This window comes from Microbacterium sp. As-52 (assembly GCF_049949185.1).
Classification (GTDB): Bacteria; Actinomycetota; Actinomycetes; order Actinomycetales; family Microbacteriaceae; genus Microbacterium; species Microbacterium maritypicum_A.
On sequence record NZ_CP188171.1, the window covers coordinates 1757726 to 1869223 of the forward strand.

Sequence of the window (111498 nt, forward strand, 5' to 3'; positions counted from 1 at the left end):
TCGCTGGCATCCGGGTCGAGGGCGGTGAGACGCCCCAGCAGATCTTGCATGTCGGCTCCATCGCGCGGGGATTCCACCCTACGGGGTCGGCGCGCGGCCCCGGAGGGTGGAATCCGGACTCAGGAGAGCAGGCGGTTCACCCAGTTGTCCCGCGCGGCGAGCATGGCCTGAGCGACGGCGGCGTGCGGGGCGAACATGTCGAAGCCGTGGAAGCCGCCGGCCCACACGTGCAGCTCGGCCTGGACCCCGGCTTCCCAGAGCTTCGTGGCATAGGCGACATCCTCGTCGCGGAACACCTCTGCGCTGCCGCAATCGATGAACGCCGGGGGCAGTCCGCTCAGATCGGTCGCCCGCGCGGGAGCGGCATAGATCGAGACGTCGTCGGTACCCTTGCGGTCGCCGAGCAACGCCGTCCATCCGGTCACGTTCGACCCGCGATCCCAGACCCCGATCCCGTCGATCTGCCGGGTGGACACCGACTCGTCTCGGTCGTCGAGCATCGGGTAGATGAGCAGCTGGCCGATCAGCTCGGGGCCCTTCCGGTCACGGGCGAGCAGCGCGGTGCCCGCAGCCAGGCCTCCCCCGGCGCTGCCGCCGCCGATCAGCAGGCGCGACAGGTCGATCCCGAGCTCCTCGGCATGCTCGGCGGTCCACAGCAGACCCGCGTAGCAATCCTCCACCGGATAAGGGTCGGGGAACTCGGGGGCGAGCCGATACTCGACCGTGACGATCACGCCGTCGTAGCGCTCCGCCCAGTCGAGGAAGCCGACCACACCGAGCCAGCGGTTGCCGATGATCATGCCGCCACCGTGGGTGTGGAAGAAGCCCGGACCGGTGCCGGTCCGGCCCTCCTTCTCGATCACGGACAGGACGATCTCGCCTCCGTCGTATCCGGCGATCGTGACGTCACGGCGTGTGAAGCCGCGGTCGTCGAGCACGGTGAAGATCTCCTGGTCGCCGCTCACCGGCGACTGGCGCATCAGCGGGATCATCTCGGGCGTCAGGGTCGACGGCAGCTGGTCGCCGACGAGAGCGAGAGCAGCCTCGAGCTCGGGATCGAACGGCGGTCGCGCCAGGGTCGTGTCAGTCATCGGAACTCCTTTGTCCTCGGCCACCATCGCGGCGGTGTTCCGCCAGCCTCCCGCACGCCGCTCCCGAGAGTAACCCGCCAGCGCGGGCGGATCCGACGCCTCCGATCCGCCGGATGGCGGGCTGTTCCGCTCCGGCGTCGCACGACTCCCTTGATGGCGCGTGTCGCGCTGGATAGCCTGGCGCCAAAAGGAAGGGATGCGCGCATGATTCGAGCACTCGACGAGCAGCAGTCCTACGAACTGCTGTCCACCACCACGATCGGCCGGATCGGCTTCGTCCATGAGGACCGGGTGCAGATCCTTCCCGTGAACTTCGCGGTCTCCGGTCACGACCTGCTTCTTCGCACCGCGCCGGACGGCGTGTTGGCCGCCCTGACCTCTGAGCCGCTCCCGGTCGCGTTCGAGGTGGACTACCACGACCCCCTCGGCAACACGGCATGGAGCGTGCTGCTGCATGGTCCCCTCTCGCGGGTCCCCGACGACGAAGCGGCCGGTGATGCCGCGCGCGTGCATCCGTGGGCGGGGGAGGATCGGAGCCTTCCGCTGTCGTTCCGCATCGAGAGCATCACCGGCCGTACCGTGCGACGGGACCAGTTCCGCGGCGCGGACTGAGCGCCGTCTCCGGGTGATCTCCGTCGTCGCTCAGGATGCGAGGGCCAGGCCGGCGGCGAGCGCGAAGCCCAGCACGGTCGCGAGTCCCGTCGATTCCTTGGCTTTGGACTGCGCCTCGGGGATCATCGAATCGACCAGCATCACGAGCAGGGCGCCGGCGGCGAAACCACTCGCCGCCGAACGGAACTCATCGCCGGTGATGCTCGCGAGACCGAAGCCCGCGACAGTCGCGGCCGCGCAGAGCACCGCGACACCCGCCCAGAGCAGCAGCACCCGCGATTTCGCCATGCCGCCTTCGAGCAGGTCGGCAGCCGAGCCGATCGATTCGGGCAGGTTCGAGACCAGGATGGCGACCACGAGCGCGATGCTGACCGGTTCCCCGGAGGCGAGACCGATGCCGAGCACCAGCTGCTCCGGGATGCCGTCGAGCAGAGCGCCGACGGCGAGCTGCCCCCCGCCCGCCTGCTCCTTGGTCTTCGCGGCCCTGGCGTCGAGGATGCGGTCGGCGATGTAGTAGCTGATCGCTCCCGCCGCGACACCGACCACGAGGGGGACAGGACCGGCGAGATCGAGCCCCTCCTCCCACAGCTCGAAGGCGATCGACGCCATGAGCGCGCCGGCGCCGAAGCCCAGCACGATGCCGAGCCAGCGCGGCGGCCACGTGCGCAGCAGTGCGAGCACCGCACCGATGAACAGCGGCGCCGCCGCGACCACACCCCACAGGACTGCTTCGCCCATGTCCGACCTCCGTGCGCCTACTCTCCCACCTCCGAGCCCGCCATCCGGGTCGACCCACCCGTCTCCAGAAAGGGGCGCTAATAGGATGACCACAGCGGGAGCGGCGGGCGACCCAGCGAGGCGGCGATGAGCGACAGGCCGGTCGAGGTTCTGCGCATCCCTGCTTTCGCACTCTTCTGGTCATCGTCGACGCTCGGCGCGTTCACGGGCGCCGTGACCGCCTTCGCGTTCGGTCGGCGTGGTGGTGTTCGTCGTGGCTGCACTGATCGTGCTCTTCTCCCCACTGCGCCTGGCACGCCATGAAGATGTCGTTCAGTCGGAGTAGTCGGCGTTCGGGGTGATGAACGTCGCCGTGTACTCCTCGGTGCAGGGCGTCAGGACATAAACCTTGCCCCAACCCCAGCCCATGAGCATCGGATCGTCCTGGCTCAGGCGCGTCTGCCGTTCACCCGCCTCGATGACGACCCACCCCGCATCGTCCGTCCGCCAGCTGGCCTTCCCGACGACCGGGGTCACGTCGCCATCGAGGCACACCCGCCCGTCGTCGAGTTCCCGTTCCTCGGTGCCGAGCATCAGCGCCGAGACCTCCGCTGATCCGTCTTCCTTGAGTGTGAAACCTGCGAGTTCCGAGGCCTCTTCGAAGCCGTGATACGTCGCGGGGAACGACAGGTGCGCCGCCATGTCCTGCCGCGCGAGCGTCGACCTGCGGAAGGCTTGGACCGCCAGGACGAGAAGCACGACCAGTATCGCGGCGAGAAGCGCACCTCCCGCAATCAACCACCATCCACGCGACCTTGCTCTCTGCATGGCCACAATGTAGCGGCGGATCCTGAACGAGGACACCGATATGAAGCACCCGCCTCGCCCCCCGTTCTGTGCCATTCGAATGGTATTCTCATGGCATGAAGGCAACCATGGACAAGGCAGGACGGATCGTCATCCCCGCTGCGCTCCGCGAGCGCGTCGGATTGATCCCTGGTCCTATCGATCTCATCCTCGACGGCAACGGCATCCGCATCGAGATCGATGCCCCGGACAACCTCATCGAGAAGGACGGGCGTCTCGTCGTCGCGTCGTCCGGCATGGCGATCACACCCGACGACATCCGCGAGTTGCGCCTTGCCGACCAGCGCTGACCTGCTCCTCGATACGAGCGCGGCGCTCGCGCTCCTCGTGGAAGACAACACCGCGCACATCGCGGTCCAGAGCGCCTGCACCGGTGCAATCCTCGGCCTTGCCGGCCACGCCTCAGCAGAGACATACTCCGTGCTGACGCGCCTGCCGGGCCCCAATCGCCTGACCCCTCTGGCAGCGGCGAACGCGATCCGGGCTGCATTCCCCCGATCGATCTCACTCTCGGAAGAGGACGCGCGCACCGCCGTCGACGTTCTCGCCGATGCTGGAATCGCCGGCGGAGCGGTCTACGACGGCCTGGTCGCGTTGTGCGCCAGGGCCGCCGGGGTGACGCTCGTCACATGCGATCGCCGCGCGATAGGAACGTATGCGGCGCTAGGCGTCGATGTGCGCGTGATCTGACGCAGCACGGGGCGACACGCCGCCCGCCGATAGACTGGGAAGCATGTCCAAGGTCCTCCAGTCCCTGCCCGTCGGCGAGCGCGTCGGCATCGCCTTCTCCGGAGGACTCGACACCTCCGTCGCCGTCGCGTGGATGCGCGAGAAGGGCGCGGTTCCCTTCACGTATACCGGCGACCTCGGCCAGTACGACGAAGACGACATCGCCTCGATCCCCGGCCGCGCGCTCGAGTACGGCGCCGAGGCCTCGCGCCTGATCGACTGCAAGACCGCCCTGGTCGAAGAGGGCTTCGTCGCCCTCTCCTGCGGCGCCTTCCACATCCGCTCCGGCGGCAAGACCTACTTCAACACGACGCCCCTCGGCCGCGCGGTCACCGGCACCATGCTGGTGCGCGCCATGAAGGAGGACGGCGTCGACATCTGGGGCGACGGCTCCACCTACAAGGGCAACGACATCGAGCGGTTCTACCGCTACGGCCTGCTCGCCAACCCGCGCCTGCGCATCTACAAGCCGTGGCTCGACGCCGACTTCGTCACCGAGCTGGGCGGCCGCAAGGAGATGAGCGACTGGCTCGTCGCCCGCGATTTCCCGTACCGTGACTCCGCCGAGAAGGCCTACTCGACCGACGCCAACATCTGGGGCGCGACGCACGAGGCCAAGACGCTCGAGCACCTCGACGTCTCGCTCGAGACCGTCGACCCGATCATGGGCGTGAAGTTCTGGGACCCGTCCGTCGCGATCGAGACCGAAGACGTCACCGTCACGTTCGAGGCCGGCCGCCCCGTCGCCATCAACGGTGTCGAGTACTCCGACCCGGTCGCCCTCGTCATGGAGGCGAACACGATCGGCGGTCGCCACGGCCTCGGCATGAGCGACCAGATCGAGAACCGCATCATCGAGGCGAAGTCGCGCGGCATCTACGAAGCTCCGGCCATGTCGCTGTTGTTCATCGCCTACGAGCGCCTGGTCAACGGCATCCTGAACGAAGACACCCTCGCGACCTACCACGAACAGGGTCGCCGCCTCGGCCGTCTGATGTACGAGGGCCGCTGGCTCGAGCCGCAGTCGCTCATGCTGCGCGAGTCGATCCAGCGCTGGGTCGGGCTCACCATCTCGGGCACGGTCACGATCCGCCTGCGCCGCGGCGACGACTGGACGATCCTCGACACCGTCTCGCCGAACCTCTCCTACGGCCCCGAGAAGCTGTCGATGGAGCGCGTCGGCGATGCGGCCTTCGGCCCGGTCGACCGCATCGGCCAGCTCACCATGCGCAACCTCGACATCGCCGACTCCCGCGCACGCCTCGAGCAGTACGCGGGTCTCGGTCTCGTAGGCGGTGCGACCGGCGAGCTCGTCGGCCGCGTCACCGCCGGCGAGTCGAGCGAGATCACCGAGTCCGTCCACGGGTCGATCTCCGAAGCCGACGAGACACTGGCCGACGCCGTCGACTCGGCGTCCGAAGGCGCGGCCTTCGACTCCGGCACGGACTGACATATCGACCGACACCGATGCGCCGGCACCCTCGGGTGTCGGCGCATCGTGTATTCGGTCCCCGTCCTGCCTCAGCGGTCTCCGACCTCCGTCCGGTCGATGATGCCGGGAAGCACCTCGTCGAACAGGGTCACGAGGGCCGCGCGCACCTGCGTCGCATCTCGGCAGACGATGGCGTCCCTGATCTCGAGGGTGGATCGCTCGCTCGCGGCCCAATCGAACCAGCCGGCGGCATGCTGCGTGAAGCGCCGGATCTGCGGCCCGAGCAGCTCGATCACGGACGCCCGCGTGGCATTGCCCTCGAGACGAGCGAAGCCGATGGCGATGGCACGCAGAGCCACGCCGTAGGCCAGGACGTCGCGCTCGACCGCCGCGTCGGACATGTCCTCCGTCAGGTCGACGAGGTAGCTGACGTCATCCTGTCGGACGAGCGGCATCGCATGCCGCACCGATCCGATCCAGATGTCGCCGAACAGCGCGATCGCGTCGCGGATCCGGTCCAGGTCGAGCGGCGCCACGCGCGTGAAGCGATTTCGCTGCATCTCGACGAGACCCTGCTCGGCCAGTCGCGCCAGCGCATGACGCACGGGCGTCTTGGAGGTGCCCAGATCTTCCGCCAGCTCGGTGTCGCGAAGGCGTTCCCCCGGTCGCAACTCACCGTCCACGATCGCATCTCGCAACCGCCGATAGACGTCCTCGCTCATCGTCCTGCGCTCGAGCGCCACATCGATGCCTGCCAAATCACACCCTCCCTCGACCACAGCGGGTCCCCCACCACTCGAAACGGTCGGCACGCGCGAACCGAACAACCCCCGTGTCCGGAACCGGTGCGATCCCCCGTGCGCGCCAGCGCGCAACGCGTAACATAACACAGCAGTCCTCGATCAGCGCTGTACGCCTGCCTGGGCGCTCTCCACGAATCCGCACGCCATACCTTGCACATTCATGTGCATGATCCCTATCGTGAACTCATGACCACCCGTGCACCTCGTCGCGACGCCGTCGAGAATCGCGCCGGCATCCTCTCCGCCGCCCGCGCGACCCTGGCGCTGCACCCGCACGCCTCCGTCGACGTCATCGCGCGCAGCGCCGGGCTCTCGCGACGCACCCTGTACGGACACTTCGACGATCGCGACGCCCTCATCCGCGAACTCATCTCCAGCGGCGCGCAGCGGTTCAACGCCATCGCCGCCTCGATCGACGACACCGACGCCCGCCTCGCCCTCGCCCGCCTCGCCGCCCACCTCTGGCACGAAGCCGCGCACGTGCAGGTGGCCGCCGCCCTCGCCCTCGATGAGACGCACGTCGAACACACCGCCACCGCGCTCGCTCCCCTGCGCCGCACTGTGGCAGCGCTCGTGCGCCGGGGACAGGACGACGGCAGCTTCCGCACCGACCTCGCCGCCCCCACCCTCGCTCGCCTCATCGAAGAGATGGCGCGCACGGTCATCTCCCGCACGGATGCGGCCAGCTCGGGGGCCGCCGACCTCGCCGTGCGGACGGTGCTGAGCATCGCCGGACTCTCCTGGCGCGAAGCGGACGACCTGCTCGCATCGCACCCCGACCTCGCCGCATCCGCGGCAGCCCCGACGGAACCCCCGAACACCCCGGAGGACCGGGCATGAGAATCTCTCTGCACGACGTGAGCAAGGGCCGCAACGGCCAAGCACTCCCGGCGATCTCGCTCGAGTTCCACACCGGCTCGGTGCGCTTCGCCCTGGCCGAGACGGAGCAGCGACCGACGGTGCTCGGACTCATCGCGAGCGGTCGCATGCGCCCCGACACCGGCCACGTGAGCATCGACGCCGCCGACGATCCGAAGGCACTGCGTCGTCGCGTGGCTCTGGTCGACGCCCCCGCCGTCAGCGACCCGCACCCCGACGTCGCCCTCGTCGGCGTCGTGGAGGAAGAGCTCATGTTCGCCGGACTCGGCGCCACTCCGCTGCACGCACGACGCTGGCTCGCGCGGCTCGGCTACACCGAGCTGGCCGGCGTGCCGTTCGGCTCCATCGATCCCGCCGCACGCGTGCGCATCCTGTGTGAACTCGCGGTGCTCCGATCCGGGGTCGAGGGCATCGTGCTCGTGTCGCCCGACCGCCACGGAGGAAGCCCCGACGGCTGGTGGCGCATCGCGAGCGAGTTCGCGGACCGCGGCTACGCGATGCTCGTGATCATCGGAGGCTCGGCAGCCATCGCCCTGGAGCGGATGCAGGAGTTCGACGCGATCAACGCCTCCGGGCCTGTCGAACCGCTCGCGATCGACGAGCCCGCGTCTCCCGCCGCCGACGAGACACCCGCCACGAGTGAGAACGGAGATGCGCGATGAAGGTTCCCGCCATGATCGCCGCCGAGCTGCGGCGACTCACCGCGAGCCGTATGGGCATCATCGCCCTGGTCGCGTTGATCTGCGTCCCGATCCTCTACGGCGGTCTCTACCTCTGGGCGAACCAGGATCCGTACGCGAAGTTCCCCGAGGTCCCTGTCGCGCTCGTGGTCGACGACGAAGGCGCCCCCGCGCCCACCACCGGCACCGAACCCGCGACCGGTGAGACCGTGAACTACGGCGAGGACGTGGCCGAGAACCTCATCAAGGGCAACGCCTTCGACTGGCAGCTGATGTCGGCCGACGAAGCCTCCGAAGCCCTGAAACACGGCACTGTGGACTTCACCGTGACGATCCCGGCCGACTTCTCCTCCGCCCTCACCTCAGCCGCGGGAAGCGACCCGCACCAGGCGCGCATCGACCTCGAGACCAACGACGCGAACAACTACCTCGCTTCATCGATGGGCACGCAGGCCGTGGAGAAGATCCGCAGCTCGGTCGCCCAGATGGTCGGCAGCCAGGCCGCAGAGCGCCTGCTCACCGGCCTCAGCGACGTGCGCGACAAGCTGATCACGGCGACGGACGGCGCCACGCAGCTCACCGACGGCGCCGGCACCGCCGCTTCCGGCAGCTCCACGCTCGCCGAAGGCACCGCGAAGCTCGCCGACGGAACGGCGCAACTGGCCACGGGGGCGCAGAGCCTCGCGAACGGCGCACAACAGGTGAGCGCGGGCAACCGTCAGCTCGCCGATGTCGCCGACCGTGCAGGATCCGCGGTGCAGCAGGCCGCGAACGCCCTGCCGCAGGTGCGCACCGACATCGCGAACACCCTGACGCAGCAGGGCCTCACGCCCGACGAGATCGACCAGGTGCTCGCCACGCTCGATCCGCTCGGCGCTCGCCTGCAGGAGGGGAACACTCAGGTGCAGGCCGCGGTCGGCAAGGTCGATCAGCTCGCCGCCGGTGCCGCCTCCCTCGCCTCGGGCGCCTCGGAGCTCGCCACCGGTGCCGGCGCGGTCGCCACGGGTGCCTCCGCCGCGAACGACGGTGCCTCTCAGCTGCGCGATGGACTCGCCACGCTCGCCTCCGGCACGGCCGAGCTGCGCGACGGGCTGTCCCAGGGCGTCGACGCGATTCCCGCCTCCACCCCCGACCTGCGCTCGCTTCAGGCCGACACGATCGCCGACCCGGTCAAGGTGTCGAGCGACAAGGTCGCCTCCGCCGAGGACTACGGTGCCGGACTCGCCCCCTTCTTCGCCGCGCTCTCCGCCTGGATCGGCATCTACGCCCTCTTCCTGATCGTGAAGCCCATCTCCCGGCGCGCCATCACCGCACTGCACTCCCCCATCCGCATCACGCTGGCCGGCTGGCTGACCCCGGCGATGCTCGGTGCCGTGCAGATGCTCGGGTTGATGGGCATCCTCGCCATCACGCTCGGCTTCACCTTCGACCATCCGCTCGGCACGCTCGGCATCATGGTCTTCGCGTCGGCGACCTTCGCGGCGATCATCCTCGCCCTGAACGTCTGGCTCGGATCGGTCGGGCAGTTCCTCGGCCTGGTTCTGATGGTGCTGCAACTGGTCACCGCGGGCGGCACGTTCCCGTGGCAGACGCTGCCCGCTCCCCTCGCCGCCCTGCATCACGTGCTGCCGCTGGGTTACGTCGTCGATGCGATGCGACAGCTGATGTACGGCGGCGACTTCGCGCGTGCCGGCGGGGATCTGGCCGTGCTCGGCGTGTGGCTCGTCGGCGCGCTGCTGTTCGCGATGATCGGGGTGACGCGGATGACACATCGGCGCACCCTGCGCGATCTGCAGCCGAGCCTGATCGGATGATCGACCCGGTGCTCGTCGTGGAACGCCTCGTGGCGAGCGCCGGTGCGGATATGATGCGAAGGCGCGGCCCTGAAACGCGCGCTGGGGCTCGGTGGAACTGAGTTCCACCTTTCTACCCGAAAGTGTTCTCGACGATGATGACCGATTCGCAGGAGTCCGCTGCCCCTTCCCGCCTCCCGCTGGGCGTTCGCATCGGGCGCATCGCGTTCCTCGTCGTGGCCGCCGTCGTGGTGATCGCCGTGGCTGCGGCGTTCTTCGTGACCTGGACCATCCAGCGTTCCTTCCCGCAGACCGAGGGATCGATCGAGCTCGACGGGCTCGCGGCCGCGGTCACCGTGCAGCGCGACGACCGCGGTATCCCGACGATCACCGCCGACTCGACTGACGACCTGTTCTACGCGCAGGGCTTCGTGCACGCGCAGGACCGGTTCTTCGAGATGGACTTCCGCCGCCATGTGACCGCCGGCCGCGTCGCCGAGATGTTCGGGGAGTCGCAGGCCGGCACCGACGCCTTCCTCCGCACGCTCGGATGGCGCACGGTCGCGGAGGCCGAGGTCGAGGCGATGGACGACACCACGCGCGGCTACTACGAGGCCTATGCGGATGGCGTGAACGCCTACCTGGCTTCGCGCTCCGGCGCCGAACTGTCGCTCGAGTACGCCGTGATCGGACTGCAGAACCCCGACTACGCTCCCGAGCCGTGGGAACCCGCGGATTCCGTCGCCTGGCTCAAGGCCATGGCCTGGGACCTGCGCGGCAACATCGAGGACGAGACCGAACGCTCGCTGCTGGCCGCAGAGCTGAGCACAGGCGCGGACGGGGCAGAGGACGCGGCCACCGGTGACCTGCTGGCGAAGCTCTATCCCGACTACCCGTTCGACGAGAACCCCGTGATCGTGCCCAAGATCTCGACCGTTCCCGCACTCGGCACCGATGCGGAGCCTGCGGCCTACACCACCTCCGAGACCGACGGCGAGGCGCAGCAGGCATCGACGACCGTCGAATGGGAGGAGACCTCGAGCGTGATCGAGGCGGCGAGTGTGCTGGTCGGCGATGTCGGCGAGGGCATCGGCTCGAACTCCTGGGTCGTCTCCGGAGACCTCACCGAAACCGGGATGCCCCTGCTCGCGAACGATCCGCACCTCGGGGCCTCGCTGCCCTCGGTCTGGTACCAGGTGCAGTTGAAGTGCTCGACGGTGAGCGAGGAGTGCCCGTTCGACGTGGGAGGCTTCTCGTTCTCCGGCCTTCCCGGCATCGTCATCGGCCACAACCAGAAGGTCGCCTGGGGGTTCACGAACCTCACCACCGATGTCACCGACCTCTACATCGAGCGCGTCGAGGGCGACCAGTACTGGCGCGACGGAGCACTGGTGCCTCTCGAGGAGCGCACCGAGACGATCAAGGTCGCGGGCGGCGACGACATCGAGCTGACCATCCGCTCGACCGTCCACGGGCCCCTCATCTCCGGACTCACGGACGACTTCACGGCGATCGCGGGGGCCCCGGAACCCGCCCTCGGCGCCGAAGCCATCGCCCCGGCGTCCGCACCCCCCGGTTCCGACGATGCCGAGTACGCCGTGAGTCTGCGGTGGACCGCGCTCGATCCCGGTACGGCGGCGACGGCCATCTTCGCGCTCTCCACCGCGCAGGACTTCGACGACTTCCGCTACGCGGCCTCGCTCTTCGACGTGCCGGCGCAGAACCTCATCTACGCCGACACCGAGGGCAACATCGGCTACCAGACACCCGGCCGCCTTCCGATCCGCGGCGCGGGCGACGGATGGATGCCGCAGCCCGGGTGGGACAGCAGCTACGACTGGACGGGGTTCATCCCGTTCGAGGAGCTGCCGGTCTCGTACAACCCCACCTCGGGCTACATCGTGACCGCGAACAACGCGATCGTCACCGACGACTACGCCTACTTCCTCTCGCGCGACTGGGACTACGGCTACCGCGCCGCCCGGATCGCACACCTCATCGAGCGACGCGCGGCCGTCGCACCGCTGACCGCCGACGACATGCGCGAGATCCAGATGGACAACGAGATGTGGATCGGCACCCAGCTGGCGACCGCCATGGCCGACGTCGACGTGTCCGGTGCAGGCCCGACCGCGGCCGTCGAACTGCTGCAGGGGTGGGACGGGCAGAACTCCGCATCGTCGGCGGCTGCGGCCTACGCGAACGTGCTGTGGTCGAACCTGGTGCAGAACATCTTCGCCGAGCGCGCTCAGCCGCTCCCCATCGACGGCCAAGGTCGGCTCTTCGCCGTCGTCTCCGACATGCTGGCCGATCCTTCCGACCCGCTCTGGGTCAACGCGCAGATCGACGTCGACGGGATGGAGCAGATGCTGGCACTGTCGGCGGAAGAGGCCTACGACGAGCTCGCGGCTCTGCAGGGCACGACCGTCTCACGCTGGAACTGGGGCGACCTGCACGCGATCACCCTCACCAGTGAGACCCTCGGCTCCTCGGGCATCGCGCCGATCGAAGCACTCTTCAACCGTGGACCTTTCCCGGTCAGCGGAGGGGCCTCGGTGGTGAACGCGACCGGATGGGAGCTCGGGGTCTCGTACGCCACCACGACCGTGCCGTCGATGCGCATGGTCGTCGACCTCTCCGACTTCGACGCCTCGACCTGGAATCATCTCACCGGCGCCTCGGGTCACGCGTACAACGAGCACTACACGGATCAGACGGCGGACTGGGCAGCGGGCATCCAGAAGCCGTGGGCGTACTCGGCGAAGGCCGTGAAGGCAGCGGCGGTCAACACCCTGGTGCTCACCCCGGCCGGCTGAACGACGGCTCTCTGGGCATCTGAAGCAGCGCCCCAGGATGCTCCGCTAGCGTTGACGGGTGCCATCCGCCTATCTCGCCCCCAAGGGCACCCCCGTCACGCTCCTGGAGTTCGAGCACGCAGGTGCGACCCTCATCGCCGAGACGTTCGGTGAGGGCCCGCACACGTATCTGCTCCTGCACGGCATCGGCATGGGGCGGAGCGTCTATCTCGATATCGTGCAACGTCTCGAGGGAAGGGTCATCGCCCTCGATCTGCCCGGATTCGGCGAGGCGCCCGAGCCCACCCGCACGCTCACCATGGAACGGCATGCCGACCTCGTCGCGGCCTACCTGCAGCACGTCGACTCGGGCCCCGTCGTCGTGATCGGGCACTCGATGGGCAGTCAGATCGCCGCCGAGCTCGCCGCGCGGCATCCGTCCCTGGTCGAGGGAGTGGTGCTCGCCGGCCCCACCGTGAACAAGGCCGCGCGCAACATCGGCGCGCAGGCGCGGTATCTGCTCACCGACCTCATCGGCGAACGCCCCCTGGTCATCTGGCGCGGGGCCCGGGAGTACCTCCGCGGCGGCCCCCACCTGTTCCGGAAGATGCGTGCGACCATCGTGCACGAGCCCGAAGACGCCTTCGTGCGCATCCAGTGCCCCGTGCTCGTGCTGCGCGGGGAAAGCGATCCGCTGGCTCCGATGAGCTGGTGCCGCGAGATCATCGACGCCATCCCCGGCGCCGACCTCGAAGTCATCCCCGACCACGGTCACGGCACGCTGATCAGCGACTCCGAACCCGCGGCGCGCCTGATCCACGAGTTCACTGCTCGCCTCTGACGCCCCGGGCCCTCCTCATGAGCGGCCCGCGCGACGCGGCGTGCCGGCATGGAGCGCCCGACGCAGCCGGGCAGGATCAGCCTCGATGTCAGCCCGCAGCGGGCGGGGTCTGCTTCGACTCGGAGAGCTCGTCGACGACGAGGCCGCGCTGCTCGATGGTGCCGTTGCGATACGCCTGCCGTCCGACCATGTGCGCCGAGAGCGGAGCCGTGGCGAACTGCATGAGCACGACCGGGGCGACCAGCACGAACCCGATCAGGATGCCGCCGACCGACCGCTGCGACAGCGCGATCGCGATGCAGATGAGCAGCAGTCCGAGCACCTGAGGCTTGGTCGCCGCGTGCAGTCGCGACGGCACATCGCGGAAGTGCAGCAGACCGACCGCCGCCGACAGGCACAGCAGCGCTCCGAGCAGGATGAGCACCAGGACCGCCACGTCGATGACGGCATCCGGGATCATGAGACCGAACACGTTCATGGTGTCGTGTTGTCCCTTCTCGCGACGAACCGGGCGACGGCGATCGACCCGAACACTCCGATCGCCGCGATGATCAAGAGCACGGGGATGTTGCGAGTGTGACCGTTGATCGCCATCTCGGCGCCGATCACGCACATCACCTCGGTGAGCAGCACGTCGGAGGCGACGGCGCGGTCGAGGATCGACGGTCCGCGCACGATGCGGATCAGCGCGAGCACAGCGGCGATGCCGAACACCACCATGATCAGCAGCAGGAGGATGTTCATCGGGCACCGCCCTTCATCGTTCCGAGGCCCGCGCGCTCGTCGGCCTTGAGGGCACGATATTGATCGGGGTCGCCGAGCGCACGCACCACGCGTCGCTCCCACCGGAGCACGCCGGCGCGCTGCTTCTCCACGTCGTCGAGATTCCGGACCCCGATCACGTGCAGGTACAGGATCCGCCGGTCGCGGTCGGTCTCCACGACGAGAGACCCGGGGATCAGCGACGACACGACGGCGACGTGCGTCATCACCAGGTCGTCGGCATACCGCAGCGGCACCGCGATGATGGCCGTGCCGGGCTGGCGACGGAAGTCGAACACCTGCACCGTGACCGAGAGAGCACCGCTCAGCACCGCGAACAGGAATTGCACCACGAACAGTGCGGCGTACCAGAGGTTGATGCGGCCGGAGAGCGCGACGGTCGGCAGGCGGAACACGCGGGTGACGAAGATCGCGACGACGAGTCCGGTGAGGAACGACAGCACCGTGAACTGCGCCCACAGCAGCATCCAGAGCACCACGAGCCAGGCGAGGAAGGGCAGCTGCACGCGAATGTCGCGCCAGAGGTGACGTCGGGTGTCGCGCGCCATCAGCCCACCTCCTCTTCCAGTTGCACGAGGCTCACCGGCTGCAGCAGTGCGGCGCCGATGCGGTCGCAGAGGGCGTAGAGAGGACCAGCGAAGATCGTCAACGCGAGCGTGACCGCGACCATGCCGCCGGTCGCCACGGTCATGATCTTCGGGATGCGACGGCGCTCCTGCTGTTCATCGGCCGCCGGCGCGTTGCCGAGGTACGAGATGCGTCCCTCGGTCTCGGTGGAGTCCTCCTCTTCGCGCCAGAAGGCGAGGTTCCAGGCGCGCATCAGGGCGTAGAGGGTCAGCAGTGACGTGACGATGCCGCCGAAGATCAGCACGATCATGATCGGTGTACCGACCGAGGCCGCCGCCTCGAAGAGGGCGAACTTGCCGATGAAGCCGGAGAAGGGCGGCAGTCCGCCGAGGTTGATCGCGGGGACGAAATAGAGAACGGCGATCAGGGGGGCGACCTTCAGCAGCCCCTTGACCCGCAGGATCGAGGTGCTTCCGGCTCGACGTTCCACGAGCCCGACGGCGAGGAACAGGGTGGTCTGCACGACGATGTGGTGCACGATGTAGTACACCGTGGCGCCGATCGCGGCGGGGGTCGCTATCGCGAGGCCGAAGATCATGTAGCCGACGTGGCTGACCAGTGTGAACGACAGGATTCGCTTGAGCTCGGCCTGTGCGACGGCACCGAGCACTCCGACGATCATGGTCGCGAGCGCGATGATCAAGAGCAGCGTGTCGATGCTGTTCGAGGCGAAGAGCTGGGTCTCGGTGCGGATCAGCGCGTACACGCCGACCTTCGTGAGCAGGCCGGCGAACACGGCGGTGACCGGGGCCGGTGCGGTCGGGTACGAGTCCGGCAGCCAGAACGACACCGGGAAGATGGCGGCCTTGATGCCGAAGGCGACCACGAGCATCAGGTGCAGCACCAGCTGCGTCTCCTGCGGGAGCTCCGACATGCGCTCGGCGATCTGGGCCATGTTGACCGTGCCGAGTGCGCCGTAGATCATCGCGATCGACGCGAGGAACAGGATCGACGAGACCAGCGACACCACGATGTAGACCGCGCCGGTACGGATGCGGGACTCGGTGCTGCCGAGGGTGATCAACACGTACGACGCGACGAGCAGGATCTCGAAGCCGACGTAGAGGTTGAACAGGTCGCCCGCGATGAAGGCGTTGAAGATGCCGGCCGCGAGGATCAGGTACGACGGGTTGAAGATCGAGATCGGCGTCTCGTCGGTGCCGTCTGCGGCACCCTGGCCGATGGAGAAGAGCAGGACCGCGAGCAGCACGATGCTGGAGATGAGCACGAGGAGGGCGGCGAGCCTGTCGACGTAGAGCACGATGCCGAACGGCACGGGCCAGCCGCCGACCGATACCGCCAGCGGAGCACCGGAATCGACCACGACCAGGAGCACGGCGGCGATGACCGAGACCGCGGCCAGAGTGGCCACCGTGACGACGACCTGCAGGCGTGCATTGCGACCGAAGACGAGGGTGACCGCGGCGCCCAGCAGAGGCAGTGCGACGAGGAGCGGGACGAGGGCGGTCATGGCTTGCCCTCCTCGTTCTCGTCGCGGTCATGGGGTTGGTCCGGGCGCGGTTCACGGCCGTCGTCGGGGGATTCTGACGGTTCGGAGGGTTCTGACGGTTCGGAGGGCTCGCTCCCCCACCCGGTCGGGGCGTCGAACGGAGCATCGTCGTGGATCGAGGGATGATCGCGCATGTGCAGCACCGTGATCGGCGCGGTCTGCACGCCGACGAAGTCGGTGGTCGCCTCGTCGTCGTCGGTCTCGGACTCGTCGTCCATGAGGTCTTCGTCCGCATCTGTGCGCTCGCGGAGCGCGATGTCGGCCTCGTCGTCCTCGACCGTGTCGGCCTGACCCAGTTGCCAGGAGCGGTAGATCAGGGCGAGCAGGAAAGCCGAGACCGCGAACGTGATGACGATGGCGGTGAGGGTGAGCGCCTGCGGAAGCGGGTCGCTCATCTCCCCTTCCGTCCCGAAGAACGGCGCGTTGCCGGGAACGCCCATCACGATCAGGAGCAGCAGGTTCGTGGCGTTGCCGAGCAGCAGGAAGCCGATCAGCACACGGGTCAGGCTGCGCTCCAGCATCGCGTACACGCCGCACGCGAAGAGGATGGCCATGATGACGATCAGGGTGAGGGAGACGTCCATCAGCTGCTCCTCCCGCCCCGGGAGAGGAATCCTTCAGGACCCGGTGTGGTGCGCAGCGCCGCCTGACGGTCGACCTCGGCGCCCAGACTGCGCAGCACGTCGAGGACGAGCCCGATCACGACGAGGTACACGCCGATGTCGAAGATGGTCGAGGTGACGAACTCCATGTGTCCGATGCCGGGGATCTCCCACTCCCAGAAGGTGCTGGTCAGGGGCGCGAGACCGAAGAACAGGGGAACGACCGCCGTGCCGACGGCGAGGATCAGGCCGGTGCCGAGCAGTCGTCCCGCATCCGTGGGGGCCGCGGCGCCCAGCTCCCAGCGTCCGCCGGCGATGTAGCGCATCACGAGTGCCATGCCCGCGACGAGACCGCCGGCGAAGCCGCCGCCCGGCAGATTGTGGCCGGAGAACAGCAGGAAGATCGACACCACGATGATCGTGTGGAACAGGATGCGGACGATCACCTCGAGCAGGATCGACCTGTTCTCGGGCTTCATCTTCTGACCGCCGACGAGCCACGCCCGCGGGCTGCTCTCGTTCTCCGAGGTCTGGAATCGGATGCCCTCGGTCGTCTCGACGAGCGGGCGGCTGCGTGCGGCCTTGCGCGTCGCCCGGGGAAGGTTCTTGGTGGCGGCGAGCAGGTCGGCGCGGTGCGTGACGAACACCAGGGAGGCCACACCGGTCGCGGCGAGCACGAGCACCGAGAGCTCGCCCATGGTGTCCCAGCCGCGCAGGTCGACCAGCGCCACGTTGACGACGTTCTTGCCGTGTCCGATCTCGTACGCGAGCTTCGGGAACGCCTCCGAGATCGGGTCGGCGATGCGCGACTGGGTGGCGACGACGGCGACGAAGGCCATCGTGACGCCCACGCCGATCGCCAGCAGCGCGCGGGGGATGCGCCCGACCGAGGCGTTGTGCTCGCCCATCCGCGCGGGGAGGCGACGGAGCACCAGCGCGAACGTGACCATCGTGACCGTCTCGACCAGGATCTGCGTCAGCGCGAGGTCGGGTGCACCGCTCGTCGCGAACAGCACGACCATGCCGAGTCCGGTGACCGAGACGAGCACCACGCCGGTGTAGCGCTTCTGCGCACGGACGGCGAAGATGCCGGCGATCGCCATGATCGGCGCGACCACGATCTGCGCCGGGGTGTGCCAGAGGGACAGGTTGTACCGATCGATGTCGCTCGCGATGAGGGCCGTGACCTCGGCGGCGACGAACACCACGAAGATGGTGCCGACGTACACCGGCAGCGAGCCCCGCTGGGTGAGCGTGGTGCTGAGCACCGAGAGCCGGTCGACGCCGCGCATGACGAAGTAGTAGACGTCGGCCGCGGTGAATCGCAGGATACGCGGCTTGCGATCCCATCCGGTCCTGCGGGTGACCAGGAACAGCCCGATGCCGAGCAGGATCGACAGGATCGAGATGCCCAGTGCGGGCTCGAAGCCGTGCCACAGCGCGAGATGGCCGGGGCCCTCGACGGCCTCGCCCGCATGGTCGAGCCCCGGGGTCGCGGTGAGGGCGTACCCCTGCAGAGCCGTGTCGAGAGCGGGGGCGCCGATACCCGCCGCGAGCGTGACGCCGGCGAGGATGATCGGGGCCGAGAGGAAGCCGACCGGCGGGTCGGGCCAGGCTGTGTCGGGGAGTTGCTGGCCCTGCTCATCGCGCTTCTTCCAGAACGCGCCCCAGAGGAACCGCACCCCATATGCCGCAGTCAGCATGGATCCGAGGACGATACCGATGAGGGCGACGAGTCCCCACGGGGATCCGCCTTGTGCGTCGTCGAGGAGGGCGGTGAGCGTGGATTCCTTGGCGACGAAGCCGATGGTCGGCGCTATGCCCGCCATCGATGCCACGGAGATGAATGCCGCGGTCGCCATGACGGGTGCCTGCCGACCGACGCCGGAGAGCTCGTTGATGTCTCGGGTGGACAGTTGACGGTCGATGACGCCGACGATCAGGAAGAGCGCCGACTTGAACAGCGCGTGGCCGATGACCAGGGCGAGACCGGCGAGCGCCGCCGCCTGCGTGCCGTAGCCGACGACGATCGCGAAGAAGCCGAGCTGGCTGACCGTGCCGAAGGCGAGAATGCGCTTGAGGTCGGTCTCACGCAACGCCTGGATGCCCCCGAGCAGCATCGTGATGATGCCCAGGGTGATGACGATCGGCCGCCAGGTGGTGCTGAACGCGAAGATCGGCGCGAACCGGGCGATCAGATAGATGCCGGCCTTCACCATCGCGGCGGCGTGCAGATACGCGCTCACCGGCGTGGGTGCGGCCATCGCACCGGGGAGCCAGAAGTGGAAGGGGAACAGTGCCGACTTGCTGATCGCCCCGATCAGGAGCATGACGATCGCAGCATCGACGAGAGGTCCGCTGGGCTCGATGACGAGGATCTCGCGGATGCTCGAGGTGCCGGTGTCGACCACGAGCAGCACGACGCCCACGAACATCACGAGGCCACCGAGCGTCGTCACCAGCAGAGCCTGCAGCGCCGCACGACGGCTGGCGGCACGGCGGCGGTAGTGACCGATGAGGAGGTACGAGAGGATGCTCGTGACTTCCCAGAACATGACGAGGATCACGAGGTCATCGGTCAGGACCAGTCCGTACATCGCGCCCGCGAAGCCCAACAGCACGCCGGCGAACTGTCCGACGCCCGCCGAGTCCTCGTAGAAGTACCAACGGCAGTAGAGGAGAACCAGTGCCCCGACGCCCGTGACGATCAGGGTGAGCACCCAGCCGAGCACGTCCATGTTCATGGAGAGGTTCAGACCCAGTTGGGGGATCCACTCGACCGACTCGAACGGTACCGGCCCGTCGAGCACCTGCGGCGTCATGACGAGTGCATGCACGAAGGCGGCGGCCGGGACGAGGGCGGCGATGGCGAAAGCCTGAGCTCCGAGCCAGCGCACCAGAACGGGCATCAACAGCGACCCGAGGAGGAACACAGCGAGGAGCATCAGCATATACGCGGCTCCCTCAGGGCTCGTCGGCCATTTCGGCACAGGCGGGCGGGTGTCAGACCAGTTTACCGGCGCGAGAGGTTCCTGCGGTCCACGTTTGCACGATCGTGCGAGAGTAGCCCCATGCGGCGGGTCTGGGTTCGAGAGCTCGCGGGCTGGGTGGGGGCACTGGCCGTGGCGATGATCACGGTGGCGCAGGTCGCTTCATCTGCTCGCGCCGACCTGCTGTTCCGCGATGGAGATTCCCTGATCGTGGCGATGTTCGCACGATCCGTCCTGTCCGGCGCTCCGCTGGATTGGGCGATGTCCAGCGTGCTGTTCCTGCCCGAGTCTGCTGTGTTCGCCGGCCTCGATGCGGTGCTGCCCGTCGACGTGAACGGATTGCTCACGATCGATGCCGTCATCAACATGCTCGCTCTCTACGGGGCCCTCCGGCTGGTCTCGGGCCGTCGACGCGACGACACCGCCCCGGTCAGCTGGGCGCTCCTCGGGCTCGCGGTCTTCGGCATCTTGGCGATGACCGATGTCTCGGGTTCTCGGGACGCGCTCGAACTCGCCTCCCTGCTGCTCACCACCACGTACTACTGCTCGACGGTGATCGCCGTCGTGCTGTCCGTCGGTCTGGTGCGTCGGGTGATCGACCGCGACGAGGGCGGGACCGGGTCGTTGGTCGCTCTGGGCGCGACGGCCGCCGTCTCCACCCTCTCCAACCCGTTGTTCGCCGCCTGGGCGACGGTTCCGATCGCTCTTCTCCTCGCCGTGATGCTCATCCGGTCGCCTCGACGCACCCGCACGGCGACGATGCTCGTCGTGCTGGTCCTGGGCACCGCGATGGGCTTCCTCGGTCGCATTCCTCTTCGGGCATGGATCGCCAACACCGGAGCCGGCTACGCCCAGCCCGAACTCTGGCCGGAGTCGGCGGGCTACTACGGAAGCCTTCTCCTCGACCGCACGGCGACGCCCGCCGGCATCATCGGCGCCCTGATCGTGCTCGCCCTCATCGCGTCGGCCATCGCGCGCACGGCGCGAGCGGGCGATCCCGGCACGCGGTTCGTCGCGACCGTCGCGTGGGTCACCCCCGTGCTCGTCGCGATCGGCGCGATCGCTCTCGGCACCCACGCCGCCCGGTACCTGCAGCCCCTCGTCTTCGCGCCGGTGCTCGCCGTGGTGGCGGCTCCCCGTGCCTGGCGGGTGCCGCGGCGTGCCGGTGCTCTCCTCGCGGCGGCCGCCACCGTGGTGCTCGTGATCGGCGGCACGCTCAGCGTTCCCCGGCTCGCCGCTGCGAGCGCCGCCCCCGATGCCGATCTCGCCTGTGTGACCGACTGGGTCGATGCGTCGGGCCGGGTCGGGGCCGGCCAGTTCTGGACGGTACGCCTGCCGAAGCTGCATCTGGAGGATCCCGCCCGTCTCGTGCAGGTCGATCATGAGCTCAACGGCTACGCGTGGCTCGTGAACCGAGCGGATTTCGATGTCGGTGAGGTGTCATTCCTCGTGGAGGACGCCCAGACGGTCCCCTGGCGCCTCTCGTCACCGGTCATCCCTGACGAGGTGATCGACTGCGGGCGCTACCGCATCCTCGATTTCGGGGAGAACGGCCTGCCGCTCGGTCCGCAGCGCAGCTGAGCGGGCGCCGCTCAGTGCGGAACGGGGCCGGTGGTCGTGCCGGCGCGGAACACACAGGTGAGATGCTGCGTCTCGCCCGGTTCTCCGCGGAGCATGCGGGCGACCTGCTCCCCCGCCGCGCGACCCTTCTCGACCGCCGGTTGCACGCTGGTGGTGAGGGTGAGATCCCCGAAGCCGTCGAGCGGGATCCCGTCGAAACCGGCGACCGAGAGGTCTTCGGGCACGCGGAGCCCCAGTTCCTCGGCCGCTCGGATCACCCCGACCGCGAGCAGGTCGCTCTGGGCGAGCACGGCCGTCGGGCGGGTGGCGGGGTCGGTCAGAAGCATCCGTCCGACCAGCACGCCCTCGTCGATGAGGCTGCCGGACGCCGAGATCGCCGGCGCATCGGGGAACACCTGACGCATCCCCTCGAGGCGATGCACCGAGACGTCGACGGTCGCGTTCGCGATCCGTTCGGGGGTCACCAGTGCCCGTTCCCGTTCGCTGTCGAGCGAGAGCGTGACCAGCGCCACGTCGCGGTGACCGAGGTCGTGGACGTGCCGCGCGACGTCGGCGGACGCTGCGACGTTGTCGAGCGTGATGCGGGGGATATCCTCACCGGCATCTCCTTCGATCACGACCACCGGCAGACCACGGCCGACGACCACCTCGAGCGAGGCCTTCGTGCGCCCCGAGCATCCGATCAGGACGAAGGCATCGACGGGGGCGTTCGTGATGGCGGCCCCCTCCTCCCCCGGTTCGTCGCGCATCAGGAGGATGCCCGCACTGAGGTCGGCGAGACCGTCGGTGAGGCCGTCCATCATGGCCGTCGTCACCGGATCGAGGAATGCCGCGCGCAGATGCCCCTCGAGAACGACGGCGACGATGCCGCTGCGTCCGCGACGCAGCGACGCCGCGCGGGGATCCGGACCCGCGTATCCGAGGTCCGACGCCGCGGTGAGCACACGCTCCCGCGTGGCGGCCGCCACATTCGCCTTGCCGCTGAAGACGACCGAGGCGGTGGACGTCGCCACGCCCGCCTCACGTGCGACGTCGGCGATCGTGGGCCGACGCGGCGTCTCCTGACTGCTCATACTTCGAGGATAGCTCCCCACGGTTCCCTTCGGTCGAATCGATTCGATAGGCTGTCCGGCATGGAAACAGCCCTCTCCCGTTCGCAGTTCGTGCGCTGGCGCGCGGCGATCTTCGCCATCTTCCTCGCGAGCGGGCTGTCGATCGCCACCTGGGCGTCGCGCGTGCCCGGTATCAAGGAGGCGCTGGGGCTCGACAACGCGCAGGTCGGCCTCATCCTGCTCGGCATGGGCGTGTCATCGATCATCGGCATCTCGACAGGTCCCGCCGTGATGGCGCGCCTCGGTGCCCGGCGGGGCATGCTCCTGACGATGCTGATGTTCGCATCCGGGATCGTCCTCGTGGGCCTCGGGGCCAATGTGTTCGGCTCCGTTCCCGTCGTCATCATCGGCATGGTGCTGTTCGGCTTCGGCAACGGATCGGTCGACGTGATGATGAACGTCGAGGCCACGGCGATCGAGCAGCAGATGGGCCGCACGATCCTGCCGGTCTTCCACGCATTCTTCAGCTTCGGCACGGTCATCGGCGCGGGAATCGGCGCCCTCGCGGCGCAGCTCTCCATCAACGTCGCCGCCCACGCCGCGGTCATGGGTGCACTGATCGCCGTGATCGCGATCGTCTGCTTCTTCCAGGTGCCGGTGCGCGAGGCCGCCCTCGATCCCGCGGCGCACGAGAAGCCGGCCTTCCGTGCACGCATGCACACCGCGCTCGAGGCATGGCGCGAACCGCGCACCTATCTGATCGGCGTGGTCATGCTCGGCATGTCGTTCGCCGAGGGCGGCGCCAACGACTGGATCGCCCTGGGCACCGAGCAGGGGCACGGCTTCGCAGAGGGTACCGGCGCCGTGTCGCTCGCCGTGTTCTCGGTGGGCATGACCGTCGTGCGTCTGTTCGGAGGTCCGCTCGTCGACCGCTTCGGCCGCGTGCTGGTGCTGCGCATCCTCGCGGTCGCGGCGGCATCGGGCATCCTGCTCTTCATCCTCGCGCCCACCTTCCCGCTCGTGCTCGTCGGGGCGGCGCTCTGGGGCGTCGGCGCTTCCCTCGGCTTCCCGCTCGGCATGTCGGCGGCGGCGGACGATCCGGCAAAGGCAGCGGCCCGGGTGAGCGCTGCGGCCACGATCGGCTACATCGCGTTCCTGGGTGGACCTCCCGTGCTCGGCGTCATCAGCGAGCACATCGGTCTGCTCAACACGCTGTTCATCCTGGTCGCACTGGTCGTGATGTCCGGGCTGTTCTCCGGCGCCGCGCGCCCGCTCCGCGACGACGAGAAGACGCCGGCCGCGACGACTCCGCAGGGCTGACCACGGCAGCGGGGGTGATCACGGCGGCGGAGTGATCACGGCGGCGGAGTGATCACGGCGGCGGAGTGAGGTTCAGTCCTCGCCACCACGGACGAGCGCTGCCGCGTGTGAACGGCTGCGCGCGCCGAGCTTGGTGAGCACATTCGAGACATGAGTCTTGACCGTCGGCACCGAGATGCGCAGCCGTGCAGCGAGTTGAGCGTTCGACCACCCCTGCAGGATCCCCTCGAGCACCTCCTGCTCCCGGCCGGTCAGATTCGCGAGCCTCCCCGCATCCGGCACCGGCACGGGAAGCGCGGCGTTCTCGGCGACGGCGGCGAGCGCACGTCTCGTCACCCGCGGATCCAGAGCGCCGTCGCCCGCGGCGACCGCGCGGACAGCCTGTCCGAGGGTAGGGGCGTCGACCGTCTTGAGCAGGAATCCGACGGCCCCGGCGCGGATGGCCCCGAACACGAGGTCGTCCTCGTCGAAGCTCGTCAGGACCAGGACGTCGCCGAGACCGCGCTCGACGATCTCTCTGGTGGCCGAGATCCCGTCCCGCCCCGGCATCCGCACATCCATGAGCACGACGTCGGGGCGCAGTGCCGCGGCGTTGCGGACAGCGACCTCACCATCCGCGGCCTCTCCGACCACCGTGATGCCCTGTGTCTCGAGCATGATGCGCAGGCCCGCCCTGATCGCGCTGTGATCATCGGCCAGCAGCACGGTCGGCGCCGTCATGCCCGCACCTCCATCGGGATGCGCCCCTCGACCGCCCATCCGCCCGGGGTCGGCCCCGCGGAGAAGACGCCGTCCAACGCGCCGACGCGTTCCCGGAGCATCTGCAGCCCCCAGCCTTCGTCGCCGTGTGCAGCAGCGCGGCTGGGCGCACCGCCATGCGAGCGCACCTCGACCCGCACCTCGGAGTCCTGCTCCTGAACCGTGATGCCGACGACGGCGCCGCTCGCATGGCGGATGCAGTTGTTCAGCGCCTCGCGCACGATGCGGATGACGGCCTGCTCGCGCGCCGCACCGATGTCCTCGATGTCATCGACGACGAGGTGCACGACGAGCCCTGCCCGCTCCGCCTCCTGCACGATTCCGCCGAGATCCGCCCAGCGCGGTGCGGGCGCCAGAGTCCCGTCGCCGCGACGGAGCACCGAGATCAGGGATCGCAGCGCACCATGAGCATCGAGTCCCGCGTCGCGCACAGCCTGCAGGGCTTCTCGATCCCTGGCACGGTCGGGTGCGGACGACAATGCCGCTTCGGCACGGATCGCCATCGCCATCACGTGACCGGCGACGACATCGTGCAGCTCTCTCGCCATCGTCTCGCGCTCACGCTGCACCGCTTCGACGCGGTCCCGCTCGGCGGCGGCGGCGGCCTCTTCCGCTCGCTGACGATGCAGCTCGGCGAGTTCGTGGGCCTGGGAGACCGCCACCGCCCACCAGTAGTCGGTGCCGAAGATCGCGCCGAACTGCACGCCGATGAGGAAGGCCACGGCGAACGGCACGTCGGTGAAGAACCAGGCGGCGAGGAAGAAGATGATCGTCGAAGCGCCCAGCAGGAGGAGCAGCACCCGCCTCCCCTGCGGCCCCGCCAGGAACGCCGCCGTCCACAACACGTCCAGCAGCACCACGAGCGTGCCGATGCCGCCGACGGTGAGCAGATCGACCACGAAGAGGAGCGTGACCAGCGCGAGGACCGTCACGGGCATACGCCGCTTGACGAGGGCGAGCGCGCACGCGGGAAGCGCGAGGGCCAGTGCCCACCACGGCGAGACGGAGGTCTCGAGGATCGAGAACGGACCCCAGATGCCGCGGAACCCGAAGCCCGCCATGACGACCGCGAGGATCGCCATCCCGAGGGGATCCGCCCACCAGCGGTGCCGGCGGTACCAGGCTCCGAACCCGCCTTCGACCTGCTCGTGCATGCCCTCATGCAACCACGGCGCGCGCACTCGCGCATCCGACGAAGGGATGAGGGAGCCGAAGGAGACGATACTTTCGCCCGATCCGCAGCCGTCCCCCGTTCCGTGAACGTGGAGACATGGAACTCTTCGGCGGAATGCCGCTTCCCCTCTCCCTCGCCCTCCTGGCGCTGATCGATGGGCTGAGCGTCGGCACTCTCCTCATCCCCGTCTTCCTGCTCCTGCATCCGGGGCGGGTGCGCGCCGGACGCATCCTGCTGTATCTGGTGACGATCGCCGCGTTCTACCTGCTCGTCGGGCTCCTCTTCCTCTGGGGGCTGGTGAATCTCGTCGACGTGGCGTCCGACTTCCTGGCCTCGCCCGCCGGCCTGGTCATCCGCCTGCTCGTCGGAGGAGCGCTCCTCATCACGGCCTTCGTGATGCCAACCGGTGACAAGCGCGCCAAGCCCACGTCGACGACCCCCACGTCGGGACCCACGACCCCGCAGGTCTCGGCGTGGACGGGGATGCCGACGAGGTCGGCTGCGCACAGCTCGTCGATGACGACGCCACCCCCTCCGACTCCCGCGATGACGACGGACGCCGCGCCGCGCCCCGGTCGCATCACCCGGTGGCGCGAGCGACTGCTCGACCCGCGCACTCGCGGGACCGCCGTGATGGCCGTCGCGATCGCCGCCGGGCTTGTCGAGATCGCCACCATGCTCCCGTATATCGTCGCGATGACGATGCTGGCGGATGCGGGGATCGACACTCCGCTGCGTGTGCTGTCGCTCGTCGGGTACTGCGCGCTGATGATCCTGCCCGCTGTCGTGCTGCTCGTCCTGCGCCTGGTCGCCGCTCCCCTGGTGCAGCGGCCGCTCGAACGCTTCGCGGCTTGGATGGAGCGCACCGGCGCGGAGAACACCGCCTGGATCATCGGCATCATCGGATTCCTCATCGCCCGCTCCGCCGCCACCGAGCTCGGTCTCTTTCAGGCGATCGGGTCGTTCCTCGACCGATGACCGCCGCGCCCACCGCCTGCGACCGCGCAGCACTCCCGACGAAGTAGGCTCGACGGGTGCGTCTCGTCATCGCCCGCTGCTCGGTCGACTACACCGGTCGGCTCAACGCCCATCTCCCGCTTGCCACGCGTCTGCTCGTGCACAAGGGAGACGGGAGTCTGCTCGTGCACTCCGACGGCGGCAGCTACAAGCCGCTGAACTGGATGAGCCCGCCGTGCTCGCTCTCGAGCGAGACCCCCGGCGAGGAAGAAGCCAGCGCCGGCGTCGTCGAGGTCTGGCGCGTCACCCACAAGAAGACCGGTGATGCGCTGCGCGTGCAGATCTACGAGATCATCCACGACACCTCCCACGAGCTGGGTATTGACCCCGGGCTGCAGAAGGACGGCGTCGAGGCCGATCTGCAGCGGCTGCTCGCCGAACAGGTGGACCGCATCTCCGAGGGCGCGACGCTCGTACGCCGCGAGTACCCGACGGCCATCGGGCCCGTCGACCTGCTGGTGCGCGATGCCGACGGCGCCGCGATCGCGGTCGAGATCAAACGCCGCGGCGACATCGACGGCGTGGAGCAGCTGACCCGCTATCTCGAACTGCTGGGCCGCGACCCGCACCTCTCCCCCGTGCAGGGCGTCTTCGCCGCGCAGGAGATCAAGCCTCAGGCACGCGTGCTCGCCGAGGATCGCGGTATCCGCTGCCTGGTGCTCGACTACGACGACATGAAGGGCATCGAGTCGGGCATCCCCCGACTGTTCTGAGGCGTCACTTCTCAGCGCGCGGCGATGAGCCGGGGTGCCGGCCCCTCCAGACGCGCGATCGCGATCTTCACCTCGAAGATCTGCTGCTCGACGCGATCGAAACGCGCATCGGACTTCGTCTCCATCGTGTCGAACCGGGCATCGAACTTCGCATCCTGGGCATCGCACCGGGCATCGATTTTCGCGTCCAGGGCATCGCACCGGGCATCGAACTTCGTCTCCATCGCATCGCACCGGACATCGATTTTCGCGTCCAGGGCATCGCACCGGGCATCGAACTTCGTCTCCATCGCATCGCACCGCGCATCGAACTTCGTCTCCATCGCATCGCACCGCGCATCGAACTTCGTCTCCATCGCATCGCACCGCGCGTCGAACCTTGCATCCTGCGCCGCGAATCGCGCGTCCATCCGGTTGATCATCCAGCCGAAACCGCTGATGATCGCCACCAGGAGCGTCACTGCTGTCGCCAGCATCGTGATGACTTCCACCGACACGTACATGCCCCCATTCTCGCCCGCGTATCCGCCGATGTCACGACCTTATATGGGGACACACGGTGCCCACATGAGGTGTGCACAAGCTTTTGCGTTGCACACCTGTGCAGGAAGAGCGGACACCCTCCGTCCGGCCCATAGGCTGGAGAGATGCCTCACTCCCCCTACTCCTGCGTGCTGTGGGACGTCGACGGCACCATCGTCGACGCGTCCGTCGGCATCCTCCGCCGGCTCAATGTCGCGCTGACCCACTTCGGCCGACCGGCGCCGACCCGCGAAGAGCTGGTGCACTGGATCGGTCCCCCCATGTTCCAGTCCTTCCAGGATCAGGCCGGCATGACGCCGGAGCAGTCCGCCGAGGCGGTCGCCTTCTACCGCACCCTCGGCAAGGCCGACGGCTACACCACAGACGTCGCGACCTACCCGGGAGTGGTCGACCTCATCCACGAGCTGCACGCCGCCGGAGTGCCCCAGGCGACGGCCAGCTCGAAGCCCGAGAACCAGGTCGACGCACTGGTCGACCACTTCGGTCTGCGCCCTGCATTCCTGACGACCGTCGGGGCGACCCCGGACGAGTCGACCCTCGCCTCGAAGACCGACATCGTGGCAGAGGCTCTTCGTCGGCTGCGCGAGCTCGGCGCCGACACCTCGCGTCCCGTCCTGGTCGGAGACCGGCACCACGACGTCGAGGGTGGCAACGCCAACGGCGTTCCCGTGATCTTCGTCGAGTGGGGGTTCAGCGATTCGCACGAGGGCGACGAGGCCGCGTTCCGCGTGTCCTCGGTCGAAGAGCTGCGTGCGCTGCTGATCGCCTGAACGCCTGATCGCCCTCATCATCGCTCAGAAAGCACAGAACTCCCCTCCGGATGACGCATCGGGGACGCGATCCGGTGGGGAGTTCGGTGTCTCGCCCGTCTCAGACGGGGCGAATGTTCTCTGCCTGCAGGCCCTTCGGGCCCTGCGCCACATCGAACTCGACTCGCTGGTTCTCTTCGAGAGACCGGTAGCCGGATGACTGGATGGCGGAGTAGTGCGCGAAGACGTCAGCGCCTCCGTCGTCGGGGGAGATGAAGCCGAAGCCCTTCTCCGAGTTGAACCACTTGACCGTGCCCTGGGTGCTCATGTACTGCCTGTTCTGCTGGTGAAGAAGCCGACGCAGGGATGCCCCGACATCGCTAACGCTAGTGGAGGAGGCCCTGAGCGGAATAGCCGCCGCAAGAAGGTAATCCAAATGTTGCACGAGCGGCATCCGGCCGTCATCCGCGCGAGCGCGGGAGCGGGGCGCACGAGAACGCCCAGAAAAATGGTGTGGCCCTCACCGCGGGGGGAGCGATGAGGGCCGAAGACGACCGGAGGGTGCGTCAGAGACAGCTTAGCCCCTTTTCGATGCTCTTGTCCCCCTTTTGGGGGACAAATCTGAACTTCTCTGCGAGACGAACGACAGCGGCCCCCTCGAGTAGCCCATTGGGGACTGAACTACTCGAGAGGGCCCAATCGCATGCACGGATCGTCTGCCCCTGGGGTGGGCCACCGTCTCCTGGGGAGAGACGTAGACGATCGATCCCCATGTGCACGCACCTTCACCATAGGGGAGGATCCACGTTCTCGCCACGGACCTTCATCGGCGCGCGAGTAGCCTGATCCGGTGACTCTGCTCAACAAAGACATGACGCTCTGCATCTCGCTGTCCGCGCGCCCGAGCAACAACGGAACACGCTTCCACAATCATCTCTACGAGGCGCTCGGCCTGAACTGGATCTACAAGGCGTTCGCGCCGACCGACCTCGCGCAGGCCATCGCAGGTGTCCGGGGTCTCGGCATCCGTGGGTGCGCGATCTCCATGCCGTACAAGGAAGAGGTCATCGCGCTCGTCGACCGGATGGATCCCTCGGCGAGCGCCATCGACTCCGTCAACACGATCGTCAACGACGACGGCGTGCTCACGGCCTACAACACCGACTACTCCGCGATCGCGCAGCTCATCGAACGCGGAGGTCTCGATCGCACGGCCTCGGTGCTGCTGCGCGGATCGGGAGGCATGGCGAAGGCCACGGCCGCCGCGTTCCGCGACGCCGGCTTCACGCGGGTGACGATCGTCGCCAGGAATGAGGCGAACGGGCGCCCCCTTGCCGACTTGTACGACTTCGCCTGGACCGCTGGGCTCGACGATGCCAGGGCGGACATCCTGGTCAATGTCACGCCGATCGGCATGGCCGGGGGCGCGGAAGAGCACACGCTGTCGTTTTCGGAAGAGGCGATCGGGGCCGCATCCGTCGTCTTCGACGTGGTGGCCCTCCCCGCGGAGACACCTCTCATCGCTGCGGCGCGCAGGGCTGGCAAGACGGTGATCACGGGGGCCGAGGTCGCGACCCTGCAGGCACTGGAGCAGTTCGTGCTCTACACGGGCATCCGTCCGTCGGCGGAGCAGGTGCGCGCGGCGGAGGAGTTCATGCGAGCCGGAAACGCCTGACGACTGCCCTCCCGCACGCAGCCGGAGCGACGAGCTGTCGGGCACACGCTCCATCTTCGTTCCGGCGCCGATCAGCGATGTGTGGGAGCTTGTCACATCGGCAGGCCGCATTCCCGAGTGGGGGCCGAGCCGTGGGCACGATCGATGCCACGCTCGAACGCTCGGCAGATCGCGTTCGGCCGGTGGGCGGGCATCTCGCGCAGCGCGGATGTGCCCGCCCACGGGTCGAACCGACTCAGCCCTTCGCGCCCTTGCGGGGCTTGATGAACTCGGCCGGTGCGTTCTTCTCCCGCTTGGCAGCTCGCTTCTCCTTGAGCGAGAGCTGCGGCGCCTTCTTGCTGTCGCGACCCTGGATGGACTTTCCGGACATGGTTACTCGCTTCCCCTTCGGTGGCTGGCGTAACCTCCGACCATAGCCCGGAACCAGGGGAAGTCAAATTTCCCGCTGAACGGGAAAAATCTTCGTTGCCAGGCTCATGCCGTTTTCGGAATATTCATTGAAATATCTCATGCGCGACACATCGCGACGGTGCCCGCGACAAGCCCTGGCGACCCCCGGGAATCCGCCGAGGAGGAACCAGAGCAGGCGGCGAGGCGAACGGGTTTGCTACCCTGGGAGCGGAACAACGACGGAGGACGACCTCCGACGGAGAGACTGACCGGGGACGACCCCGACAGGAGTCTCCCGTGAATCACTCGTCCACCTGGCCCCTCTGGGTCGTATCCCGCGAACCTCGGGCCGCACGCGCCACGCTCGTGCTGTGCTTCGTCTCGTTCTCCATGGTCAGCGCGGCAGCACTGTCCGTCGGCGTGCGCGGGATCTGGCTGGAACTCCTCCTCTCGGCGGGATTCCTCGTCTGGGCCACTGCGCAGTGGGTCTGCGTCGAGCGTCGTCGACATCGAGAATCGGCGTTCCGCCGCGACGTCGAGCGGTACATCAACGCGCTCTCCCGCTCCTCCGCTCCGGAGTGACGCCACCGCCGTCGATCGCCGGCCATCCGCCGCGAACGCCGCGTACCATCAGATGCAGTGCGCTGAGAAAGCGCTGCGACCGGGACGACCCGGTCGTGGTCACCACTCGGGGACGGCCCCAGCTCGAAGGAGTCCGGCGATGTCACGCACGGAACGTAAGCAGTTGATCAGCGTCACGGACATCGTCCGCGTCATCCTGGGATGGGGGGCCTTCGCAGCTCTCTTCCTCCTCCACCCGGTGCTGGAACCCCCCGTGCCCACCCCGGTACTCATCATCGCGCTCGGGGCGATCATCGCAGTGATCCTCGTCTGCGCGTTCGGTGTCGTGAAGCAGGCCGAGGCCCTCGCGCACCGGCTCGGCGATCCCTACGGCTCGCTCGTCCTGACCCTGTCGATCGTGCTGATCGAGGTCATCCTGATCTCCGCGGTCATGCTCGGTCCGGGAGAGCACGCGACCATCGCCCGCGACTCGGTCATGGCCGTCTCGATGATCATCCTCAACCTCGTCATCGGCCTCGCTCTCCTCCTCGGCGGCCTCCGCCATCGCGGCATGGCCCACAACCGCACCGGCACCTCGGCGTACCTGTCGATGCTGGTCGTGCTCGTCGCACTCGCATTCGGCCTCCCCGCCCTCATCGGCACGGACGGCTCGTACACGACGGCGCAGGAGATCCCGATCATCGTGCTTACCCTCGTGCTCTACGCCTTCTTCCTCTACCGGCAGATGGGTGCGCAGGCGAGCGACTTCACCGAGGTCGACCCGCGCATGCTGGAGACCACTCCGCACCGGGCGAAGGCGGAGGCGGGTGGCGGGATCCGCGAGGTTCTCGCGGAGCATCGCACCGAGGTGCTCGTGCGTCTCGCGCTCCTGGTGGTGACCGTGATCCCCATCGTGCTCCTGTCGCATGACATGGCGGCGCTCCTGGACGACGGCCTGGGCCGCCTCGGAGCGCCGATCGCCCTCGCCGGCGTGCTCATCGCGGGGATCGTGTTCCTGCCGGAGTCGATCACCGCAGTGCGTGCTGCTCTCGGCGGCGAGGCCCAGCGCGTGAACAACCTCGGCCTCGGCGCGCTGGTGTCCACCGTCGGTCTGACCATTCCTGCGGTGCTGATCATCGGCATGTTCACCGGTCAGACCATCGTTCTGGCGGAGTCGCTGGCGAACCTGCTGATGCTGGGCGTGACACTGCTGCTGTCGGTGACGACGTTCGCCGCGAAGCGGGTGACCGCCATGCACGGCGCCGCGCACCTGGTGACGTTCGCGGTCTACCTGGTGGTGCTCTTCAGCTGATCCTGGGCCGGCGGGGCGATGAACCTCCACCGACCCCACCCCTCTTCTCGCGTGATATTTTTGGCATAGGCCAAAAGTCAATCACCGCCGGAATCCGGCACAGGAGGGAGCATCATGTCCACGAAGATCGCCATCAACGGCTTCGGGCGCATCGGGCGCAACTACTTCCGAGCCCTGCTCGCGAAGCACTCGGATCTCGAGGTGGTCGCGGTCAACGACCTCACCGACACGCGCACGCTCGCCCATCTGCTCAAGTACGACGCGGCGAACGGCACCCTGCCCGGACCTGTGAAGCACGACGACGCGCACCTGTTCGTCAACGGTCAGGCGATCCGCGTGTTCTCCGAGCGCGATCCACTCCGCCTTCCCTGGACAGACCTCGGCGTCGACATCGTGATCGAGTCGACCGGGCTGTTCACCAAGGCGGAGCTCGCCGCGAAGCACGTCGAGGCCGGGGCGCGGAAGGTGATCATCTCGGCGCCCGCGACCGGAGACGACGGAACGTTCGTGCTCGGCGTGAACGAGCACACCTACGACCCCGAGCGGCACCACATCATCTCGAACGCCTCCTGCACGACGAACTGCCTCGCCCCGGTGGCCAAGGTGTTCCACGAAGCCTTCGGTATCGAGGCCGGCCTGATGACCACCGTGCACGCGTACACGGCCGACCAGAACCTGCAGGACGGCCCGCACTCCGACCTCCGGCGCGCTCGGGCGGCGGGGGTCAACATCGTCCCCACGAGCACGGGTGCGGCGAAGGCGATCGGGCGCGTCATCCCCGAACTCGACGGGAAGCTCGACGGGTTCGCGCTGCGCGTGCCGGTGCTCACCGGATCCATCACCGACCTCACCGTCACCGCATCGCGCCCCGTGACCGTGGAAGAGGTGAAGGCCGCCTACCGAGCCGCGGCGGAAGGGCCGCTCAAGGGGATCCTCCGCTACACCGAGGACGAGATCGTCTCCGCCGACATCGTCGCCGATCCGCACTCCTCGATCCTCGACGCGGGATTGATCCGTGTGATCGGCGACCAGGTGAAGGTCTCGGCCTGGTACGACAACGAGTGGGGCTACTCGAACCGCCTGGCGGACCTCACCGAGTACGTCGCCGCGCGGCTGCCCGAGCGTGAGGAGGAAGCCCGTGCCTGAGCCGCTGCTCGGTGCCGACGCCTTCGCGCTCGACGTCTCGGAGTGGGTGAACAGCGCCCCGATCAGCCCGGAATCGCTCCGCGGACGCGTCGTGGTCGTCGAAGCGTTCCAGATGCTGTGCCCCGGATGCGTGAGCCACGGCCTCCCGCTTGCCCAGCGTCTCCACGGCATGTTCGACTCCCGCGAGCTCGTCGTGCTCGGGTTGCACACGGTTTTCGAGCATCACGCCGTGATGGGCCGCGAGGCGCTCGAGGTCTTCCTGTCGGAGTACCGGATCGAGTTCCCCGTGGCGATCGACCGGCCGCTCGACGGTCAGGCGATTCCGGCGACCATGCACAGGTACGGACTCCGGGGAACGCCGTCGACGATCATCGTCGACCGGGAAGGGCGCGTGCGTCAGATCGCATTCGGCGCGGTCGATGAACTGGCCCTCGGCACCTACCTCGGGCGTCTTCTCGCCGAGCCGACCACACCGTCGGTGCCGTCGGTCTCCGCCTCGATGTCGGAGGCCGGCGAGGCCTGCAGCGTCGACGGCGTGTGCACCTGAGCGTCGACGGACGACCGGCACGCAGGACTCTGTGAAGGCCCGGCCCCTGGAGGCCGGGCCTTTCGTCAGGTCTCGACGCGAACGGACCTCTTTTCGACATTTTGAATACCCCTACCCCCTATAGGTATATGGTGATCTCTGACCGGACCCACCGGCACGCACCCTCAGGAGGAACCCATGTCCCGCCCGCCCATCTCCCGAGCCCAGCGCTGGCTCGGGCTCGTCCTCATCGCCACGGCGCAGTTCGTCGTCATCATGGACACCTCGATCATCGGAGTGGCTCTGCCCGATATCCAGCGCGACCTGGGCTTCACTCCGGAATCACTGTCGTGGGTGTTCAACGCCTACGTCGTGGCGTTCGGCGGTCTGCTGCTGCTCGGCGGACGCCTGGCCGACGCGTTCGGCGCGAGGAAGATCTTCGTGAGCGGGTGGATCGTCCTCATCATCGGCTCGCTCCTCGCCGGCGCCGCCACCGACGTCGGGCTTGAGATCGCCGGTCGTGCCATTCAGGGTGCCGGGTCCGCTCTGATCGCTCCCGCCGCGCTCACCCTGCTCATGATGCTGTTCGGCGGCACCTCCGACCTTCCCAAGGCGTTCGCGGTGTACGGCGCCGCCGCCCCCATCGGCGGCACGGCTGGCGTCTTCCTCGGCGGAGTGCTGACCGAGTACGCGAGCTGGCCGTGGGTGTTCTACGTGACGGTGCCGATCGCTCTGTTCGTGCTCGCCTTCACGGCCTCCACCCTCCCTCGCACCGTCCGCACGGCCGCCGGATCGATCGACGTGGCCGGTGCTCTCACCGTCACCCTCGGTCTCGCTGCCGTCGTCTACGGCGTCGTCAATGCCCCCGAGGTCGGATGGCTCACCTGGTCGACCCTGACCTTCGTGGGCGCCGGAATCGTCCTGCTCGCGATCTTCTTCGTGATCCAGGCACGCAGCCGGAACCCCCTGCTGCGCCTCGGGCTGCTGCGTGCACCGCTGTTGGCCGCGGCCAACAGCGCCCAGCTGCTCCTCGGAGCGGCTTGGGTGTCGATGTGGTTCTTCCTGAACCTCTACCTGCAGCAGGTCCTCGGGGCGAGCGCATTCGCCGCGGGTGCCGCGCTGCTGCCGATGACGGGCCTGGTCGTCCTGGTGATGGTCGCCCTCGCCCCTCGCCTCCTTGCGCGGTTCGGAGCCAGGTCGATGATCGTCAGCGGCCTGCTGATCCTCGCCGGCGGCCTCCTCTGGCTGTCGTTCGTCCGCCCGGACGGTAACTACGCCGCGGACGTGCTGCCGGCGTCGCTCCTCGCCGCGCTCGGGATGTCGCTCGCCTTCGTCCCGTCGCTGGGCACCGCGATCAACGCCGCACCGCCGATGGAGACGGGCGTCGCCTCCGGACTCGTGAGCACGAGCTACCAGATCGGATCGGCCCTCGGGCTCGCCGTCCTCACCGCGATCGTCTACGGCATCTCGGGCACCGCTCCGACGGCGGTCGACCTGACGCGCGGGTACTCCGCCGCCTTCCTGGGCGCGGCGATCCTCGCCCTTGTCGGCGCGATCGTCACCGCGATCTGGATGACGAAGCCGCGGGCACGGAGCGAGGCGTCCGAGGAGTCCGTCTCCGTGTGACATCGGCCCCGACACCGACAGTGCCCCGCGGGCGCAGGGGGGAGGATGATCCGTCCCCCTGCCTCCGCGGGCACGCGTGCATCCACTCAGGTGGTTCGGAACGCCGACCGATACTGGCTCGGAGTCGCACCGAATGCACGACCGAAGTGCTGGCGGAAGAGCGCAGCCCCACCGAACCCGGTCGTCGACGCGACCGTGTCGACCGGGAGCGACGTGGCCTCGAGCATCTCCCGAGCCGCCGCCAGCCGCTGCGCGAGCACCCACTTCGCCACCGTCGACCCCGTCTGCGCCCGAAATGCCCGGGTGAACGAACTCCGGCTGAGATGGGCGCGAGCGGCGAGGACGTCGATGGACAGATCGGCATCGAGGTTCGCGGCGCTCCATCGCATCGCCTCGGCGATCGGGTCTCCTCCCGCGTCCGGAACCGGCCGCTCGATGAACTGCGCCTGTCCACCGGAGCGATGGGGCGGCGCGACGATCCTCCGGGCGACCCGGTTCGCGACGAGCTGACCCTCTCTCCGGGCGAGAAGGTGCAAGCAGGCGTCGATCCCGGCCGTGGCGCCTGCTCCCGTGACGATCTGCCCCTGGTCGATGTACAGCTCGTCCGGTTCGAGCGCGACCCGGGGGAACCTGTGCCGGAACACGTCGGCCCACTTCCAGTGCGTGGTCGCGGTGCGACCCTCCAACACGCCGCTGTCGGCGAGGGGAAAAGCCCCGAGGCAGAGTCCGACCAGTTCGGCTCCCTCGTCGTGCGCTTCCCGCAGCGCGCTCGACAGCTCATCCGGCGCCGCCCGGTCGGGCTCGCCCCACCACGGCACCACGACGACGTCGGCACCGCGAACCGCTTCGAGCCCGTGTCGCACGTCGATGTCGAAGTCGGCGGAGGTGCGGAGCGTGCCCGCGCGCAGCGCCGCGACGCGGATGGGCCATGGATCGATCTCGCCGACGGGCGTCTCGCCTCCCCACACGAGGGACGGGACGGACAGGTGGAAGGGGCTGATGCCGTCCACGGCGATCACGGTCACACGCGGTGCGCTCATTGCGCGTCCCTCCATCCTTAGGGCGAGCCGATCACGGCGACGGCTGACCCGAATCCGGCTGTTCAGAGTCGTTCGGGTCAACAAGACTACAGACGACCCGAGAGAGGACACCTCATGACCACGTCATCCACACTCCGCGCCCTGAGCGGCTTCGTCGACGCCCCTGCCGCCCTCGCGGCCTCGACCGTCATCCTCGTCGACTTCCAGAACACCTACACCCGCGGAGAGATGGAGCTCGACGGGTGGGACGCCGCCCTCGACGCCGCGGCCGACCTCCTCATGCGGGCCCGCAGCGCCGGTGCGACGGTGATCCACGTGCAGCACGACGGCGGGGTCGGCTCGGCGTACGACATCCGCGAGGACATCGGCGCGATCCACGAGCGTGTCGCTCCGACCGACGGGGAGGCGGTCGTCGTGAAGACCGCTCCGAACTCCTTCGTCGGCACCGAGCTCGGAGACCTCATCGACGCCGCGGGCCACGACGATGTCGTGATCGCCGGGTTCATGACGCACATGTGCGTCACCTACACGACCGAGGGCGCCTTCCTCCGCGGAAACCGTCCGACGGTGGTCGCTGCCGCCACCGCGACGCGAAGCCTCCCCTCGGTCGTCGGCGACGTGTCGGCCGCGCAGCTGCACCGCGCAGCCCTCGCCGGCATCGCCGATCTGTACGCCACGGTCGTCGCGACGGCGGCCGACCTCTCTTGACGGACAACCCTCCTTTTACAGTTGCCTCACGCAACTGAGCTGATATGATGAGCTTGTGGCGATCGAGGGCAGGATCGAAGACATCCGTGAGGCGCTGGTCGGCGTCGTCGCGGAGTGGACGCAGAGCGAGCTGCAGGTAGAGGTCGCCGAGAGCGTCGACAGATCCCTCGATGCCGCAGAGGTGCGCAGCCTGTACCTGGTCGGCATGAGCGGCGGCTCCCTGGGGTTCAGTCAGCTGGCCGATCGAGCCGCGTTGTCGCGCCCGACGACGTCGAAGCTGGTCTCGCGGATGTCGGCGCAGGGCTTCTTCGACCGGGTCCGCTCCGGCCGCACGGTCGATGTGCGCCTGACGGACGCGGGCCGCGAAGCCTACGGACGACTCGTCGCCGCCGGGCAGCAGATGGTCGGCGGCGCCCTCGCCGGCTGGTCGACACAGGAGATCGCCCAGTTCCAGGCTCACCTCAGCCGTTTCGTCGCCGCCCTACCAGGGGCGACGCAGGCGACCGTATCGCGGTCGCCGTCCGATGCCGTCTCATCACCCCAGGAGGAATCATGACCCGCACCTATGTCGTCACCGGCGCCGCATCCGGCATCGGCGCCGCGACCGCCGAGCTGCTTCGCGCGCACGGACACACCGTGATCGGTGTCGACCTCGCCGGCGTGGAGGTCACAGGCGACCTCTCGACTCCCGAAGGCCGCGCGGCCGCCGCTGACGCCGTGCTCGCCACCGCCGACGGAGGCATCGACGCGATCATCGCGTGCGCGGGGATCGCGGCGCCGATCGCCAAGACCATGGCGATCAACTACTTCGGTGTGACCGAGTTCCTCACCGCGCTGCTGCCGAACCTGAGCCTGGCGGACCAGCCGCGCGCCGCCGTGGTGTCGTCGATGGCATCGCTGCAGCCCGTCTCGGCCGAGCTCGTCGACGCGGCACTGAGCGGCGACGAGCCCCTCGCCCTCGAGATCGGCGATCAGCTCGCCGCCACGGCTGAGGGAGGGTTCCTCAACTACTCCTCGAGCAAGCGCGCCCTCTCGCGCTGGGTGCGACGCGCGTCGGTCTCCGACGCCTGGGCCGGTGCGGGGATCCCCCTCAACGCCGTCGCGCCCGGCACGGTCACCACGGCCATGACCGCCGGATTGCTGGCGAGCCCTGAGGGCCTGGCACAGGTCGACGCCGCCGTGCCGATGCCCCTCAACTACCACCAGCCCGCATCGTCGATCGCCGAGCTGCTGGTGTGGCTGACCAGCCCGGCCAACACCCATATGGCAGGTCAGACCATCTATTGCGACGGCGGTGCCGACGCCGTGCTGCGCGGCGACGACATCTGGTCCTGGAACGACGCTCCGCGCGCCTGACACCCACCCCGCGAGAAGGCCCGGTCCCCCGTGGATCGGGCCTTCTCGGCGCTTCCGACCCACTCGGACCACCTCCTTATTTTGAATGACTAAAAATAAGTGTTACTGTCGTAGGGAACCGGACGGCCAGATCGTCCTTCCCTCCGTCGGCATCCGACAGCTCTGCGGGAAGGCTCCTGGCCGCAGGACAGCGCGCCGTCCGTCGGGGGTCTCTGGCCCCAGGGGGTGTTCGGCGCGCCCACGCGCAAGAACGGATGCACCCGCGTTCGACGGCGCCAGGAGACACAGGAGAGGAATCACTGATGGAGGAGAACCGAACCGGTTGGAAACCGAACCCGGTGTTCAGTTCGATGCCGCATTCGATGGGCCGCGGCTCCCGCGAGGACATCGTCTGGGAGGCGCTCGACCGCGTGAACGGCAAGCCGGCACCCACGATGGGGACGATGCAGGCCGCCATGGGCAACGAGGCGCAGATCCGCATCGTCCACGACACCATCCGCGCCTACCTCGACGCGCACGGTCTCCGCGACACCAGCGAGCTGGGCGTCCGAGCCGGTGACCTCGCATGAGACGGCGAGCCGCGCAGGCCGCGCAGACCATGCACATCCGCTCGACCGAGCTCTGCCGTACACCGCCCGCCTCCCTCGACGACGATCAGTTCGTCGCCCAGCTCGGATCCGTCGGCCTCGGTAGCACGTCATACGTGGTCGGACGGCGCGATCCGCACGCTCCCGAATGGATCGTGCTCGACTACGCCACCGGTGGACACGAGCGAGTGTGGCGGCGGACACGACCGCAGACGGACGGCCTGCTCGCGTACGTCCTCGTCGAGGACGACTCCTCGAACGGATACGTGTCGGCCGCCTGACGGGAGCGTCGGTCGCCCGGCGGGAGCGGGGCGACCGACATGCGCAGAACGAGGGTCAATCCCCGAACACGACCACCGATCGCCTCCGCGAGCGCGCGGCCTGGATGGCCACGGCTCCCATCGCTCCGGTGGCGAGGATTCGTGTCAGCGTCAGCACGTGGGAGACGAGGATCATCGCATTCTGATCGGTCACGCTGCCGGACATCACGGCGACCTCGATCAACGACCCCAGGATCACCGTGGCGAGCGCGCCCGCGGGGACCACGTTCCAGGGCTTCGCGAGTGGACTGCGGAGGACACCTGCCACGATCGTTCCGCTGAGCCCCAACTCCACGAGGGCGTCCACGTAGATCGGTGCAGCCGACGTGATGTCGAACGACGCCGCCAGCGACGGGGGACCGACCGGCAGCCAGACCGCCAGGAGAAAGAGGGAGATGACCGCGGACCTCGGCGGCCGCAGGGTGCCGTCACGACGTGCAGCTCCGACCCCGGCCGCGGCGAGCGCGAGGCTGAAGGCCACGGTCGCCGCCGTCGAGATGCCGACGAGAGCATTCCCCTCGAGCGACCCGGGAAGACTGCGGAACGCGGCCAGCAGCGCCGAGACGATGAAGAGCACTCCGGAGGCCAGCCACCATGGCGACCACCGCGTCGATGCGCCCTCGACCGCGACCATCGGGGATTCAGGTCCACTCATCGCTCACCGCTCGTCATCGTTCAGGGCAGGTCCTGCCTCCACCCTCTCAGAGGCTCCGCGACAGCGCGAAAAGGGATGAACGCCTCCCTGGCATGGCACCCTGGTCATGCACCCGCCCGTCGTCGAACCCCCGAAAGCGTCGTGACCGCGATGAGCATCCGCGTCGAACCCGTCGATCCGCAGAACGTCACCCTCTTGCTGCGGTGGAACGGCATCCTCCGCGACGGGTGCGCCTTCGGCCGTCAGAAGGCGTGGTCCCGCAGCGACGAGGCCACGCGCCTGCAGTTCCAGAACCCCCATCCCACCCGCAGCTCGGTGCTGCTGCTCGCGGAGATCGACGGAGTGCCGGTCGGCGCGGCCGAGGCGCACGTGCACCCTGGCGAACCGGCAGACGTCGAGATCGCCGTTCTCGATGCGTTCCGTCGACGCGGAGTCGCCCGTGCGCTGCTCCACGCCGTGCGGAACACCCTGCGCGGCACCGCCACGGTGATGCGCACCGAGACGTACTCCGATGCCGGCGTCTCGTTCGCACGTTCCGAGGGCATGCGGATCGGCGTCCGCGAGAGCCGGCAGGTGGTCGATCTCCCGCTGCCGCAGGGCATCCTCGACAGCTTCCCCGGCCCGCCGTCGAACGTCGAGGTCATCTCGTGGGTGGACGCCTGTCCGGAGGAGCTTCTCGACGACTGGGCTCGGCTGCGCGCGCACATGTCGGACGACGTGCCGATGGGCGACCTGACACGCACTGCCGCGCCCGTCGATGTCGCGGCCGTCCGCCGGAACGAGGAGCGCATGTCCGAACAGGGGTATGCCCTGGTGCGGAGCGTCGCTCGCATCGACGGGCACTCCGTCGGCTACACCGAGATCCTGCTCTCTCGGCCCGATCCGACGATCGCCCTTCAGGACGACACCTTCGTCGAGGAGCGGGTTCGAGCTCGCGGCATCGGGCGTGCGCTGAAGGTCGCCAACCTCCGCCGACTCCTGAGCGTTCCGGAGAGTGCCGGCTCGCGTTTCCTGCAGACGTACACGGCGCTGACGAACGAGCCGATGCTCGCCCTCAACAGGTCGGTCGGGTTCGAGGAGGTCGACGTGCTCACCGTTCTCGAGGGGCCGCTGGGCTGACGGCCGTCCCGATCGCCGGCCGCGCTCTCCTCACGATCCGGCAGCGGTCGGCTCACACTCTTCATCACCGGATGGACGTCCGCCGGCCGCCGTGGGGAACGGCGGCCAACGAACGAGGCGCAGCACCCCTCGATGGTGATCTTGGGGACGATCACCGTGACGGCGGGGAAGCCAGGGATGCTGGGCGGTCGCCCTCAGAAGGCGACTACTGAACGGTATCCACTCTCCGACCGGCCCAGTGAAATATCGGTGCGCGGTCAGTTCAGGATGAGGTCATCGAGCACGTAGACGTAGAGGTCGCCGACGATCTCCGCCCCTTCGTGCGCGGCCCCGTCGTCGACCGCTTCGAGAAGCTCCGCGACCGCGCCCGTCACCATCGCGGCGTTGCGCTCGCGCCCGAGGTGCGTGAACCCGAGCACGAGGGCGGGACGCTTGGCGGCGTGCATCGCTTCGAGGTACTGGCTTCGCGAGTAGGACGCCAGTATCTGGAAGAGGTTCCAGGTCAAGCCGGACGCGACCCGGTGATCGACGGATTGCGCCCGCCATGCCGTGATCGCCTGCTCGGCGGCCACCCGGAACGCCCGGCGCTCGCTCGGGGTCGCCCGCGCGATGCCCAGGGTCGCGGCCAGAGTCGACAGCCCGGAGCATTCCGCGACGACGGCCGCGAGCCACGCGCGTGTGGGGGTCGCCACCACCGACGACTTGTGCGCACGAGCCTCGACCAGATGCTGCACCGTCAGGATCGATATCGCCTCGCGCACGGTGTTCGTGGCGACGTCGAGCTCCTTCGCGAGCGTCGAGACCGTCAACGCGGCTCCCGGGGGCAGCTCGCCGGTCTCCATCTTGCGGGTCAGTGCCTCGACGACCGACTCCAGCCGTGTGGCCACAGGTCTCGGCGCGTCCAGATCCTTCCGATCGACGAGGTCGAGGATCTCGACCGACAGGAACGAGGGAGCACCCGCGCGCCTTTCCGACTCCGGGCTACTCACCGGGATGCCGCCATTCGCCGGTCAGCGCCGCCCGCAGTGGCTCGACCGTGGTGACGCGGAAGAGCTCGAAGACGGCATCCCGTGCGGCCGCGCCGTCTCGCGCTCGAAACGCCACCCGCAGCGGCTCCACGAGTACGCGCTGCTGCTGTCCGAGCCATTCGGGGAGAGGGCGATCCTGTACCGAGCGGCTCAGGTGCAGCACGAGGTTGCGATCGAGGATCTCGGTCACGATCGCGTTGTCGGCGAGTTCGATCACCTCGACCCACAGGGCGAACCAGAGCCGCAGCCCGTCCGGCATCCCTCCGCGAGTGAGGTCGGAGTCCAGGATCGCCTGCACGCGGGCATCGAGGGAGTCGAGCTGGGCGTCGGTGAGGGCGGGCACCACCTTCGCGGCTGCGTAGGCGATCAGCGCGCCAGCGGCCTCGGCGCGATCCGCCTGTGCCCGCAGATCGATGGGGGCCACCCGCGTGAAGCGGTTCGAGCTCATCTCGACCAGGCCCACGTCGGCGAGCCGGATGAGGGCCTCCCTGATCGGTGTGCGGGAGACGCCGTATTCGGCCTGCAGGTCCTGATCGCGGATCTCCTCGAGCGGAGCCAGGCATCCGGTCACGATCTCCTGAGCCAACCGCGCGTACACCTGATCGCGGATCAGAGTACGAGGACGGGCCTTCGTCGAGGGCTTCGGCTCGTCCGTCATACCGGCCAGACTAACCAGCAGCCTTCGATTTGTCTCCGCCGTGGTGGGCTGGCACATCTTCCCCCGTGGCGGGGTCGAGGGCGGTGGAGGGGGACGCGGGGGAGGCAGCCGAAGCGCACGCGGCGAGCGCGAGCGCCGAGGTGCTGAGCCCGACGGCGGCCAAAGCGAGAGCGAAACGGGGGTCGGGGGTGCGTGAGGTCACAGAACGTCTTCTCTGAGGAGGGTGGACTTCCATCGTCGCCGGGACGGCACGGGGAAGCATCGGCCGAAGGTAGCGGCGGCGTCGTACTACGGACGGATGTTTCCCGAGTGTTCGATGACGAGGACCCCCGCCCGGGGCGGGCGAGGGGCCCTTTGTGACGAGGACTAGCGCGACAGCTCGGCGGTCACGGGCTTGGGGATGAACATCGAGAAGACGAGGGCGCCGACGAGCACCACCGCCCCGGTGATCAGTGCCGCGACGTATCCCGCCGTCGCATCGCCTGCTCCGGAGGCGAACGAGGTCTGCGCCGCGTAGATGACGACGAAGCTCAGTCCCGCCCCGAGGTTGATGGCGCCCGTGTTCAGGCCGGGAAGCGAGCCAGGGCGGTCCTTCGGCGACAGCACGACACCCAGGCCGTTGAGCATGATGTTGCCGATCCCGGCATAGGTGACGCCGACCGCGATGGAGAGGAGGAGCAGGACGAACCGGGATGAGGTCTCGACATTGGCGACCATGATCGCGAGCACCGCGACGGTGCCGCCCAGCCCGATGCGCAGCATCGTGCGGTACCCGACGGTGGCGGCGAGCCTGCCGCTGAGCGGTCCCATCAGGAGGCCGGCGAGCGCGTAGGGCATCAGGATCCACAATGAGACCTCCTCGGCAGTCATCGCGAGGTTCATCGCCGTGTCCTGCGCGAGGGCGGGGACCGCTCCGTTCATGATCGCGAAGATCCCCGACAGGGTGAGCAGCGAGGTGGCGCTGAGCGCCCAGGTGGCTCGTTGCTTGAGTTGGGCCGTCGAGACGAGCGGATCGTCGATCCTGCCCTCGAGCTTCCAGAAAGAGGTGAACGCCACGACGGCGACGACCGCGAGAACGATCACGAGCACCAGGTTCGCCTCGGCGAGCGCGCCCAGTTCGTTGAGAGCGACGAGCATCGACCCCACCGAGATGACCAGCAGCAGTGATCCCCACCAGTCCATACGCGGGCGGTCGTCGGCCATCGTCTCCGGGGCGAGGTATCGCACGGTGAGCGCAGCGATGATCGCCACACCCGCCATCGTCCAGAAGATGGAGGCGAAGCCGTGGTTCGTCGCCAGGTATCCGCCGAGCAGAGCATCTCCACCGGCGATCCCTCCGTTGACCGCCGTGACGACACCGAGGAGGGTCCCGTACGCCTTCGGATCCTTGACGGCCGCCCGCAGCATGATGAGGCAGAGAGGCACGACCGGCCCCGAGACGCCTTGGATGAGGCGACCGATGAAGAGCATCGGGACGTTGGTGGCCAGCGCCGCGACGACGCAGCCGATCGCCATCACCACGAGCATTCCGACCAGGACGCGTCGGCGCCCGATCAGGTCACCCAGGCGGGGGAGGAACAGGGTGAACAGCGCGGCGGCCGTGAAGAAGACGGTCTGCGTCGCGGCGATCTCGGTCGACGTCGCATCGAGCTCGCGCTCCATCGTCACCAGCGCGGGGCTCAGCATGCTGGCGTTGAGCTGGAAGGCCAGGCACGCGGCGAGGAGGGCGATCATCAGCGACACCACGCTGGTCCGGGTGCGAACCGCATCTACTTGATTGGTCATTGCTCACTTCTTCGTGTCGAATCGTTGGCTGTTCGCGTGCGTAATCCTTTACGCACGCCCTATCTTGGACTGATGGTGTCGACGGCGGCACCGGTCAGGGTGGGAAGTCGTGGTGAAGAAGGCGTCCGTCACGCTGCACGAGGTGGCAGCCGCCGCCGGTGTGTCCATCGCGACCGTCTCGCGAGCCCTCAACGGCAAGGACCGGGTGTCCGGTCGCACCGCGGAGCATGTGGCCGAGGTGGCCGAGCGACTCGGCTATCGGGTGAACCTCATCGGCCGCGGCCTGCGCGCCGGCACCGGCGCCACCATCGGCGTCGTGGTCCCGGTCATCAGCAACCCCTTCTACGGTGAGCTCATCCACCGCCTCGAGGACCATCTGCAGCGCCGCGGCTTCGATCTCGTCATCGCGGACTCCCACGGCGAGGTCGACCGCGAACGCGACCGCCTCCGCATGCTGGTCGAACGTCGCGTCGAGGGCATCTTCGTGGTCCCCTCCGACGCCGAGCTCTCGTTCGACGCCGTCGCAGACACCGCGCGAAGGGTTCCGCTCGTGCAGCTCGACCGTCGCGTGCTCGATCTTCCTGCCGACTTCGTGGGTGTCGACAACGACGCCGGCATCGATCTCGCCGTCGAGCACGTCACCGCCCGGGGCGCACACCGTGTGGTGCTCGTCTCGGGCAACGACGTCACCTCCGTGGGCCGTGAACGACGAGCGGCGTTCGAGGCCACGGTGCGCACCCGATCGATGCCCCGCGAACAGAACATCTTCGGCGAGTACCTGCTTGCCTTCGGCGAGAGGGCTGCGGAGGAGCTGCTGGCGCGCGGCCCTCTTCCCGATGCGATCATCGCCGGCGACGACCTCGTCGCTGCCGGGGCCATCGCGGCGCTGAAACGTGCCGGCAAGAGCGTGCCCTCCGATGTGCAGGTCACCGGCTTCGACGGCACGATGCTCGCCGACGTATGCGAACCGCGGTTGACGACCGTGGTGCAGCCGTTCGACGAGCTCGCCCGGGAGGCGACCGAGGCGCTGGTGCGTCGAATGGACGATCCCGAGGCCCCGTACGTGCTCAGCCGCCTCGCGCCGAGTCTGCGTGTGGCCGAGTCGACGACGCTCGTCGCGCCGCGCTGAACGTCAGGCCAGTGCCGCGACAGCATCCGTCACCAGGTTCCAGAACTTCGGCACGTCGAGGGTGATCGCGACGTCGGTGTTCGGCTCCTTGCCCAGCATGTCGTGAAGATCGACGCAGGTCGCGCCCGCCGTGAACTCACCCGCGGTCTCGATGTCGACGTGGCAGCGCTGGATCGATGCGACGGCGCGGTCGATCGCGATCGCCACGGTGATGGGATCGTGCAGAGGGCCTTCGGGCATTCCCTCCGCCTTCTCGTAGGTGCTGCAGAAGAAGCGCAGCAGCTCCACGCCGAAGGCCGCTGTCTCGTTGCCGACCGCACCGATCCGCCGGATCACCTCTTCGGTGATCAGCGCCTGATGGGAGATGTTGAGCCCGACCATCGTCAGCGGCAGCCCGAAGGCGAACACGACCGCTGCGGCTTCCGGGTCGGCCCAGGCGTTGAACTCCGGGTACGCGCCGACGTTGCCGCGGCCGGTCGAGCCGCCCATCCAGATGATCTCCTTGATCTGGGGCGCGACCTCCGGGTGCTGCTGCAGCAGGAGCGCGATGTTGGTGAGGGGGCCGGTCGGGATCAGCGTGATCGGCTCCGGTGAGGCGGCGAGAGTGTCGGCGAGGAACTCGACCGCGTGACGGGGGTCCAGCGGCACCGTGGGCTCCGGGAGGGCGGGCCCACCCAGGGCGTTCTCCCCATGGATCCATGCCCCGGGCGTCAGCTCACGGGTGAGCGGCTTGTCGGCACCTGCCGCGACCGGCACGTTCTCGACACCGGCGACGGTGAGGGCGATCCGCGCGTTCCGGGTCGTGTGCTCGAGGTAGCCGTTGCCGCCGACAGTGGTCACCCCGCGTAGGTCGATGGCGTCGTTTCCGGCTGCGAGCCAGATCGCGAAGACGTCATCGTGGCCCGGATCGCAGTCGAGAAGGACGGGAGTGGTCATGGTGCTCCTTTGCAGATGTTCGTGCGTAAACGTTTACACTTTCTCACGGGAACGTCAAGTCGACTGCGACGCCGTCGTTCCGATCCCGCCTCCTCGATCCGAAAGCTGCCGCCATGGTCACTCCCGCTCTTCCGTCTCTCGTCGTCGTCGGCAGTGCGAACGTCGACGTCACCGCGTTCGTCGATCGCCTCCCCACCGCAGGTGAGACCGTGGCGGGAGGACGACTCTCCCGCGATCTGGGCGGGAAGGGTGCGAATCAGGCCGTCGCCGCCGCGAAGCTCGGGGGACGGGTGCGCATGGTCGGCGCCGTCGGCGATGACGCCGACGGGACCTGGACGCGAGAGGAGATGATCCGGGCCGGAGTGGACGTCGCCGATCTGCGGACCGTGGACGGACCTACCGGAACGGCCCTGATCGTGGTGGATTCCGACGCCGAGAACCAGATCGCGGTCTGCCCGGGAGCGAACGACCACGTGGCCCTCGACGGGGTGACGTTCCGAGAAGACGAGGCGGTGCTCATGCAGTTGGAGATCGCACTCGCCGTCGTCGAAGCGGTGGCCGCCATCGCCACCGGTTTCGTCGCGGTCAACGCCGCCCCCGCCCAGCCGTTGCCCGAGGCCCTGCTGCGCCGCGTGGACCTGTTCATCGTGAACGAGACCGAACGCGAGCTCATGCCCGAGCTCGCCGAAGCCGAGCTCGTCGCCGTCACCTACGGGGCGGCCGGGGCGGCGTTGTACCGCCGGGGCGAGGAGATCGCACGGGCCGACGGCGTCCGTGCGGAGGCCGTGAACACCGTCGGCGCGGGCGATGCGTTCTGTGCGGCTCTCGTGCTCGCGCTTCGCGCCGGACATTCGCCGGCCGACGCGCTTGGGGCCGCCTGTGCGGTCGGATCCGCGGCCGTGTCGCACCTCTCGTCGCAGCCGCCGCTCGCGCACCTGAACCGGTATCTGCCCGTGCGGTGAGGGGGCTGATCGCACCTCCGGCACCGGCCCCGTGGGCGCGGCGTCCACGGATCTGATCCAAAAGAGAAGGCCCGGCTTCCTCAACGGAACCGGGCCATTCTCGCACTCGGATCGGACGTACACGTTACGCTCACAAGATGATGTCGCCAGCGAGGTCGAAGTCGGGTGTCCGTACAGGGCAAGGTCCGTTGGAGCGCTTTAGCAGGCCAATCTGCCTCATCACCGGAGTTCTTATTGTGCCGTTTGCCCTCGCGATTCTTGTCGGTGGTGCCGGCGAACTTACGGCCTCGAGTGCGGTTCGGATGGCGTTCGCTGGGGTGGCTGGGCAAACAGTTGCTGTGCTGACCGCACTGGTCCTTGTTGTCGATACACTGCGGCGACGAGAGCAGATCTACTGGATTCTGCTCTACGGTTTCATAGCGGCAGCGGTTGGCTTGTTTGCGTACTATCAGGTCACGAGCGCAGCCGAGTTGTTGCTGACTCGCCTTGATGGAGTGGAGAAAGTCTGAGCACTATTACCACGAGCCGGGAGGCGACATCACGCGGATGTAGGAATGCCTACTCCGGTGCCGTCGTACAAGTCTCCGAGATCACATGCTTGCTGCCCCGGCATACTCGCCTCCGGATCGGCGGACGCAGTCTCCTCTTCCTCGGGGGGTGCCGCCTCGGTCGATAGGGCATGGCGGCGTGAAGGAATCAACTCGTGGCCCGACGAGGCCATCACCGACGAACTTGTTGCCGCGGCCATCGCCAGCGGTCCCGCAGACGTCATGCTCACCCACGAGCCTCCGGCCCGCACGCCCGTGCGCGGCGTGCGGGAGGCACTTCGCAAGAATCCGATGGGCTTCCCCGATGACGCTCTAGCGGAATCTGCGGCCTCTCGCGCACACGTCGCCGAGGTTTGGTATTCCGCGCGCCTTGAGCTGCTGTTGCACGGCCACATGCACATCGCGAGAGGCCGGGTTACGGCGAGTAGCGAGCCTAAGATGCGATGTCCAAGAAGGTAGTCCTGTGTTTCTCGACGTGCGCACCTTGACGTTGAAGACCCCGAGCCTGCGGCAGATCCGAGATGCGGCAGAAGGATGATGTTGGCCAAGGCGAGGAACCCGTCGGCCGACATCATCGGCCCCTGCTACAGCGGCGAAGTTCTGCAGACACTGGCCACCGGGACCAACTCCAAATGGACGTGGTCCCAGTGGCTGATCGCCCGACCGGAGGGCGACGGCGTGGAGCCCAGCGCCATCGAGCAGTTGCGCGCAGGTCACCTGGATGATGTGCTTCGTGACGCCCGGCACGACGCCTGGGTGTGGAGCCAGTGAGCACCTGAAGACGTTGAACCATGGCCGCGGCACGCCGGCTGTTCGAGCATCCACCGTGGCTCATTCTTATACTTCCGCGAAGTATAAGAATGAGCCGCGGCAACCTCGACGCGATGAAGCAACTCCTGGGCGTACTCAGTCACGGAGACAGCGGCCACAAAGGAGGCGCCCGATGCGCAGCCGGATCCCGGTGGAGCCCCGGGCCCGAATTTTCGACATGCGGACTCTGCGGCTGGAGGCGCCCGGGTTTCGCGAGATTCGAGAATGGCGACAAGAAGTTCCGCATCCGAACCCGCGGTCGGATGCGTGCCGTAGATTGCCCTACGTGGAGCTCACCGACATCCTTGCCACCATCGGCCTCGTTCTCCTCGCGCTCGGCGGAGGAACCTTCTGGGCGTTCTCGACCGGAGTCATGCCTGGCCTGGGCCGCGCGGACGACGCGACATTCGTGACGGCGATGACATTGATCAACCGTGCCGTCATCAACCCGATGTTCCTTCTGCCGATCTTCGTACCGCCCTTCTTGCTCTTCTGGGCAGGGCTGCTCGACCTCGAGGATGTGCGCGGATGGATGCTCATCGCCTCAGGGGTTCTCTTTTTCTTTGGGGCCATCGTCGTGACTGTCGGCGGAAACGTCCCGCTGAACAACACGCTCGACCGCTCGACATCGACCCCGACTGTCGCCCGCACCGCATTCGAGCGCCGCTGGAACCTGCTGAACGGCGTGCGATCAGCGTAGTCCGTTGGCGCACTCGGGCTTGCCGTTCTCGCCGGCACGCTCTAAGCCGGGGTTCCGTGCCCCGCGCTGATCGATCCTCGATCTCGGTAGAGCCAAGGCCCGCAGCACCCACGACAACCCCCACGGACTCGTCCGGGTGACTGGCCTAGACGAGCCAGCTGCGTCCAGTGATCTTCAGTGGCGCCCATACGACGACCTCATCTGCCTCGCCCAGGTCGCGCGAGATTCTAGTTCGCGAGGACGTCAACATGATCAATATGCGGCTCGCCGAGACCCGGTCCCGCGCCCATACCGGCTCCCGTCTGATCGGCAACGCTGCGGCGGTGACCCAGAAGCGACGTCGCCTCACGCTCGCGGAACAGGTGCGCGCGGAAGCTGCGCGTGACCAGGTCCGTACCGACCGCAGCCGCTGGGTGCGACAGGCACTCGTTGACGCGTCCGTCGCGCTCCTCCCACAGCGCTACCGCGACCGCTACAACGGCGATGTCTCCCTGGACTCGACAAACGTTCCCATCCTCGGCAAGGTGCACTCTCGTGCGACGACCCTCGTGCGTAACGGCAAGCCACTCAATGACCCGGAGGTCCTCGAGTACAGCAAGACCCTCAGCCCCGGCGGCCTGGCAACCAACGTCGACTTCTCCGCCGGCACCTACAACCACGAGCACCGCGACGACAAACCGAAGGCACCACCCATCCCCGCCTTCGAAATGGACATCGTCACCATGATGGACACCGAAGGGTATGACGAGAAACGCCACCCCGCCTTCTGCCGACTCATCACCGGCATCGGCTTCCACCGCCCCGGCAACATCAAGCACGAGCCCCGGGAAGCCATGCACCAGCACTCACGCAGCTTCGAGCAGCGCGGCATCGCGGCCGCTGACCGCGCGTTCAACGGCCAGAAGCCAGAGAACTTCCAGCAGCCCCTGCGCATCGACGGGTGGGAGTTCGCGTTCGACTACAAGAAGGACCAGTTTGGGGTCCAGGCGACCGTCCCTGGATACCGCGTCATCGTGGTCGATGGCGCGCTTTACGTGGACTACATGCCCAAGCGCCTGCGATACATCACCTACTGGTTCCACAATGACCAAGCCGACCCCGACACCGGCGAGCTCTTCACACGGCAAGACGTCGAAGACGCCATCGAAGCCCGCAAGGCCTACGCGCTGAAGCGGCACGGGAACATCCGCTCGGAAGAAGCGCACCGAGGCAAGCAGCGCTTCACCTACCCCGAGCCCCGCACGTACATCGCATTCGACCCCGCGACCGGCAAGAGAATCTCCGCGACAAAGAACAACCTGCGCGGCAGCTTACAGCTGGACCCGCACGCTGACGTCGTCCGGCATCTCCAGCGCTACCCCTGGGGTACGAGCGAGTGGAAGCAGGCCTACGGCCAGCGCAACCAGGTCGAGTCCGTCAACAAGTCCATCAAGCACACTCGCTTCACCGACCTCGAGTCCGCTGCGAAGCGACCGGGCCGTGGCGAGACCTACCACAGCCTCGCCACGGCCCTGATGGCAGTCGCGTACAACGTGCGCGTCCTCGTGCGCGCGCTCATCCAGGAGTGCACGCCGGCAGGCAAGCGACGACGAAAGTCGAAGAAGAGGTACTCGGCGGCGAACGAGCGGAACGTCAGGCCGGCGACAAGAGAACCGCTCGCCCCTCCCGCGTAACCCGCTCGACGCCCCGAACAGAACAAGCAGACGGATAGCCCCTCGAGGGGCTATCCGTCGTGGACTGAGACTGCGGCGAGCGCCAATTCACTGATAAGAACGCCGTCTAGGCCCGAAAATGAAGCGGCGGCTGCCCCGATTTTCATCGAAGCAACCGCCGAACTCGCATTTCATGAACTGATTCAGAGTCTTTTCATGAACCAGCCCTGTGCGCGAGGGGGGACTTGAACCCCCACGTCCTTACGGACACTGGCACCTGAAGCCAGCGCGTCTACCATTCCGCCACTCGCGCGTGTGTCTCGTTCCGAAGAACTCAACTTCCCAAAGATATCATGCGTTTTCGGCCTCGTTGCACATGCCTGGAGGGTCATCGGCGGCGTTCCCCCAGGACACCTGGCTACGATGTGTCTACCAGTCGGCATGCCAGAGGAGCCCAGTGGGACTACTTGACAGCTTTGAGAAGGGTCTCGAACGCGCAGTTAACAGCGCGTTCGCCAAGACCTTCCGCAGCGGCATCCAGCCAGTGGAGATCGCTTCGGCGCTGCGGCGCGAAGCCGACACGAAGGCTGCGGTCGTCAGCCGCGACCGCATCATCGCCCCCAACAGCTTCGTCGTGCGCCTCAGCGCCGACGACGCCGAACGGATGCGCGGGCTCGGTGGTGCCCTCACGGACGAGCTGCACGCTCTTCTCACCGCGCACGCCAAGTCCCAGGGATACAGCTTCTCCGGACCGCTCGCCATCACTCTCGAGGCCGATGAGAAGGTCGCCACCGGCACGGTGCGTGTGAGCTCGGGAACGGTCGAAGGTCGTGTGACCTGGCAGGCCGTGGTCGACGTCGACGGCCGTCGTCATTCGATCTCCCGTGCCCGCACCGTGATCGGCCGCGGCTCGGATGCCGACATCACGATCGCCGACGCCGGTTCGAGTCGGAAGCACGCCGAGATACTGTGGGATGGCGAACGCGCCATGATGCGCGACCTCGGCTCCACCAACGGCACGAAGGTCAACGGCCAGAAGCTGCGCGAAGCCGCGCTCCCGAGCGACACCACCATCACGATCGGACGCACCGATCTGGTGTTCCGCGTCGTCCCGGTCGCGTCACCCTCGCGTCCTGCACCCCGCGGCGACGACGCCACCCGACCGTTCGGAGCCCTCGGGTGAGTGAACTGATCCTCCTTCTGCTCCGCATCGGGTTCCTCATCCTGATGTGGTTCTTCGTGTTCGGGGTCGTGTATTCGTTGCGTGCCGACCTGTTCGGCGTGCGAGTGCGCAAGCTCCCCGCAGAGGCGGCGGCAGGGTCGGCCGCCGCGCCGGTCGCAGCCCCTGCGGCACCGGTGGCGAAACCGGCATCCGCTCGCCCTTCCACCGGTCCGGCCACGGTCGCGACCGCCAAGCGGCTCGTGATCACCTCCGGCCCCAAAGCGGGCCTCGAGCTGCCGCTCAGCGCCGACTCCCTCACGATCGGCCGCTCCAGCGAGTCCGCTCTCGTGATCCGCGACGACTACACGTCCAGTCACCACGCGCGCCTGATGCTGCGCGGCGACAGCTGGGCGATCCAGGACCTGGACTCCACCAACGGCACCTTCGTCGCGGGCCAGCGCGTCTCCGGCTCGCCCGTCGCCCTCTCGCTCGGCACCCCGATCAAGGTGGGCGCCACGACCTTCGAGCTGCGAGCCTGACGCCGGCATGGTCTTCGAGGGCTCGAGCGTCGCGATCTCCCACACCGGGAAGGTCCGCTCCAACAACCAGGATTCCGGATACTCCGGGGCGAATCTCTTCGTCGTCGCCGACGGCATGGGCGGGCACGCCGGCGGAGACGTCGCCTCCAGCATCGCGATCCAGCGCCTGGAGCCCCTCGACCAGCCCTATGCGTCGACCGAAGACGCGCAGGCCTCGCTGCAGGCCGCCGCGACCACCGCAGCGGGCGACCTGATCCGCGCCGCGAAGGACCGCCCCGAACTCGCCGGCCTCGGCACCACGGTCAGCGCGATCATCATGGTCGATGAATACGCGGTCATCGGCCACATCGGCGACTCGCGCATCTACCTGTACCGCGACGACGCACTGACGCAGATCACCGCCGACCACACCTTCGTGCAGCGTCTGGTCGATTCGGGCCGCATCACGCCGGAGGAGGCGCGCTACCACCCCCGCCGTTCCGTGCTCATGCGCGTGCTCAGCGACATGGACTCCGATCCCGAGCTCGACATGTTCGTGATGCACACGCAACCAGGCGACCGGTGGCTGCTCTGCTCCGACGGCCTCTCGGGCGTGGTCGACGAACCGCACATCCTCAAGGCCATGCAGCTCGGCCTCGCGCCCGGCCGCACTGCCGACAACCTCCTCAAGCAGGCTCTCGACGGCGGCGCGCCCGACAACGTCACGATCGTCCTCGTCGACGTGGGCGGGCAGCATCCGATCCACTCGGGCACGCCCACGATCGTCGGCTCGGCATCGAACCCCGACGGCGTCTACGTGCCTCCGGTCCGACCTCCGCGCGGCAACTGGCTGCACCCGGTGCGCCAGGCCGCGAACGAGCCGAGCCACTTCGAGCCGGCTCCCGAGTACCTCGAGGAGCTGATCGAGGAGGATCGCCGTCGCGCCAAGCGCCGTCGTCTCGGCTGGATCGCCGGTGCCCTCGTGGTGATCGTGATGCTCGGCGTCGCCGCCTTCGCCGCCTACAGCTGGACCCAGACGCGCTACTTCATCGGCGCCGACGAGGACAGCGTCGTGATCTTCCAAGGCGTGCAGCAGAACATCGGTCCGATCACGTTGTCGACTCCGGTCGAAGACACCGATATCCTCCTCGCGAATCTGCCGCCGTATCAGCGCGCCTCGGTCGAGCGCACGATCACCGCACGATCTCTGTCCGATGCGATGGCGATCGTCGACCGGCTCCGCGCCGGGGCCGACGCGAACACGATCGAGACCCCGCTGCCCACCCCCATGCCGACTCCTGTCGACACGCCGGCCGGGGGTGAGGGATGAGCACCGACGTCGCCGCCGACACCAGCGTCATCAAGGCGCTCAAGCGCATCCGGATGCCGCAGAACCAGCGCAATCGCGAATTCTGGCTGCTGCTGTTCGCCTGCGCGATCAGCGGAGCCGCCCTCACGCTCGTGCAGCTGGGCGCACTCGGCGTGATCGACCCGATGATCCTGGCGATCGGCGGCGGTCTCGCCGCCCTCGCATTCGCCCTGCATATCGTGCTCCGCTTCGTCGCGTCCGACGCCGACCCGTTCGTCGTGCCCATCGCGACCCTCCTCACCGGCCTCGGCATCGCGATGATCTATCGGATCGACATCGCCTTCGAGAACACCGGCTGGAACGCCTACTCGACCAAGCAGCTCGCGTGGACCGCGATCTCGCTCGCGGGTGCGATCGCGGTCGTCATCCTGTTGCGCAACTACCGCGTGCTGTTCCGCTACACCTACATCTTCGGCCTCGCCGGAATCCTGCTCCTGCTGCTGCCGTTCGTCCCCGGGCTGCGCATCCCCGATGCGAATGCGGCGGTCTGGGTGTCGCTCGGCGGTGCCTTCGCCTTCCAGCCGGGCGAGCTCGCCAAGATCTGCCTGGCCATCTTCTTCGCCGGCTATCTGGTGCGCACCCGCGAGAGTCTGACATCGGTCGGCAAGCGGGTGCTGGGCATCACCTGGCCCCGTATGCGCGAGCTCGGACCCGTGCTCGTCGTCTGGCTCATCTCGCTGGGGATCATCGTGTTCCAGCGCGACCTCGGAACCGGAACCCTGATCTTCGGGATGTTCGTCGCGATGCTCTACGTCGCGACGGGGAAGACCAGCTGGGTGCTCATCGGCCTGGCCCTCGTGGTCGCCGGCGTGGCACTCGCGACGCAGATCCTCAGCTACGTGCAGGGACGCTTCATCAACTGGCTCTTCCTCTTCGACGCCGACCAGGTCGATCCCGACGGCGCCGGCTACCAGCCCATGCAGGGACTCTTCGGCCTCGCACGCGGCGGACTCATGGGCACCGGGTGGGGTCAGGGCCGTCCCGAGGTCACCCCGCTGGCCCACAGCGACTACATCATCACCAGCCTCGGCGAAGAGCTCGGCCTGATCGGGCTGTTCGCGATCCTCTGCCTCTACATGGTGTTCGTCAGCCGCGGCATGCGCATCGGCCTCGCGGGTCAGGACGATTTCGGAAAGCTGCTCGCCACCGGACTCTCGTTCACGATCGCTCTGCAGGTGTTCATCATGGTCGGCGGCGTGACCCGCCTCATCCCGCTGACGGGTCTGACCACTCCTTTCCTCGCCGCGGGTGGCTCCTCCCTCGTGGCCAACTGGCTCATCGTGGCGCTGTTGCTGCGCATCTCCGACGGTGTGCGCCGTCAGCCCCGGGTGGTGATCGGCTGACATGACCAAGGAACTCCGTCGCCTCAGCATCATCATGCTGTTCATGTTCATCGCACTGTTCGCCGCGACCAGCTGGATCCAGGTCGTCGAGGCGGATGCGCTGGCCCAGAACAGCAACAACAAGCGCACGCGCCTCGACAGCTACGAGATCCAACGCGGATCGATCATCGTCGACGGGGTCGCGATCGCCAACTCGGTGCCGAGCGACGACCGGTACCAGTTCCAGCGCGTCTACACGGATGCGGCGCTGTGGGAACCGGTCACCGGTTACTTCAACCCCGCCTTGGGCTCGAGCACCGGCATCGAGAAGGCCATGAACGCCGAGCTCTCCGGCACGGGGTCGAACGCGTTCCTCGGCGAGGTCGAGCGCATCCTCTCCGGCCAGCCGCAGCGCGGATACAGCGTCGAGCTCTCTCTGAACACCGCGGCGCAGCGGGCTGCCTACGAAGCCCTCGGCGACCTCAAGGGCGCGGTCGTGGCCATGGACCCGAAAACCGGACGCATCCTCGCGATGGTCTCGACTCCCGGCTTCGACACCAACCTGATGGCGACGCATGATGCGAACGCTGCGAACGCGACCTACGATCAGCTGGTCGCCGACGCGAACAAGCCGTTGTCCAACCGGGCGATCGCCGGTGACCTCAACCCTCCCGGCTCGACGTTCAAGGTCGTGGTCGCGGCTGCCGCCTATGCAACCGGCAAATGGACTCCGGATTCCACGCTGCCCAACCCGATCGCGTATACCCTTCCCGGTTCGAGCAACCGCGTCTCCAACGCCTGGGGGGGCACGTGCGGTCCGGGTGAGACCGTCACGATCGCCGAGGCGATCCGTCTGAGCTGCAACATCCCGATGGCCGAGCTGGCCGTCGAGCTCGGTGACGACACCATCCGCGAGATGGCGGACAAGCTGGGCTTCAACCAGTCGTTCGACACGCCGCTCACGTCGACGCCGTCGAGCTACCCGCGCGGCCTCGACGACGCCCAGACCGCGCTGACCGGATTCGGTCAGGGAAAGGTCACGGCGACCCCGCTGCAGATGGCCATGGTCTCGTCCGGATTGGCGAACGACGGCATCGTGATGAACCCGCGGATGGTCGACGCCGTCATCGGCAACGACCTCTCGGTCATCAAGGCTTTCCAGGACAGTGAGTTCGGACGTGCGATGGAGGCCGATGTGGCGAACAACGTGACCGCGGCGATGGTCGCGAGCGTCGCAACGGGCGCGGCCCAGGGTGCAAGAATAGACGGGATCGACGTGGCCGGTAAGACGGGCACCGCAGAGAACGGAAACAGGCCGCACACGTTGTGGTTCACCGGCTTCGCGCCGGCGAACGACCCCGCGGTCGCAGTAGCGGTCGTCGTCGAAGACGGCGGCGGACAGGGACAATCAGGCAGCGGCGACACCATCGCGGCTCCGATTGCGAAGAAGGTCATAGAGGCGGTGCTGGGCAGATGAGGCCGACGCAGGGTGTGTCGTTCGGTGGTCGTTACGAGCTGCAGTCGCGTATCGCGATCGGTGGCATGGGCGAGGTATGGGAGGCGACGGATCACGTCATCGGACGTACCGTCGCCATCAAGATCCTCAAGGACGAGTACATGGGGGACCCCGGGTTCCTCGAGCGTTTCCGTGCCGAGGCGCGGCACGCTGCTCTCGTCAACCATGAGGGCATCGCCAGCGTGTTCGACTACGGCGAGGAGAACGGCAGCGCCTACCTCGTCATGGAACTGGTGCCGGGCGAGGCACTCTCGACCGTGCTCGAGCGCGATGGTGCGCTGAGCGCCGACAAGACTCTCGACATCGTCGCCCAGACGGCTTCCGCGCTGCAGGCAGCCCACGCGGCCGGTCTCGTGCACCGCGACATCAAGCCGGGAAACCTGCTGATCACGCCCGACGGCCGCGTCAAGATCACCGACTTCGGCATCGCCCGCATCGCCGACCAGGTGCCTCTCACCGCGACCGGCCAGGTCATGGGCACGGTGCAGTACCTCTCGCCCGAGCAGGCGTCAGGTCACCCGGCATCGCCAGCGACCGACACCTACTCGCTCGGCATCGTCGCGTACGAGTGCCTGGCGGGCAAGCGTCCTTTCACGGGCGAGTCGCAGGTGGCCATCGCGATGGCGCAGATCAACGAGCAGCCGCCGCCCCTGCCTCCGACCGTCCCGATCCCGGTGCAGAACCTGGTCATGGCGATGATCGCCAAGAAGCCCAGCGATCGACCATCGTCGTCCGCGACGGTGGCACGAGCGGCCCAGGCCCTTCGCCGGGGCGATCTGAACTCCGCGGCCATCGCTGTGCCGGCGATCGCGACCGGTGGTATCGCCGGCGGCGACGACGCGACGCGACTCCTGAATGCCTCCGGCGACGACGGCACCACGCGCATCCTTCCCACCACCGCTCAGCTTCCCACGGAGGAAGCCGTGGAAGAGGAGAAGAAGAAGAAGCGCAGCCCCTGGACCTGGCCGCTGATCGCTCTGATCGCGCTGCTGGTGATCGTGCTCGGCGGCACGGTGTGGGCGATGCTCGCGAACCAGGGCGGCGACGCCGACCCCACGGGGTCGCCGAGCAGCAAGCCGACCCAGACGCAGACGACTCCACCGCCGAACACCCCGACGCCGGAGGTGACGCGAGTGGATGTGACCGCCCTGAACCTGAACGGCATGGACTGCGGCGCGGCCACCTCCACGCTCAAGGGCGCCGGCTTCAACAGCGAGATCACCTGTGTCGACGGAGACCCGGCACCCAGCGATGAAGAGGTCGGAAAGGTCTACCGCGTGGCTCCCACCGGCAACGTGGAGACCACCCAGGCGATGACCCTCACGGTCTACGCCGCTCGTGCCGGTCTGCCGACCCCGACCGACGCCCCGACCATCACGGGCAACCCTGTCGCCGGCTCGACGGTGACCATCTCCTGGGGCACCGGATTCACCTGCCCCAGCGGAACCACTCTCTCCGGCTACGTCGTGTCGGTCCAGAACGGCACCTTCGTCTCGGGCGGCCCGAACTTCCAGCCGACGCAGCGCAACACGCAGGTGAAGATCGCCGACGCCGCGGGACAGCAGCTCATCGTCAGCTACCAGGGCATGTGCTCCGGCGGCGACCAGCGCACCTCCGCCGCGTCTCCGCCGCTCTCGGTGACGATCACGGCGGCCACCGACCCCGGCGATGGGAACAGCGGCACCGACGGGTAATCTGTAGTTCCAGTTCAGCAAGCGTAGTTTCCAGGGGGGTCTTCCGTGTCCACAGAGCCACAAGTCATCGCGGGTCGGTACCGCGTCGACGAGCTCATCGGGCATGGCGGAATGGCGAAGGTGTACCGCGGGTACGACCTGACGCTCGGGCGCGAGGTCGCGATCAAGATCCTCGATGCCGACCTTGCGCGCGACACCACCTTCCGTAACCGGTTCCGCCTCGAGGCCCAGGCGGCGTCGCGCATGTCGCATCCGTCGATCGTCCGCGTGTTCGACGCCGGCGACCCTTCGACGAGCGAGATCGGCTCCACGGAACCGCCGTACATCGTGATGGAGCTCGTCAAGGGCACCCTCCTCAAGGACATCATCGCCGCCGGCCCGGTGCCGGCCACCGATGCGGTCCGCTACGTCGACGGAATCCTCGAGGCGCTCGACTACTCGCACCGCGCCGGTGTCGTGCATCGCGACATCAAGCCCGGCAACGTGATGGTCACCGACAAGGGTCAGGTCAAGGTGATGGACTTCGGCATCGCCCGAGCCGTCTCCGACTCGTCGTCGACCGTCGCCGAGACCACCCAGATCATCGGGACCGCCGCCTACTTCTCACCGGAGCAGGCGAAGGGCGAACCCGTCGATGCTCGTGCCGACCTCTACTCCACCGGTGTCGTGCTGTACGAGCTGCTCACGGGGCGGCAGCCGTTCCGTGGCGAGTCGCCGGTAGCGGTCGCCTATCAGCACGTCAGCGAGACTCCCGTTCCTCCCACCGAGGTCAACGAGGACGCCCCGCGGAATCTCGACCCGATCGTGCTCCGCGCGCTCGCCAAGGACCCGTACCAGCGCTATCCGGATGCCGCGCACTTCCGCGCGGCGCTCGATTCCGCGATGACGGGAAACGCTCCGACCCGCAAGGAGCTCGGTGCGCTGACCAGCGAGCTGTACGGGGCGAGCCCGCGGCAGGCGCAGGAGACCGCGCGATCGCTTCGCCAGTTGAGCACGGACACGACCATGACCAGAACCCAGTCCGGTCCTCCGGTCGCCTGGATCTGGGCGGGCGTGGCGCTGCTCGCCGTGTTGTTGGCCTCCGTGCTGTTCTGGGTCGTCACGATCAGCATGCGGCCCACTGAGGTGTCGAGCACGTCGCGCACCATCCCCAACCTCGTCAACGTGTCTTCGGAACGGGCACAGGACGACCTCGCCGCACTCGACCTCTCATCGAAGATCGTGATCGAGACGAGCTCCGAGGTGACGGAGGGGAACGTGATCCGCACCGACCCCGAAGCGGGAGTGTCAGTGGAAGAGGGTTCCACGATCACCCTGTACGTCTCCAAGGGCGAGGAGACCGTGGTGATGCCGAAGATCGAGGGGATGGCCCTCGACGATGCCACGAAGGCCCTCACGGCGGCCGGCCTCGAACTCGGGACCGTCATCCAGCGCAACGACAAGGCCCTGGCGACGAACACGGTCATCTCCGCCAGCGAGAAGGCCGATGCGGAGTTGGATCCGGGAACCGTCGTCAATCTCGTCGTGGCCAGCGGCAAGGTCACGCTGACCGACCTCGTCGGCTGGACCGTCGATGCCGCCACGACAAACCTCACGGACCTCGGTCTGGTCGCTGTGCCGACGGAGACCGCGGAGTGCCCCGCGACGGAGCCGACCACGGTCCACTCGATGTCGGTGGCGCCGGGTGACGTTCCGGTGGGCTCCTCGGTCCAGATCTTCTTCTGCACCGGATAGCACCGTCGGGCGTATGCCCCCGCCCGACGCTGTTCAGCGAGCCAGCGGGTGAAGTTCCTCAGCGCGCCCGACGGCGTTCTCGTCGCCGCACAGCTCCAGCCAGTTCGCCAGGAGCCGGTAGCCTCCCTCGGTGAGCACGCTCTCCGGATGGAACTGCACGCCCCAGAGGGGCTGATCGCGGTGAGCCAGAGCCATCACGGTTCCGTTCTCGGTCCAGGCGGTCACGACGACTTCGGAGGGCAGATCGGAGGCCGCCAGCGCGAGGGAGTGGTAGCGCCCGGCGTCGAACGGCGAAGGGATCCCGGTGAACAACGCGGAGCCGTCGTGCGTCACCGCCGAGACCATGCCGTGCATGAGCTCGGGCGCTGCGGCGACCGGAGCCCCGAACGCCTCGCCGATCGTCTGATGCCCGAGGCACACCCCGAGCGTCGGCACCCGCAGGCGGGCGGCGATGCGCACCGCGTCGAGCGACGCCCCCGCGTCGACGGGTGCACCGGGGCCCGGAGAGAGCATCAACGCGTCGTACTCGGGAAGGATCCGCTCCAGCTGAGCCGCATCCGTGGCATCGGATTCGATCATCACCGTGTGCGCGCCGAGCTCGCTCAGGTATCCGACCAGTGTGTGCACGAAGCTGTCGTGGTTGTCGACCACGAGAACTCGCGTCATTCGACGTCGACCTCACCGGGGGCGATGATCGGGCTCACCCAGGGGAACACGTACCAGAACAGGCCATAGAGCACGGCGGCGATGACGACCACGAGGATGAGCACACGCAGCCACCACGGTCCGGGCAGCAGGCGCCAGAGTGCGGCGTACATCAGTCTTCTCCCTTATGACGGTCCACGATCACACGGATGGTGCGGCCGGCGGGGGCGGCGGGTCGGTCAGCGCGGTCGGCGGTCCCTCGGCCCGCGGCTGGAAGCTCTCGAACACCCCGTAGGCGACGATGCGCTCCGCCAGCGAGTACAGAGGCGAGCAGGCGGTGAGGGTGATGTACTGCTCGCCGGTCTGCTGCTCCGGCATCTGCGGCACATCGGCGAGCACATCGGTCTGCGAGGGCTTCACGTACTCGAGCGTACGGAAGCGGTAGGTGTACCAGCCGTCGGGCGTCTCGACGACGATCGCGTCGTTCAGCTGCAGCTTGTCGAGTTGGTTGAACGGCTTGCCCCACGTCGTGCGGTGCCCGGCCAGGGAAAAGTTTCCGACCTCGCCGGGCATCTTGGAGTTCGTATAGATTCCGATGCCCTGTTGATCGAGCGTGCGCGCACGGCTCGTGCCCCCGAAGATCCCGAAGTTGTACTCGGCTCCGAAACGGGGGATGTGCATCTGGCCGAACCACTGCGCGTCGGCCGGGGCTGCGGGCACGGGTGGGATGTAGGTGGAGGTGCCGTCTTCGCCCTCGACGACCGGGGGGAGCGCGGGTGCCTCCGCCTGCGCGAGGGCTTGGGAGACGGCGGCACCCTCGTCGTTCTTCTGTGCACTGATGATGATGTCGCCGATCCACATCTGCCAGGCCACGAAGAGGAGAACGACCACGCCTGCCGTCAGAAGGAGCTCGCCGAGTACGCTCGCGAACGTCGCACGGGAGCGTGGTCGCTGCCGGCGCGGACGTCGCCCCCCAGGCGCGACGGATGCAGTCATGCGGTGATCATATCCGGGAACGCTGGGCGGATGCCGTGGCGTCACCGTCTCGCCCTCTGTCCCAGGGCCTGCTCGACCTCGTCCGAGACAGGTCTCATGGGTACAATGACGGAATGGCACGTGACCGCAAGACTGAAGAACCCGCCGTCGAGCGCGCTGAAGGCGACGCCGCTCCCAACGCCGTGTGGTTCAAGCCGGTGATGATCGGGTTCATGCTCCTGGGTCTCGCCTGGATCCTGGTGTTCTACATCTCTGGCATGCAGTACCCGATCCCGGGTCTCTCCAATTGGAACCTGGCGATCGGACTCGGTATCGCGCTGATCGGATTCCTGATGACCACCCGCTGGCGCTGACGCCTCACTCCTTCTTCCAGAAAGGCCCTCTCGCGATGCGAGAGGGCCTTTCTCATGTCAGCAGCGAAGTACGACTCACGTAAGGGAACGGCCCCGTTCCCGCCCACAAGCCACCCAGAGCGAAAGTTATCCACAGCCCTCTCCACAGCCTGGGGAGAATTACACCGTTGTTATTCACAGGGGTTAACAACCCTGTTAACAACTCTGGATCAGGACAAAAGGATGAGCGGCGGCACGAACGCCACCACAACGATCAACAGGACGACCAGAGCGGAGAGCAGCACGATCTGCAGGGTGCGCTGGTCTCGTCGCTTCGTCTTGACGTAGATGAACGCCACCAGGGCTCCGATGAGCAGGCCGCCGAGATGTGCCTGCCAGGAGATCCGTCCGCCGCCGAATACCAGGCCGTAGACGAAGTTGATGCCGAGGATCACGAGAAGACCCGTGACGTTGGCACCGAGGTGTCGACCGACGATGAGTAGAGCGGCCATCATGCCGAAGATCGCGCCGGAGGCACCGACGGTCGAGGTCAGCGGCGCGAGCACCGCCACCATGACCGAGCCGCCGAGACCACTGATGAGGTAGAGAGCGAGGAAGCGAACGCGACCGAGCATGGGCTCGAGGCTCTGTCCGAGCATCCACAGGGCCAGCATGTTGAGCGCGAGGTGGATGAAGCCGCCATGGGCGAAGATCGCGGTCAGCAATCGCCAGGGCTCGAAGGGCAGCGGCGACAGGTTCGGATACAGATACGGCGCCGCGAAGAGCAGTTGGCCGGTGATCTGCTCGCCGATACCAGGGATCAGCTGCAGCAGTCCGATGAACGACGTGACCGCGAGCAGCGCGTAGGTCACCACCGGCTTGCCGCTGCGAGCCATCGCCATGCTCGCTCCACCGCTGCCGCCCCAACGACGGGCCGCCTTCTTCTGGGCCGGGGTGCGGTTCTTGCGGTCGGCGTTCATGCACTCCGGGCAGATGACGCCGACGGGCGCCTGCGTCTGGCACTCGGGGCAGATGGTGCGCATGCACCGTTGGCAGAGCACGAAGCTCTGCCGATCCGGATGCCGGTAGCAGAAGTTGTCGCGATTGCTCGTGAACTCAGGCGTGGTCATCCGGATCGGCCGCAGCTGTCGTCAGGCCGCGACGATGTCGATCGACCGCAGCACGACCGGCTCGACGGGACGGTCGCCCGCACCGGTCTGCACGGCGCCGATCGCGTCGACGACGGCCTTGGAAGCGTCATCGGCGACCTCGCCGAAGATCGTGTGCTTGCCCTGCAGCCACGGCGTCGGGTCGGTGGTGATGAAGAACTGCGAACCGTTGGTGCCCTCGGGCTTGCCGGTGATGGCGTTGCGGCGGAGACCGGCGTTGGCCATGGCGAGGATGTAGGGCTCGTTGAAGTTGAGCTCCATGTTGATCTCGTCGTCGAAGTTGTAGCCGGGGCCGCCGACGCCCTGTCCGAGCGGGTCGCCGCCCTGGATCATGAAGTTCGGGATGATGCGGTGGAAGATGACGTCCTTGTAGAGGGGTCCCTCGCCGGGCTTGCCGGTGGCGGGATCGGTCCACTCCTGGGTGCCGTCGGCGAGGCCGACGAAGTTCTTGACCGTCTTCGGGGCGTGGTCACCGAAGAGGTTGATGACGATGTCACCGTGGTTGGTGTGCAGGGTTGCGACATGAGAAGCGTGAGCCATGTCCTCATTCTCGCAGAGCTTCCGGTGAGTTGGCCGTGGTATCTACCCCTGATGAGGCGAAGAAGCAAGGGCCGGGCGATTCCCGCCCGGCTTCCAGCCTCTCGTGGCAAGATGGGGAACCCGTACTCCAATGGACAGGAGAGCATCGTGAGCCTCAGCCGCAAGCGGAAGAAGGAACTGCGTCGTCTTCAGAACGACGCGAACCAGCTCTGGGAGAACCAGCAGGTGCTCGTCGGTCACGCCGCCGATGTCGCCCGTGAGGCCGGCCGTCAGCTCGGCAACCTCAATCGTGAGCAGGTCGTGCCGGCCATCCAGGACACGTACAACCGCCGTGTCGCCCCGGTCGTCGACCGTGGCGTGAAGATCGGCAAGCACGTCGTCGACGACAAGTTCGTCCCGATCGTGGGCGGAGTTGTCGGCTCGGCACTCAGCGCGTGGGACGTCGCCAACGCCAAGCGCCACGGCGTCGCCGTGCAGGTGCGCAAGGCGACCAAGCCGCAGAAGTCGGGACCGGGCCTCGGCTCCGTCATCGCGATCATCCTCGGCGCTGCTGCGGCCGTCGGTGTGCTCTACGCCGCGTGGCAGACTCTGCGCGCCGACGATGAGCTCTGGGTCGCGGACGACCCGCTCGCTGCACCCGACGCGTGACCCCGTCTGATCCCGCCTCCGTCGCCTCCGGTGACGGAGGCGATCAGCATGCACGGGTGCGGGACGCGGCGGCCGCTCGAGGGCTCGACATCGAGATCCGTGAACGTCCCGCCGCCGGCAGCCTGTTCGAGGCGGCCGAGCTCCTCGGCATCCCTCCGTCGGGCATCGTGAAGACCCTCGTGGTGAAGCGGTCCGATGACACCTTCCTGTTCGCCCTGGTACCCGGCGGCCGCTCGATCTCCTGGCCGAAGCTGCGCGCGCTGGTCGGGGTGAACAAGTTGCGATTGCCGGAGCCCGAATTGGCGCTCGCGGCCACCGGTTACGAACGCGGAACCATCGTGCCGATCGGCAGCACCACGGACTGGCCGATCTACGCCGACGAGTCGATCGTCGGTCAGCTCATCGCCATGGGTGCGGGGGCTCACGGATACAGCCTGTTCGTCGACGCCGACGACCTGCTCGCGGCCTACGGCGCCACCGTCGCCGACATCTCCGTCCCCGAAGAGCGCTGATCCCGCGCGGCGGCGCAGCTCCTGTCAGAGGATGCCGGCCATCCGCAAGGCGATGTCGACCAGCTTGACGCGCTGCAGCTCGGCAACCGCCTTCAGGGGGAACCACTCCGCCATGTCGGTCGAGCCGCCGGTCTCGAAGCGCAGTTTGCCGCCCGTGACCTCGGCCCGATACAGGATCCGCAGGGTATGCAGCGGATCTGCAGCCTTCTGCACGCGTCGACCGGCGGGGATCACCCGCGAGTGGATGCCGAGGAGTTCACCGACCTTGACCGTGTAACCGGTCTCCTCGCGCAGCTCACGACGCACGGCATCCTCCGGAGACTCTCCCGCTTCGAGTCCGCCGCCCGGCATCGTCCATGCCACCCGGCGACCCTCGGTCCAGCGCGCCAGCAGCAACCGCCCGTCGTCATCGGTGACGACCGCGTACGCCGCCACACGCAGGTCCATGGATCACACACTATCCGTCGGCGACGACAGTCGATGACCGTGCGTCCTGCCGAGATCGATCATGAATCGAGAAGCGCATCGCCACACGGCGTCCGTAGTGTGATCTGCACACCGGACGCACGTCGAGAGGACCGATCATGGCCGAGAAAGAGAAGAACTTCAGCGCTGAGGAACGCGAGGCCATGCAGGCCGCCGCGAAGGAGGCCCGCACCCGGCGCTCCCGCGCGAAGAAGTCCCCGGAAGAGCTTCGAGCGGCGGGAGAGGCCGACATCAAGGAGGCGATCGAGAAGCTCACTCCCGAAGACCAGGCGCTGTCGAAGAAGCTGCACGCCCTGGTCTCGGAGGTCGCCCCGGAGCTCGTACCGCGCACCTACTACGGAATGCCGGCATGGGGCCGCGACGGCAAGGTGCTCTGCTTCTTCCAGCCGGCCAGTAAATTCAAGGTGCGCTACGGCACGTTCGGGTTCGAGCCCATCTCGAACCTCGACGACGGCACCGTCTGGCCTACTGCCTACGCGGTGACCGACCTCACGAAGGCCGATCTGGAGTTCCTCGCCGAGCGCATCCGCGTCGCCATCAGCTGACCACCGCGGAGGGGGAGCGGCTGAACGACCGCGCCCCCTCCGTTCAGCCGTCGATGATCTGCGGCATTGCGACCGGGGCGAGTCGCTCAGCCCCGACCGTGCGCGCGGAGCGGATCGAACCGCGAATCGGATGCCCTGCGAGCACCCGCGCAGTAGCGTGGAGCCCGTGAGCACATTGCCCTTCCCCGCTTCCGTGTACGCCGCCCGCCTCAGCCGTGCCGCATCCCTCGCCGCCGAGGCCGGGCTCGACGCCATCATCGTGGGCCCGGGTCCCGATCTGCAGTATCTGGTGGGCGTCGAAGGCGACACCATCGAACGACTCACTGCGCTGGTCATCGGCCCCGACGTCGCGCCGACGATCGTGGTTCCGCGGATGGAGCTCGCGAAGGTGCGCACCACGGCGGTCGGAGAGCTCGCACTCGCCGTCGCCGACTGGGTCGACGGCGAAGACCCGTACGCACTGATCACCGCATCCGTCGGCACCGTGTCGCGCGTCGGCGTCTCCGATGCCCTCCCCGCCCTGCACGTGATCCCGATCGGTGAGCGACTGGGTGTGCGTCTCGAACTCGCGACGCCCGTGCTCCGCGAGGGCCGCATGGTCAAGGACACCGAGGAGATCACCGAGCTTCGCCGCGCCGGAGAGGCGATCGATGCGGTGCACCGCCGCGTGCACGAGTGGCTTCGGGCCGGACGCACCGAGCGCGCGGTCGCCGCCGACATCGCCGATGCCATCGTCGCCGAAGGACACCGCACGGTGGAGTTCGTCATCGTAGGATCCGGCCCGAACGGCGCGGATCCGCACCACGAGGTCTCGGACCGCGTGATCGAGGACGGCGACATCGTGGTGGTCGACATCGGAGGGGCAGTGCCGAGCGGTTACAACTCCGACAGCACCAGGACCTACGTCGTCGGCACTCCCGACCCCGTTGCCGCCGAGCGCATCGCGGTGCTCGTGCGCGCTCAGCAGGCAGCAGTGGACGCCGTGCGTCCTGGCGCCACCGCGGCGGAGGTGGATGCTGCGGCGCGAAACGTTCTCGCCGACGCCGGGCTGGGTGAGGCGTTCCTGCACCGCACCGGCCATGGCATCGGCGTCTCGGTGCACGAGGAGCCGTACATCGCTCCGGGCAACGACCTGGTGCTTCGCGAGGGCATGGCATTCAGCATCGAGCCGGGTATCTATTTCGCCGGCTCCTGGGGTGCCCGCATCGAGGACATCGTGGTCGTGACCGCGGTCGGCGGCGAGCGGTTGAATCTCGCGCCACATGAGCTGACCTCGGTAGGCCAGGGCTGAGGCGCGTCGAGCGCTCACCGCGATAGCATCGGCCCATGCGCCGCCGCCGCAAGGTCTCTTCCGCCACCGCGTCGCCGGCGACCCGTGCCCGCTATGCCAAGCGCCGACAGAACCGGCTCGCCCGCGTCGACAACGACCTCACCGACGAGCAGTGGTACGACTTGATGGATGCCTGGGGCGGGTGCGCGTACTGCGGTGGGGACGGTGCCGCCCTGCAACGCGACTGCATCCAACCCGTGTCGCGCGGCGGCCGCTACACGCTCGAGAACGTCGTCCCGGCGTGCGCCTCGTGCAACGCGAGCAAGCACAACGACGAGGTCACCGGCTGGCTGCGGCGCAAGAAGCTCGACGAACGCACGTTCCTGGTTCGTCACGCCACGATCCTGCGGAGCCTTCGACCCGTCGAGTGAACCTCCGCACCACTTCGTTACTCTCGAGTCATGACGACGATCGCACCGATCACGACCGAGGACCGTGCCGGGTGGGACGACCTGTGGAGCGGCTATCTGTCCTTCTATGAGGAAGCCCTCGACCCCGCGACCACGGATGCCACCTTCGAACGCCTCATCGACGCCGATTCCGGCGTCCATGGCGCGCTCGCCCGCGACGAGAGCGGCACCGCAGTGGGGATCGTCCACTGGTTGACGCACCCCTCGACGTGGGCGACGACGGACTACTGCTACCTCGAAGACCTGTTCGTCGCACCCGGCGTGCGCGGTGGCGGGGTCGGCCGGGCTCTGATCGCGCACGTCCGCGCATGGGCTGAGCAGCAGGGCGCGGCGAAGGTCTACTGGCTCACGGCCGAGACGAACACCACCGCGCGCGGACTATACGACCGCCTCGCCACCCGCTCGGGGATGATCCACTACGAGATCGACCTCGAGACGCGCACCGAGGCCTGAGAAGCCTCAGCCTTCGCGCACACTCAGTTTCTGCGTGATCATGGCACGGGCGTACTGGGACGCCGCGATGTAGTGACCGACGATCCCGATCAGGAACAGCAGGAACGACATCCCGACGATCCAGCTCAGCGACACCAGACCCGACTCACTCAGCGCACTGCCGAGGAGGACGCCGAGGAGTCCGACGAAGATCAGAGCCGTCCGGACCTTCCCGACCATCGTGACCGGGACTGCCGGGTTTCCTCGGAAGAAGAGCAGGGCGGCCGATCCGAGCAGGACGTCGGGAATGAGCAGCAGCACGAGCGTCTCCCACGGGATGAGATGCCCGAGCGTGAAGGCGACGGCCGTGACGACCACCGTGATCCGGTCGGCGACCGGATCGAGCCAGGTGCCGAGGGCGGAGACGCTGTTCGTCCGCCGCGCGAGCCAACCGTCGAGCCAATCCGTCAGGAAGACCAGGCCGATGACGACCAGCGCGGCCCACAGCATCCTGGCGGTGATCAGCCAGAGGAACACCGGCAGCAGGAGCAGGCGGATCCCGGTGATGAGGTTGGGCCACGTGCGCCATTCGTCTTCACGGAAGAGACGGTCGACGACGGTGGGCTGGATGGGCGCAGCATCATCGGTCGCATCGACGGCGCGTGCGAGCGACCGGGTGCGGATGAATCGCACCGCGAAGAAGACGACGCCACCGGCGACCACGACGAGGAGCAGCACGTTGCTGATCGGTCCCAACGCCTTGGTGACGGCGTCGAGGGATGCCCTCAACAGGAACCCCACGCTGACGTAGATCGCAGCCCAGGTCGCTGCTCCGGCGAGCGAGGCGAGCAGGAACGACGGGTACCTCACCTTCGCAACGCCCGCAGCAGCCGGGGTCAACGTGCGAACGACAGGGACGAGTCGTGTGAGGAAGACGGCGATCGCACCGCGCCGGTGGAGGATCTCGACGGCCCGATCCCATCGATCGATCCCGAGTCGCTTGACCAGTCTGAGATCACGCATGCCGACGCCGAAGTGTCGCCCGAGGAGATAGCCGACGTGGTCTCCCGCGCTTCCCGCGACGACGACCACGAGGAACATCACCACCACCGCCCAGACGTCGGAGAGCGAAGCGGAGAGGAAGACGACGATCGTCTCACCGGGCAGGAAGAAGCCGAGGCCCAAGCCGTTCTCGAGGAAGGCGAACAATCCGCCGAGGGCCCAGACCAGAGGGTCGGGAAGGGCTGATGCGGTCGTCCTCACCCATTCGAGGATGTCCATGTGTCTCCTGAGTCTTGCGAGCTGGAGCCGGCCCTGCCATGTGCGGGGGCGACATTGATCTGAAGCAGCTCAGCACGAGGCAAGCTCTACATGGGTAACACGCTACGTGAAGTATTCACTCCCTCGCGTCGTCCACCGGGACGATTCGCGTCCCCCCGTGGGCGGAGATGCACAACCAGGCAGACGCGATGGGTCGACACCCGCCTCAACAGAAGAAGCCCCCGGCCGGGGGCCGGGGGCTTCTCGATCCTGTGGAGCCTAGGAGATTCGAACTCCTGACATCCTGCTTGCAAAGCAGGCGCTCTACCAACTGAGCTAAGGCCCCGTGAGGGATTTTCTTGAGTTAAGGAGTGGGGCTACCAGGACTTGAACCTGGGACCTCTTCATTATCAGTGAAGCGCTCTAACCGCCTGAGCTATAGCCCCGTCAACCTCCAAGACTTTACCGGAGAAATGCGGAAAATCCGAATCGAGGGGGAGCACCCGGGAGTGTCCTCCCCCTCGAGCGTGTTCAGCGGCCCGGTCGGATGGTCGCGGTGCCGGCCGACAGCGAGACCTCGATCGTCCTCCGCGCGCTCGAAGCCTCGTCGACCTCGGCATTCAGCGTGCCCGCGCTGATCTCCTGAGAGATCGCGTACTCCACGTCGGGAACGGTCAGATCGAGGGTGCCGGCGCTCACGTCGATCGCCGTCCGGGTCGGGGGAGTACCCGTGAGCTCGACCGTGAGATCGCCGGCGGAGACGCCGAGGTCCGCCTGGGAGACGCCGTCGAGGAGGATGTCGGCGCGGCCGGCGCTCATCTGCACATCGAGTTCCTTCGCGGCCCCTTCGACGTCGAGCGCTCCGGCGTTGACGCTGACGTCGAGCACACCGAAGTCGCCGTTCACGTCGAGGCTGCCCGCATCGAGGTTCAGGTCGGCGTCGAGTCCTGCGTCGCGAAGACTTTCCGGGAGCGTGAGCACGGCGATCTCCTCATCACCGAACCAGCCGCCGAGCCACCACCCGAAGACTCCTTGTGGACTCCGGACGACCAGCTCGTCGCCATCGCGCTCGAACGTCCACGGTGTACCGCGCCCGTTCGTGATGGCGAGTGTGGCCTCGTCGACGTCGCCGAACTCGACCCGCATGCTGCTGGCATCAGCGGCGAGGTCGATGCTGTCCAGCCCGTCGACGTCCACGCTCTGCACGGAGTCCGGACGACTCGACGACACGATGGTCCCGGCCGCCGCGGCAGCAGCCGTGCCGCCGGCCCCGAGAAGCGCGATCCCCCCGACCACCGCGGTCACCACCATGACCGCGGTCGCCCCTGGGGTGCGCCCGTTGGTCGGCGCGGAAGGAGTGGACGCGCCTGTAGAAGGCGCGGCAGGAGAGGACGGACCCGCCTGCGGGGCCGTTCCTTGGGGCGGGGAGGGCGGCGGCGGGGTGAGTGGGGCGTGCTCGCCCGGGGTGTCGTTGTTGTCGGTGGTCATCGTGCCACTCCTGTCTGGCCGGTCGGCGGCGTCGGGCCGCCGGTGTTCTCGATGTGCGCGAGGGCGGCGAGCACACGACGGTTTCCCGCCTCGTCCTGCTCGAAGCCCAGCTTCTGGAAGATGGAGGTGATGTGTTTCTCGACACTCGCCTCGGAGAGGAACAGCAGCCCCGCGATCGCCTGGTTCGACTTGCCCTCGGCGATCAGTGCGAGCACGGTGCGCTCGCGTTCCGTGAGCCGCAGCATTCGATCGTCGCGGTTGCGGCGGGTCAGCAGCTGGGCGACGACCTCGGGGTCGAGCACGGTGGCGCCCTCGGAGATCCGCTGCACCGAGGCGAGGAACTCGGAGACGTCGGCGACCCGATCCTTGAGGAGGTAGCCGAGGGGCCCACCCTGCGCCGCGATCAGATCCGACGCGTACCGCTCTTCGACGTACTGCGAGAGCACCAGGATCGCGAGAGACGGATGCGTCGAGCGCAGACCGAGAGCGGCCCGGATGCCTTCATCGGTGAACGTCGGGGGGAGACGCACGTCCAGGATGCACAGGTCGGGGGTCGTGGTGGCGACGGCCTGGTCGAGACCCTCGATGTCGGGGAGGGCGGCGACCACCTCATGGCCGGCGTCTTCGAGCAGACGGACCAGGCCCTCGCGCAGGAGGACCGAGTCCTCGCAGATCAGGATGCGCACGGTACGTTCACCTCCAGGCTCGTCGGCCCGCCCTGGGGACTGTCGAGGCGGAAGGTTCCCCCTGCTGCCAGGATGCGATTCGCGATGCCGTCGAGCCCGCCGCCGGGCTGCACCTGAGCGCCGCCGATGCCGTTGTCCTCGACGCGTGCCCAGAGCGTGTTGCCCTCTCGAAGCCGCACGATCACGCGGGCTTCGCTGGCTCTCGAGTGCTTCGCCGCGTTGGTCAGCGACTCGGCGATCGAGAAGTACACGGCAGCCTCGGCCTCGCGACTGCACCGCCCGTCCATGCGCACATCCAGGTGCACGGGGATGTGCGAGCGTCCAGCGAGTGCCGACAGTGCAGCGTCGAGGCCTCTGTCATCGAGCACCGAGGCGTGGATGCCCCGAGCCAGCTGACGCAGCTCGGTGATGGCCGCCTTGGTCGAGGTGTGCGCCTCGTTGATGAGCTCCTTCGCGGCCTCGGGATCGTTGTCGATCTTCTGCTGCGCGAGGCCGAGCGTCATGCCGACCGACACGAGTCGGGGCTGGACACCGTCGTGCAGGTCGCGCTCGATGCGGGTGCGCTCCACGTCGGCGGCGCGCACGGCGCCCTCCCGCTGCGCGGTCGAGGTGCGCACGCGCTCGGTGAGCTCGGTCTCCTTGCTGCGGATCACGATCGCGAGCGAGAGCGTGCGGTGCAGCAGCGCCAAGCCGATCGTCCCGACGACGCAGGCCGCGATTCCCAAGATGCCGATCAGCGGCGCCCATGCGACGGGGATGCCTCCGCCACCGAACGGTCCTATGACCGAATCCGCCGCGGTGAGGGGAGCGAACGAGATGATGATCGACCACACCAGACCCCAGAACAGGCGGAGCACCAGCCAGCCGAGAAGCGCAGAGATGGCGAAGTTCGCGACCGCGCGCCACATGCGCCCGTCGATGGCCTGGCGCCCGAGAGCTCGCAACCAACCGACGAAGCCGGGACGGTCGCGCGGCTGCAGACGCAGCGGTGCGATCGGCGTGCGGTACAGCGCACCGACACGAGCGACCTCGAACCAGCCCACACCGTAGAGCGCGTAGACCAGTCCCACCAGCATGATGAGCCCGATACCGGCGGCGAAGAGAAGTCCGAGGCCCGTGCCGAGGAGCCCGCCGAGCATGCCGAAGATGGCACCACCGAGGATGCCGACACCTGCCAGATGCAGGATCGTGAGGAAGATGCGCAACGGCGGCTTCACCGCCGTTGCGGGAGTCGGAGTCGCAGTCTGAGTGGTCATGGTTCCAAGGTACGGCGGGCCGGATGGGCTCGATACCGAGCCAACCGGACACTCGACTTCGGGTTTTCCGTAATGCCCGTCGCGGACTCCCTCCTTCTCCGGCCACCGTCTGCTTTACTGAGGGCATGACAGCGCATGAAGGTGAACCGCACGGTGCCGGTCTCGGTCAGCGACTGAACTGGCTGCGTGCGGGAGTTCTCGGAGCGAACGACGGCATCGTCTCGGTCGCCTCCCTCGTGGTCGGGGTCGCCGGCGCCACGACCGACAACGCGGCGCTCCTCACGGCGGGTATCGCCGGCCTGGTCGGCGGAGCGATCTCCATGGCCCTCGGGGAGTACGTCTCGGTGAGCAGTCAGCGAGACAGCGAACGCGCCCTCATCGCGAAAGAGAGCGAGGAGCTGCGCACGATGCCCGCTGTGGAGCTCGATGAACTCACGCAGCTCTATCGCGAGAGGGGGCTCTCGGACGAGACGGCGCGACAGGTGGCCGAAGAGCTCACCGCGCACGATGCCCTCGCCGCGCACCTGGAGGTCGAACTCGGCATCGACCAGGACGACCTCGTCAATCCCTGGCATGCGGCCATGTCGTCGGCGATCGCTTTCACCCTCGGCGCGCTATTGCCCTTGCTCGCCATCCTCCTTCCGCCGCCGGAGTGGCGGGTTCCGGTGACCTTCGTCGCCGTCCTCCTCGCCCTGGCCGTCACGGGAACACTGTCCGCGAAGATCGGAGGTTCGGCGCCCGTGCGAGCATCGGTCCGACTGGTGATCGGTGGTGGGCTCGCCCTGGCGGCGACCTGGCTCATCGGCACGCTTCTCGGCACGACGGGCGTCGTCTAGAGAAAGCGCGAAGAGAAACAGCGAAGGGCGGATGCCGAAGCACCCGCCCTTCGTGAAACGTTCCGAGGATCAGTTCGACATGAAGCCGACGAGCAGTCCGCCCGTGACCTTCACTGCGAGGTTGTAGATTCCCGCGACGACGGCGCCGAGCACCGTGAAGACGATGAGGTTCAGGATCGCGACAACCGCCGCGAACGCCATCACCTGCGGAAGTCCGACGACCTCGGAGAGCACGAACGTGTTGTCGGTGATGCCGAGCAGGAAGCTCTCCGCCGTGGTCATGATCCCCGTCGCCTGGAAGACCAGGAAGATGAGGAAGAACGAGACCATCGTGACGACCGCGAGGGCCACCGCTCCGAGGAACGAGAGCTTCACGGCCGACCAGAAGTCCACGTAGACCAGTCGGAGGCGTACCTGCTTGCCGCTCGTCTTGCGGGTCGACTTCTTCGCCAGCTTGTCGGCCACTGTGCTCATGCGTCTGTATCCTCGGGGGTCGGTGTCGTCTCGGGGGCCTGGGTCTCGGCATCCTCCGCATCCGCCTCGTCTTCGGCGAGGCCACGCTCACCGTTACGGGCGATGGCGAGGATGCGATCGGCCTCCGTCGTCCGGGCGAACACCACTCCCATGGTGTCTCGACCCTTGGCGGGGACCTCGGCCACGGCAGAGCGTACCACCTTGCCGCTGGAGAGAACCACCAAGACCTCGTCGTCCTCGGAGACGATCAGACCACCCGCGAGAGTGCCCCGATCGTCGTTGAGCTTGGCGACCTTGATGCCTGTTCCGCCGCGTCCCTGCACCCGATATTCCTCCACCGCGGTGCGCTTCGCGTAGCCTCCGTCGGTCACGACGAAGACGAACTTGCCCGGCGCTGCGACGGATGCCGAGAGCAGGCAGTCCTCGTCGATCTTGAACTTCATGCCGCGGACACCGGCTGTCGCCCGACCCATCGGCCGCAGGGCCTCATCGGTCGCCTCGAAGCGCACCGACATGCCGCGGCGGCTGATGAGGAGGATGTCGTCCTCGGCGTTCACGAGCAATGCGCTGACGAGCTCGTCCTCGTCGTTCAGACGGATCGCGATGACGCCGCCCTGGCGGTTGGTGTCGTACGCCTCGAGTCGCGTCTTCTTGACGAGGCCCTCACGGGTCGCCAGCACCAGGTAGTCGGCCACCTGGTAGTCGCGGATGTCGAGCACCTGGGCGATGTTCTCGTCCGGCTGCAGGGCGAGCAGGTTCGCGACGTGCATGCCCTTCGCGTCGCGTCCGGCCTCGGGCACCTCGTAGGTCTTCGCGCGGTAGACGCGCCCCTTGTCGGTGAAGAACAGCAGCCAGTGGTGCGTGGTCGTCACGAAGAAATGCTCGACGATGTCGTTCGCGCGCAACTGCGCACCCTTGACGCCCTTGCCGCCGCGGTGCTGAGAACGGTAGTTGTCGCTGCGCGTGCGCTTGATGTACCCCTCGCGCGTGACGGTGACGACCATCTCCTCTTCGGCGATGAGGTCTTCCATCGAGACATCGCCGTCGAAGCCGTGCAGGATGTGCGTGCGACGCTCGTCGCCGAAGCGGTCGACGATGCCCGTCAGTTCTTCGCGGATGATCGTGCGCTGACGACCCTCGTCGGCCAGGATCGCCTTGTAATCGGTGATCTGCGCTTCGAGCTCGTTCGCCTGATCGATGATCTTCTGACGCTCGAGAGCCGCAAGACGGCGCAGCTGCATCTGCAGGATCGCGTCGGCCTGGATCTCGTCGATGTCGAGGAGATTCTGGAGTCCCTCGTTCGCATCCGCCGTGGTCTGCGAGCGGCGGATGAGCGCGATGACCTCGTCGAGGGCGTCGAGCGCCTTCAGATATCCGCGCAGGATGTGCATGCGCTTCTCGGCCTCGCGCAGACGGAACTCGGTGCGGCGGACGATCACGTCGATCTGGTGGGAGATCCAGTGCGTGATGAAACCGTCGATCGCGAGGGTGCGCGGCACGCCGTCGACGATCGCGAGCATGTTCGCGCCGAAGTTCTCCTGCAGCTGCGTGTGCTTGTAGAGGTTGTTCAGCACGACCTTCGCGACCGCGTCGCGCTTGAGCACGACGACCAGACGCTGACCCGTGCGGTCCGAGGACTCATCGCGGATGTCGGCGATGCCGGTGATCTTGCCGTCACGGGCGAGGTCGCCGATCTTCACCGCCACGTTGTCGGGGTTCACCTGGTACGGCAGCTCGGTGATGACGAGGCAGGTGCGACCCTGGATCTCCTCGACGTTGACGACCGCGCGCAACGTGATCGACCCGCGACCCGTGCGGTACGCCTCGTGGATGCCCTTGGTGCCGAGGATCTGCGCACCGGTCGGGAAGTCGGGACCGGGGACGCGCTGGATGAGACCTTCGAGCAGCTCCTCACGGGAGATGCCGGGGTTGTCGAGTGCCCAGAGCGCCGCATCGGACACCTCGCGCAGGTTGTGCGGGGGGATGTTCGTGGCCATGCCGACTGCGATACCGACCGAGCCGTTGACGAGCAGGTTCGGGAAGCGGGCCGGGAGGACCGTCGGCTCCTGCGTCTGGCCGTCGTAGTTGTCGGTGAAGTCGACGGTGTCTTCTTCGATGTCGCGCACCATCTCGAGCGCGAGCGGGGCCATCTTGGTCTCGGTGTATCGCGGGGCTGCCGCGCCCATGTTGCCCGGGGACCCGAAGTTGCCCTGGCCGAGAGCCAGCGGATACCGCAGCGACCACGGCTGCACCAGTCGCACGAGGGCGTCGTAGATCGCCGAGTCGCCGTGCGGGTGGTACTGGCCCATGACCTCGCCCACCACACGGGCGCACTTCGAGAACGACTTGTCGGGGCGGAAGCCGCCGTCGTACATGCCGTAGATCACACGGCGGTGCACGGGCTTGAGCCCGTCGCGCACGTCGGGGAGCGCGCGCCCCACGATGACGGCCATCGCGTAGTCGAGGTAGCTGCGCTGCATCTCCGACTGCAGGTCGACCTGATCGATCTTGCCGTGATCGTGTTCCGGCTCGGTGCGTTCTTCGTCAGTCATGAATCAATCTCTCTGTCACACATCTGGTCTGAGCCCGCGGGCATCAGATGTCGAGGAAGCGGACGTCCTTGGCGTTGCGCTGGATGAAGCTGCGTCGGGACTCGACGTCCTCGCCCATCAGCACGCTGAAGATCTCGTCGGCCGCGGCCGCATCCTCGATGGTGATCTGCTGCAGGGTGCGCGTGGTGTGATCCATCGTCGTCTCCCACAGCTCCTTCGGGTTCATCTCACCGAGACCCTTGTACCGCTGGATGCCGGCGTCCTTCGGGATCCGCTTGCCGTTGTCGATGCCGTGCTTGAGCAGGGCATCGCGCTCGGCGTCGCTGAACACGTACTCGTGCGCGGAGTTGGACCACTTCAGGCGGTACAGCGGCGGCATCGCGAGGTACACGAAGCCGGCCTCGATCAGACCGCGCATGTAGCGGAAGAGCAACGTCAGCAGCAGCGTGGTGATGTGCTGGCCATCGACGTCGGCATCGGCCATCAGCACGATCTTGTGATAGCGCGCCTTCTCGATGTCGAACTCTTCGCCGATGCCCGTGCCGAAGGCCTGGATCATCGCCTGGACTTCCTTGTTGCCCAGGGCCTTGTCGAGACGCGCACGCTCGACGTTGAGGATCTTCCCTCGCAGCGCCAGGATCGCCTGCGTGTGCGGGTCGCGACCCTGCACCGCGGAGCCACCGGCCGAGTCACCCTCCACCAGGAAGATCTCGCTGATGGACGGGTCCTTGCTCGTGCAGTCCTTGAGCTTGTCCGGCATGGCGGCCGACTCGAAGACGCTCTTGCGGCGGGCGGTCTCGCGCGCCTTGCGGGCGGCGAGGCGAGCGGTCGCGGCGTCGATCGCCTTGCGGATGACGTTCTTCGCCTGGTTCGGGTTGCGCTCGAACCAGTCCCCGAGCTGATCGCCGACGACCTTCTGCACGAACGCCTTCGCCTCGGTGTTGCCGAGCTTGGTCTTCGTCTGGCCCTCGAACTGCGGTTCGCCGAGCTTGATCGAGATGACCGCCGTCAGGCCCTCGCGCACGTCGTCGCCGGAGAGGTTGTCGTCCTTCTCCTTGAGCAGGTTGTTCGCGCGGGCGTACTTGTTGACCAGGGTGGTCAGCGCCGCGCGGAAGCCCTCCTCATGCGTTCCACCCTCGTGGGTGTTGATCGTGTTCGCATAGGTGAAGACGTTCTCGGTGTACGACGTGGTCCACTGCATCGCGACCTCGAGCGAGATCTTGCGCTCGGTGTCCTCCGATTCGAACGCGATGATCTCGTCGTTGACGACTTCGGCGTGACGCACCTTGTTGAGGTATTCGACGTAGTCGACGAGACCCCGTTCGTAGAAGAACACGTCGCCGGGCTGCTTGGTGACGGTCGCCCCGTCTTCCTCCACCTCGTAGGCGGAGGACTCCCGCTCGTCGCGCAGTTCGATGCGAAGCCCCTTGTTGAGGAATGCCATCTGCTGGAACCGCGTGCGCAGGGTGTCGTACTCGAACTCGATCGTCTCGGTGAAGATCGAGGCGTCCGGCCAGAACGTGATGCTCGTTCCGGTCTCTTCGGTCGCTTCGCCCTTCTCGAGCTTCTGCTGGGGGATACCGCCGTCGGCGAAGCTGTGCCGCCAGACGAAGCCCTTCTGCTTGACCTCGACGTCGAAGCGCGTCGACAGCGCGTTCACGACGGAGGAGCCGACACCGTGCAGACCACCGGAGACGGCGTAGGCGCCACCGCCGAACTTTCCACCGGCGTGCAGGATGGTGAGCACGACCTCGACCGTCGACTTGTTGGGGTCGGACGAGTGCGGGTCGACGGGGATACCGCGACCGTTGTCGACGACGCGCACACCGCCGTCGGCGAGCATCGTCACGAAGATCGTGTCGGCGTAACCGGCCAGTGCCTCATCGACGGAGTTGTCGACGATCTCGTAGACCAGGTGGTGGAGTCCTCGAGGCCCGGTGGACCCGATGTACATACCGGGGCGCTTGCGCACGGCTTCGAGGCCTTCGAGGATCTGGATCGAATCCGCACCGTACTCACCCGGCTGCTTCGCCTTGGGTGCGATGGTGCCCTCGGTTGCGGGGGTTCCCCCGGTGTTCGATTCCGTCTCGTCAGCAGGGGATTCAGGCGTCATCAGAGGGCATTCTCCACATCGATATCACGAACTCCCATTCTAGCGGAGTTTCATCGGGAAATGCCGCTCAACGGCCGTGTGTGGGCCTCTGAGCCTTTCGACCCCCTCGCGTGGTGCCCTACCCGTAGGTATCGCGCGGGCCCCGTCCTGGAACGGCTCTGGGACCCCATTTCCACGAGGGAACGTCCGGTCCGATGAAGCGGAGGTTCTCGACGCCCGCATCGGGATACCGTCGGCCGATCTCGGTGAGAATCGTCGCCCGCATGAACTGCAGGTTCTTCGCCCACGCGGTCGAGTCGCACTTCACGGTGAGCAGGCCGCGCTCCAGGGAGACGGGTTCGGAGTGCTTCGCGGTGTCTGCGCCGGCGAGATCAGCCCATTGGCGCACGAGATCTTCTCGCGCGAGGGTGATCTGCCAGCCCGAGTCACGACTCAGCTTGTCGAGCACCGCACCGAGCGCGCCGGGGTCTCGCCCGGGGGTGAAGGGTGCGTTGTCGTCGTCGGTCGCGATGCGTCGCTTGCGTTTCCAGCTCTTGGAACTCGGCTGCAGCCCGCGCAGCCGCAGATAGGTGCCGATCGTCTCGGGAACATCCGCCACCGGAGGGGGAGTGTCCGGAGTCGATGCCGCGGGGCTCGAAGCGGACGGGTGGCGTGCCGCGTCAGTCATCCGTCGCCCCCCGCTCGTCGCTGATGGTTCCGGCGCTGATCCGTACCACGTGGGCATGCAGCACCTCGGGGATATCCTCCTCCACCGCTGCCGTGACCACCACTTGCTCATAACCGGCGGTCAAGGCTGCCAGCCGCTGACGCCGATCGGCGTCGAGTTCTGCGAAGACGTCGTCGAGGATGAGCACCGGATCGCCGGCGGGAGATTCGCTGCGGAGCAGCTCGGCCGATGCGAGCCGCAGGGCGAGAGCCACCGACCACGACTCCCCGTGGGAGGCGTATCCCTTGACCGGGAGGTCGCGGACCCGCAGCACCAGGTCGTCTCGGTGCGGCCCGGTGAGGGTCAGTCCGCGATCGAGTTCTTTCGATCGCTTCGCCGCGAGGGATGCGCGGAACACCTCGGCGATACGAATCGGATCGGTGAGTCTGTCTGCGGACGGCCCCGTCTCGGCTCCTTCCGCTCCCTCTTCCCCCTCTTCGGGGTCTCCGCCGCCCACCGAGAGCGCCCATTCCAGCTGGGGACGATGATCTGCACCGGCGATCGCCTCGTAGGCATCGGCCACGGGCTGCTGCAGATCCGCCGCCAGGCGCTGACGGGCGGTGATGATCTCCGATCCGAGGGAGACCAGCTTGTCGTCCCAGATGTCCAGAGTGCTCAGACCTTCGCCGCGAACGCCGCGAGCACGCGCCGACTTCAGCAGCGCATTGCGCTGCTTCAGGACGCGGTCGTAGTCGGCGAGCACAGCTGCGAGCCTCGGCGTGCGCTGGATGAGGAGCTGATCCGTGAAGCGGCGCCGAGCTGAGGGGTCCCCCCTCACGATCTGCAGGTCTTCCGGAGCGAACAGCACGACGTGCGCGTAGCGGGGGAGTTCGTTCGGCTTCGACGGCGATCCGTTGATGCGAGCCTTGTTCGATCCCTGCCTGTTCACCTGGATCTCGGCGAGCACGCGACGCTCTCCGTGCGACAGTCGGGCACGGATCACCGCGAACTCCTGGCCATCGCGGACCATCGGCGCATCAGATGACACCCGGTGCGAACCGAGCGTGGCGAGGAACACCACGGCTTCGGCCAGATTCGTCTTTCCCTGACCGTTGCGCCCGACGAGCACGTTGGGTCCGCGGTGGAGGGTGAGTTCAGCGGTCGCGTAATTGCGGAAATCGACCAGACTCAGGTGCTCCACAATCACGGAGTCAGCCTACCTTCGGGGTCTGACAGTCCGTATTTCCCGGGGAACGTTCCGGGTATGGAGGAAGCGGAGAAGATCAGCGCAGGAGGAGGTTCGGCTGAAGCAGGTACTTGAACGAGTCGAGACCCGCCTGGTCGACCGAGGTCTGGCTCGTGATGAGCACGGGGCTCAGCTTGTTGGCGTTGTCGCTCGACGTGAACGTGACGCGCACGAACTCGCTCTTGACGGCGCCGAGAGCCTCGATCAGGTACTGCGGGTTCAGGCCCAGCGTGACCTCATCGCCGCCGGAGAGGATCGCGTCGACCGACTCGGATGCACGTGCGTGGTCTCCGCCGGAGGCGTCCATCGTCACGCTGTCGTTCGAGAACGTGAAACGCAGGGGAGCAGCACGATCGAGCACGAGTGAGACTCGGCGAACAGCCTCGACGAGGTCTGCGGTGTTCACGACCGCGTAGTGGTCGGTCTGCTCGGGGAACAGTCGGCGTACAGGCGGGAAGTTGCCCTTGATCAGGAGAGAAGTGACGGTCTTGTTGCCCGCGGTGAAGGCGATGATCTCTCGGTCGCCCGCTCCGGAGAACGCCACCTGGATCGTGCCGGCGTGTCCGAAGGTCTTGCCGACCTCGAGAAGAGTGCGGGCAGGGACCAGGGCGGTGGCTTCGACGGCCTCGCCGTCCCACGGCACATCCCGCAGCGAGACGCGGTAACGGTCGGTCGCGACGAGGCTCAGCGTGTGTCCCGAGACCTCGAGCTGCACACCCGTGAGCACAGGAGTCACGTCGTCACGCGACGCGGCGAATCCGACCTGGGCGATCGCCGTGCCGAAGTCGTCGGCCGGGACCACACCGGACGAACCGGTCACCTCGGGGATCGAGGGGTATTCCTCGACGGGCATGGCTGCGAGGGTGAATCGTGCGGAGCCGCAGGTGACCGCGATGCCCCCGTCTTCCTCGACGGCGATCTCGATCGGAGCGTTCGGAAGTCGGCTGGCGATGTCCGAGAGAAGCCGGCCGTGCACCAGGATCGTTCCCGGGGTCTCGACCGTCGCCTCGATGGTGGTGCGGGCGGAAGCCTCGTAGTCGAATGCCGAGAGCGTCAGACCGGAACCATCGGCTTCGATCAGGACGCCGGCGAGGATCGGCTGAGGATTGCGCTGCGGCAGAAGCTTGACGACGAACGAGACAGCCTCGCTGAAGACATCGCGGTTGACCTGAAACCTCACGGGTGCTCCCTTGTCGTCGAACTGTGACGCGTTGTCGTCGGCCCTGCCGGTGCAGGGCTTCCCATGCTAGCCCCACAGTCCGGCGTATCCCTACGCCGAGGTTCCTGTCATTCGGTCGACCGGTTGTCCCCACCGTCTGGTGATCGGATCGCGCCTTGAATGACTTAACTCCTTAACGGTGTTAACAGCTGTGGATACTGTGGATAACTCGGTGGATAGCAGTGGCGAGTAGGGAACTACACAGTTGTCAGTTGTGGAAACCCTGAGGAATCCGCGGGTTCCGGGCTTTCCGGTCGGTGATGGCCCTCCCCGAGTTATCCACAGGTTTGGGTGATCAGCCCACATTCGTCCCGATCGAATCCACGGTCATCCACAAGTTATCCACATGTGCATAGAGGCATCTATCCGACGATCAGAATCCCTGTCGGGCTCACAAAAAAGGGGAGGACGGCACCGGTTCAGGTGCTGTCCTCCCCTTTTCTCGGAGACGCGGCGTGTCAGCGTCGTCCGAGCTGCGTGGTGATCTCGGTGACCTGGTTGTAGATGGAGCGGCGCTCCTTCATGAGCTCGCTGATCTTCTTGTATGCGTACATGACCGTGGTGTGGTCGCGGTTGCCGAACAGCTGTCCGATCTTCGGCAGGGAGAGACTGGTCCGCTCGCGACACAGGTACATCGCGATCTGGCGGGCGGTCGCGATCTGCTGCGACCGGCTGGAGCCGTAGAGGTCGTCGACCGTGAGCTTGAAGTACTGTGCAGTCGCCGTGATGATGTCGGTCGGCGAGATGATGTTGTCCTCGGCCGTGTCGATGATGTCGCGGAGCACGGTCTGCGCCAGGGAGATGTCGAGAGCGGAGCGGTTCAGGCTCGCGAAGGCCGACACCCGGATGAGTGCGCCCTCCAGTTCCCGGATGTTCGATGACACCACGGTCGCGATGTACTCGAGTACCTCGTCGGGAATATGGAGGGCCTCGCTCTGCGCCTTCTTCCGGAGGATCGCGATACGCGTCTCGAGGTCGGGCGCCTGCACATCGGTGATCAGACCCCACTCGAAGCGGCTGCGCATACGGTCCTCGAACCCGGTCAGGTGCTTCGGGGCCACGTCGCTGGTGATCACGACCTGCTTGTTGTGATCGTGCAGCGTGTTGAAGGTGTGGAAGAAGGCTTCCTGCGTCTCGGCGCGTCCCTGCAGGAACTGGATGTCGTCGATCAGGAGGATGTCGACGTCGCGGTAGCGCGCCTGGAACGCGGCGCCGCGGTTGTTCGCGATCGAGTTGATGAAGTCGTTCGTGAACTCCTCGCTCGAGACGTAGCGGACCTTGACCCCTGCGTAGAGGGATTGCGCGTAGTCGCCGATGGCGTGAAGGAGGTGGGTCTTCCCGAGACCGGAGTCTCCATAGATGAAGAGGGGGTTGTAGGCCTTGGCCGGCGCTTCGGCGACCGCGACGGCCGCGGCGTGCGCGAAGCGGTTGGACTGTCCGATCACGAAGTTGTCGAAGGTGTACTTCGGATTCAGCCGCGATTCGTGGCGCAGCTGGGTCGGCTGTTCCATGGGGGATTCGACACGCACCTGCTCGTGGCGCCCGAAGTCGCCGACCGCGATCGGCGCCGTCTGCTGCTCTGCCAGCTCGTGGTTGACGACGACGCGGTAGGACGTGACCTCTTCGCCGATGTGCGAGAGGGCCTCCATGATCGGCAGGCGCAGGCGCTTGTTGATCTGCGCCGCGGTGAGATCGTTCGGCACTTCCAGATACAGCGTCGCTGACATCACCCCTGCCGGGACGGCGAGACTGAGGAAGCCCTGCAGCTGAGGTGTGACCCGATCGTCGTCGACCAGAAGCTCCTGCACCGTGGTCCAGATGGGGACGTCGGGCTGGGCAGGTGATGACATGACGCTCCGGACGAGTGATCGAGGCGGGGTCGACGTGCCGTGTCCCCTGTGGATAACTTAGGATGCCACGGTAGTCATCCCGGCTGTGAACGGCAACCTGCCCTTGAAAACACGCGTGCGTGTTGCAGCTGCCGGCCGACCCGGGGTTGTGGATAATGGCTGTGCGGTTCGTACCGGAAGACCACCAGAGGAGCGCGCAGATTTGCTCTGCGCGCCGGTAAGACGTACCCTTACTTGGTTGACTTATGCCATTTTTGGCAGTACCCCATGTCTCCGGTCGAAGTGAACCCGGTGGCAGCATTCCCGGAGTGATTCCATGAGCAAGCGCACCTTCCAGCCCAACAACCGTCGTCGCGCCAAGAAGCACGGCTTCCGTGCCCGCATGCGTACGCGTGCAGGCCGCGGCATCCTCGCTGCACGCCGCGCGAAGGGCCGCACCGAGCTCTCTGCGTAGTCCGCTGTGCTCGCCCGCCCGTATCGGCTAACCCGCGGGAGCGACTATCGTCTGGTCGTTCGTCGCGGTTCCCGTTGTGGCGGGGCGCGCGTCATCACCTCGATGCTGACGACGGGCGAGAGCAGAGCCGCAAGGTTCGGATTCATCATCAGCAAGCAGGTAGGCACCGCTGTGGTGCGCAACACCGTGCGTCGTCGGCTCAAAGCCGTGTGCGCGGAGGCGCTCCCGGGTGTTCCCGAGGGCACGGATGTCGTCATCCGTGCCCTTCCTGCGTCTGCCACGGCCTCCTTCGCGGAGCTTCGAGCCGATGTCGAACGCTGCTTGGGCAGACTGACGCCGGCTCCTGCCGCGGTGTCGGCATGACCGCGCTTCCAGCCTCGTCTGTCGGGACCGCGCAGTTGCACGCGCAGGACCTGATCCGCAGCATCCCGGTGATCCCGCGCAATCTCGTGCTGGGATTCCTCACCGCGTATCGCAAGGTCATCTCCCCGATGTACGGAGATGTCTGTGCGTACTATCCCAGCTGTTCCGCCTACGCTGTAGGTGCGGTGCAGCAGCACGGTGCAGTGAAGGGAGCAGCGCTCTCGGCATGGCGCATCCTCCGCTGCAACCCCTGGACTACCGGCGGCGTCGATGATGTCCGTCCGCACGACCACTTCCGTTACGACCTGACTGCACACGGTTTCGTCGTCCCTTCCCGAAAGGACTGATCGGTGGGTCTTGACCTTCTGCTCGCCAGTGCGACTCCCAGCCCCGAACCCGCGGCAGGTGGGTTCGATCTGATCGGCACCATCCTGTGGCCGCTCAAGTGGGTCGTCGAGCTCATCCTCGTCGCCTGGCACTGGCTGTTCACCGCCGTCGGGCTTCCTGCGGCATCCGGCATCACCTGGGTGCTGTCGATCGTCGGACTCGTCGTCGTGGTCCGTGCCGCTCTGATCCCGCTTTTCGTGAAGCAGATCAAGAGTCAGCGAAAGATGATGGAAATTGCTCCTGAACTGCGAAAAGTTCAGGAGAAGTACCGCGGCAAGAAGGATCAGCTCTCTCGCGAGGCCATGAGCCGCGAGACCATGGCGCTGTACAAGAAGCACGGCACGACACCGATGTCGAGCTGTCTGCCTCTGCTGGTGCAGATGCCGATCTTCTTCTCGCTGTACAGCGTGCTGAGCGATGTGAGCAAGCATGCGAAGGCAGGTGGTGGTGGCGTCGGACTCCTGAGCCCGGAGCTGACGAAGGAGTTCTACGACGCCAAGCTGTTCGGCGTCGCCTCGCTGCACGAGAACCTCGGCAATGCGATCGATGCGAAGAACACCACGGCGATCGTCATCCTGGTCACGCTCGTCGTCCTCATGATCGCTTCGCAGTTCTTCACACAGCTGCAGATCATCTCGAAGAACCTGTCGCCCGAGGCCAAGACCGGCCAGGCGTACCAGATGCAGAAGATCATGCTCTACGTGCTGCCGCTGGGCTTCATCTTCTCCGGTGTCTTCTTCCCGCTGGGCATCGTCGTGTACTGGTTCATCTCGAACCTCTGGACCATGGGCCAGCAGTTCCTCGTCATCCGCGAGATGCCGACACCCGGTTCAGAAGCCGCCAAGGCTCGCGAGGAGCGCCTCGCCCGCAAGGGTAAGGCCATCGATTCCTCGGGCAAGGTCGTCCCGATGGCCGCTTATGAGGCGGAGCAGCAGCGTCTGCTCGAAGAGGCCGAGAAGGCCAAGGCGGAAGCACCGAAGCGTCAGCAGCCGGTCGGCAAGAAGCGCGCGAAGAAGAAGGGGAGCGGTTCATGAGCGAGACCATGACCGACAGCACCGAGCCCACCGTGGCTCAGCTCGAGAACGAAGGCGACGTCGCCGCGGACTATCTCGAGGAACTCCTCGACATCGCGGACATCGATGGCGACTTGAATCTCGACGTTCGTCAGGGCCGCGCTTATGTCTCGGTCGAGGCCGAGGGAGATGCATTGGCGTTGCTCTCCGCCCCGGATACGGTGCAGGCGCTGCAGGAACTGACGCGTCTCGCGGTGCAGAGCAAGACCGGGTCGTTCTCTCGACTGATCCTCGACATCGCCGGCTCCCGCGACACCCGTCGCCGTCAGTTGGAGACGTTGGTCGATGCCGCCGCCGCGAAGCTCGACGAGGGCTCGTCCCAGGCGTCCCTGCCTTCGATGTCGAGTTACGAGCGCAAGCTGGTGCATGACATTGCTGCCGAACGGGGTCTGGTCTCCGAGTCCTACGGTGAGGGTGCCGACCGCCACACGGTTCTTCGCCGTCGTTGATGTTTCACGTGAAACATCGTTCCCGGGGTAGGTATGAGTGAGCTGGAGCAGGAACCCTCGGTCGCTTCCGATCTATTCGGAGACCGCATCGATGTGGCACGTTCGTTCACTTCTGCTCTCGCTCGCGAGGGGGAAGAGCGGGGCCTCATCGGTCCACTCGAGCTCCCACGGCTATGGACGCGTCACATCCTCAACAGCGTGATCGCTGCTCCCCTCTTTCACGGTTCCGTCGCTGATATCGGCTCTGGTGCCGGACTTCCTGGCCTGGTGCTCGCGATCGCGCGCCCGGACGTGCAATGGACTCTTGTTGAACCGATGGAGCGACGCGTCACCTGGCTCAACGAGCAGGTCGATGGACTGGAGCTCTCGAACGTGACCGTTCTTCGATCGCGTGCGGAGGATGTACGTCCTGCGGAAGGCTTTGATGTCGTGACTGCTCGCGCCGTCAGCGCACTGCGCACCCTGGTTCCGTTGACTGCTCCGCTGGTTCGAGATGGCGGCGAACTCGCTCTCCTCAAGGGAATGAACGCACCGAATGAGATCGAGGCGGCCCAGAAGCAGATCAAGAAGTTCCGTCTGACGGATGTGAGGGTCGAGGTCTTGGGGGAGGGTATCCTCCCCGAGACCACCCGGGTGGTTCGCGCGCGCGTTCGCTAGGACCGTCCAGTTCCACAGAAAGGCGGGGTGTTTCACATGAAACACCCCGCCTTTCTGTGTCGTGCTGTCGGGGCCAGTTTGTCTCGCGCCGGAGTGATGTCGGCTTTGGACGTGATGAATTGTCGGGCGTCTGTTTTCCGTAGAGGCCAGACGACCCGGGGATGCGGTTGGGCTCCCGACGGAGGATCCTGGTGGGAGCGGGCCAAGCATACCGGTGCTCCGTCCTTGCTATGTCTATCTGGGGGAAATCGGGGCTTGGGCGCCGCTCGACGCGGAGATCGCTGAAGTGCCACCCATTGCGCGGCGCACTTCTTCGTCGAGCAGACTAGGGGAGATGTTTCACGTGAAACACTGTGGATAGACGCACCTCATGGCGCAGCCTCTCGTAGTGGTCCTGTGTCTCTAGGTGCTCGAATGGGCGCAATGACGACGTTGTGGGAATAGCCATCTCGGATTGTCGTCGCTGGAGTTGTCGCGGGCTGCCAGCGTGATGGCTTGTGGGTGTGGGTGTGGGTGTGGGTGTGGGTGTGGGTGTGGGTGTGGGTTTGGGTTTGGGCGTGGGAGTGGCAGATGCGCACCAAGGAATGTGGTGCGCAGGCTTGCTGCCGGCGGGGACCCGGTGATGCCGATCACGCTTACTGCCTGGTTTCACGTGAAACGCTGACGTTGCGTACAGGCGCGAGATCGACGGCTCAAGCTCCACCGAGTCCCCCTTGATGGAGCGAGCACTATGTCGACCCCACCTTCGTGGATGCCCATCTGCCACGTTCACGGTTCTCGATGGCTTTGGAACGGTGTTTCACGTGAAACGTTCCCGCCTGTTCGTCGGTTATCGCGCGTGAAAACGGTTCTGCCGTGGAGAACCGCACGAGCGACATTGATCTGGAGAGGCGCGGATAGTGGGGTGGGGGAGGGCGGTGGCCACTGTCTTTTGCTTGCGAGACGTATCCCTCCAAGGGTCGATCTCTTCCATGTGCGCCTCATTTATGTGCGTTTCACCTATGTGCGCCTGACCTTTTGGCCACCGAGCGCCGGTGTTGCGGATTGCGGCCTCTCTTGTGAAGGGGGGCTCCCTGTAGATCTGCGACTCGCCGCAAGACTGGGACTTCCTGTGGAGAGTGGTCTTCGCGGGGAAGCGCGATCTGGTCGCCGCTTCCCGCTCCGAGGTGCGGGGATTCGCGTGGTTGTCCTCCCAACGCATGGTCAGGTGTGGATGCACTTCCTCCAGGAATCACTGCGCTGGTATTAGTGTCCGATCTCGTCCGTGCAGCCCTTCTTCACTCATGTTTCACGTGAAACGGTTCGAGGTACCGTGGTTGCGCCGCGGGCAGTCATATCGAGGTACGTCCTTACGAGGCTGATCGGCAGCAGTGGGGCTCGCGCGGTGTGCGTGAGTCCCGCGCCCCGGCGCAAGCGGCTTTCTCCGTGAGCGCAGTACGGACGAGTTGATGTGAGGAAGAACGCCGCTCTGCGCCAGGCCCTGTAAACCTTCGGTTCAGGCGCATAGCTCGGTCAGCGCGGCTAGGAGAGTGCGGCTCAGGTATTGCGGCTAGGGGTGCGGTCAAGGGAATGTAGTTCAGGGAGTGCGCTTCGGTTGGGGTGCACGGGCTTGGGAACACATTTCAGGAGACGCGGCTCGGCACGAAAGTCCATGGCGCCCCGAAACTGACATACCCAGGCTGTGCCCCGCTGTCGTTCTGCCGGGGAGGAAGCGGCTCCCAGGGTGCACGCGCCTCGCGAACGACCCCCGTTTCACGTGAAACAACGGCCTCGACCGCCAAAGGGGCCCTCAGACCTCCTGAGATCTCGGATCCCTTTCCGCCCGCAACGTACCCTCGAAGGGCCCACGGCGTACGCTCCGTCATCGAAGGTCAGTCCCAGCGATTAGAGTGGAACGCGGCCCCGAAAGGAGTGGATGTTTCACGTGAAACAGTCCGAGAAGACGTCATCGAACGGATCGTTCGGGATGGATACGCCGCTCGCGCGGGAACTCGCTGACCTCTCCGCGCGCCGGCGCGCACTCGAGGCCACCACCGTGGAGTTCACCGGGGAAACCCGTGTGCTGACGGTGTCGAATCAGAAGGGCGGTGTGGGCAAGACCACTACCGCCGTGAACATCGCCTCCGCCCTGGCGGGAATGGGGGCGAAGGTTCTGGTCATCGACCTCGACCCCCAAGGCAATGCGTCCACGGCCTTGGGTGTGCCGCACAGCGCTGAGATTCCCAGCGTCTACGACGTACTGATCGATGAGCTCCCACTGGCGGACATCGTGCAGGAGAGCCCCGAGGATTCGAACCTCTTCTGTGCGCCGAGCACCATCCATCTCGCGGGTGCAGAGATCGAACTCGTTGCACAGGTCGCCCGAGAGCATCGCCTGCGTCGCGCGCTCGAGGCGTACCTGGCCGACCACCCTATGGATTTCGTCATCATCGACTGCCCCCCTTCGTTGGGGCTGCTCACGATCAACGCCTTCACGGCCGCCACCGAGGTCTTCATCCCGATCCAGTGCGAGTACTACGCCCTCGAGGGATTGAGTCAACTGCTCGGGAGCATTCAGATGATCCAGAAGCACCTGAATCCGGTCCTTCACCTCTCCACGATCCTGCTCACGATGTTCGATGGTCGTACGCGCCTGGCGCAGCAGGTCGCCGAAGAGGTGCGTACGCACTTCCCGGAGCAGGTACTCGAGACGGTCATCCCGCGTTCCGTCCGGGTATCGGAGGCCCCCAGCTTCGGTCAGACCGTGATCGCTTACGACGGTCAGTCCGCCGGCGCGATCGCGTACCGTGAGGCCGCTGTTGAAATCGCGTCGCGCACAGCGACGCAGAGCAAGGAGAAATGATGGCGAAGCGCACTGGGCTGGGTCGGGGTATCGGCGCCCTCATCCCCACAGCTGATCAGTCGGAACGTCCCGTCGACGTGTTCTTCCCTGGTGCGAGCCTGCGACAGGCGAACGCGGAGACCGCGCCGGAGGTGGAAGCCGACGCACCCGATCTCGAGATCGTCCCCGGCATCCACCTGATCCAGGTCGACCCGAACACGATCGTCGCCAACCCCCGCCAGCCTCGAACACACTTCAACCCCGAAGATCTGGCAGAACTGGTGCACAGCGTGCGTGAGTTCGGTGTGCTGCAGCCCGTCGTGGTTCGCAAGAACACCGAGGGACAGTACGAGCTCATCATGGGCGAGCGGCGCACTCGTGCCGCTCGCGAGGCAGGTCTCGACGTCATCCCCGCGATCGTCCGCGACACCGCCGACGAAGATCTCCTGCGGGACGCGCTACTCGAGAACCTTCACCGCTCCGAGCTGAACCCGCTGGAAGAGGCCTCGGCCTATCAGCAGCTGCTCGAAGACTTCGGTATCACCCAGGAAGAGCTGGCCACTCGTATCGGACGCTCTCGTCCGCAGATCAGCAACACGATCCGTCTGCTGAAACTGCCGGTGCCGGTGCAGCAGCGGGTGGCGGCGGGAGTCCTGACCGCGGGCCACGCACGCGCGATCCTCAGCCTCGACAATCCCGAGTCCATGCAGCGCCTCGCGGACAAGGTCGTGAACGAAGACCTGTCGGTGCGCGCCACGGAGGAAGCGGCCAAGTCGCAGCCCAGCGCCGGCAAGTCCGTGAAGCCGACTCCCGGTGCACGACGTGCGTACCTCGATGAGGTCGCCGGCAAGCTCGGTGACCGGTTGAACACCCGGGTGAAGATCGCTCTAGGTGCACGAAAAGGCCAGGTCACGATCGACTTCGCTTCGATCCAGGATCTCAACCGCATTCTCGAAGAACTGGGAGAGGGCGGCTACGGCTCGTCGAAGTGATCTCCCGACAGGAGCAGCGCTAGCCTAGACTCGCGTCATCGTGACGACGAGGGGGATGTCATGTCGAGAACAGCCGGCCCAGCAGCCATCAAGCGCCGTGTGATCGCCGTCAGTATCGCGGCCGCGTTGGGTGGTTTCCTCTTCGGATTCGACACCGCCGTGATCAACGGCGCCGTCGACGCGCTGGCGGGCGACGTCTCGGGGTTCGATCTCGGGACTGCCCTGAAGGGCTTCGCCGTGTCTTCGGCCCTCATCGGCTGCGCCGTCGGTGCCTGGTTCGCGGGTCCGGTCTCCAACAAATACGGCCGCATCCCGGTCATGGTCGTCGCCGCCGCGATGTTCTTCATCTCCGCCATCGGTTCCGGTCTCGCCTTCAGCGTCGTCGATCTCATCATCTGGCGAGTCATCGGGGGCCTCGGCGTCGGTGCTGCCTCGGTGATCGCACCGGCCTACATCGCCGAGGTATCGCCGGCCGCCATCCGCGGGCGCCTCGGCTCCCTGCAGCAGCTCGCCATCGTCACCGGTATCTTCGCGGCACTGCTCTCCGACGCACTGCTCGCCGGTATCGCCGGTGCCGCGGACCAGCCGCTGTGGGGTCTCACCGCGTGGCGCTGGATGTTCATGGTGGCCGCGATCCCTGCCCTGGTCTACGGGCTCATGTCGCTTCGGCTGCCGGAATCTCCGCGATATCTGGTGCGCAAGGGTGAGCTGAAGAGAGCTGCCGACGTTCTCGAGACCGTCACCGGGACCGTCGATGTGCAGGGGAAGATCGACGAGATCACCGGAACCATCGACACGGAGCGCTCGGAGTCGCTGCGTGACCTGCGCGGCAACCGTCTCGGCCTGAAGCCGATCGTCTGGATCGGCATCCTGCTGTCGGTGTTCCAGCAGTTCGTCGGCATCAACGTGATCTTCTACTACTCGACGACCCTCTGGCAGTCGGTGGGCTTCGACGAATCCAGCGCTCTGCTCACCTCCGTCATCACCTCGGTCACGAACATCGTCGTCACGATCGTGGCGATTCTGCTGGTGGACAAGATCGGTCGCCGGATCATGCTGCTGGTGGGTTCCGTCGGGATGACCGTGACGCTGGGCCTCATGGCGGTGGCATTCTCGTTCGGCACGCTGGACGCGCAGGGGACGGCGACGCTTCCCGACCCGTGGGCCACCATCGCCCTGATCTGCGCGAACGGTTTCGTCGTGTTCTTCGGCGCGAGCTGGGGTCCGCTGGTGTGGGTCCTGCTGGGCGAGATCTTCCCGAACTCGATCAGAGCCGGTGCTCTCGCCGTCGCGGCTGCAGCGCAGTGGGTCGCGAACTTCTTCATCTCCACGACGTTCCCGGCGTTCGCTGAGATCGGCCTCACGTTCGCCTACGGGTTCTACGCGTTCTTCGCGCTCCTGTCGTTCTTCTTCGTGTTCTTCAAGGTGCCGGAGACCAAGGGCAGGGAGCTCGAAGACATGACCGAGAACATGAAGGTGGAGCGCCGGAGGGGCCCGCAGCCGACGTAGGCTTGAAGTATGACCGAGTCCGTACAGCGTCGCGCCAGCCTGGAAGTGCTGCGTGCCGAAGCGGCGGACGAACTCGCGGTCCTCATCCAGGAGCGCCTTCTCGGGGGAGAGGACCCCTGGGAGTTCATGGAGGAGCTCCCCAGCGTCGATGAGCTCGTCGTCTACCTGTTGCGCGCGGACAACATCAATGCGAACGACGGTGTGCGTCCCAATGCGGCCCGACACTATCGCGTGCTCCGGCAGATCGCCCTGGAGTACCCGGAGCTGACATCGGCTGTCTGGGGCCTGCTGGACGAGAAGCAGCGGCACCGCCGCTGGGATCCGACCGTCGCCGACGCCTCCTGAGGTGGGCGTGGTTCTCGTTCCCCACGATCCGAGCTGGGCAGCGGTCTTCGAGAACGTCGCGGTGCACGACAAGCACTGAGACGAACGGCGTCGCGGCCGCGATGCGACGCGGAGACGAAGAAGGGGCCGTACCTCCCCGGGAGGTACGGCCCCTTCTTGTCAGAGGATCAGCCGATGAATGCGGCGAGGTCCTTCTCGAGCGCGAACTTGGGCTTGGCGCCGATGATGGTCGTCTTGACCTCACCACCGTGGAAGACCTTCATCGCCGGGATCGACGTGATCTGGTACTTCATCGCCAGCTCGGGGTTCTCGTCGACGTTGAGCTTGAGGATGGTGATCTTGTCGGGGTTGTCGGCCTGGATCTCGTCCAGAACCGGAGCGACCATACGACACGGACCGCACCACTCAGCCCAGAAGTCCACCAGCACCGGACCGTCGGCCTGCAGAACGTCCTGCTCCCAGGTCGCCTGGCTCGTAGCCTTTGCACTCATCAGAGTTCTCCTTGATTCGAGGTTCGTCTGCTACAACAGCCGACGAGGGGAAAGTGTTCCCGGGCTATGCCGAGGCGGTGAGGATCTCAGCGGCCTCGGCTGCCGGGACCTCGACGGAGGCGTCTTCGAAGTCTGCGAGGAAGTGCTCCGCGTCGAGAGCGGCGACCGTCCCCGTGCCGGCAGCCGTGATGGCCTGACGATAGGTGGGGTCGATGACGTCGCCGGCAGCGAAGACTCCGGGAACCGAGGTCTTCGACGAACGGCCGTCGACCCAGATGGTGCCTTCCGACGTCAGCTCGAGCTTGTCGTGCACGAGGTGCGTGCGCGGGTCGTTGCCGATGGCGATGAAGAGTCCGTCGAGCGGGAGGTCGCTGAGGGTGCCGTCAACGGTCGAGCGCAGCTGCACGCCGGTCACGGAGTCACCACCGAGCACTTCGGCGACCTCACTGTTCCACACGAACTCGATCTTCTCGTTCGCGAAGGCGCGCTCCTGCATGATCTTCGACGCTCGCAGGGTCTCCTTGCGGTGGATGACGTAGACCTTGTCGGCGAAACGGGTGAGGAACGTGGCCTCTTCCATCGCGGAATCGCCGCCTCCGACGACCGCGATCGTCTTCTCGCGGAAGAAGAACCCGTCGCACGTGGCACACCAGGAGACGCCGTAGCCCGAGAGGCGCTCTTCACCTTCGATGCCGAGCTTGCGGTAAGCGGAACCGGTCGCGTAGATCAGGGACTGCGTCTCGTGCTCCGCACCGCTGCCGAGGATGACCTTCTTGACGGGACCGTCGAGCTGCAACTCAGTGACGTCGTCGTAGACGACCTCGGTGCCGAACTTCTCCGCCTGCTCCTGGAACTTGGCCATGAGCTCCGGTCCCTGGATGCCTTCGGGGAAGCCCGGGTAGTTCTCGACCTCGGTGGTGTTCATCAGCTCGCCGCCGACCTCGACGGAGCTCGCGATGAGCAGCGGCTTGAGGTTCGCCCTGGCCGCGTAGATGGCAGCCGTGAATCCGGCGGGGCCGGAGCCGATGATGATGACCTGACGCATGTGCTCTCCGTCTTAGAAACTGCAGTCGAATGACCTTCGAATGCTTCAACCCATGGTAGCCGCGAGGCATTCCCCGCACAGTCTGTGCCGCTGCGCTGGGAGAAGCCTCCGGGGTGGGATCAGCGACCGGGCAGGAAGCGACGGATGAGGGCGCTGCCGGCCTTGAGCTCAGGGGCACGCAGGAGAGCGAGAATCGCGATGTAGACGATCACCACGACGAGCCCGATGATCGCAGTGCCGAGGGCGCCCTGGATCTTGTCATCCATCGTCCAGCCTGCGGTTCCTCCCAGCAGGGCGAACGCTCCCCAGCCAGCGAGACCCGCGGGGACGCCGGCGATCGCGAAGCGAACGATGGCGGACATCCAGGAACGGATCTGCAGGCCGCCGATCTTGCGATGCAGCAGCCACGTGGCGACGATCGTCTGCAGGATGCTCGCGATGGACTGACCGAGCGCGACCGCCGCGGCGAGGGACGTGAGGGGGATGATTCCCGCTTCGCGCATGCCCAACGCGATGAGCGCCGTCACCACGATGAGCACGCACTGGAAGATCGTGAACCAGAACGGGGTGCGCGTGTCGTCGTACGCGTAGAACGTGCGCTGCACGATGAACAGGACCGTGAGCGGGATGAGCCCGACGAGATAGGCGAGCAGCACCAGGGCGGCTGCCTGGGCGTCGTCGGCGGAGGCGGTGAACACCCGAGAAGCAGGGATGGCTGCGGCCGCGACGGCTGCCGTTGCCGCGACGATGAAGAAGAGCAGTGTGCGGATGCTCTGCGCGATGTCGGCACGGACTTCATCGTCGCGGCCGGCGGCGGCGTGACCGCTGATCTGCGTGAAGTAGGGAGTGCCGATCGAGAGCACGATCACCGAGTACGGGAGCATGAAGATGAGCCAGGCATTCGCCGTCACGGTGGCGGAAGCACCGAAACCGGCGACCTCGCTGACGATGTAGCCCTGGAGGACTCCGGCGGAGAGACTCGCGAACGCCATGAGGAAGGTCCAGCCCGCCAGCCGTCCGACATTCCCGAGTCCGACACCCCGCCAGCGGAAGTCGGGTTTCAATGCGAGACCCGTGCGACGCCAGAAGAGAAGCAGGACGACGGCCTGGAGTGCGATGCCGAGAGTGGCCGTGCCACCCAGCAGCGTGATCATCTGCGGCGTCCAGTCGGCGGCCTTCGTGGACACCGGCCCGAACAGGGCACCGAGCGCGAGGAAACCGGCGATCGACACGATGTTGTTGACGACGGGCGCCCAGGTGAACGGACCGAAGATCTTCCGCGCGTTGAGAGCCTCGCCGAGCATCGCGTAGAGGCCGTAGAGGAGGATCTGGGGAAGACACCAGTATGCGAGTGCCGTCGCGAGCGCGAGAGTGGCCTCGTTCGCCTTGCCGGCGACCAGGTGGACGAGCCAGGGCGCCGCGGCGGTCGCGATCCCCGTCACCACCACGAGCACCACGGTGCCGAGGGTGAAGAGCTTCGAGATGAACGCGTTGCCGCCGTCGGCATCCGCTGTCGCCTTCACGATCTGCGGGACGATGACGGCGGTGAGGATTCCGACCGAGATGAGGGAGAAGACGCTGTTCGGCAACTGGTTCGCATAGGTGAACGCGTCTGCTGCTTGCGATGCGACCGAGCCGAGGACGCCGACGAGCACGATGCTGCGGAGCAGGCCGGTCAGTCGAGAGACGAGGGTGCCGGCGCCGATGATGGCGCTCGCGCGGCCGAGACTACTCAATCTGTCTCCCGTCGCCGGTCTTGTCTCCAGTCGCCGGTGCAGGAGCATCGGATTCGGCTTCCACGACCACCTCGTCTTCCGTGGACACCTCCGCCTCCGCGGCCACCTCGTCGAGTTTCTCGAGCTCGGCCTCCGCCTCGGCCTCCTCAGCAGCCTCGTGGCGCTTGCGGCGGACCGTCCGGATCACACCGAGGGTGATCAGGAGGACGGCGAGACCTCCGAAGATGACCAGACCGATGGTCTCCCACTCGGCGCGAACGGCGACTCGGATCTCCTGCTGACCGTGGATCTGCACGCCGGTGGGGCTGTAGAGGCTGAGCCGCAGGTCGACCTCACCGCTGCCGACGCGTGCCGATACCGGGACCTTGACGCGCTTCGTCGAGTTCGCCTCGACGACGGTCTCGGTCATCGGGGTGACTTCGAGGCGCGGGTCGGTCGGCGAGACGAACAGCTGCACCGTCACCGGCCACGGAAGGTCGTTGCGCACGGCGATCGGCAGGTCGGCGTTGGCCGTGAGCAGCTGGATGGTGCTGGACGGCGGGATGCTCACGGCCGCGAGCGTCTCCGTGGTGCGCTTCCGGTGCTTCTCGACACCGTCGGCGAAGGACTTCGCCGACGATCCGACGGCCAGCGTGCGGAGGATCCTGATGCGCTCGGGGCTCAGCAGCACCTGGGGGTCGGTGAGGATCGAGGAGAAGGCGGTGAGAGTGCCCTCATCGGCGAGGAGCTCGTTGACCGCGGTGGCGCGAGCGGGATCGGCCTGGGAGGTGAGGGCGGCCGGAACCGGCGGTGTCGCGCGGAGCGCGGACAGCTCGAATCCGATCGAATCGGCGGCCGAGATCGCGTCGCGCAACGCGTCGGCGTCGCGGTTCTCGTCGCGGTCGAGTCCGACGAGCAGGGGGGCACCGGCGACGCGATCCTCGGCGAGCAGGAGCAGAGCAGCGGCCTCGGCGAGGAGGCGCTGGCGATCGAGCGGGTCCGCTTCGGCCGCGACGTCGGACAAGGACGCGGACAGGCCCGTGTCTGTGACCAGGAGGTCGTTTCCGCCGAGCGTGGCGTGCGCCGCACTCTGTCCGCCGAGCGCTGCCGAGGAGACGACCGTGGTCGTGCCCTCGCCGAGGTAGCGCGTGAACGAGGAGAGGTCGTCGGGTCCGAGGTCGTCGTCCGGCCACAGGATTCGAGGAAGGGCACCCTCGACGGCCGTGAGCTCCTGGTCGTCAGGAAGCTGCGGCGTGTTGGTCGGGCTGGGGGACGGGCCCGGCGTCGCGCTCGGTCCGTCCGTCGAGGAGACGCTGGCAGGTGCCTGCGGGAAGTTCGCGGGATCGAGGAACGGAGCCAGCGTCGTCGGCTGCAGGAGTGCGGGTAGCCCCGCCTGTGCCTGAGCGGTGGCATCCGCATCACCGAACTGCAGTGCGAACCGTGCGTTGGGCAGAGCTTCGAGACGGGTGAGCCAGTCCTGGGCCGACCGCGGCGCTGAGGAGCCGAGCACGCGGATGGCCGTGAGGATCGACGGGTCGATCGCGAGCACCGCGGTGGTTCCTGCGACACCGTCGAGCTGAGCGGTGAGAGCACCGTCCGGCGCGGTGAGCGCGGCGAGTTCGTCAGAACTGAGCAGCGCCCCACCCTCCGGCGTCGCGGTGACCGGGACCAGGACACCGACCTGCGTCGTCTGGGAGTCCGCCACGACCAGCACGCTCGTGGCGGCGGCCGCGACGGCTGTCGCGCGATCGTCGGTGGCGCTCGCCGTCTTCGCGCCGGTGAGCTCTGCGCGCAGCGGGTACACACCAGGGGTGAGATCGGAGAGGGTGTCGGCGGGCACGAAGACCGTCGCCGTGGCCGACGTGTCGGCCTCGAGTGGCGCCGTCGTCTCGGAACCGATCGTCGCGAAGTCGCCAGGAGCCTCACCCTCGTCGAGCCAGCTCGTGACCGACGCCTCATCCGTCAGGGGAGTCTTGCTGAGCTCCACCTGCACCTGACCGCCGGAGAGCTTCGAATCCGTGTCGTTCTGCAGCGTAATCATCGCCGTGGTCGCGGAACCGGGGGCGACGAGCCCCCGCAGACCTGCGGAGACATGGAACCCGATGCTCTGCTCGTCGTCTGAGGAGGATCCGCCGGCGGCGATGGCGGTGCTCGGGAGAGCGACCGTGTAGGCGCCCAAAGCGATCGCGAGTACAGCGGTCCCGCCTGCGAGCCTTCGCAGGCGCGCACGGAAGCCGTGCTCGGGGGTGATCGCGGTCATGAAGGTCTTCCTCGAACGCCCGGAAAAGGGCTGATCGTGAGTACTGACCCCCTGATTCTAGGAGGCCTGGGGAAGGAGAACCCTGAAGACGCGTAGAGTGACGGCCGTGTCCGACACCCCCGCACCCCACACCGACCCGCTTCTCGTCGCCGCACTCGCTTCTGATCTCGACGCCGCCGACCTGCGTTCCGCGCCCCTTCGCCGACTGTGGGGCGAGGAGGCCGACGATGCCCTCGCCCGCGGGATGAGAGAGCCTATCCTGCGCGCGATCGCCGGTGACGGGGGCGTGCTGGCGACCCTGGGGCGCCTCCTGGTGCTCGGCATGCCGCAGCCGCGGGTGGCGGTCGCCACCGCATTACCGCAGCTCGGAGTGGACGGGCTCGTGGCGCTCGCACTCGCGAAAGCCGATGCCGATACCGTGACCCCGACCGTCCTGCTGCGTCCACAGTCGTTCGTAGACGCCGACGGCGTCGGGGAGTGGTGGATCGCCAGCGACCTCGATGAGGTCGCGCTCGACGGCCCTCTTCCTCTCGACCACGTGCTCGGGGTCGGCGGGGCGTCGCGCACTCTCGCCGAGACGATCGTTCCCATCCAGGTCGATCGCGCGCTCGATCTGGGGACCGGGTGCGGGATCCAGGCGCTCCTCGTCGCCCGTCGGGCCGGCACCGTGATCGCGACCGACATCTCGGAGCGCGCCCTGGCCTTCGCGGAACTCAACGCCCGCCTCAACGGCGTGGCCAACATCGAGTTCCGACACGGCAGCATGTTCGAGCCCGTCGCGGGCGAGGCCTTCGACCTGATCGTCTCCAACCCGCCGTTCGTCATCACCCCCCGGATGGACGGCGTCCCGGCGTACGAATACCGCGACGGCGGACTGGAGGGAGACGCGCTCGTCGAGCAGTTCGTGCGGAGCGCACCCGCGTATCTGACGCAGCACGGCATCGCCCAGCTGCTCGGCAATTGGGAGTCGCGGGCCGGGATCACGGGCCTCGCACGTCTCGACGCGTGGGTGCCGAGCGACATCGACCTCTGGGTGATCGAACGCGAGGAGCTGTCGCCGCTCGGCTACGCGGAGTTGTGGATCCGTGACGGCGGCACCACACCCCGCGACCCTGCATTCACCCCGTTGCTGACCGCCTGGCTCGACGACTTCGCCGCGCGAGGGGTGACGTCGGTCGGATTCGGCTACGTACTGATGCGGCGAGGCTCGACGCCTCCGCTTCGCCGTACGGAGCGCATCGCCCAGCCGGTCTCCAACGTCGGTGCCGCTCTCGGTACCGGGCTGGCCGCGCACGACGCCCTCGCCGACGGGCTTCCTGCAACGCTGGTGACGGCACCCGATGTCACCGAGGCCCGGCACCTGCTTCCGGGCAACGACGACCCGAGCGTCATCGAGCTGCGACAGGGCGGCGGCTTCGCCCGGACGGTGAACGTGGATCCCGCGCTCGCCGGGTTCGTGGGCGCGTGCGACGGCGAGCTCACCGTGGTGCAGATCGTCTCGGCGCTGGCCGACCTCTTCGAGGTTCCGCTCCCGGATCTGTGGGCCGAGATCGAGCCACGCATCCGGTCACTCGTGCTCGACGGCATCCTGGTACCGGGGGAATAGACGGCGTTTCCATGCGTTGGAATAGATCATGAAGGCTTTCGGATTCCTCTCCTTCGGGCACTATGCGGATGTGCCCGGCTCAGCGACCCGCACCGCGGGGGACATGCTGAAGCAGACGATCGCGATCGCCGAGGGCGCAGACGAGATCGGCGTGAACGGCGCATACGTTCGTGTGCACCACTGGGCGCGTCAGGCGGCTTCGCCGATGCCCCTGTTGACGGCCATGGCCGCGCGCACGAAGCGCATCGAGGTCGGCACCGGGGTGATCGACATGCGCTACGAGAACCCGTTCCAGTTCGCGGAAGAAGCGGCTGCGCTGGATCTGATCTCCGACGGACGCATCGCGCTCGGGGTGAGCCGCGGTTCACCCGAGACGGCTCTGCGCGGCTATGAGACCTTCGGCTACGTCGATGAGGAGGACACCGAGCGCGGGAGCGTCATCGCCCGGGAGAAGTTCGACCTGTTCCTGCGCGCGATCGACGGCGAGGGAATCGCCCCCGGTGATCCCCGCATGGTGGGCGCCGGACGCTACCTCGCGATCGAGCCGCAGTCGCCGACGCTTCGCGATCACGTCTGGTGGGGATCGGGCTCGCGTCCCACCGCGATCGAGACGGGTCGCAAGGGCCTGAACATGATGAGCTCGACGCTCGTCACCGAGGCCACAGGGCAGCCGTTCCACGAGTTGCAGCGTGAGCAGATCGACCTCTTCCGCTCGGCGTACAAGGAGGCCGGTCACACCGGCACACCGCGCGTCTCGGTCAGTCGCAGCGTGTTCCCGCTGGTGTCCGATATGGACCGGGCCTACTTCGGCCTTCGCAGCGAGGAGAACGCCGACCAGATCGGCATCATCGACGGCTTCCGTTCCACGTTCGGCAAGACCTATGCGGCGGAGCCCGACGTGCTGATCGAACAGCTGAAGCAGGACGAGGCGGTGATGGCCGCTGACACCCTGATGCTGACGATCCCGAACCAGCTCGGACCGGAGTACAACCTGCATGTGCTGGAGTCGTTCGCGAAACATGTGGCACCCGCACTCGGATGGAAGCCGAACACGGAAGGGCCCGTTCAGGGCGACGCCATCTGATCAAGACCCTCGTCCTTGACAAGGCGTCGCTGAACGCTGACGCTGGGTGACGGCGCGTCGATGGACGCGTCGTCACCCCGTGCAGTTCCGGAGGCAGTCATGACCCGTGTTCGCGTCGATCTCAACATCTCGCTCGACGGCTTCGCCACGACGACGGATCAGACTCCCGAGAACCCGTTCGGCGAGGACTGGGGGCGGTTGACGGCGGCATATACGGCAACCCGCACGTTCCACGAACGCGTCTTCCATGACACCAGCGGGGCGGGCACCACCGGCGTGGACGAGAAGTACGCCTCGCACTACTTCGAGAACATCGGCGCCGAGATCATGGGGGCCGGGATGTTCGGGCTCCACGCGAACCAGGACGACCCCGACTGGCGCGGATGGTGGGGAGAGGAGCCGCCGTTCCAGGCTCCGGTGTTCGTGCTCACGCACACCCCGCGTCCGTCGATCGAGTTCGCCAACGGCACGAGCTTCCACTTCCTGTCTGCCGAGCCCGAGGAGGCGCTCCGGAAGGCGGTCGCCGCTGCGGATGGACGCGACGTGCGCGTCGGAGGCGGGGCGACGACCGTGCGCGAGTACCTTCGCGCCGGACTCGTCGACGACCTGCATGTGGGGATCACGCCGATCCTGATCGGCAGCGGGATCCGCCTGTGGGACGACCTGCGCGGGTTCGAGTCGGGCTACCGCGTGACCTCGGAGGTCGCCGAGTCCGGTGTCACGCACATCACGTTCTCCCGCGAGGGCTGACCCGGGCAGGCGGGGTCGATCTGGAAAGCTGGACCGGTGCGCATCCGACCGTTCCAGCCCGAAGACACCGATGCCGTCGTGGCCCTGTGGGAGACCGCAGGTCTCACGAGACCGTGGAACGACCCGCTTCAGGACATCGCCCGCAAGGCGACAGTGCAGCCGCATCTCTTCGTGGTGGCGGAGGACGAGACAGGGCGGATCCTCGGTTCGGTCATGGCCGGCTACGACGGACATCGCGGGTGGATGAACTATCTCGCCACGCATCTCGATGCACGAGGGCTCGGGGTGGGCAGGGCACTCGTCGCCCACGTCGAGGCCGGTCTGCGCGAGCTGGGCTGCCCCAAGGTGAACCTGCAGGTGCGGTCGGGGAACGCCCAGGTCGTCGAGTTCTACCGACGCCTCGGCTACGAGATCGACGACACGGTCGACCTGGGCAAGAGGCTCATCGCCGACGTGTAGTCGGGAGGAATCCACTTCTCAGCGATCCGGTATATCAGTACGCTGACGCCATGCGTTTTCGCCGCAACGGGATCATCGCCGGATCGATCGTCCTCATCGCCGTGCTCGTCGGCGCCCTTCCTGCCGCGGCGGCGGTGACGTCGTGGGCTACGTGGGGCCCGCTCGCCGGCACGAGCGGTGCCTACACGACGACGGTGCAGGTGGCGCCCGATCCTGCGCTCACCGCCACCATGACCAGCGACTCTCGCGCCGGGCAGGTCGGGGTCATCTCCGGGACGTCGATCTGGCTGTCCGAGGGCACACCCATCGGGGCGAAGTACGGATCGAGCAGGGACCAGCCGTACCTGAATCTGCGGCCCAAAGCCGACAACGCGATGAGTCCCTCGACGACGACCTACTCATTCGCCGCACCCACTCCGACCTCGGGATGGGCCTTCGCGCTCGGCGACATCGACTCCGACAGCGTGCGCATCCACGCCGTCGCGCCCGACGGGCACGTGTTGAGTGCCGCCGAGCTCGGCCTCCGAGACCGCTTCAACTACTGCGCCCCGGGTGTCGCCGGAAAGCCGGCGTGCAACGGTGCGGCGGACGACGTCCCGGCATGGGATGCCACGACCCTCACCCTGACCGGAAACCCCGCGGCCGCCGACACCAACGGCTCCGCGGCCTGGTTCGAGCCCTCGACCCCCATCCGCTCCCTCAGCTTCATCTTCACCCGCCGGGCCGGTCTTCCCGTCTACCAGACCTGGTTCGTCTCGGCAGCGAACGACATCCGAGGCACCGTCACAGACGCGGTCACCGGTCCTCTGGGCGGTGTCGCCCTGACGCTGACAGACGGCAACGGCTCGATCGTCGACAGGACGACCACTGCATCGGACGGCACCTATTCGTTCCCCGGTTTCATCGCCACCGACGGATACCGCGTGAGCGTGACGGCACCCGAGGACAAGATCGCGGTCGGACAGACCACGACCCCGGTCAACCTCAGCGGCGGCAACGCCGAGGGGGTCGACTTCACGGTGCGAGACATCATCCCCTCGCCCGTCACCGGTCTGGTTGTCGACGTGGACGGCAACCCGATGGCGGGTATCGCGGTCACGATCGGCGGACAGACCATGATGACCGACGCTGATGGACGGTATCTGTTCGACATGGTCCTGGACGGGCCGCAGGAAGCGAGCATCGCCCGTCCGACCGGATACACCGTCGTCAGCGCCCCGCCGGGGTTCGTGGTTCCCGCAGACAACGAGGATCTGATCACCCTCGCCGACTTCGTCATCAAGGCGGATCCGAGTCTGAGCGGCGCCGTACGGTGGAATGGAAGCGGGGTGCCCGGCGTCACGGTCACCGCTGTGCTGCAGGGTGGGGACACGCTCACGGCCGTGACCGGAGCGGACGGCGGATATGCGTTCCCGCGCCTGCCCGCCGGCAGCTACACGGTGACGATGACGACGCCCGAGGGGTATATCGCCACATCTCCTGTCAGCCGCACCGCACCAGTCGCGGGAACGGACGTCACGGGTGTGGACTTCGACCTGGCGCGGTTGGGGGCCATCGACGGCACGGTGCGCACCGACGGCGGCACTCCCATCGGGGGTGTGGTGATCGACGTGAATGGACCCGGGGGTCCCCAGCAGTACACGACTGGCGCCGACGGCACCTACGGTCTCGGCAGCCTCGCTCCTGGAACCTACGAGCTGAGCGTGCGCACGCCGAACGGCAGCAGTGTGGTCGGCGCGGCGACCCGCACCGTCGTGATCTCCGCTGCCGGCGAGTCCATCGAGGGGCAGGACTTCACTCTCGGGGCGGTCGTCGGCCCACCATCGCCGTCGCCCGGTCCTTCGACCGGAAACGGGAACAGCAGCGGCAGCGGACGACTGCCTGCAACCGGACTCGGACCCGAGACGTTCGCCTGGGCGGCAGGCGGTGCGGTCGTGATCATCCTCGGCGCGACTCTCCTGATCGTCTCCCGCCGGCGCTCAGGGCGGCAGTAGCCCGGTGGCCGCGAGTCGGGGTCAGCTGTCGTTCGGCGGACCGAACAGCTCCTCGCCGTGCTCGTGCAGCAGCTTGTACGCGTCGGCGAAGGTCTCCGGCTCCTGCTCACCGGGCTTGCCGTATCGCGCGAGGAGTAGGCCGAGCAGACCGCGTGCGGGCGGCGTGAGAGGCTTCAGCTGATCCTTCTCTCCGGGCTGTGGTGCCGTGTCCTCCGGGTTGGGCGGCGTGTAGGCCGGGGTGGTCACCGGCCAGTCGGACGGATGCCGCGGCTTGTCGAGGTTGACGACGTTCAGGAGCGTGTTCGCCGACTCATCCCGGTCGTTGAGGGGCGTCAGGCCGTGCAGGCGAGAGAGGGTCGCGGTCACGGATCCGTGATGCATCTCGTCATGGATGATGCTGCCGCGCTTGGTATAGGCCGAGACGGCGATGGCCGGCACCCGGCACCCGAGCCGATCGAAGGTGAAGCCCATCTCACCCGGGCCGGTCTCGGGCGTCGGCTTCGTCACGGCGGGCGGCGGCACGTGGTCGTAGCACCCGCCGTGCTCGTCGAAGGTGATGAGCAGCAGGGTGTTGACGGCGTTGGAGCCCTTCGGGGAAGCGCTCGTGCGCACCGCCTCGTAGATGTCGTGGATGAGGCGGTCTCCGGCACGCACGTCAGAGATCGCACTGTCGAACACGGCCTCACCGTCGACCTCGCTCTCGCGGGGGGAACCGAAAGGAGGGTGGAAGTCGTTGTGGTCGTAAACCATCCGCGGCTCGATGAAGGCGTATGCGGGGAGCGTGCCGTCCTTCGCCTCGGCGTAGAAGTCCTCCATCGTTCCGAAATGATCGGTGCGCCAGTACTTCTCCAGCACCGCCGCATGCAGCATGCCGGTAAACGAGACGAGCTGGAGCTTGTCGATGTAGATCTTCCAGCTCACCTTCTTGTCTTCGAGCCGGTTGAACACCGTGGGCGCTGCCGGCGCATCCAACCACTTCCGGTAGCCGCCTCCGGCCTGGTTGGTCACGAAACCGTGAGACGTGGAGGCATGGAAGAACGAACGGTTGCAGAAGGTCTGCGAGGGCACTCCGGCGTACCAGTGGTCGAACACCGCGAATTCCGAGGCGAGCGTCGACAGCACCGGCAGCATCTCGGGAGAGAACGAGCCCATGATGTGCGCGGCTTCGTCGGGCCGGGGATCCACACCCTTGCGCAGGCGTCGGAAGTTGATGATGTAGTCCTCGAGGAAACCCGACATCGTGGCCTTCTCGCCGCGCGTCGGGGCGTTGAAGGGCGCGGTCATCTCGTCGACGAAGAGGTCGGCGTTCGTCGGAGGATTGACCGTGCCGAAGATCTGCGTGTTGACGTGCGGGTACTCCTCGCCCGGGTCCGGGTCGGGAAGACTCATGATCCGGTCGGTGTCGCCCTCGTACACGTGCGCGTCGACGACCGTGCCGTCGGAGGCGGTGTTGCTGTAGGAGCCGAATTCCAGACCCTCGAACGTCTCGCCCGCCGGGAGGTTCTCCTTCGAGTACAGGTACCCGAGCAGGTTGTCGAAGGAGCGGTTCTCGCCCATCACGACGACGAGGTGATCGAAACCGGGTTCGCTGCGCGGCGTGAGGGCGGCGAACGGATCGGGATCCGCCGCGAAACCGTCGCGACCGTTACCGGCGATGGAGGCTCCGATGGCCGCGCCGCCGACACCGCCGACCACCGCGCCGGCGAGGGCGGCGCCGCCCACCTTGAAGAAGCCTCGGCGGGAGGCATCGCGGGGGGCGTCGGGGGAGGGGGAATCTTCGTCGGCCATGCCGCGATCCTACGACGGTGCCGCTCCTCGTCGGAGGGCGCCCTCCGACGAGGAGCGGATCTGTTCGTCAGGCCGCGGCGATCCAGAGCACGGCACCCTCTCGCCAGCCGAGACCGGCCGCACCCTCGGGGATCGGCGCCTCGTGCCGCGGACGCACGACGCGCATCCGCTTTCCCGCGAGCTCGACGATGTAGACGACGTCGGCGCCTCGGTAGACATGGGTGACGACCTCGACACGTACCGGAGCGTCGCCTCCGATCGTCGGGGAGAGCCGCAGATCCTCCTGGCGGAGCACCACCTCGCCGGCGCCATCGGGGCCCGCGCCGGTCATCGGCACCTGGATCGTGGTGCCATCCAATGTCGCCACGGCGCCGGAACGGGTCGCAGGCAGCAGGTTCGCGGCACCGATGAAGTCGGCGGCGAAGGGAGTGCGCGGTGCTCCGTAGAGCTCGGCCGGTGCGCCCTCCTGCTCGATCACACCCGCGTTCATGAGGACGATGCGGTCCGAGAGGCTCATCGCCTCCTCCTGGTCGTGGGTGACGAACACGGTGGTCAGGCCGAGCGTGCGGTGCAGTTCCTTCAGCTCGACCTGCATGTCCTCCCGTAGGCGGGCGTCGAGGTTCGACAGCGGCTCGTCGAGCAGCAGTACGCGCGGCTCGAACGCGATGGCACGGGCCAGGGCGACGCGCTGCTGTTGTCCGCCCGACAGCTGCGCCGGCATCCGATCGGCCAGGTGGCCCATCTGCACGCGCTCGAGCGCACGGACGGCGAGTTCCTTCTGCTCGGCCTTGGTCTTCTCGCCCGACATGCGCAGACCGAAGCGCACGTTCTCGACGACGCTCATGTGCGGGAACAGCGCATAGCTCTGGAACATCATGCCGAGGTGGCGCTTCTCGGGCGGGAGCCCGGTCACATCCTGGCCTGCGATCTCGATCGTGCCGCCGCTGGGCGACTCGAGGCCCGCGATGCAGCGCAGGAGCGTGGTCTTGCCGCACCCCGAGGGCCCGAGCAAGGAGACGAACTCCCCCGAACGCATCGAGATGTCGATGCCCTTGAGCACCTTCGTCCCTTTGAAGTCCTTGGTGAGAGCAGTGATGGTGAGTGTTGTCATCAGACGAACAACCTTCCCAGGCCGATGATGCGTTCGAGCACGATCATGAGGACGACGGTGAGCAGGACCATGAGAGTCGAGACGGCGGCCACGGTGGGCGACGTGCTGAACTCCAGCTGGCCGTAGATGGCGATGGGCAGGGTCTCGAGCTGCGGAGTACGCAGGAAGAGGGCGATGACCGCATCGTCGAACGAGATGTTGAAGGCGAAGAACGCGCCGGCGGCGATGCCGGGGCGGGCGATGGGGAGCACCACCAGGCGGTAGCGGTTCCAGGTGCTGGCGCCCAGGGTGCGTGCCGCCTCTTCCGTGAAGTGGTCGGCCCTGGTCATGACACCTGTGACGGTGCGCATGACATAGGGGATCGCGATCACGACGTGGATCGCGATCAGGACACCCACATTCGGCGACCCGATCGTGAGTGAGGAGATGGACAGTGCGCCGATGGCGAGGATGATCGTGGGGATCGTCAGCGGCGACATCAGCAGCCCCTGGATGGCGGCACCGCCGGGGACCTTGAAGCGGGTGAGGGCGAGAGCGGCTGCGGTGCCGATGGCTGCGGCGACGATCGCGACCGTGATGCCGACCAGCAGACTCAGCCGAAACGGCTCGAGATACGTGTCGGAGGTGAGCGCCTCGACGTACCACTCGAACGTGAAGCCCTGACCGGGAAAGGTCAGGAAGCGGTTCTCGCCGATCGAGGCTCCGGCGACGACCATGAGCGGCACGAGCATGTAGAGCGTCACCACGACGCCGAGGACGATGGCGAGGACCCTGCCGAGGATCGGAACGGAACGGACCATGGTCACACCTTCTGCTTCCCGAGTCGGGACGTCGCTGCGAGCACGAGCATGACCCCGGCGAACAGCAGCACGGCCTGCGCGGCCGCGAACGACCAGTCGAGGTTGGTGGTCGCATCGATGTAGATCGTCTGCGCGAACACCGGGATCTGCGCGCCGCCGATGAAGCGCGGGGTGATGAACGAGCTCACCGACAGGACGAAGACGAGCGAGGCTCCGGCGACGATGCCGGGGATCGCGAGGGGGAGGACGACGTGCCACAGTGTGCGCCAGAATCCGGCGCCGAGGGTACGTGCGGCCTCCTCCAGTTGCGGCCGGATGCCCGAGATCACGCCGAGGATGCTCAGCACCGCGAACGGGAGGAGAACCTGCACCATCGCGATCACGACACCGGTCTCGGTTCCGAGGAAGCCTTGGGTGCCGCTCACGAGGAACTCGGCACCGGGGATCTTCATGAGGAGCCCTGACGGTCCCATCAGGACCACCCACCCGAACGTGCGGACGACGACGCTCGTCATGAGCGGGAGGATCACGACGATCAGCAGGAACGAGCGCACCTTGGATCCGGCGCGCGCCATCACGTAGGACAGCGGGATGGCGATGAGCAGGGTGATCACCGTCTGGATCACCCCCAGGCGGAGCGAGCGCAGCGCCGCCTGGAGGTGATACTCACTCGTGAACAGCCGGGTGAAGTTGTCGAGGGTGAACCCGCCTGCCGACGATTGCACGCTCATGAGGAGCATGCCAGCCACCGGGGTGATGAAGGCGAGCGCGAGCAGCACGATCGCCGGCAGGAGCAGGAGCCAGGGCTCCCTACGGGTTCGCACACTCATTTGGTGATCAGCGCATTCCACTCATCGGTCCAGGCCGGTCGCGAAGCCGCGACATCGCCCGGAGCGTAGACGACGACCGTCTCGAGCTCGTCACCCGTCAGCACCGCGTCCGCAGCCTCGTCGGAGAGCTCGGTCTTGGTGTTGACCGGCGAGTACCGCATGTTCTCCGCGAAGACGGCCTGTGCTTCGGGGCGCAGTTCGAAATCGATGAAGAGCTTCGCGAGGTCGGGGTTGTCCCGGCCCTCGACCACGTTCGCCGTGATGAGGGAGGCGGTGACGCCTTCTTCCGGGACGATGAACTCTACCGGAAGGCCGGCGTCCTGCAGCGTGCCGGCGTAGTCCATCGCGTACGGTGCGAGCCACGTGTCGCGCTGGGCGAAGGCGGTCTGCAGATCGGGCGAGGTCGGGACGACGATCGCGTCGCCCGAGGAAGCCAGGGCCCCGAGATCGCTGATCGCCTGCGACGGGTCGTCGATGCCACCACCGAGCGCGTCGGCGACCCGGAGCATCGAGAGCACGCCGTACGTGTTCGAGAAGTCCGTGAGGGCGACGTGCCCTGCGTAGGCCTCGTCGAACAGATCCAACCACGAGGTGGGTGCCGGCGCATCCGCCTCGGTGTTGTACACGAGCCCGATCGGCGCGAGCTGGATGACCGGGCCTTCGCCCCGTTCGAGTCCGGCCGTGGCCAGGTCGATCAGGTCGCCGGTCTCGGAGAGTTCGTCGGCGGCGATCGGCGCGATGAGACCGTCTGCGGCCGCGGTGAACTCCTGCCCTCCGGAGAAATGCACGACGTCGATCTGCGGGCTCGCCTTCTGGGCGGTGACCTGCGCGAGGGCGTCGGCGCTGTACAGCGTGATCAGCTCGACCTTCGCCCCGGTCTCCTCCTCGAAGGGATCGACGACGGCCTCGATGAAGGCCTTCTCCCAGTCGCCGCCGAACGACGTGACGACGATGGTCTCGCCGGCGAACTCCTTGTCGCCGGACGATGCGCTGTCGTCACCGGCAGCACAGCCGGCGAGGACGAGGGCTCCGGTGGCGACGAGCGCTCCGGTGGTGAGGATTCTTCGGGTATTCATGCACTGCTCCTTCGGGATGGGTCCAGCACTGAGTAGACGCCTTAGACCAGGCGTCCGATGGTGAGCTGCTTGGCTCCGTCGATGCGGATCGCCGCGCTCTCCTTGGCGAACTCCGCGAGTCCTTCGGTGATGCCGCCCCAGATGTTGACGGGTGTCCATCCGAGCGGGCCGAGAGTACGGGCACCACGATCGTAGAAGACGCCGATCTCGTACCACTCGAACGGCAGCCCACCCATCTGCATGGGTCGCTGCCAGTACCACTGCAGATCACCCGGTGCGGGCACGACCTGCTGGTTCTCGAACGGCACCTTCTCGGGGTCGAAGTTCTGAGCCTCTTCGGGGAGCCCGACCATGACCTCCGGTCCGGCATACATCGCGTGCATCGCTTGCATGGTGACCGGCTTCTCCAGCGCACCCCACATGGCCTCGCACGTGCGAGGGGCGAGGTCCTCGAACAGGGTGGCGACGGCGCGGACGCCGTTCTCGTACTCGAGGAAGACCTGCTTGGTCATCGTGTTCCTTTCTCCGCAGCGGGGTGTTCCGCTGCTCGTTCGCGGGCGGCCGA

At 67.2% G+C, this 111498-nt stretch carries 114 protein-coding genes and 3 tRNA genes (2 of these 117 only partly in view); 62 read left to right on the plus strand and 55 right to left on the minus strand.

What is annotated here, in order from left to right:
- Together ACLFA2_RS08345 and ACLFA2_RS08350 are read right to left on the minus strand one after the other, a co-directional pair.
- Positions 1–50, minus strand: partial view of a hypothetical protein gene (locus tag ACLFA2_RS08345; RefSeq protein WP_426622388.1) — the 5' portion only. The gene continues 946 nt to the left of window position 1, outside the view; only the first 50 of its 996 coding nucleotides appear in the window; it begins with the start codon at positions 48–50; its stop codon lies off the left edge, out of view.
- A 69-nt stretch (positions 51–119) separates the two neighbouring features.
- Positions 120–1091 (minus strand): alpha/beta hydrolase, encoded by a 972-nt coding sequence (locus tag ACLFA2_RS08350; protein ID WP_021200092.1) that lies wholly within the window; start codon positions 1089–1091, stop codon positions 120–122.
- A gap of 204 nt (positions 1092–1295) precedes the next feature.
- On the opposite strand from ACLFA2_RS08350, the gene ACLFA2_RS08355 reads away from it, so the two are divergent.
- Positions 1296–1703 (plus strand): pyridoxamine 5'-phosphate oxidase family protein, encoded by a 408-nt coding sequence (locus ACLFA2_RS08355; RefSeq protein ID WP_021200091.1) that lies wholly within the window; start codon positions 1296–1298, stop codon positions 1701–1703.
- 30 nt (positions 1704–1733) lie between these two features.
- Here the strand turns inward: ACLFA2_RS08355 and ACLFA2_RS08360 are convergent, their stop codons facing one another.
- Both ACLFA2_RS08360 and ACLFA2_RS08365 read right to left on the minus strand, forming a co-directional pair.
- Positions 1734–2441, minus strand: a complete 708-nt coding sequence (locus ACLFA2_RS08360; protein WP_021200090.1) for a ZIP family metal transporter — start codon at positions 2439–2441, stop codon at positions 1734–1736.
- Between the two features lie 312 nt (positions 2442–2753).
- Complete coding sequence (locus tag ACLFA2_RS08365; protein ID WP_426622389.1) at positions 2754–3248, minus strand: hypothetical protein; 495 nt, start codon at positions 3246–3248, stop codon at positions 2754–2756.
- A gap of 95 nt (positions 3249–3343) precedes the next feature.
- On the opposite strand from ACLFA2_RS08365, the gene ACLFA2_RS08370 reads away from it, so the two are divergent.
- Genes ACLFA2_RS08370 through argG form a run of 3 tightly spaced genes read left to right on the plus strand, consistent with a single transcriptional unit; the run spans position 3344 to position 5466 of the window.
- Complete coding sequence (locus ACLFA2_RS08370; RefSeq protein WP_029260826.1) at positions 3344–3577, plus strand: AbrB/MazE/SpoVT family DNA-binding domain-containing protein; 234 nt, start codon at positions 3344–3346, stop codon at positions 3575–3577.
- Positions 3561–3977, plus strand: a complete 417-nt coding sequence (locus ACLFA2_RS08375) for a PIN domain-containing protein (protein ID WP_021200086.1) — start codon at positions 3561–3563, stop codon at positions 3975–3977. Before ACLFA2_RS08370 ends, ACLFA2_RS08375 begins: the two co-directional genes overlap by 17 nt.
- Before the next feature lie 43 nt (positions 3978–4020).
- Positions 4021–5466, plus strand: a complete 1446-nt coding sequence (argG, locus tag ACLFA2_RS08380; RefSeq protein ID WP_021200085.1) for an argininosuccinate synthase — start codon at positions 4021–4023, stop codon at positions 5464–5466.
- A 71-nt stretch (positions 5467–5537) separates the two neighbouring features.
- Here the strand turns inward: argG and ACLFA2_RS08385 are convergent, their stop codons facing one another.
- Positions 5538–6206 (minus strand): GntR family transcriptional regulator, encoded by a 669-nt coding sequence (locus ACLFA2_RS08385; protein ID WP_297557132.1) that lies wholly within the window; start codon positions 6204–6206, stop codon positions 5538–5540.
- A 231-nt stretch (positions 6207–6437) separates the two neighbouring features.
- On the opposite strand from ACLFA2_RS08385, the gene ACLFA2_RS08390 reads away from it, so the two are divergent.
- From ACLFA2_RS08390 to ACLFA2_RS08410, 5 genes are all read left to right on the plus strand, one after another.
- Positions 6438–7091: a TetR/AcrR family transcriptional regulator gene (locus tag ACLFA2_RS08390; RefSeq protein ID WP_426622390.1), complete on the plus strand. Its 654-nt coding sequence runs from the start codon at positions 6438–6440 to the stop codon at positions 7089–7091.
- Positions 7088–7792 (plus strand): hypothetical protein, encoded by a 705-nt coding sequence (locus ACLFA2_RS08395; protein WP_426622391.1) that lies wholly within the window; start codon positions 7088–7090, stop codon positions 7790–7792. Before ACLFA2_RS08390 ends, ACLFA2_RS08395 begins: the two co-directional genes overlap by 4 nt.
- Positions 7789–9624, plus strand: coding sequence for a YhgE/Pip family protein (locus ACLFA2_RS08400; protein ID WP_426622392.1), 1836 nt, complete (start codon positions 7789–7791; stop codon positions 9622–9624). The genes ACLFA2_RS08395 and ACLFA2_RS08400 overlap by 4 nt, the downstream gene beginning before the upstream one ends.
- 137 nt (positions 9625–9761) lie before the next feature.
- On the plus strand, positions 9762–12419 hold the full coding sequence (locus tag ACLFA2_RS08405; RefSeq protein WP_426622393.1) for a penicillin acylase family protein: 2658 nt from the start codon (positions 9762–9764) through the stop codon (positions 12417–12419).
- Between the two features lie 58 nt (positions 12420–12477).
- Entirely contained in the window at positions 12478–13239 is a 762-nt protein-coding gene (locus ACLFA2_RS08410; protein WP_021200079.1) for an alpha/beta fold hydrolase, read from the plus strand.
- 88 nt (positions 13240–13327) lie between these two features.
- Here ACLFA2_RS08410 and mnhG read toward each other — a convergent pair whose 3' ends face one another.
- Genes mnhG through ACLFA2_RS08440 form a run of 6 tightly spaced genes read right to left on the minus strand, consistent with a single transcriptional unit; the run spans position 13328 to position 19712 of the window.
- On the minus strand, positions 13328–13717 hold the full coding sequence (gene mnhG, locus ACLFA2_RS08415) for a monovalent cation/H(+) antiporter subunit G (RefSeq protein ID WP_021200078.1): 390 nt from the start codon (positions 13715–13717) through the stop codon (positions 13328–13330).
- The gene (locus tag ACLFA2_RS08420) at positions 13714–13983 is read right to left on the minus strand and encodes a monovalent cation/H+ antiporter complex subunit F (protein ID WP_021200077.1); all 270 of its coding nucleotides are present in this window, start codon (positions 13981–13983) and stop codon (positions 13714–13716) included. The genes mnhG and ACLFA2_RS08420 overlap by 4 nt, the downstream gene beginning before the upstream one ends.
- Positions 13980–14570, minus strand: a complete 591-nt coding sequence (locus ACLFA2_RS08425; protein WP_021200076.1) for a Na+/H+ antiporter subunit E — start codon at positions 14568–14570, stop codon at positions 13980–13982. Before ACLFA2_RS08425 ends, ACLFA2_RS08420 begins: the two co-directional genes overlap by 4 nt.
- Positions 14570–16120 (minus strand): Na+/H+ antiporter subunit D, encoded by a 1551-nt coding sequence (locus ACLFA2_RS08430; protein ID WP_021200075.1) that lies wholly within the window; start codon positions 16118–16120, stop codon positions 14570–14572. The genes ACLFA2_RS08425 and ACLFA2_RS08430 overlap by 1 nt, the downstream gene beginning before the upstream one ends.
- A complete protein-coding gene (locus ACLFA2_RS08435) occupies positions 16117–16743 on the minus strand; it encodes a Na(+)/H(+) antiporter subunit C (RefSeq protein ID WP_167254912.1) in 627 nt (208 codons plus the stop codon). Before ACLFA2_RS08435 ends, ACLFA2_RS08430 begins: the two co-directional genes overlap by 4 nt.
- Positions 16743–19712 (minus strand): Na+/H+ antiporter subunit A, encoded by a 2970-nt coding sequence (locus ACLFA2_RS08440; protein ID WP_426622394.1) that lies wholly within the window; start codon positions 19710–19712, stop codon positions 16743–16745. The genes ACLFA2_RS08435 and ACLFA2_RS08440 overlap by 1 nt, the downstream gene beginning before the upstream one ends.
- Before the next feature lie 120 nt (positions 19713–19832).
- On the opposite strand from ACLFA2_RS08440, the gene ACLFA2_RS08445 reads away from it, so the two are divergent.
- On the plus strand, positions 19833–21332 hold the full coding sequence (locus ACLFA2_RS08445; RefSeq protein ID WP_426622395.1) for a hypothetical protein: 1500 nt from the start codon (positions 19833–19835) through the stop codon (positions 21330–21332).
- A gap of 11 nt (positions 21333–21343) precedes the next feature.
- On the opposite strand, the gene ACLFA2_RS08450 is transcribed toward ACLFA2_RS08445, so the two are convergent.
- Complete coding sequence (locus ACLFA2_RS08450) at positions 21344–22405, minus strand: LacI family DNA-binding transcriptional regulator (protein ID WP_167254916.1); 1062 nt, start codon at positions 22403–22405, stop codon at positions 21344–21346.
- A 60-nt stretch (positions 22406–22465) separates the two neighbouring features.
- On the opposite strand from ACLFA2_RS08450, the gene ACLFA2_RS08455 reads away from it, so the two are divergent.
- A complete protein-coding gene (locus tag ACLFA2_RS08455) occupies positions 22466–23704 on the plus strand; it encodes an MFS transporter (RefSeq protein ID WP_029260815.1) in 1239 nt (412 codons plus the stop codon).
- Positions 23705–23776: 72 nt separating this feature from the next.
- Here ACLFA2_RS08455 and ACLFA2_RS08460 read toward each other — a convergent pair whose 3' ends face one another.
- On the minus strand, positions 23777–24424 hold the full coding sequence (locus tag ACLFA2_RS08460; RefSeq protein WP_021200069.1) for a response regulator: 648 nt from the start codon (positions 24422–24424) through the stop codon (positions 23777–23779).
- Positions 24421–25617 (minus strand): sensor histidine kinase, encoded by a 1197-nt coding sequence (locus ACLFA2_RS08465; RefSeq protein ID WP_021200068.1) that lies wholly within the window; start codon positions 25615–25617, stop codon positions 24421–24423. The genes ACLFA2_RS08460 and ACLFA2_RS08465 overlap by 4 nt, the downstream gene beginning before the upstream one ends.
- A gap of 116 nt (positions 25618–25733) precedes the next feature.
- Between ACLFA2_RS08465 and ACLFA2_RS08470 the strand changes: the two genes are divergently transcribed.
- Together ACLFA2_RS08470 and nucS are read left to right on the plus strand one after the other, a co-directional pair.
- Entirely contained in the window at positions 25734–26615 is an 882-nt protein-coding gene (locus tag ACLFA2_RS08470) for a GAP family protein (RefSeq protein ID WP_021200067.1), read from the plus strand.
- 56 nt (positions 26616–26671) lie between these two features.
- Complete coding sequence (gene nucS / locus ACLFA2_RS08475; RefSeq protein ID WP_021200066.1) at positions 26672–27367, plus strand: endonuclease NucS; 696 nt, start codon at positions 26672–26674, stop codon at positions 27365–27367.
- Between the two features lie 11 nt (positions 27368–27378).
- On the opposite strand, the gene ACLFA2_RS08480 is transcribed toward nucS, so the two are convergent.
- On the minus strand, positions 27379–27870 hold the full coding sequence (locus tag ACLFA2_RS08480; RefSeq protein WP_426622396.1) for a response regulator: 492 nt from the start codon (positions 27868–27870) through the stop codon (positions 27379–27381).
- Between the two features lie 144 nt (positions 27871–28014).
- On the opposite strand from ACLFA2_RS08480, the gene ACLFA2_RS08485 reads away from it, so the two are divergent.
- Positions 28015–28680, plus strand: a complete 666-nt coding sequence (locus ACLFA2_RS08485; RefSeq protein WP_322956036.1) for an HAD hydrolase-like protein — start codon at positions 28015–28017, stop codon at positions 28678–28680.
- Positions 28681–28780: 100 nt separating this feature from the next.
- On the opposite strand, the gene ACLFA2_RS08490 is transcribed toward ACLFA2_RS08485, so the two are convergent.
- On the minus strand, positions 28781–28987 hold the full coding sequence (locus tag ACLFA2_RS08490; protein ID WP_017203899.1) for a cold-shock protein: 207 nt from the start codon (positions 28985–28987) through the stop codon (positions 28781–28783).
- Positions 28988–29530: 543 nt separating this feature from the next.
- On the opposite strand from ACLFA2_RS08490, the gene ACLFA2_RS08495 reads away from it, so the two are divergent.
- On the plus strand, positions 29531–30334 hold the full coding sequence (locus tag ACLFA2_RS08495) for a shikimate 5-dehydrogenase (protein WP_426622465.1): 804 nt from the start codon (positions 29531–29533) through the stop codon (positions 30332–30334).
- A 235-nt stretch (positions 30335–30569) separates the two neighbouring features.
- Here ACLFA2_RS08495 and ACLFA2_RS08500 read toward each other — a convergent pair whose 3' ends face one another.
- On the minus strand, positions 30570–30704 hold the full coding sequence (locus tag ACLFA2_RS08500; RefSeq protein WP_017829963.1) for a hypothetical protein: 135 nt from the start codon (positions 30702–30704) through the stop codon (positions 30570–30572).
- 317 nt (positions 30705–31021) lie between these two features.
- Between ACLFA2_RS08500 and ACLFA2_RS08505 the strand changes: the two genes are divergently transcribed.
- From ACLFA2_RS08505 to ACLFA2_RS08525, 5 genes are all read left to right on the plus strand, one after another.
- Complete coding sequence (locus ACLFA2_RS08505; protein ID WP_426622397.1) at positions 31022–31306, plus strand: hypothetical protein; 285 nt, start codon at positions 31022–31024, stop codon at positions 31304–31306.
- A 139-nt stretch (positions 31307–31445) separates the two neighbouring features.
- Positions 31446–32597, plus strand: a complete 1152-nt coding sequence (locus ACLFA2_RS08510) for a calcium:proton antiporter (protein ID WP_426622398.1) — start codon at positions 31446–31448, stop codon at positions 32595–32597.
- Positions 32598–32711: 114 nt separating this feature from the next.
- Positions 32712–33743 carry a type I glyceraldehyde-3-phosphate dehydrogenase gene (gap, locus tag ACLFA2_RS08515; protein WP_021201330.1) on the plus strand — a complete coding sequence of 344 codons (1032 nt, stop codon included), beginning with the start codon at positions 32712–32714 and terminating at the stop codon, positions 33741–33743.
- Positions 33736–34290: a peroxiredoxin family protein gene (locus ACLFA2_RS08520; RefSeq protein ID WP_426622399.1), complete on the plus strand. Its 555-nt coding sequence runs from the start codon at positions 33736–33738 to the stop codon at positions 34288–34290. Before gap ends, ACLFA2_RS08520 begins: the two co-directional genes overlap by 8 nt.
- 177 nt (positions 34291–34467) lie before the next feature.
- On the plus strand, positions 34468–35895 hold the full coding sequence (locus ACLFA2_RS08525) for an MFS transporter (protein ID WP_029268182.1): 1428 nt from the start codon (positions 34468–34470) through the stop codon (positions 35893–35895).
- A gap of 86 nt (positions 35896–35981) precedes the next feature.
- Here the strand turns inward: ACLFA2_RS08525 and ACLFA2_RS08530 are convergent, their stop codons facing one another.
- Positions 35982–36935, minus strand: coding sequence for a GlxA family transcriptional regulator (locus ACLFA2_RS08530; RefSeq protein ID WP_426622400.1), 954 nt, complete (start codon positions 36933–36935; stop codon positions 35982–35984).
- A 114-nt stretch (positions 36936–37049) separates the two neighbouring features.
- On the opposite strand from ACLFA2_RS08530, the gene ACLFA2_RS08535 reads away from it, so the two are divergent.
- From ACLFA2_RS08535 to ACLFA2_RS08555, 5 genes are all read left to right on the plus strand, one after another.
- Positions 37050–37643: an isochorismatase family protein gene (locus ACLFA2_RS08535; RefSeq protein ID WP_021201334.1), complete on the plus strand. Its 594-nt coding sequence runs from the start codon at positions 37050–37052 to the stop codon at positions 37641–37643.
- Positions 37644–37698: 55 nt separating this feature from the next.
- Positions 37699–38199 (plus strand): MarR family winged helix-turn-helix transcriptional regulator, encoded by a 501-nt coding sequence (locus ACLFA2_RS08540; protein ID WP_021201335.1) that lies wholly within the window; start codon positions 37699–37701, stop codon positions 38197–38199.
- Positions 38196–38999 carry an SDR family oxidoreductase gene (locus tag ACLFA2_RS08545; RefSeq protein WP_021201336.1) on the plus strand — a complete coding sequence of 268 codons (804 nt, stop codon included), beginning with the start codon at positions 38196–38198 and terminating at the stop codon, positions 38997–38999. The genes ACLFA2_RS08540 and ACLFA2_RS08545 overlap by 4 nt, the downstream gene beginning before the upstream one ends.
- Positions 39000–39301: 302 nt before the next feature.
- Entirely contained in the window at positions 39302–39568 is a 267-nt protein-coding gene (locus ACLFA2_RS08550; RefSeq protein ID WP_021201337.1) for a hypothetical protein, read from the plus strand.
- Positions 39565–39867, plus strand: a complete 303-nt coding sequence (locus ACLFA2_RS08555) for a hypothetical protein (RefSeq protein ID WP_021201338.1) — start codon at positions 39565–39567, stop codon at positions 39865–39867. The genes ACLFA2_RS08550 and ACLFA2_RS08555 overlap by 4 nt, the downstream gene beginning before the upstream one ends.
- Positions 39868–39922: 55 nt before the next feature.
- Here the strand turns inward: ACLFA2_RS08555 and ACLFA2_RS08560 are convergent, their stop codons facing one another.
- Complete coding sequence (locus ACLFA2_RS08560) at positions 39923–40561, minus strand: hypothetical protein (protein WP_297557167.1); 639 nt, start codon at positions 40559–40561, stop codon at positions 39923–39925.
- 150 nt (positions 40562–40711) lie between these two features.
- On the opposite strand from ACLFA2_RS08560, the gene ACLFA2_RS08565 reads away from it, so the two are divergent.
- Positions 40712–41680: a GNAT family N-acetyltransferase gene (locus ACLFA2_RS08565; RefSeq protein WP_322956005.1), complete on the plus strand. Its 969-nt coding sequence runs from the start codon at positions 40712–40714 to the stop codon at positions 41678–41680.
- 257 nt (positions 41681–41937) lie between these two features.
- Here ACLFA2_RS08565 and ACLFA2_RS08570 read toward each other — a convergent pair whose 3' ends face one another.
- From ACLFA2_RS08570 to ACLFA2_RS08585, 4 genes are all read right to left on the minus strand, one after another.
- Complete coding sequence (locus tag ACLFA2_RS08570; RefSeq protein WP_152525978.1) at positions 41938–42669, minus strand: GntR family transcriptional regulator; 732 nt, start codon at positions 42667–42669, stop codon at positions 41938–41940.
- On the minus strand, positions 42662–43366 hold the full coding sequence (locus tag ACLFA2_RS08575) for a GntR family transcriptional regulator (protein ID WP_426622401.1): 705 nt from the start codon (positions 43364–43366) through the stop codon (positions 42662–42664). The genes ACLFA2_RS08570 and ACLFA2_RS08575 overlap by 8 nt, the downstream gene beginning before the upstream one ends.
- 10 nt (positions 43367–43376) lie before the next feature.
- Positions 43377–43568: a hypothetical protein gene (locus ACLFA2_RS08580; RefSeq protein ID WP_136024349.1), complete on the minus strand. Its 192-nt coding sequence runs from the start codon at positions 43566–43568 to the stop codon at positions 43377–43379.
- A gap of 164 nt (positions 43569–43732) precedes the next feature.
- Positions 43733–45151 (minus strand): MFS transporter, encoded by a 1419-nt coding sequence (locus ACLFA2_RS08585; RefSeq protein ID WP_426622402.1) that lies wholly within the window; start codon positions 45149–45151, stop codon positions 43733–43735.
- A gap of 112 nt (positions 45152–45263) precedes the next feature.
- Here ACLFA2_RS08585 and ACLFA2_RS08590 point away from each other — a divergent pair, with 112 nt between their 5' ends.
- Positions 45264–46280, plus strand: a complete 1017-nt coding sequence (locus tag ACLFA2_RS08590) for a LacI family DNA-binding transcriptional regulator (protein ID WP_040569840.1) — start codon at positions 45264–45266, stop codon at positions 46278–46280.
- A 3-nt stretch (positions 46281–46283) separates the two neighbouring features.
- Here ACLFA2_RS08590 and ACLFA2_RS08595 read toward each other — a convergent pair whose 3' ends face one another.
- A complete protein-coding gene (locus tag ACLFA2_RS08595) occupies positions 46284–47216 on the minus strand; it encodes a nucleoside hydrolase (protein WP_347124201.1) in 933 nt (310 codons plus the stop codon).
- 113 nt (positions 47217–47329) lie between these two features.
- On the opposite strand from ACLFA2_RS08595, the gene ACLFA2_RS08600 reads away from it, so the two are divergent.
- The 5 genes from ACLFA2_RS08600 (at position 47330) to ACLFA2_RS08620 (ending at position 51909) form a co-directional block, all read left to right on the plus strand.
- Positions 47330–48178: a ribokinase gene (locus tag ACLFA2_RS08600; protein WP_426622403.1), complete on the plus strand. Its 849-nt coding sequence runs from the start codon at positions 47330–47332 to the stop codon at positions 48176–48178.
- A gap of 137 nt (positions 48179–48315) precedes the next feature.
- Positions 48316–48687, plus strand: coding sequence for a hypothetical protein (locus ACLFA2_RS08605; RefSeq protein WP_152525979.1), 372 nt, complete (start codon positions 48316–48318; stop codon positions 48685–48687).
- A gap of 573 nt (positions 48688–49260) precedes the next feature.
- The gene (locus ACLFA2_RS08610) at positions 49261–49497 is read left to right on the plus strand and encodes a hypothetical protein (protein ID WP_152525980.1); all 237 of its coding nucleotides are present in this window, start codon (positions 49261–49263) and stop codon (positions 49495–49497) included.
- A 172-nt stretch (positions 49498–49669) separates the two neighbouring features.
- On the plus strand, positions 49670–50236 hold the full coding sequence (locus tag ACLFA2_RS08615; protein ID WP_426622404.1) for a DUF1772 domain-containing protein: 567 nt from the start codon (positions 49670–49672) through the stop codon (positions 50234–50236).
- A gap of 248 nt (positions 50237–50484) precedes the next feature.
- Positions 50485–51909 (plus strand): hypothetical protein, encoded by a 1425-nt coding sequence (locus ACLFA2_RS08620; protein ID WP_426622405.1) that lies wholly within the window; start codon positions 50485–50487, stop codon positions 51907–51909.
- Positions 51910–52118: 209 nt separating this feature from the next.
- On the opposite strand, the gene ACLFA2_RS08625 is transcribed toward ACLFA2_RS08620, so the two are convergent.
- Positions 52119–52201 (minus strand) — tRNA-Leu (locus ACLFA2_RS08625).
- A 144-nt stretch (positions 52202–52345) separates the two neighbouring features.
- Between ACLFA2_RS08625 and ACLFA2_RS08630 the strand changes: the two genes are divergently transcribed.
- The 7 genes from ACLFA2_RS08630 (at position 52346) to pknB (ending at position 61203) form a co-directional block, all read left to right on the plus strand.
- A complete protein-coding gene (locus tag ACLFA2_RS08630; RefSeq protein WP_426622406.1) occupies positions 52346–53071 on the plus strand; it encodes an FhaA domain-containing protein in 726 nt (241 codons plus the stop codon).
- Positions 53068–53589: an FHA domain-containing protein FhaB/FipA gene (locus ACLFA2_RS08635; RefSeq protein WP_021201356.1), complete on the plus strand. Its 522-nt coding sequence runs from the start codon at positions 53068–53070 to the stop codon at positions 53587–53589. Before ACLFA2_RS08630 ends, ACLFA2_RS08635 begins: the two co-directional genes overlap by 4 nt.
- A 7-nt stretch (positions 53590–53596) precedes the next feature.
- A complete protein-coding gene (locus ACLFA2_RS08640) occupies positions 53597–54898 on the plus strand; it encodes a PP2C family protein-serine/threonine phosphatase (protein WP_021201357.1) in 1302 nt (433 codons plus the stop codon).
- A complete protein-coding gene (locus ACLFA2_RS08645) occupies positions 54895–56280 on the plus strand; it encodes an FtsW/RodA/SpoVE family cell cycle protein (protein ID WP_021201358.1) in 1386 nt (461 codons plus the stop codon). The genes ACLFA2_RS08640 and ACLFA2_RS08645 overlap by 4 nt, the downstream gene beginning before the upstream one ends.
- 1 nt (position 56281) lies before the next feature.
- The gene (locus ACLFA2_RS08650) at positions 56282–57736 is read left to right on the plus strand and encodes a peptidoglycan D,D-transpeptidase FtsI family protein (protein ID WP_029268158.1); all 1455 of its coding nucleotides are present in this window, start codon (positions 56282–56284) and stop codon (positions 57734–57736) included.
- A complete protein-coding gene (locus ACLFA2_RS08655) occupies positions 57733–59469 on the plus strand; it encodes a protein kinase domain-containing protein (protein ID WP_031208170.1) in 1737 nt (578 codons plus the stop codon). Before ACLFA2_RS08650 ends, ACLFA2_RS08655 begins: the two co-directional genes overlap by 4 nt.
- A gap of 111 nt (positions 59470–59580) precedes the next feature.
- Positions 59581–61203, plus strand: coding sequence for a Stk1 family PASTA domain-containing Ser/Thr kinase (pknB, locus tag ACLFA2_RS08660; protein WP_231479932.1), 1623 nt, complete (start codon positions 59581–59583; stop codon positions 61201–61203).
- 33 nt (positions 61204–61236) lie between these two features.
- On the opposite strand, the gene ACLFA2_RS08665 is transcribed toward pknB, so the two are convergent.
- The 3 genes from ACLFA2_RS08665 to ACLFA2_RS08675 are packed head-to-tail and all read right to left on the minus strand — an operon-like array spanning position 61237 to position 62844.
- Positions 61237–61869, minus strand: a complete 633-nt coding sequence (locus ACLFA2_RS08665) for an anthranilate synthase component II (RefSeq protein WP_029259478.1) — start codon at positions 61867–61869, stop codon at positions 61237–61239.
- Complete coding sequence (locus ACLFA2_RS08670; protein ID WP_021201363.1) at positions 61866–62021, minus strand: hypothetical protein; 156 nt, start codon at positions 62019–62021, stop codon at positions 61866–61868. The genes ACLFA2_RS08665 and ACLFA2_RS08670 overlap by 4 nt, the downstream gene beginning before the upstream one ends.
- Positions 62022–62049: 28 nt before the next feature.
- Positions 62050–62844 carry a class E sortase gene (locus ACLFA2_RS08675; protein ID WP_029259477.1) on the minus strand — a complete coding sequence of 265 codons (795 nt, stop codon included), beginning with the start codon at positions 62842–62844 and terminating at the stop codon, positions 62050–62052.
- Positions 62845–62957: 113 nt separating this feature from the next.
- On the opposite strand from ACLFA2_RS08675, the gene ACLFA2_RS08680 reads away from it, so the two are divergent.
- Entirely contained in the window at positions 62958–63197 is a 240-nt protein-coding gene (locus tag ACLFA2_RS08680; protein WP_021201365.1) for a cell division protein CrgA, read from the plus strand.
- A 209-nt stretch (positions 63198–63406) separates the two neighbouring features.
- On the opposite strand, the gene ACLFA2_RS08685 is transcribed toward ACLFA2_RS08680, so the two are convergent.
- Both ACLFA2_RS08685 and ACLFA2_RS08690 read right to left on the minus strand, forming a co-directional pair.
- Complete coding sequence (locus ACLFA2_RS08685) at positions 63407–64306, minus strand: rhomboid family intramembrane serine protease (RefSeq protein WP_021201366.1); 900 nt, start codon at positions 64304–64306, stop codon at positions 63407–63409.
- A gap of 21 nt (positions 64307–64327) precedes the next feature.
- A complete protein-coding gene (locus tag ACLFA2_RS08690) occupies positions 64328–64885 on the minus strand; it encodes a peptidylprolyl isomerase (protein ID WP_426622407.1) in 558 nt (185 codons plus the stop codon).
- Positions 64886–65032: 147 nt separating this feature from the next.
- Between ACLFA2_RS08690 and ACLFA2_RS08695 the strand changes: the two genes are divergently transcribed.
- On the plus strand, positions 65033–65533 hold the full coding sequence (locus ACLFA2_RS08695; protein ID WP_031208173.1) for a hypothetical protein: 501 nt from the start codon (positions 65033–65035) through the stop codon (positions 65531–65533).
- Positions 65534–65589: 56 nt separating this feature from the next.
- Positions 65590–66045 (plus strand): aminoacyl-tRNA deacylase, encoded by a 456-nt coding sequence (locus ACLFA2_RS08700; protein WP_426622466.1) that lies wholly within the window; start codon positions 65590–65592, stop codon positions 66043–66045.
- Positions 66046–66069: 24 nt separating this feature from the next.
- Here the strand turns inward: ACLFA2_RS08700 and ACLFA2_RS08705 are convergent, their stop codons facing one another.
- Positions 66070–66492, minus strand: a complete 423-nt coding sequence (locus tag ACLFA2_RS08705) for an NUDIX hydrolase (protein WP_021201370.1) — start codon at positions 66490–66492, stop codon at positions 66070–66072.
- Positions 66493–66629: 137 nt separating this feature from the next.
- On the opposite strand from ACLFA2_RS08705, the gene ACLFA2_RS08710 reads away from it, so the two are divergent.
- From ACLFA2_RS08710 to ACLFA2_RS08725, 4 genes are all read left to right on the plus strand, one after another.
- A complete protein-coding gene (locus ACLFA2_RS08710) occupies positions 66630–67076 on the plus strand; it encodes a hypothetical protein (protein ID WP_021201371.1) in 447 nt (148 codons plus the stop codon).
- Between the two features lie 166 nt (positions 67077–67242).
- Complete coding sequence (locus tag ACLFA2_RS08715) at positions 67243–68367, plus strand: M24 family metallopeptidase (RefSeq protein WP_426622408.1); 1125 nt, start codon at positions 67243–67245, stop codon at positions 68365–68367.
- A 35-nt stretch (positions 68368–68402) separates the two neighbouring features.
- Positions 68403–68777, plus strand: a complete 375-nt coding sequence (locus ACLFA2_RS08720; RefSeq protein WP_021201373.1) for an HNH endonuclease — start codon at positions 68403–68405, stop codon at positions 68775–68777.
- A 30-nt stretch (positions 68778–68807) separates the two neighbouring features.
- Entirely contained in the window at positions 68808–69269 is a 462-nt protein-coding gene (locus ACLFA2_RS08725; RefSeq protein ID WP_426622409.1) for a GNAT family N-acetyltransferase, read from the plus strand.
- A gap of 6 nt (positions 69270–69275) precedes the next feature.
- On the opposite strand, the gene ACLFA2_RS08730 is transcribed toward ACLFA2_RS08725, so the two are convergent.
- The 6 genes from ACLFA2_RS08730 to ACLFA2_RS08755 form a co-directional block, all read right to left on the minus strand.
- Positions 69276–70529, minus strand: coding sequence for a CDP-alcohol phosphatidyltransferase family protein (locus ACLFA2_RS08730; protein ID WP_426622410.1), 1254 nt, complete (start codon positions 70527–70529; stop codon positions 69276–69278).
- A 252-nt stretch (positions 70530–70781) separates the two neighbouring features.
- Positions 70782–70854: transfer RNA gene (locus ACLFA2_RS08735), tRNA-Ala, on the minus strand.
- Between the two features lie 26 nt (positions 70855–70880).
- A tRNA-Ile gene (locus ACLFA2_RS08740) sits at positions 70881–70954 on the minus strand.
- Between the two features lie 85 nt (positions 70955–71039).
- The gene (locus tag ACLFA2_RS08745; protein WP_426622411.1) at positions 71040–71996 is read right to left on the minus strand and encodes a hypothetical protein; all 957 of its coding nucleotides are present in this window, start codon (positions 71994–71996) and stop codon (positions 71040–71042) included.
- Positions 71993–72682 (minus strand): LuxR C-terminal-related transcriptional regulator, encoded by a 690-nt coding sequence (locus ACLFA2_RS08750; RefSeq protein WP_029259469.1) that lies wholly within the window; start codon positions 72680–72682, stop codon positions 71993–71995. Before ACLFA2_RS08750 ends, ACLFA2_RS08745 begins: the two co-directional genes overlap by 4 nt.
- A complete protein-coding gene (locus tag ACLFA2_RS08755; RefSeq protein WP_167254965.1) occupies positions 72670–73938 on the minus strand; it encodes a sensor histidine kinase in 1269 nt (422 codons plus the stop codon). Before ACLFA2_RS08755 ends, ACLFA2_RS08750 begins: the two co-directional genes overlap by 13 nt.
- A 125-nt stretch (positions 73939–74063) precedes the next feature.
- On the opposite strand from ACLFA2_RS08755, the gene ACLFA2_RS08760 reads away from it, so the two are divergent.
- The gene (locus ACLFA2_RS08760; RefSeq protein WP_136024359.1) at positions 74064–74774 is read left to right on the plus strand and encodes a VIT1/CCC1 transporter family protein; all 711 of its coding nucleotides are present in this window, start codon (positions 74064–74066) and stop codon (positions 74772–74774) included.
- Positions 74775–74843: 69 nt separating this feature from the next.
- Here the strand turns inward: ACLFA2_RS08760 and ACLFA2_RS08765 are convergent, their stop codons facing one another.
- From ACLFA2_RS08765 to dnaA, 7 genes are all read right to left on the minus strand, one after another.
- Positions 74844–75248: a DUF3566 domain-containing protein gene (locus ACLFA2_RS08765; RefSeq protein ID WP_017829919.1), complete on the minus strand. Its 405-nt coding sequence runs from the start codon at positions 75246–75248 to the stop codon at positions 74844–74846.
- Positions 75245–77800: a DNA gyrase subunit A gene (gyrA, locus tag ACLFA2_RS08770; RefSeq protein ID WP_426622412.1), complete on the minus strand. Its 2556-nt coding sequence runs from the start codon at positions 77798–77800 to the stop codon at positions 75245–75247. Before gyrA ends, ACLFA2_RS08765 begins: the two co-directional genes overlap by 4 nt.
- A gap of 43 nt (positions 77801–77843) precedes the next feature.
- Complete coding sequence (gyrB, locus tag ACLFA2_RS08775; RefSeq protein ID WP_021201381.1) at positions 77844–79913, minus strand: DNA topoisomerase (ATP-hydrolyzing) subunit B; 2070 nt, start codon at positions 79911–79913, stop codon at positions 77844–77846.
- 118 nt (positions 79914–80031) lie between these two features.
- Positions 80032–80580 (minus strand): DUF721 domain-containing protein, encoded by a 549-nt coding sequence (locus tag ACLFA2_RS08780; protein WP_426622413.1) that lies wholly within the window; start codon positions 80578–80580, stop codon positions 80032–80034.
- Positions 80573–81766, minus strand: a complete 1194-nt coding sequence (gene recF / locus ACLFA2_RS08785; protein WP_426622414.1) for a DNA replication/repair protein RecF — start codon at positions 81764–81766, stop codon at positions 80573–80575. The genes ACLFA2_RS08780 and recF overlap by 8 nt, the downstream gene beginning before the upstream one ends.
- Before the next feature lie 76 nt (positions 81767–81842).
- Positions 81843–82985, minus strand: a complete 1143-nt coding sequence (dnaN, locus tag ACLFA2_RS08790; RefSeq protein ID WP_021201384.1) for a DNA polymerase III subunit beta — start codon at positions 82983–82985, stop codon at positions 81843–81845.
- Positions 82986–83482: 497 nt separating this feature from the next.
- Entirely contained in the window at positions 83483–84874 is a 1392-nt protein-coding gene (gene dnaA, locus ACLFA2_RS08795; protein WP_017829913.1) for a chromosomal replication initiator protein DnaA, read from the minus strand.
- A 316-nt stretch (positions 84875–85190) separates the two neighbouring features.
- Between dnaA and rpmH the strand changes: the two genes are divergently transcribed.
- The 10 genes from rpmH to ACLFA2_RS08845 all read left to right on the plus strand — a co-directional run bounded on the left by rpmH (position 85191) and on the right by ACLFA2_RS08845 (position 93924).
- The gene (rpmH, locus tag ACLFA2_RS08800; RefSeq protein ID WP_013584598.1) at positions 85191–85328 is read left to right on the plus strand and encodes a 50S ribosomal protein L34; all 138 of its coding nucleotides are present in this window, start codon (positions 85191–85193) and stop codon (positions 85326–85328) included.
- Between the two features lie 6 nt (positions 85329–85334).
- Positions 85335–85691 carry a ribonuclease P protein component gene (gene rnpA / locus ACLFA2_RS08805; protein ID WP_021201385.1) on the plus strand — a complete coding sequence of 119 codons (357 nt, stop codon included), beginning with the start codon at positions 85335–85337 and terminating at the stop codon, positions 85689–85691.
- Positions 85688–86038 carry a membrane protein insertion efficiency factor YidD gene (gene yidD, locus ACLFA2_RS08810; protein ID WP_029259463.1) on the plus strand — a complete coding sequence of 117 codons (351 nt, stop codon included), beginning with the start codon at positions 85688–85690 and terminating at the stop codon, positions 86036–86038. Before rnpA ends, yidD begins: the two co-directional genes overlap by 4 nt.
- Before the next feature lie 3 nt (positions 86039–86041).
- Positions 86042–87112, plus strand: a complete 1071-nt coding sequence (yidC, locus tag ACLFA2_RS08815) for a membrane protein insertase YidC (RefSeq protein ID WP_292775905.1) — start codon at positions 86042–86044, stop codon at positions 87110–87112.
- Entirely contained in the window at positions 87109–87600 is a 492-nt protein-coding gene (locus ACLFA2_RS08820) for a protein jag (protein ID WP_021201388.1), read from the plus strand. The genes yidC and ACLFA2_RS08820 overlap by 4 nt, the downstream gene beginning before the upstream one ends.
- Before the next feature lie 33 nt (positions 87601–87633).
- Positions 87634–88257, plus strand: a complete 624-nt coding sequence (gene rsmG, locus ACLFA2_RS08825) for a 16S rRNA (guanine(527)-N(7))-methyltransferase RsmG (RefSeq protein ID WP_029259462.1) — start codon at positions 87634–87636, stop codon at positions 88255–88257.
- Between the two features lie 1915 nt (positions 88258–90172).
- Entirely contained in the window at positions 90173–91099 is a 927-nt protein-coding gene (locus ACLFA2_RS08830) for a ParA family protein (RefSeq protein WP_021201390.1), read from the plus strand.
- Positions 91099–92070: a ParB/RepB/Spo0J family partition protein gene (locus ACLFA2_RS08835; RefSeq protein WP_021201391.1), complete on the plus strand. Its 972-nt coding sequence runs from the start codon at positions 91099–91101 to the stop codon at positions 92068–92070. The genes ACLFA2_RS08830 and ACLFA2_RS08835 overlap by 1 nt, the downstream gene beginning before the upstream one ends.
- 60 nt (positions 92071–92130) lie before the next feature.
- Positions 92131–93579, plus strand: a complete 1449-nt coding sequence (locus ACLFA2_RS08840) for a sugar porter family MFS transporter (RefSeq protein WP_231479931.1) — start codon at positions 92131–92133, stop codon at positions 93577–93579.
- Positions 93580–93588: 9 nt separating this feature from the next.
- Positions 93589–93924 (plus strand): hypothetical protein, encoded by a 336-nt coding sequence (locus ACLFA2_RS08845; protein ID WP_021201393.1) that lies wholly within the window; start codon positions 93589–93591, stop codon positions 93922–93924.
- 167 nt (positions 93925–94091) lie between these two features.
- Here ACLFA2_RS08845 and trxA read toward each other — a convergent pair whose 3' ends face one another.
- The 4 genes from trxA to ACLFA2_RS08865 all read right to left on the minus strand — a co-directional run bounded on the left by trxA (position 94092) and on the right by ACLFA2_RS08865 (position 99435).
- A complete protein-coding gene (gene trxA / locus ACLFA2_RS08850) occupies positions 94092–94415 on the minus strand; it encodes a thioredoxin (protein ID WP_021201395.1) in 324 nt (107 codons plus the stop codon).
- 64 nt (positions 94416–94479) lie between these two features.
- Entirely contained in the window at positions 94480–95460 is a 981-nt protein-coding gene (gene trxB, locus ACLFA2_RS08855; RefSeq protein WP_426622415.1) for a thioredoxin-disulfide reductase, read from the minus strand.
- Between the two features lie 119 nt (positions 95461–95579).
- On the minus strand, positions 95580–97196 hold the full coding sequence (gene murJ, locus ACLFA2_RS08860) for a murein biosynthesis integral membrane protein MurJ (protein WP_029259459.1): 1617 nt from the start codon (positions 97194–97196) through the stop codon (positions 95580–95582).
- Entirely contained in the window at positions 97189–99435 is a 2247-nt protein-coding gene (locus ACLFA2_RS08865; RefSeq protein WP_426622416.1) for a DUF6049 family protein, read from the minus strand. The genes murJ and ACLFA2_RS08865 overlap by 8 nt, the downstream gene beginning before the upstream one ends.
- A 97-nt stretch (positions 99436–99532) precedes the next feature.
- On the opposite strand from ACLFA2_RS08865, the gene ACLFA2_RS08870 reads away from it, so the two are divergent.
- The 5 genes from ACLFA2_RS08870 (at position 99533) to ACLFA2_RS08890 (ending at position 105328) form a co-directional block, all read left to right on the plus strand.
- Positions 99533–101041, plus strand: coding sequence for a DUF7059 domain-containing protein (locus ACLFA2_RS08870; protein WP_426622417.1), 1509 nt, complete (start codon positions 99533–99535; stop codon positions 101039–101041).
- Between the two features lie 28 nt (positions 101042–101069).
- Positions 101070–102125 (plus strand): LLM class flavin-dependent oxidoreductase, encoded by a 1056-nt coding sequence (locus tag ACLFA2_RS08875; protein WP_029259456.1) that lies wholly within the window; start codon positions 101070–101072, stop codon positions 102123–102125.
- A 99-nt stretch (positions 102126–102224) separates the two neighbouring features.
- On the plus strand, positions 102225–102875 hold the full coding sequence (locus tag ACLFA2_RS08880; protein WP_029259455.1) for a dihydrofolate reductase family protein: 651 nt from the start codon (positions 102225–102227) through the stop codon (positions 102873–102875).
- Positions 102876–102911: 36 nt separating this feature from the next.
- Positions 102912–103334 (plus strand): GNAT family acetyltransferase, encoded by a 423-nt coding sequence (locus tag ACLFA2_RS08885; protein ID WP_021201402.1) that lies wholly within the window; start codon positions 102912–102914, stop codon positions 103332–103334.
- Positions 103335–103384: 50 nt separating this feature from the next.
- A complete protein-coding gene (locus ACLFA2_RS08890) occupies positions 103385–105328 on the plus strand; it encodes an MSCRAMM family protein (RefSeq protein WP_426622418.1) in 1944 nt (647 codons plus the stop codon).
- Positions 105329–105349: 21 nt separating this feature from the next.
- Here the strand turns inward: ACLFA2_RS08890 and ACLFA2_RS08895 are convergent, their stop codons facing one another.
- The 7 genes from ACLFA2_RS08895 to ACLFA2_RS08925 all read right to left on the minus strand — a co-directional run.
- Complete coding sequence (locus tag ACLFA2_RS08895) at positions 105350–107116, minus strand: alkaline phosphatase family protein (RefSeq protein WP_426622419.1); 1767 nt, start codon at positions 107114–107116, stop codon at positions 105350–105352.
- Between the two features lie 67 nt (positions 107117–107183).
- Positions 107184–108227, minus strand: coding sequence for an ABC transporter ATP-binding protein (locus ACLFA2_RS08900; RefSeq protein ID WP_167254979.1), 1044 nt, complete (start codon positions 108225–108227; stop codon positions 107184–107186).
- Entirely contained in the window at positions 108227–109027 is an 801-nt protein-coding gene (locus ACLFA2_RS08905) for an ABC transporter permease (RefSeq protein ID WP_029268117.1), read from the minus strand. Before ACLFA2_RS08905 ends, ACLFA2_RS08900 begins: the two co-directional genes overlap by 1 nt.
- A gap of 2 nt (positions 109028–109029) precedes the next feature.
- Positions 109030–109857: an ABC transporter permease gene (locus ACLFA2_RS08910; protein WP_021201407.1), complete on the minus strand. Its 828-nt coding sequence runs from the start codon at positions 109855–109857 to the stop codon at positions 109030–109032.
- Positions 109854–110933, minus strand: a complete 1080-nt coding sequence (locus ACLFA2_RS08915) for an extracellular solute-binding protein (RefSeq protein WP_021201408.1) — start codon at positions 110931–110933, stop codon at positions 109854–109856. Before ACLFA2_RS08915 ends, ACLFA2_RS08910 begins: the two co-directional genes overlap by 4 nt.
- 41 nt (positions 110934–110974) lie before the next feature.
- Positions 110975–111445 carry a DUF3830 family protein gene (locus ACLFA2_RS08920; protein ID WP_017829890.1) on the minus strand — a complete coding sequence of 157 codons (471 nt, stop codon included), beginning with the start codon at positions 111443–111445 and terminating at the stop codon, positions 110975–110977.
- Positions 111442–111498, minus strand: partial view of a gamma-glutamyl-gamma-aminobutyrate hydrolase family protein gene (locus ACLFA2_RS08925; protein WP_426622420.1) — the end only. 702 nt of this gene lie beyond the right edge of the window; the window shows 57 of its 759 coding nt (coding positions 703–759); its start codon lies beyond the right edge, outside the window; the stop codon is at positions 111442–111444. Before ACLFA2_RS08925 ends, ACLFA2_RS08920 begins: the two co-directional genes overlap by 4 nt.

Excerpts from the sequence above, each read along its gene's own strand:
- ACLFA2_RS08350 (WP_021200092.1), bottom strand. The coding sequence starts at position 1,091 with ATGACTGACACGACCCTGGCGCGACCGCCGTTCGATCCCGAGCTCGAG.
- ACLFA2_RS08355 (WP_021200091.1), top strand. The coding sequence starts at position 1,296 with ATGATTCGAGCACTCGACGAGCAGCAGTCCTACGAACTGCTGTCCACC.
- ACLFA2_RS08360 (WP_021200090.1), bottom strand. The coding sequence starts at position 2,441 with ATGGGCGAAGCAGTCCTGTGGGGTGTGGTCGCGGCGGCGCCGCTGTTC.
- ACLFA2_RS08365 (WP_426622389.1), bottom strand. The coding sequence starts at position 3,248 with ATGCAGAGAGCAAGGTCGCGTGGATGGTGGTTGATTGCGGGAGGTGCG.
- ACLFA2_RS08370 (WP_029260826.1), top strand. The coding sequence starts at position 3,344 with ATGAAGGCAACCATGGACAAGGCAGGACGGATCGTCATCCCCGCTGCG.
- argG (WP_021200085.1), top strand. The coding sequence starts at position 4,021 with ATGTCCAAGGTCCTCCAGTCCCTGCCCGTCGGCGAGCGCGTCGGCATC.
- ACLFA2_RS08390 (WP_426622390.1), top strand. The coding sequence starts at position 6,438 with ATGACCACCCGTGCACCTCGTCGCGACGCCGTCGAGAATCGCGCCGGC.
- ACLFA2_RS08395 (WP_426622391.1), top strand. The coding sequence starts at position 7,088 with ATGAGAATCTCTCTGCACGACGTGAGCAAGGGCCGCAACGGCCAAGCA.
- ACLFA2_RS08400 (WP_426622392.1), top strand. The coding sequence starts at position 7,789 with ATGAAGGTTCCCGCCATGATCGCCGCCGAGCTGCGGCGACTCACCGCG.
- ACLFA2_RS08405 (WP_426622393.1), top strand. The coding sequence starts at position 9,762 with ATGACCGATTCGCAGGAGTCCGCTGCCCCTTCCCGCCTCCCGCTGGGC.
- mnhG (WP_021200078.1), bottom strand. The coding sequence starts at position 13,717 with ATGAACGTGTTCGGTCTCATGATCCCGGATGCCGTCATCGACGTGGCG.
- ACLFA2_RS08420 (WP_021200077.1), bottom strand. The coding sequence starts at position 13,983 with ATGAACATCCTCCTGCTGCTGATCATGGTGGTGTTCGGCATCGCCGCT.
- ACLFA2_RS08425 (WP_021200076.1), bottom strand. The coding sequence starts at position 14,570 with ATGGCGCGCGACACCCGACGTCACCTCTGGCGCGACATTCGCGTGCAG.
- ACLFA2_RS08430 (WP_021200075.1), bottom strand. The coding sequence starts at position 16,120 with ATGACCGCCCTCGTCCCGCTCCTCGTCGCACTGCCTCTGCTGGGCGCC.
- ACLFA2_RS08435 (WP_167254912.1), bottom strand. The coding sequence starts at position 16,743 with ATGGACGTCTCCCTCACCCTGATCGTCATCATGGCCATCCTCTTCGCG.
- ACLFA2_RS08440 (WP_426622394.1), bottom strand. The coding sequence starts at position 19,712 with ATGCTGATGCTCCTCGCTGTGTTCCTCCTCGGGTCGCTGTTGATGCCC.
- ACLFA2_RS08445 (WP_426622395.1), top strand. The coding sequence starts at position 19,833 with ATGCGGCGGGTCTGGGTTCGAGAGCTCGCGGGCTGGGTGGGGGCACTG.
- ACLFA2_RS08450 (WP_167254916.1), bottom strand. The coding sequence starts at position 22,405 with ATGAGCAGTCAGGAGACGCCGCGTCGGCCCACGATCGCCGACGTCGCA.
- ACLFA2_RS08455 (WP_029260815.1), top strand. The coding sequence starts at position 22,466 with ATGGAAACAGCCCTCTCCCGTTCGCAGTTCGTGCGCTGGCGCGCGGCG.
- ACLFA2_RS08460 (WP_021200069.1), bottom strand. The coding sequence starts at position 24,424 with ATGACGGCGCCGACCGTGCTGCTGGCCGATGATCACAGCGCGATCAGG.
- ACLFA2_RS08465 (WP_021200068.1), bottom strand. The coding sequence starts at position 25,617 with ATGCACGAGCAGGTCGAAGGCGGGTTCGGAGCCTGGTACCGCCGGCAC.
- ACLFA2_RS08470 (WP_021200067.1), top strand. The coding sequence starts at position 25,734 with ATGGAACTCTTCGGCGGAATGCCGCTTCCCCTCTCCCTCGCCCTCCTG.
- ACLFA2_RS08480 (WP_426622396.1), bottom strand. The coding sequence starts at position 27,870 with ATGTACGTGTCGGTGGAAGTCATCACGATGCTGGCGACAGCAGTGACG.
- ACLFA2_RS08485 (WP_322956036.1), top strand. The coding sequence starts at position 28,015 with ATGCCTCACTCCCCCTACTCCTGCGTGCTGTGGGACGTCGACGGCACC.
- ACLFA2_RS08490 (WP_017203899.1), bottom strand. The coding sequence starts at position 28,987 with ATGAGCACCCAGGGCACGGTCAAGTGGTTCAACTCGGAGAAGGGCTTC.
- ACLFA2_RS08495 (WP_426622465.1), top strand. The coding sequence starts at position 29,531 with ATGACGCTCTGCATCTCGCTGTCCGCGCGCCCGAGCAACAACGGAACA.
- ACLFA2_RS08500 (WP_017829963.1), bottom strand. The coding sequence starts at position 30,704 with ATGTCCGGAAAGTCCATCCAGGGTCGCGACAGCAAGAAGGCGCCGCAG.
- ACLFA2_RS08510 (WP_426622398.1), top strand. The coding sequence starts at position 31,446 with ATGTCACGCACGGAACGTAAGCAGTTGATCAGCGTCACGGACATCGTC.
- gap (WP_021201330.1), top strand. The coding sequence starts at position 32,712 with ATGTCCACGAAGATCGCCATCAACGGCTTCGGGCGCATCGGGCGCAAC.
- ACLFA2_RS08525 (WP_029268182.1), top strand. The coding sequence starts at position 34,468 with ATGTCCCGCCCGCCCATCTCCCGAGCCCAGCGCTGGCTCGGGCTCGTC.
- ACLFA2_RS08530 (WP_426622400.1), bottom strand. The coding sequence starts at position 36,935 with ATGAGCGCACCGCGTGTGACCGTGATCGCCGTGGACGGCATCAGCCCC.
- ACLFA2_RS08535 (WP_021201334.1), top strand. The coding sequence starts at position 37,050 with ATGACCACGTCATCCACACTCCGCGCCCTGAGCGGCTTCGTCGACGCC.
- ACLFA2_RS08545 (WP_021201336.1), top strand. The coding sequence starts at position 38,196 with ATGACCCGCACCTATGTCGTCACCGGCGCCGCATCCGGCATCGGCGCC.
- ACLFA2_RS08550 (WP_021201337.1), top strand. The coding sequence starts at position 39,302 with ATGGAGGAGAACCGAACCGGTTGGAAACCGAACCCGGTGTTCAGTTCG.
- ACLFA2_RS08555 (WP_021201338.1), top strand. The coding sequence starts at position 39,565 with ATGAGACGGCGAGCCGCGCAGGCCGCGCAGACCATGCACATCCGCTCG.
- ACLFA2_RS08560 (WP_297557167.1), bottom strand. The coding sequence starts at position 40,561 with ATGAGTGGACCTGAATCCCCGATGGTCGCGGTCGAGGGCGCATCGACG.
- ACLFA2_RS08565 (WP_322956005.1), top strand. The coding sequence starts at position 40,712 with ATGAGCATCCGCGTCGAACCCGTCGATCCGCAGAACGTCACCCTCTTG.
- ACLFA2_RS08575 (WP_426622401.1), bottom strand. The coding sequence starts at position 43,366 with ATGACGGACGAGCCGAAGCCCTCGACGAAGGCCCGTCCTCGTACTCTG.
- ACLFA2_RS08585 (WP_426622402.1), bottom strand. The coding sequence starts at position 45,151 with ATGACCAATCAAGTAGATGCGGTTCGCACCCGGACCAGCGTGGTGTCG.
- ACLFA2_RS08595 (WP_347124201.1), bottom strand. The coding sequence starts at position 47,216 with ATGACCACTCCCGTCCTTCTCGACTGCGATCCGGGCCACGATGACGTC.
- ACLFA2_RS08600 (WP_426622403.1), top strand. The coding sequence starts at position 47,330 with ATGGTCACTCCCGCTCTTCCGTCTCTCGTCGTCGTCGGCAGTGCGAAC.
- ACLFA2_RS08605 (WP_152525979.1), top strand. The coding sequence starts at position 48,316 with ATGATGTCGCCAGCGAGGTCGAAGTCGGGTGTCCGTACAGGGCAAGGT.
- ACLFA2_RS08610 (WP_152525980.1), top strand. The coding sequence starts at position 49,261 with ATGATGTTGGCCAAGGCGAGGAACCCGTCGGCCGACATCATCGGCCCC.
- ACLFA2_RS08615 (WP_426622404.1), top strand. The coding sequence starts at position 49,670 with ATGCGCAGCCGGATCCCGGTGGAGCCCCGGGCCCGAATTTTCGACATG.
- ACLFA2_RS08620 (WP_426622405.1), top strand. The coding sequence starts at position 50,485 with ATGATCAATATGCGGCTCGCCGAGACCCGGTCCCGCGCCCATACCGGC.
- ACLFA2_RS08640 (WP_021201357.1), top strand. The coding sequence starts at position 53,597 with ATGGTCTTCGAGGGCTCGAGCGTCGCGATCTCCCACACCGGGAAGGTC.
- ACLFA2_RS08645 (WP_021201358.1), top strand. The coding sequence starts at position 54,895 with ATGAGCACCGACGTCGCCGCCGACACCAGCGTCATCAAGGCGCTCAAG.
- ACLFA2_RS08650 (WP_029268158.1), top strand. The coding sequence starts at position 56,282 with ATGACCAAGGAACTCCGTCGCCTCAGCATCATCATGCTGTTCATGTTC.
- ACLFA2_RS08655 (WP_031208170.1), top strand. The coding sequence starts at position 57,733 with ATGAGGCCGACGCAGGGTGTGTCGTTCGGTGGTCGTTACGAGCTGCAG.
- pknB (WP_231479932.1), top strand. The coding sequence starts at position 59,581 with ATGGCGAAGGTGTACCGCGGGTACGACCTGACGCTCGGGCGCGAGGTC.
- ACLFA2_RS08665 (WP_029259478.1), bottom strand. The coding sequence starts at position 61,869 with ATGACGCGAGTTCTCGTGGTCGACAACCACGACAGCTTCGTGCACACA.
- ACLFA2_RS08670 (WP_021201363.1), bottom strand. The coding sequence starts at position 62,021 with ATGTACGCCGCACTCTGGCGCCTGCTGCCCGGACCGTGGTGGCTGCGT.
- ACLFA2_RS08675 (WP_029259477.1), bottom strand. The coding sequence starts at position 62,844 with ATGACTGCATCCGTCGCGCCTGGGGGGCGACGTCCGCGCCGGCAGCGA.
- ACLFA2_RS08680 (WP_021201365.1), top strand. The coding sequence starts at position 62,958 with ATGGCACGTGACCGCAAGACTGAAGAACCCGCCGTCGAGCGCGCTGAA.
- ACLFA2_RS08685 (WP_021201366.1), bottom strand. The coding sequence starts at position 64,306 with ATGACCACGCCTGAGTTCACGAGCAATCGCGACAACTTCTGCTACCGG.
- ACLFA2_RS08690 (WP_426622407.1), bottom strand. The coding sequence starts at position 64,885 with ATGGCTCACGCTTCTCATGTCGCAACCCTGCACACCAACCACGGTGAC.
- ACLFA2_RS08705 (WP_021201370.1), bottom strand. The coding sequence starts at position 66,492 with ATGGACCTGCGTGTGGCGGCGTACGCGGTCGTCACCGATGACGACGGG.
- ACLFA2_RS08710 (WP_021201371.1), top strand. The coding sequence starts at position 66,630 with ATGGCCGAGAAAGAGAAGAACTTCAGCGCTGAGGAACGCGAGGCCATG.
- ACLFA2_RS08720 (WP_021201373.1), top strand. The coding sequence starts at position 68,403 with ATGCGCCGCCGCCGCAAGGTCTCTTCCGCCACCGCGTCGCCGGCGACC.
- ACLFA2_RS08725 (WP_426622409.1), top strand. The coding sequence starts at position 68,808 with ATGACGACGATCGCACCGATCACGACCGAGGACCGTGCCGGGTGGGAC.
- ACLFA2_RS08730 (WP_426622410.1), bottom strand. The coding sequence starts at position 70,529 with ATGGACATCCTCGAATGGGTGAGGACGACCGCATCAGCCCTTCCCGAC.
- ACLFA2_RS08745 (WP_426622411.1), bottom strand. The coding sequence starts at position 71,996 with ATGACCACCGACAACAACGACACCCCGGGCGAGCACGCCCCACTCACC.
- ACLFA2_RS08755 (WP_167254965.1), bottom strand. The coding sequence starts at position 73,938 with ATGACCACTCAGACTGCGACTCCGACTCCCGCAACGGCGGTGAAGCCG.
- ACLFA2_RS08760 (WP_136024359.1), top strand. The coding sequence starts at position 74,064 with ATGACAGCGCATGAAGGTGAACCGCACGGTGCCGGTCTCGGTCAGCGA.
- ACLFA2_RS08765 (WP_017829919.1), bottom strand. The coding sequence starts at position 75,248 with ATGAGCACAGTGGCCGACAAGCTGGCGAAGAAGTCGACCCGCAAGACG.
- gyrA (WP_426622412.1), bottom strand. The coding sequence starts at position 77,800 with ATGACTGACGAAGAACGCACCGAGCCGGAACACGATCACGGCAAGATC.
- gyrB (WP_021201381.1), bottom strand. The coding sequence starts at position 79,913 with ATGACGCCTGAATCCCCTGCTGACGAGACGGAATCGAACACCGGGGGA.
- ACLFA2_RS08780 (WP_426622413.1), bottom strand. The coding sequence starts at position 80,580 with ATGACTGACGCGGCACGCCACCCGTCCGCTTCGAGCCCCGCGGCATCG.
- dnaA (WP_017829913.1), bottom strand. The coding sequence starts at position 84,874 with ATGTCATCACCTGCCCAGCCCGACGTCCCCATCTGGACCACGGTGCAG.
- rpmH (WP_013584598.1), top strand. The coding sequence starts at position 85,191 with ATGAGCAAGCGCACCTTCCAGCCCAACAACCGTCGTCGCGCCAAGAAG.
- yidD (WP_029259463.1), top strand. The coding sequence starts at position 85,688 with ATGACCGCGCTTCCAGCCTCGTCTGTCGGGACCGCGCAGTTGCACGCG.
- ACLFA2_RS08820 (WP_021201388.1), top strand. The coding sequence starts at position 87,109 with ATGAGCGAGACCATGACCGACAGCACCGAGCCCACCGTGGCTCAGCTC.
- rsmG (WP_029259462.1), top strand. The coding sequence starts at position 87,634 with ATGAGTGAGCTGGAGCAGGAACCCTCGGTCGCTTCCGATCTATTCGGA.
- ACLFA2_RS08830 (WP_021201390.1), top strand. The coding sequence starts at position 90,173 with ATGTTTCACGTGAAACAGTCCGAGAAGACGTCATCGAACGGATCGTTC.
- ACLFA2_RS08835 (WP_021201391.1), top strand. The coding sequence starts at position 91,099 with ATGGCGAAGCGCACTGGGCTGGGTCGGGGTATCGGCGCCCTCATCCCC.
- ACLFA2_RS08840 (WP_231479931.1), top strand. The coding sequence starts at position 92,131 with ATGTCGAGAACAGCCGGCCCAGCAGCCATCAAGCGCCGTGTGATCGCC.
- ACLFA2_RS08845 (WP_021201393.1), top strand. The coding sequence starts at position 93,589 with ATGACCGAGTCCGTACAGCGTCGCGCCAGCCTGGAAGTGCTGCGTGCC.
- trxA (WP_021201395.1), bottom strand. The coding sequence starts at position 94,415 with ATGAGTGCAAAGGCTACGAGCCAGGCGACCTGGGAGCAGGACGTTCTG.
- trxB (WP_426622415.1), bottom strand. The coding sequence starts at position 95,460 with ATGCGTCAGGTCATCATCATCGGCTCCGGCCCCGCCGGATTCACGGCT.
- ACLFA2_RS08865 (WP_426622416.1), bottom strand. The coding sequence starts at position 99,435 with ATGACCGCGATCACCCCCGAGCACGGCTTCCGTGCGCGCCTGCGAAGG.
- ACLFA2_RS08875 (WP_029259456.1), top strand. The coding sequence starts at position 101,070 with ATGAAGGCTTTCGGATTCCTCTCCTTCGGGCACTATGCGGATGTGCCC.
- ACLFA2_RS08880 (WP_029259455.1), top strand. The coding sequence starts at position 102,225 with ATGACCCGTGTTCGCGTCGATCTCAACATCTCGCTCGACGGCTTCGCC.
- ACLFA2_RS08890 (WP_426622418.1), top strand. The coding sequence starts at position 103,385 with ATGCGTTTTCGCCGCAACGGGATCATCGCCGGATCGATCGTCCTCATC.
- ACLFA2_RS08895 (WP_426622419.1), bottom strand. The coding sequence starts at position 107,116 with ATGGCCGACGAAGATTCCCCCTCCCCCGACGCCCCCCGCGATGCCTCC.
- ACLFA2_RS08900 (WP_167254979.1), bottom strand. The coding sequence starts at position 108,227 with ATGACAACACTCACCATCACTGCTCTCACCAAGGACTTCAAAGGGACG.
- ACLFA2_RS08905 (WP_029268117.1), bottom strand. The coding sequence starts at position 109,027 with ATGGTCCGTTCCGTTCCGATCCTCGGCAGGGTCCTCGCCATCGTCCTC.
- ACLFA2_RS08910 (WP_021201407.1), bottom strand. The coding sequence starts at position 109,857 with ATGAGTGTGCGAACCCGTAGGGAGCCCTGGCTCCTGCTCCTGCCGGCG.
- ACLFA2_RS08915 (WP_021201408.1), bottom strand. The coding sequence starts at position 110,933 with ATGAATACCCGAAGAATCCTCACCACCGGAGCGCTCGTCGCCACCGGA.
- ACLFA2_RS08920 (WP_017829890.1), bottom strand. The coding sequence starts at position 111,445 with ATGACCAAGCAGGTCTTCCTCGAGTACGAGAACGGCGTCCGCGCCGTC.